Raw genomic sequence first — 115,343 nt, forward strand, 5'->3', positions numbered from 1 at the left:
CGTCCAATAATTAACTTACTATTTACCGCATGGGCATTCCAATCACTATACAGTCCCATTAAAGTATCCGTCAAATAAATATTTAATGGCACATATTTCTGGCAAAAATCTTTTGGAAAAACAGAAAGGACTTTTTCCTCTATAAAATCCAATACATCAACAATTTTATCCGTTTTAGCCGGCGAATAAGAAGGTGTCGTAAAATGCGTGGACCAATCATAAGTAAATTCTTCTTCTGTAAATTCATAATGAACAAAGCATCCGTAATTCTCGTACATTTTCTTTATTTTTGAATCAACAGGAGTCTTATCAGTCAACTCGGGTTGAGCTGGAACATCTAGTTTTATATCAGAATCATCATTATCCACACAAGATACAGATATAAAACACAACAACATAAAAATAAATATATTTTTTTTCATATCACTCTATTTTTATTCGTTATTCAGGAAGCCTTATCGGGCGAGCATTATTTAATGTCGAATTAAATTCTCTTTCCAACTGCGGGAAATTAATCACATAGGCTGGGTCTTTTTCTTTCAACTTATACACTTCCCCACCTACCCATGCATGAGAAAGAGCAGGTTGTCCGGTTCTGCGTAAATCCCACCACCGATGGTGTTCTTCAAAACAAAGTTCTCTTCTGCGCTCTTCCCACACGAATTTAATTAACGCATCCGTCGAAGCAAAATCACCACTATTCAAGTCCGTATAAGGTTTTATTCTATGAGAACGTAGTGTATTCAAATAACCTAACACTTTACCTATTTCCGGATTCTCTTTACGGGCGTAAGCCTCTGCAAGAGAAATATACACCTCTCCCGTTCTGAAACTACTCTGATAATCCTCTCCTACAATATTATAATGATCATACTTTATGGGGATATACGGAGAATACCCCGCAGAAGGAGCAATTATCCAATACGAAAAACGTTTATCTCCTTCAATAACATTTCCTGCTTCTGTTTCAACAATTTGATAGTCAAACATAGAAACAATAGAATTAGATGCTGCAGAAGATATACTTATACAATCTCCTGACAAAAGCCCTCCAACATTAAAAACATCATAATGTGATTCCTTCTCTCCGTTATCATACAACCATATAATCTCCGAATTATTTGCCGGATAAATAAACTTATCCTGGAAATTAGACGAGGATGGAGAAGATGTCCCCGTTGATACCGGTTTATTAGTGATATCATACAAGGAACTATTAATTTCTAAAGCTTTTTCTCCATACTCTATGGCCAAGTCAAAATCTTCCATGAACAAGGCTACCCGCATTCCTAATATTAAAGCCGCACCATAATTAATTTCATATATACTGGAAATGTTAGCTTTTTCTAACGAACTTACAGCTTCTTCAACATCTAACTTTATCCTAGTCCATACGTCCTCAATTGTAGCCCGTGGAAACCTTTCCATTGTCGGGGTCGGATCCAAAACTAAAGGAACACAAGGATCTGTTAATTGTGCCTCATTATACGCCTGTGCATAGAAATTAGCTAACAAAAAATATCCAAAAGCACGAGTAAAATGAGCCTGCCCCCTAAGAATCTTTTTCTCGGTCTCTGTTCCTTCCATTTCGTCCAATGCACTTATACAAGTATTCGCCACCAAGACTTGTTTATAAAGATACTGGTAACACCGATCTGTCATCACATCATTTTCAATTTCAGTTTCCCATTTATAAGAATCACCGTAACTTTCAAAATTAGAATCACCAAATCCTCCCCACGAGCCTCCCGCAATAGCGTCAAAATATTCGACATCATCAGTCATATACAATGCGAAAACACTTTTAGCCAAGAATTCTTTAAAATACCCTTCTCCTTGTAGTAGTTCTTTATAATGTTCCACCGTTTTAGGAACAATCAAATCTTGAGAAGTCATCTCTAGAAAGTCATCACAACTAATTACCGTTACCATCAGAATGACTACTAAAATATATTTACATATCGCTTTCATCATATTTTCTTTTAAAATGTTACATTTAATCCTAAAGAATAAGTTCTTGGAATAGGAGTATTGGAATCTCCCGACTCGGGATCACGTCCACGCCATTCTTTGGCTGCAATCAAGAACAGATTGGTTGCTTGAAAATTAAAAGAAATATCCTGTATCTTTATTTTTTCCAAAATTTTAGTCGGTATACGATATAACAGACTAAGATTTCTTAAACGAATATTATCCGTTCTAGCCACCCGAACATCTGTCTTGTCGTACAATTGAGTTCCATAATAAACAGACCCACGACCATCTAATGCACTCTTCTGATTCAGTTGATTATAGGTTCTACTATCATAAAGAGCCGGGAATATCGTGGAATTCTCGTCACCCGCTTCTCTCCAACGATGTTTTAATTCCTTTGTAACATTAATCAACGGGTCAAATATCTTGTAATATTCCTGTCGGTAAATATTAGGCAAACGTTTATGAGCACCAAGAGCGTAAGTAAATCCCAAATCTATCCGAAAATTCTTATATCGGAAATTAAGTCCCAGACTACCGCTAGTTGTCGGATCAAAACGCCCTGATTTCACCAAATCTATCTCCTCTTCATAAAGAGCATAATGAGGATACTTAACACCATCTACTTCTAAATAATTTTTACCCTCTTTATCATAGAATGTCGGATACCCTGTTTCTCCATTTAAACCCGCAAAGCGATAAGAATAAAACGTTCCCATAGGTTTACCCTCTATCAAGGCTGTACCATTCAGCATTTCCGAATTTGTAATATCGCTATCACTATTAGCCGATACAAGTTCATTCTTGTTATAGGAATAAACAAAATTCACACTAAACGCATAATCAATCGTACGTATGGGATAAAATCTAAACGTTAATTCGCAACCACTATTATCAATCCTTCCGCCATTTATTTTAACAGCATCCAAACCCATTGATTGAGAAACTTTTTTACTCATAATCATATCCTCACCTTTCTTATAATAGTAATTGAATTCACCTTGAATTCTATCTTTCAGTAAAGCAATTTCCAACCCTAGATTATAAGATGTTGTTTTTTCCCAACGTAAATCATTGTTAGGTAAATATTCAAAAAATGATTCATTCAGACGAGTCACGTTATTTAATGCCCCGATTTGAATAACTAATTCTGGAGAAGTTCCCTTATCAATATTTCCTTGGATTCCATAAGATGCTTTCAAGGCTAATAATGAAATTATATTACTACCTTTCACAAATGGTTCTTCAGTCAACGTGTATCGCCCGGCAATTGACCAAATAGGTAAGAATCTATATTTGGGATTCTCTCCAAATTTGTTGGAACCATCCATTCGAATATTTCCGTTTAAAGTAACCTTTTCACGCCATGTATAGGCCAGAGTTCCTGCCCATGATACATAATTAGTCAAATTATCCGAGATACGCGGCCGTAGATTCGCCAGTTCTTCAATATACGCAGAAGTCAACATCGGTGTAAGAGTCTGGCCCCGTTCCGGCATCCAACCGTAATATGTTCCACTAAAACCATTCTGTTTCACTCCTCTGATTTCTGAAAGAACAGATGCAGTAATCTCATGATCCCCCCAATGTCCGGCATATCCGATCGTATTACGAACCGTATATGTAACCTGTTCTGTTTCCGACTTATCAATAATTCCACCAACCGGGATTACGCTATTATCTTCTGTCAATGAGTTAGGTTCTATACTTCCGATATTATATTTACGTTTTAAACCTACATAATTTGAAGCTTCTTTAGCATATGAATTCTGTTTAGATTGCTGGTAAGAATATGAACCCAGAAAATCATATCTAAAACCATATTTCATTCTCCATTGAAGATTAAATTGACCTGTTATACCCGCAACCCTTCCGGCAGACCCCGTCTGTCCTAACTCATGCACTATATTATACAGCATTTCCTCTTTAGGAGCCTGACTACTTGCTATTTGCCCCTTCTGTCTTGTTTCATAATAAAACAAAGACCCATCTTCGTTATAACACGGTATTGTGCGGGAAGTTTCATAAGCATATTGATTAGGATTTACAGAACTATGAAAACCGTCGTTGTCCGTAACATTCCCATTTAAACTTACCCCGATAAAAAGCTGGTCACTTAACCAAGAATTTATCTTCATCATCGTTGTATAACGTTTACTTACGCTTCCTTTAGCAGTTCCGAAATTCTGGTCAAAACCTATTGAGGCATAATACCGGGTATCCTTAGACCCACCATTCACACTCAATGTGTGATTATGACTCAAAACATTTCTAAACAATATATCATACCAATCCGTATTACGCTTTGCCATTCGTTGCGTTTCAAGAGAAAAATCCTCATAAGACATTTTACGATTCATATAGTCCATATACAAACCCTCATATCCCAAAGAAACAGGGACACGTCCGTATTCCAAAGAATTTGCAATAATATCCTGAGAAAGCTGAATTCTTTCTGCCGCATTCATCAAGTAAAAATCTCCATAAGAAGGTCGTTGATTAAAGGTCATTGAAGCATTGTAATTTAATTGTGCTTTACCTTCTTTTCCTTGTTTCGTGGTCAACACAATCACGCCATTCGCAGCCTGTACTCCATATATTGCAGTTGCAGAAGCATCCTTCAACACAGTTATCGTCTCTATATCCCGGGGATTAATACCGGCAATGGCATTACCTATCAAGTAAGCCGCATCATCCCCATTAATTTGAGAATAATCTACATTTACCGGATCCTCCAAAATAACCCCATCTAAAACCCAAACGGGCGCTTTAGAAGAAGTAATTGAAGATATACCACGGATACGAATTTTAGGCGTTGCACTAGGTTCTCCCGATGTCTGTACAATTGTCATCCCCGGGATCTGCCCTATCAGCATTTGGTCTATTGACGATTTTGAATTCAGCATCACATCATCAGCCTTTATCTGACTAACAGCACTTGCCGTTTCTCTACGAGATAACGTCGTATACCCGGTCACAACAACTTCATCCATCTCTAATAAATCTTCTTCCATCGTGATAAACCACGTTCCCGTTTTGGGACGACTCTTGAACGCCACTGTTTTAGTTTTCATACCGACGAAAGAAAAAATAAATTCAACATTCGCCGTTGTATCAGGAACCATTATAAAAAATGTACCATCAACACCAGTCGTAACACCTGTAGATGTACCCTTTAATAACACCGTCACCCCCGGTATCGGTTTTTTATTCTGGTCAATAACCTTTCCGGATGTTATTGTTGATTTCGAATCTTTCGATCCTACCTGCAACAATTTCGGAGAGATCACCACAATTTGTTCCTCTATCATATACCACAATTGAGTTCCCTTAAGACATTCAGCCAATACATCTTTCAGATCTTTATTATTGATATTCAAAGACACTTTCCCAATATGCTCTATTTCATTATTACTATACACAAATTCATATCCGGTAAGCTTTGTTATCTCCTTAAAGACTTCCTTAAGAGTTACATTTTTCATATCCAGACTCACTCGCACCTGCGAAAAAGTGTTTGCAGATACAGTGGACAGTCCCATAATCAAAATACAAATAAAGACTTTCATAATTCGAAACATTTTCAGCATGACATTAGATCCCCATCCTATGTCAAAATCTCGATTTTTTTCCATAGATTTGTACAGTTTTAATTATTAATAATTTGCCATTCCCCAATGGCAGTTATCCAACACGGGAGTTTGTTAGAGCAAATTCCCGTTTTTTTATCACTCTAATTGAACAATTAAAGTTCGATCTTTTAGTTCAAACTTTATATTTGTAGTTAACGCTAGCACATTCAAAACCTTGTTTATACTCTCGTACTTGGGCAAGTTGCCCGTGAAACGCATTCCGTGCAAAGATGAATTCTGAACAAAAACAGTGATGTTATACCACCTTTCTAATTTCTTTAAAACTCCTTCCAAAGGCTCATTTTCAAAAACGAAACGCTCATCTTTCCACGCGATATAAGGTCTGACATCTACTTGTTCGACCTTCAATTCCTCCCCCACACGAGTTACTTGTTCTCCCGGACTCAACAGAACTTGCTGTTTATCAAACAAAACTTCCACGGAACCTTGAACCAAGGTGGTTTGCTGATTTTCATCCGGGTACGCTTTTAAATTAAAAGTTGTCCCCAATACCCGCACATCGACTCCCTTCGTCTTCACGATAAACGGTTTCAAACTATCCTTTGCCACCTCGAAAAAAGCTTCTCCTTCCAAAGATACTTGACGTTCCTTTCCAGTAAAATGATCTGGATAATGTATTTTTGAATCGGCATTCAAGGTTACCACGGTTCCATCCGCTAAACACAATACAAACTCGCCTCCACGCGGTACTTGTAAAGTATGCCACTCCACTTCCTTTACCCGGGTTGTATCCGAATACACCAATTTTTTTCCATCATTAACAAAACTCTCCCCTTCAACCCTAGCATGTATTGTATCCCGAATTGATTCTAACTCAATCACCTCTCCCGTGGCCAAAAATAACATCGCTTTCGAACGCCCGTATTCGACAACAGAAGAACTAGCATTCTCGTTATGAATATCATTTCCTATAAAATACCACGCCATTCCCACGCAAAACAGTATTGTCACAGAAGCCGCACACACCTGTATCCAACGACCCACTTTCCGGCGAGGAGCCTGCAACTTAGCCTGAAGTTTCTTCCAATCTTCCACGGAGTCATATCTTTGATATTCCCGCAATCTTTCTCCCACGTAATCATCATCTTGTAATCGCTCAAACAATCTCTGATTTCTCTCATCCAAGCTAAGCCAATCCCCCAACTCCCTCCTCTGATCATCCGTCATATTTCCCTCAAAATAGGCTAAAATGAAACGAAATATCTCCTTCCTTCTATATTTTTTAACGATCCTTTTTTTATATTCCTTTTTTGCCTTCATTTCGGTCTGTTTTTTTCTTTTGTAATCAATCAACCTTCTATTTAATTTATTTGTCTATAGCAACTTAATGTAATATCGGTTCTAAAATTCTACTATCTAATTATTTGTATCATTAATTGATCGTTTTTTTCAATTTACTATTAAAACAGGTTAAGTCGAAAAAGGATGACAAAAAAAGTGAATTATTTCTCTAAACCTGTTCTTCTCGTTTTTTATTGCGTAATTTACGCAACGCAATTTACGCAATTAGAATTACGACCATAATCAAACCTAATAATCCTTTTTTGATAGCCGGCTATCATAGCCCGGAATATTTTTGTGACCGGGAAACAGAATGTATCCTCAACGCTTTGCACAACGAACGTAACTTAACCCTCGTAGCACCACGACGCATGGGAAAACAGGATTAATCAAACACGCATTTTATAAACTGCGGGAGCAACACCCCGAAATTATCACACTTTATCTTGACATATACTCGACACAGAACCTGAATGAATTCGTTCAAGCACTCGCAAGTACTGTACTGGGAAGTTTAGACTCAATCCCGCAAAAAGCGATAAATCGAATCGGTAAATATATAAAAAGTTGTCATCCCACTTTCACGTTCGATGAATTAACAGGAGTACCACAAATAAGCATAGATATAGCCCCGGCAAAGGAAGAAACAACTTGAACAAACATCCCCTCAAAAAAACATCAACATCACCACCGGGTAGAGATGCTGCAACCGGTCACGCAGGTACTTCTTGGCACGTTGACGCTGTGTTTTCACGGTTGACTCGGCCACGTCCAGTTGTTCGCAGATCGTTTTGATATCCAACATCTCGATATAACTCATCTTAAAAATCCGCTTGCATTCTCCCGGTAACTCCTCGACAGCGGCAAAAATCTCCTCGAAGACATCCGTCTCCACCTGAAAACAAAAAACATCTTCCTCTTCCGGGAGTTTCGCCCCTAAACGACGATTCGCCTTTTCCCGGACATGCAACTTTTCCAGATAATTCAACGCCGCATGCTGAACGCAATGATATAAAAATGACTTTAGCGCGTAATGATTCTCGAACTTACTTTTAGATTCCCAAAAACGCAGAAACACCTCCTGCACGATATCCCTGGCTGCTTCCTCATCCCGCACGAATTTATTGGCAAAAAAACAAAGGGAAGCGTAATACTGATGAAATACACTTTCAAATATTTCCGGTTGTTTCACGTTCAGCAAATCCACAAATATTCATTTTAAACGTTAAACTTTTACTACCACACCACGCCTCTCCGCATCAAAAATACATTTTTATAACGAGAACCAACATAATAAACGAAAAAATTATTTAAGCATGATGAATGAATAATAAAACACCATCTATTCTACACCCCCTTTCCCGCAACCAATCCCAGTGAACCAGAGGTTCGTGAACCTGCCACATTCCGTGCAAATCCATGCACGACAACCTGCCGGATATCCCATCCATCAGGCAAGCCCCAGGTCAATCTCCCCGCAACACCCCGGGTTCCTAACGGGATCACAATCCCCAGCATTTCTCCCACTTCCGAAACCACCCCATACAAAAGATCGCTATCAAAAGCATAAGGCATCAACGCTTGCCGTTCCCAACAAAACAACACGCTATTCGCCTCCGCATCCAGCTCTGCCGACAAAGCCGGCTGTCCCAACGGCCCTTCCGAAACCGCCATATCCAACCAATCAAATGTCACCTTCAACTCGTCATCCACTCCAATCTTCATCACGTTAGCCTTCACGAAACGATTAACACCCTCTTTTAACGAGGAACAACAAAACCCAACCTGCAAAGCGGGATAAAAGAAATAACAAACCTCCTGTATCGCTTTCATCCGAACCCTCTGTTTCAACTGCAACAAAGACTTCCTGTCCCGGTGATGCCCACATTTAGCACGTACCACGTTTTGATTATTCAAAACGTAAGTTGTCACGTTCCCGACGGAATTCTTCACCCGTCGGAACAAAACAGAATCAAAAATAGCCATAATCGTTTTATTCTCTGGTTACCTTAAAATATTTACTTGGAGAAAACCGCAACCGATCTCCCGTCCCGAAAAAGCAATACAAGTGAGCCTCCTTCCACGTTTCCCCGAGTAACTCGACCGATGCCCAACAATCTTTCCGGCAAGCCTCAACCCCCGTCAGCATAACCACCCGGAACGGGTCCGGATCAAAAACAGCGGCAACCAGCAGACGATCGGACGATTGAGCCGCCATCGAAACCGAATTATCCATCCACGAAAACTCTACCCGTCTCCCGTCGTACCCCTTCATTTCCAAGCAATAGGGCAATTGCTGGCAACCATGCGACAAACGCAACAAGGAATAATCAATAAAATTCTCCTTACCAAAAGCCATGATATTAAAGTGCATGAACAAGTGATAACCGGATCGGCTTTCCTCCTCTTTAGCCGCTAAATCATACACCTCCTTTAACACCCCGACTTTAACCGATTGATAAAAAGCCTGTATGGCCGGAAACCTCGCCCGTTGCCGTAATTGACTCGCAGTTCGCGGATCAACTACCTTTTCCGGCTTCTTCCGGGCGTAAGTCTTTTTCCCGACCGTGTAAACAATCAAGCCGTCAATCTCCCCTGAACAATTTTTTAACAACGAATCCTCCTGCAGTTCCATAACATGAATTTTTTAAGTTATACATTTCCCCGAACCTTGTCTCGTACATCTCCAGAATTACCCCTGCATCGCTTGTATTTCAACAATTCTCCCCCGTACCACGAATATACAACACGAACCCACCGGAATCCAAATAAAAAGGATAAAATCTTCCATTTTATCGAAGATGAATGCAAGATGAATACAAGATAAATGCTTCATGGTGATAATGAACTACCCATGACATACAAACGGGATAACAAGCAAATATAGCCCAATCCCGGACATTCCCCGGCCAAAACAAGGATATAACACACACAACACATGTTATCTTCACGAAATAACCCGCCCCCCAAATAATGTACCCCTTACTCACATCATCACGAGAATAAACCTCCCGAACACATCATCCCAACGCTACAAGTTCCTAAAAAATAAGGCGGTCTCCTCCAACGTGTAAAATTGAAAATCAGGAAAAAGCGACAAAACCTTAGCACTGGAATAACGGGATTTATGCTGGGACGAACGAGCAGTTTCTTTTGTAAAAGCCGGTTTCTTTCCCGTGAACAAGGCGACAAACGCCAACAACCGCCAAGCCACCCCGGTCATCCACGGACTCATTCGCAAATAAGGCGGGTGCTTCCCCGCAATTCGGGCAATCACGGTAAACAACTCTTTATAAGAATAATTTCCCCCGCAAAGCACAAAACGTTCCCCCCGAATAGCCCGATCACCCGCCAAACGAATCATCAATTCGCAAACATCCCGGACATCCACGTACCCGTTCACACCTTCCGTGTAAAAAGGCATCCCTTTCCGGGCTTGCTCGAACAGCTTGGCACTACTGCGTCCCCGTAAACCCGCTCCTAGTATAATCGCCGGGTTCACGATCACCGCATCCAAGCCCTTACGGATGTATTCCCAAACTATTTTCTCGGATTCTCCCTTGCTTCCCGAATATAGCGAATGAACGGAACCCGGTACTTCCGGCGTCGTTTCATCAATCACAACTTGCTCATCAGGAGCATCGCCCAAAGCGGCAATCGAACTCACGAAACACAAACGCACTCCTCGTTCCAGACAAAGCCGACATATATTTTCGGTTCCCCTGATATTGGTTGTCAGAAGTGTATCCCGATCACTCCCGTTAAAAGAGACCATTGCCGCACAATGGTAAACGGTGTCCACTTTTTCCACAAAAGGATCCACAGATTCCCCATCAAGGACATCCCCAACAACCCATCTCACCCGGGACATTACCTCTTCCGGTGAATCAAAATAACACGAAAAGAGAGCCATCGTCTCCTCGGCGTGGCTCTTTTCTCTTCTTAGCGCGATGATCGTTTCACCGCGTCGTGCCAAATGACACAACAAATGGCTACCCAGTAACCCGGTAGCCCCGGTTACCATTACTGCCAATTAAACACGAAATTTTGTTTCACATCCGGGTGCAAGCTCAAATGCACGGGGCAAGTGTGAGCCACGCGCTCCAGAATTTTCTTCTCTTTCTCGGAATATCCTTTGGCCGGCATGTTAAAGATCACGTCGATCTCCGCGATACGACGAGGTTCTGCTGCCATTTTCTTCGTGATCTCGATCTCGGCACCAGCCAAGTCAATCCCGTTATTCTTGGCATAAATACCCATGATTGTCATGGCACAAGCGGCCAACGAGGTGGAACACAAATCAGTCGGTGAAAAGGCCTCGCCTTTCCCGTTATTATCTGTCGGTGCATCCGTGATAATTTTAGTACCGCTCTGTAAATGCGTGCATTCCAAACGCAAATCTCCTAAATATTTTGCTTTTACTGTTGCCATATCCTATTTCCTTTTATGTTTAATTCTTCAAAGATAATAAATTTCAAATAAAAACACCCATACTCGACAAAATTTGATATTTTTTCGGCAAATCGCGAATTCTAGCACAATTTTTGATATTATCCAAGTATCCCTATTGACACTTTTCTTATGCCGGGTGGCTTTTCATATTCCTACCACACCACACACACGACGGAAGCCACCCGGTTCTTTCAAAACAAATCAATGACTTCCTTTATATATTCGATACGCATCTCCGCCCCAGAGACAAGCACCAAATCAAATCGTATTTCCCGATGGATATTTTTTTGGGTCAGGTAAGCAGCTCCCGCCAGCTGCAAATTTCTTTTCTTCTTAAAATCCAAAAGCTCGAAAAGCGACACCTTGTCATTCTCACGGGTCTTCACCTCCACCACGACAAGCATCTCCCCGTCCAGACACACGAAATCCAATTCTTTGTGTCCGATCTTCCAATTACGCTCTAAAACCGTGTACCCCATATCCAAAAGATACCGGTTCACCTTCTCTTCCCCGTATTTACCCAATTCGTTATGCCATGCCATAGTACAGTCTTCCCCCAATTTACAGCCTAAAAAGAGTTCCGCAATGTTATATAAATCTAGCATAAAAGCAAAATTTTTTAGCCACAAATCCTATACCCCGTATCGTTTTTGGATTTCAAGTAGTTTATTTCGAGAGAGGTTTATTCAAAAGTAGTTTTGAATTCTGAACCAAAATGCCTATCTTTGTAAGGTTTTTGGGAAAAGTAGTAGTTATGGCTAAAAAAAGAGTTTTATTTATATCTCAAGAGATTGTACCTTATCTTCCGGAATCCGAAATGGCAAACATCGGAAGATTCCTACCTCAAGGGATACAAGAAAAAGGTAAAGAAATTAGAACGTTCATGCCCCGTTACGGCTGCATAAACGAAAGACGCAACCAACTTCACGAGGTTATTCGCCTTTCCGGGATGAACTTGATCATCAACGACACGGACCACCCTCTTATTATTAAGGTGGCTTCGATTCAATCTGCCCGAATGCAGGTTTATTTTATTGACAACGATGATTATTTTCAACGCAAACACACGATCGCCGATGAAAAGGGAGCATTCTTCCCAGATAACGACGAGAGATCAATTTTCTTCGCGAGAGGTGTTTTCGAAACGGTACGAAAGTTAAGATGGGCTCCCGATTTGATTTATTGTCAGGGATGGTTCACCGCATTAGTTCCTCTTTACTTGAAGAAAGAGTATCATGATGACCCTGTATTCTCTAAAACGAAGGTAGTTTTCTCTACCTACAACGACCATTTTGAAGGGAAACTGGACGACAAATTCGAAGAAAAAGCAATCACGGAAGGAGTAGCCCGTAAAGACGTGGCCTTATTGAAAGACCCGACCTATACCAATATTAATAAATTGGCTTTCCAGTACGCGGACGGGATCATTTTCAATCACAAGGACGTGGATGATGAACTTCGCAGTTTTGCCGCAGATTTAAAGAAACCGACCTTGGAATACCCGGGCGAACAAAGTTACGTCGAGGCTTATTCCGATTTTTTCGACAAAATAATAGGATAACAGTACAGACAAGCAGCAATGGTTGTTATGCTGCTTGTTTTCATTAATATAAATCATTTAAACTTAGAAATTTATGTGTGGTATTGTGGGATACATTGGGCCTAAAGAAGCCTGTCCGATCTTAATTAATGGTCTGAAACGCCTGGAATACCGGGGATATGATTCTGCCGGAATCGCGTTGATTCACAACAATGACATTCAAGTATACAAATGCAAGGGACGAGTGCAAGACCTCGAACGTCACATGGAACTTGAAGACACCAGCGCCACGATCGGCATGGGGCATACACGTTGGGCCACTCACGGGGAACCGAATGACGAGAACGCCCATCCTCATACTTCCATGAACGGTTTATTCTCAATCGTTCACAACGGGATTATCGAAAATCATGCTTTATTAAAAGAGAAACTACAAGCTCGCGGTTATGTATTCAAAAGTGAAACCGACACGGAAGTATTGGCCAACTTGATCGAATACATCTATTTAAAAGGGCAAATCAACGCGGAAAATGCGGTACGTCTCGCCTTAACTAAAGTAATCGGGGCATACGGTCTGGTGGTATTATGCAAAAACGAACCGGATCAACTCGTGGTTGCCCGAAAAGGCAGTCCCCTCGTGATCGGCGTGGGACAAGGCGAGTATTTCGTGGCTTCCGACGCGACGCCTATCGTGGAGTACACGAAAAACGTGATCTACCTCAATGACGACGATGTTGCCATACTGAAAAGAGACGAGATGATCCTGAAGACCATCAAAAATACCCCTGTTTCTTTAAGTATTCAACACGTGGATATCGATATCGACAAGATCGAGAAAGGCGGTTTCCCGCACTTCATGCTGAAAGAAATTTTCGAACAAGTAAATTCTATATACGACACGATCCGGGGACGCGTAAATATCGACGCTTCGGAAATCTACCTCGGTGGTATTTCCGAAATCATCCCCAAGATGGTCAACGCCCACCGTATCATCATCATCGGTTGCGGAACCTCATGGCATGCCGGAATTGTCGGGGAATACATGCTGGAAGAATTTACCCGTATCCCGGTTGAAGTGGAATACGCTTCCGAATTCAGATACCGGAACCCGATTATTGATGCCAATGACATCGTTATCGCCATTTCCCAAAGTGGAGAAACAGCCGATACGCTAGCCGCCATCAAATACGCCAAGGCTCACGGAGCCACGGTTATCGGAATATGTAACGTGGTCGGTTCAAGCATCGCCCGCGAAACGGATGCCGGGGTATACACGCATGCCGGCCCGGAGATCGGGGTTGCCTCCACGAAAGCATTCACGGCCCAGATATCCGTTCTGGCCATGATGGCCTTACAAATCGGACACCGCAAAGGCACTTTATCCGATAGCGTCTACAAAAAATACATCCACGAATTATACAACTTACCGGATAAGGTAAAAGCCATTCTGGATAAAAACGATAAGATCAAAGAAATTTCAGCCACCTACAAGGATTCCACGAACGCCATCTATCTCGGTAGAGGGTGTCAGTTCCCGGTAGCCCTGGAAGGCGCGTTAAAATTGAAAGAGATTTCTTACATTCACGCGGAAGGATACCCGGCCGCCGAAATGAAGCACGGCCCGATCGCGTTGATTGACGAAAACATGCCGGTATTCGCCATCGCCACGAACGATAACTACTACGACAAGATTGTTTCCAACATCAAAGAGATTCAATCTCGTAAAGGACACGTGATTGCTCTGGTGAATGACAATGACACGCAAGTGAAAAAACTGGCAGAACATGTGGTAGAAATTCCCGAGACGTTGGAATTCCTTTCACCGCTTCTGAACGTGATTCCATTACAACTTATCTCCTATCACATTGCCGTGATGAGAGGCTGTAACGTGGATATGCCGCGGAACTTGGCAAAATCGGTTACCGTGGAATAGGAAAAAGGTCAAAAGTTTATAAAGTCCATAAGGTCCATAAAGTCATTGACCCTGCGGGCGCTTTTTTAACGGTAGCAGAAGCTACCGGACCTTAACGACAAGCGATACTAAAAAATCCGGAAACTGGTCATGTTTCCGGATTTTTTTATCGGCAGCATCGCTGCCTTAAGAAAAGCGCCCGCAGGGTCAATGACTTTATAAACTTTATGGACTTTATGGACTTTATAGACCTTTCATCCTCTATGCTTCCAGCGTCTTCTGCCACTTCCACGCATTCTTCATCGTCTCCTCAATTGGCGTGGTTGCCTTCCAACCCAGTTCTTCATTCGCCAGCGTGGTATCAGCCCATACCTTCTCGATATCCCCCGGACGACGGCCTACAATCTTGTAATTCACCTTTACCCCGGTTGCGTGCTCGAAAGCATGAATAATTTCCAGCACGGAAAGAGCCTTTCCAGTTCCGATATTGAAAAACTCGTAATTCTTCTTGTTTTTCCCTTCCAGCAAACGCCGGATAGCCACCACATGAGCTTGAGCCAAATCAACCACATCAATATAATCGCGTAATGGGGAACCGTCGGGCGTGTCATAATCATCACCGAACACGCTTAACTGTTCACGGATTCCAATTGCCGTCTGTGTCAGGTAAGGTATCAGGTTATTGGGAACCCCGTTGGGCAATTCACCGATAAACGCCGTCGGATGAGCCCCGATCGGGTTGAAATAACGCAATGCCAACGCCCTCATCCCCGGTTCCACCCGCATCAAATCCCGGATAATATCTTCGCTCATCACCTTCGTGTTCCCGTAAGGGGATTCAGCCTCGTGACGGGGAGTCTTTTCAGTTACCGGAAGTACGTCTGCCTGACCGTACACCGTACAGGAAGAAGAGAACACCAGATTCGGCACGTTAAACTCCCGCATGGCAGACAACACGTTCATCAGCGAATTCAAATTATTATAATAGTATTCCAATGGTTTGCTAACGGACTCTCCCACCGCTTTCAAAGCAGCGAAATGGATCACGGCCTTGATATCCACGTGACGGGCGAAAAAGTCCCTCGTGACTTCCCGATCCGTAAGATCAATTTCCTCAAATTCGGGACGGATTCCCGTGATCTTTTCTATGCCGTCCAACACGTCCAAACTCGAATTAACGAGGTTGTCGGCAATAATTACATCATACCCATTCTTCTGAAGTTCGACCACCGTGTGGGAACCTATATACCCGGTACCTCCTGTCACAAAAATTTTCATACACCAATAATTTTATCTGAATTTATAACATTCTGAGTGTCTGTCATAGACACAACAAAGTAAATAATAATAATTCAAATTGCCTAAAATGAGTTTGAGAACCTTCCGTTTTTTCTTACCTTTGCCGCATGAATAAATACGTTGAACATATCGAAGAATTGCTCTATCTACATGATTGCGTGATCGTTCCGGGATTCGGAGGGTTCATTTGTGACTACACATCCGCAACCATTAACGAGAAAACGGGGATGATCGTTCCCCCGGCAAAACGGGTCGTGTTCAACAAACATCTGAAACAAAATGACGGGCTTCTGATCGACTGGGTTGCACGTAAGGAACAGATCAATTACGAGAAAGCACAACGACGTCTGGCTCTGTTTTGCGAGGAGATCAAAGTCCGGTTAAATCAAAAACAAAAAGTCGATTTCGGAAAGATCGGCACCTTCTCGGTAGATCGTCGCTTCAACATTATTTTTGAATCCGGGAATTACAACTTCCTGCCGGATGTTATCGGAATGGAGTCCCTGCCCGTTATTACCGCTAAGGGTAAAAAAGCACGCAAAGTAAGCGAAGAATACATTAACACCGAATCCGGCAACATCGTCACCCGTTTGTTCAAATTCGGACTTTCGGCAGCCGTGATCGCCGGCATTGTGGTGATCTCTCAACAAGATATATTCCAGGGAGACGGCACTCAGAACATGACCAACATGCAACCGACCCCGGTTAAGAATCGTACCGTTCAAGTGGAAGAACCCGCCGTGATCTCTCCCGCTTGTGATTTCGTGGATTTCGATCCGGTTATTGATTTGTCCGGGAAGTCAATCTCACGATAACGACAATCAGATAGGCAGGGAAAACGATAAACAACGCCTGCCATTTCAACAAAACAAATAGCAAGACAAGTATCCCCCAGAACATCCAATTCAATTTTTTCTTGAAATCATAACAAGATATCAGAATATAAACAGGAATCATACAAGATAACGCTTTCACACCCCAAACCGCGAAACCAACAAGCACGGCTCCCAAAAAGCAGTACAAAAGACTATTCCCCTTCCAGGAGAAGCTGGTCAACTTCAACGAAAACATCGGGATTTCACTGATTAACAACACGGCCAACACCAACGCTAAAAGCGCCAACAACCACGGTTTTCCCCACATTCCCAAGAAGAATGCCTCCTCATGATAGCGAGTAAACACGAGCATCACCCAAAACAAGGCGTTTGAAGGCGTCGGCAAACCGATAAAAGATTGAGTCTGACGCACGTCCAAGTTAAATTTAGCCAAACGGTAAGCCGAAAAAGCTGGAATCACCAATGGAACGCACATGAACACCCGTTCCCAAAGCTGAATAGTAGCTATTCCTCCTTCCCCGTGAACTAAATCGTGAATCAAGAAAAAAGCCAACACAGAAGGAACCACCCCGAAGCTAACCACGTCAGCCAACGAGTCAAGTTCTTTTCCCATTTCCGACTTCACGTGTAACAAACGGGCCGCGAAACCATCAAAAAAATCAAATACCATAGCCAAGATCACCAACCACGCGGCAATATACAACTGCCCGTTAAACGCGGCATAAAGGGCCACCGTTCCGGACGTAACATTCATACAAGTAATCAGATTGGGTATATGTTTCTTCATCGTATTATACTTTTTATGATCCGAACACGAAAATACTTCTTTTTACGATAGATAAACTACATTTTTATTACTTTTGTTGCAAAATAGTTAGAGACATGGCTAAATTTCTCATTATCAGATTCAGCTCTATCGGAGATATCATTCAATGTATGAACGTTATAAATGGTATCAAAAACCACTTCCCCGATGCTGAAATTCACTGGATAGCCCGCAAAGACATGGGTTCCTTTCTTAACATGGACAAACGTATTGATCGGGTCTGGGGATTTGATAAAAAAACAGGATTCAAAGGGTTATTACAAATGGCCCGACAACTGAAAGCCGAGAAATTCGACTATATCTACGACGCTCACAGTAATATTCGTTCCAACATATTAAAAGCCGTGTTGCTCCCACCGTTCTATCACCTTTTCCCGAGAGGGCCCCACTACACGCTGAGACGCAAGGATCGTTGGAAACGTTTCTTGCTGTTCAAATTGGGGATTAACAAATTCGACAAACCGTTCCGAGGAATCATATCCTACCGGAAACCGTTGGCTACCTGGGGTATTACCAACTTCGAATCTCATTACAACGATTGGAACTTCCCCGCAGAATTCGAGGAACGTTTCCAACACACCATCACCCCGAAAACCATCACACTTGTACCTTCCGCCAACTGGGAAATGAAACGATGGCCGGTAAGTAACTGGCAACAAGTGATCCAACTTATGCCGGATCATCGCTTCATCATACTGGCAGGCCCGACCGACACGTTTTGTGAGACGATCAAAGCCATCGCTCCCGAACGGGTCAACAACCTGGCAGGCAAAACGACCTTACTCGAATCCTGCTACCTGGTAAAACAATCCAACCTAGTAATCAGCGGGGACACGGGATTCCTTCACGCCGCCGACCTGTTCAACACGAAAGCCATCGCCCTTATCGGCCCGACCGCCTTCGGTTTCCCTACCGGCAAACAAGTCAAAGTAATCGAGGTAGACCTTCCCTGTCGCCCCTGCACGAAAGACGGCCGAGGCAAATGCAAGCAATCCACGTGGCAAAAATGTATGGTCGACATCCTCCCGCAACGGGTTGTCGAAAAAGTCAAAGTAATTTTAAATCCTATTAATTCTGTGATTTAATGATTTTAGATTAGATGATTCCAACCACGCAATTCCTACACACTTTTTTCATAATCACGGAATTATTCAATTAGCAATCACGGAATCTTCTCATCTTTTAGTTTTTAGCTTTAACTTTTATCTTTCTTGTTCGGCAAAGGTCCTCTGACTTTATGGACCTTATGAACTTTCGGACTTTATAAACTCATTTTTAGTTTTCCGTATGCTTCAACACCACGTAAAACGTCGTTCCCTCATTCTCTACACTTTCGAAAGTAATAGACCCGCCCATTGATTCGATAATCTTGTAAGACATCGCCAATCCCAACCCCGTACCACCGGATTTAGTCGTGAAATTCGGCTCGGATATCCGGTCTTTAATACTCTCCGGAATCCCGCAGCCGTTATCCTTAACCAACAATATAATCTTTCCCAGTACGGTCTTCAACCTTACCAACACGTGCCCTTCCCGGCCTTCGGGAATACTCTGTTCAGCATTCTTAAGCAAATTCACGACCACCCGGTTCACCTGTTCCCGGTCTCCATACACGAAAACATCCGGATCGATATCACTCTCCATTACCGCCACATTCTCATGAAACAACTTCACGCATCCGTTCACCAACTCGCTCAAATCGAACCACTCGTTATTAGCCACCTGCAACTTGGCAAAATCAGAAAAAGCCGAAGCGATAGAAGCCATGTGATCAATCTGCTCGATCAACACGGCAGATATATCCTTAAAGCGTGATCGCACCTCCTCGATATCTCCATTTTGGAGCGTACGCTGCATAAATTGAAGATTCAATTTCATCGGGGTCAACGGGTTCTTGATCTCGTGCGCAATCTGGCGAGCCATTTCCCGCCAAGCACTCTCCCGTTCGGACTTCGCCAGCTTCTTCACGTTCGCTTCCAACTGATCCACCATCTCGTTATACTCTTTTACCAACATCCCGATTTCATCCCGTTGGTGATACACGATCTTCTCGTTCTTCCCCCCGACACGCATCTGGCGCAGCTTCTCGTTGACCACCTGCAAAGGCTTCGTGATCCGCTCGGCAACAACACTCGACAAGATAAACGCTAACACCATCACGATCATGGCAATATTCACCGCGATAATCACGATCAACAGAATCTCCTTATTCAAATCCTCCCCGCGGGTGAAATACGGAATACTCAACACGTACTTCTCCCCGCCCTCCAACACCAACGGCATGTATACCGCCATGTAAGTCAACTCCATGATATCCTCGTCCTGCACGAAATTCATCTGCCCCTTCCTGATAATCTGGTCGTAAGCTTTCGGGTTCAACAACGTCCCGTCAAATCCTTTCTCGAAAATCATGGGGCGGGAAGTCGATACCAGCTTTCCTTCCCAGTTATAGATATTTATATCTACCCAAAGCATTTCTGACAATTTCTTCAACTTACCCAAAATCTCCGGGCATCTTTCCGCATCCACGCACTCATTATGTACCAACTCGTCCGTTATATACCGGGACAACTCGATCACCTTCAAACTATGTCGCCGCCCGAAACTCTCGGCATTCACGAAAATACTCATGATCGTCATGATCAGGAACAATATACCCATCAAAGAAATAATATTCCGCTTGATCCGCATTTTCAGACTCGTCTGCCGGAAATTCCCCCAACCTCCATCAAACCGGAAAAACATCCCGTAAGAAGTAAGTATCGCACTGACAAAAATAGCGTACAACAAATTCAGGTAATACAAGGCAAAAACATCATTCGCCAAACTCACGATACACACCCCATCACCCTCCACGGGTATCACCAAATGAGAATGCTCATCCAAATTCCGAAGTCTCGCATGCTCGATCTGCCCGAAACGCTCCACGCTACGGGGATACATGTAATCTCCCTTGGAATCAATCAATACCCCATTCTTGTACTTGGCATAAGAATAAGGATACGGGACCTCTTGCTCCACACCAATCTCCCTCGACAAAATCTGAGCATACCCGATCCCCTCATGTCTGTTCTTGGAGTTAAAACGGATATACACGCAAGTACTTCCCCGAGAAGTCGGAAACGAGAACCGACCGATATACGACACGATTCCGTCAAAATTATCTATATTAAAAAACGACGTATTTTCCACCCGTACCCCGATACTGTCGATAATCCGATCATAATACTCGTTACAGCCAAACTTCACGTGTCCGGGAGTTAATAATATAGTATCCCTTGGATCACAGATCATCGCCTCGCAAGCATAATAGAACCCGGTCATATCCAGAAGTTCGTTTGAAATATACTCTGACAAAATATCGGAATCACCCACTTTCACCAACGAATCCAACTTCGGGCTTTGCTTGATTTCCGTATTTATCTCGACAAGCTTACGCTCGAAAATAGGATCGACTTCCCGAATAAGCTCGGTTGCAAAACGAGCACGAACCTCCTGTTCCCGGTGAATTTCATTACTTTTTGCCAGAAAAATAATATACACACAGACCACCACCAACGCGATCATAAAGATACTTTTCTGCGTGTCCAGCTTCATCAGGTAAACCCCCAAGATAAACAACAGGTAAAGCGACAAGGGGAAAAGACACTCCAGTGGCGACAGGGAAAAATCGAAAAAATAACAAAGCGCCGCACAAAAAAGGATGACCACCGTAACTCCCACGAAAGCCTGTCCCACAGTGAACAGATTCTGGAAATAACGCACAGAACTATTAATCAGCACGATAAATCCCATTCCCGCGATAATCAACGTGATAAACGCCACGATAGAAGAAAAATCAACATTGATCAAACGGGCTATATTCAAACTGACCTGTGTACTTTCGATCAGCGCATTAATCGAAAAATGTAACAAGTTCGTGTAAAAAAACACTCCCATCACGAAACCGACAAGAAAAATATACTTGTACCGAATCAACCGAGGTTCGTTATACTTGATCCGCAATTTATTGAACGTGATAAAGAAATAGTGTGCCAGACAGAACATCGTCACGAACAAATCCCCGACCGACACGATAAACTTTCCCCCGATCTGGCTAGTCGTAAATATCGAAAGACCATAAAGAGTAGGCGGGATCTTACAATGCACCATCACGACACGCAATACCCACAAACAAATCAAGAACCCGACAACATGAAACAATTGCTCCCGGAACGACTTGGAACGATCAAGGGATATCTCGTAGGCATAAAACAGCAGGTAGAGAAATAAAAAATAAAGCACCAGCAAGAAATAATTAGGCATAGTATCCCCCTGTTCCACCTTGCTTTCTATCCGGAATAAAGCCCTCCCGTCACGATTATACACAAGTTCCCCGCTATTCTCCCACACGTCCCGGATAATCACCTTGCTGGCATCATCCAGATTCTCCCCCAGCGACGGATTAAAATGACTCTTCACGTAATTACTCGAATACGGGTAATCCTCTTTTATAAACAAGAGCGCGTAATAACTCGTGTCCCCCACGACATGCTTGCGGACATCAAAATAAAGATTATTAATCTTCACCAAATCGCCCCCGTTCGACAATATTTCATACAAATGAGGGTTCCCTATCCTTTCATTACTCCAATATACCAGTTGATCCCCGTGAAACCCCACCAGAACCGTCTGACTGCTTTTCCACTCGATCTTCTGTTTTCCCCGGTATTCATCCAGTTTCCGCAACTGGTCATCTATCCGTTTCTCCTCGAACTTCAACCGCTCTTGAAAAAGAAACAACTTCTTATCTATCGACCAATCATTCAATGAATATTCCCACAAGGAAGCCACTCCAAGGCAAAACATGGCAAGTGCCAGCACCAGCCAGAATTTTTTCATACTCTTTACTCTAGATTTATTCATGATGATAAGGTTCTCCTTTCAGTATAGTCATTGCCCTGTATAATTGCTCCGTGAAGATCATCCTCACCATCTGGTGAGAAAAAGTCATCTTGGATAATGATATTTTCATGTTCGCACGCTTGTACATCTCTTCCGAAAACCCGTAAGGCCCCCCGATAATGAACACAAGTCGCTTGATACTTGTCAGCATCTTCTGTGCCAAAAAATCCGCGAAAGCCTTCGAAGTATATTCATTCCCCCGCTCGTCCAGCAAAACCACGTAATCAGCCGCTTCCAGTTGTCCCAACAACAACTCCCCCTCCCGTTCCTTCTGTTGCACCTCGCTCATGTTCTTCGTGTTCCGCACATCCGGTATCACCTTCATCTCGTAAGGAATGTAATATTTCAACCGTTTCTCGTACTCGGCAATTCCCGCCCGGACAAACTCCGCATCTGTCTTTCCTATCACTAGCAAACAAACTTTCACGACACCAATTTTATCAATTATACTAATAACTTCATCTACACACAAATGTAGATAAATTTACGGTATCTCCCACCCCTCCCTAAAAAAAAGCACACTAATATTTGCCCAAATTTCAAGAAAACACTATATTTGCACCCGTTAAAGGCTAACCTCTTTGACACACGCAAGTGTAGGTCCTATAGCTCAGCTGGTTAGAGCACCTGACTCATAATCAGGGGGTCCTTGGTTCAAGCCCAAGTGGGACCACTTAAAAATGAAGCAGTTACAAAATCAAAAATGTAACTGCTTTTTTATTTTTAGTGTGAAATGAGGGTGTTTCGGGTAGGATGTTTAAACCATGTTTAAACCAGATTTTAGATAGTGTCCCCAAAAGTGTGTAAATTCCGGTACTCCACGGTAAACCCAAAGAAAATTAGCCAAATCACACTACAAAAAAATACGAAACAGGAAATCGTTTTTCTTGTCATAATCAAAAATTATTTTGTAATTTTGCACAATAATGGATGACGGCTTTTTGTGCCGTGATTTGTATTTTACAGTTCAATTATTTCATTTTTTAATTATGAAGCGCCTACATCCAACTGGAAAATCTTTCGGCGGTGCGGCTCCCCCCGGGCAGCATGAAGATGTGGTGCGCATAGTTTCCCACTGACGATTTTCAACCGCAGCTAGAAAATGGCAGCCACAGGTGCGTTTTCACGTGTCCGATAGGGTTGCCGGCGGAGAGTTCTTTGACATGTTGGTCGTGATTTCAGGGATAGATTTTTTTAATTATAAAATGAATTGTAAACTTAAACTGTAAAAATATGAATAGAACAAACCCATTAATATTATCCGCACTCCAGTTATGGGCTTATGATCCTGATAGTGAAGTTGCGAACGAATACCCGGCAATCGGGTTATTTGATGAGCGCCACGACTTCCCTATGGCCCTAACTCAATCGGGAATGGCCGTGTTGCTTACATTCTTAAACGGGCGTAATCACTCATTAGATACTTTTGTCGGCATTAGGCGTTCGGTTACGATTGTTATTGTCGATGTTACCGAAGAATGCGTGGTGAGCGCAACCCAAATTCGCGTTAATATTCCGCGAAACAGGCTTGCGGGTGTATTTCGAGCCGATCTTCCTTTTGCTTATCCTAATATCAAAACCGACCACACCTACAAGGTGATGGTGCGTGACGTCTCGAGCGGACAGATGCTAGGAGAATCCTTTTTTCACATGTATGATCCTCTTATCTTGGGCAAGGAGCCACACCTTTGGTACTCGGCAAGCAAAGGCTGGGTTCTTCCACAGTTCGAATATGGCATGTATAAATCTGTCGATAGTGAGAAACTGGGAGTTGTTTCGGTAAGGTTCAACCTTGAATCCCATTTCAAGAACGAGCCTTACCTTGTCCCCGAGGTGGAGGTCAGGGTTTACCTGCCGAATGGAAAAGTTGAATCCAGATTTTTTCGTCCGGAATGTGACGACTATGATATGCGCGAGTATCATGTCACAATGCCTGTCCACGTGAACCACGATAATCGAGGTGTTTGCTATGCGGAACTTTTGTGTATGGATTACGCTATTGCCGGATTCGTGTTCAGCACGAATGGCCCCACCGAGTCCGGTGCATGGGAGGGTAAGGAACTTACTTGTCTTGGCGAGTATTCGCTCGAGGAATGTGTAAATCGTTTCCGGTTATGTCTCCAGGACAAAGCTGTTGATTCTGGCGATGATGACTTTGAACGGGCTCTCCAGAACTTTATCTCTCTAGAACCTGAGGACAAGGATAGTATGGAGGACGATAATGAAGAAAACGGGAACGATTCTCTCCCCGATCCGGCACAACCGGATGCAGACGACTCATTGTTGACTTCCCTAGAATATCTGATCGGTCTTAAGACTGTAAAAGAAAAATTGTTAGTTTACGAAAAAGTGGTGCGTTTCAATAAAATGCGCGAAGAGTGCGGTTTACCTGTAATATCAACATCGCTTCACGCTATGTTTCTTGGTTCCCCGGGAACGGGAAAAACTACCGTCGCGAAGATGATGGGAGCCATGCTCGCGAAGGCGGGGATACTTTCCCGTGGCCATGTTATCACGAGGGAGCGGGCAACACTCCTGGGACCCAACTATAGCACGGAGGAAACCAATACTCTGAAAGCCATTGAAGAAGCCCAAGGAGGAGTCCTACTGATCGATGAGGCGTATCAATTATTTCAACCAAGCGACCCGCGCGATCCGGGAAAATTTGTCATCGAGACATTGATGACAGCGCTTGCAGATGAATCGCAGCGAGATTGGATGTTGATTCTTGCCGGTTATCCTGACGAGATGAAACGGATGTTTGACATGAATCCGGGGCTTAAATCCCGAATCCCGGATTCCAATATTTATGTTTTTGACGATTTCTCGGAATCGGAACTTATGGAAATCGCAGAATGTTATTTCGAACGCCATCAATACTCGCTCTCGCCTGACGCCCGTGTAGCTTTGACTCAAAGACTCGGTTTTGACTATTCTCAACGGGATAAGGGGTTCGGCAATGCCCGTTATGTCGTGAACATGATACAGACTGAGATTCTTCCAGCTATGGCTGTCCGCGTCGTTTCTGCGGGTTCTGGTGAGGCTCAAGCATTACACGAGATTCAGTCCTGCGATATTCCACAGCCGGTAAGCCCAGTACGTGCCACCCGCCCTCGTATAGGTTTTTGTGCTTGATAAATATTTTACAAAAATAAGTTCATAATGTTCATCAAACCTAACAAAACAAAAATCGAGGAGGTCCCTATTTTTCCTCCTCGATATTTTAAGTTTTCGATACATAACCTAAAACCACAAGTACGAGTAAACTTTTTTCAGGGTAATACACCACAATGCATGATAAACAATTTTGATTCAATCTGCTATTTCCGAGAGCAATTATTAAATTTGCCACGTCATAAACAAGGTAATAGAACCATAATTCTATCGTAATCATAAAGTAATCCTACCCCTCTCTCGTAGATGCCTCGAAGCTTCACCAGAGCTTCAGCGTTTTCCGTTATTCGAGCTACGGCGAAGCTTCGAAGAAGATTCAAAGGAAGGGTAGGATTACCCTAGGATTACCTCTGATTTACTCATGAATTGCTTACAAGATAAAATCTAGTTCATGGATTAAAGATTAATTAATGTATCTTACCTGAACACACTTCATTATTATCAACTCCCCCCTCTCTTGCTAATCAATTTTATAAATCAACTAACAATCAAGGCTATAAAAAAATTATGACAAGAAAGGAGCGGAAGACCCATGATCCTTCCGCTCCCAAAATCGCCACGATCTTCAAAACATTTTAATACATCCTAAATTGTACCTTTCCAAAGTACAATTAAATTTATCACTTAACGTCTTTCCCTGTACCGGACATCTTTTATCCGGGCGAAGCCGGAATATTCCACTCGTTTTGTTATAGAATTATTCACGCCATCCACTTTATAGAATCCCAACTTTCCTCCGTTCACACCACTAACACTATTATCATAAGTACCCACCATCAATTCGAATTGACGGGCCATAAATTCTTCCGAGGGTTCCGGCCACCAATAATTATTATGATACAAATTAAATTTCAACATAGTCACTTCTTCGTTGGCTCCCAAATTGATATTTTTCATTTCATAAGTCATATTGGTTCCCAAATTATGCAAATACACTTTGTTTCCCACACCGTAGAACATATAAGGGAACTGAGAATGGAAAGCAAAGACTGTGGCTTTATCGAAATCTGGAGCGTTCAAATTTTCGTATTTACTCTCTTGCACGAATCCCGTTCCGCTCATATTAATTCCATATATAACTCGTTTCCCGGAAGCGTTTTGCAATATGGCGTACACCAAGCCATTCGAATAACGAGTTCCTTCCATGTAAACCAAATCCATTCCGGTTTTAAAGTCAAACAATCCTCCGACTTCCGGATTAGGAACAGGTGTCAATATCTGGTTAACGTCATTACTTGTCGGGCTCTTGAAGCTCCAACCCACAAAACGTTTATTATCTATATCATAGAACAAGGCGGCCGTACTGTTTCCCGGGTAACGAACCATACTTATACCAACATACGGGGCGACACGGTATTCGGGGGACTTCCCGCGAACAGAAGTATTGATTGGCATTTCAAAAGCCGCTCCCGCAGCCGTTACTAATGCATAAACATTCCCTTTATTTGAAACGGCAAAAATAGCACGTGCAGTAGGAGGGCCCATGTTTGCCAAGGGCATATATTCAACGATGCTTTCATCCGGATCGCTTGGTGCTACAATAAAGTCTGTCGTGTAAATGTTATACATATCACTCGTCTCGAAGGTATTCTGGTTAAGTTTGTAAGCACCTTCTTCCGACATGAGATAAATAACATCCCCCGTGGCAACAGGTGCCGGATAGAATCCGATCTTCGTTGCTTTTTTCAGATCGGGAAGTCCTAACAAAGACAACAAATCATAAGCGGGTTCAATCCGATCTGCTGAAATAACGGAAATCATATCCATCCTCACACGTTCTTCTTCACCCTCGTTACACAATACCAACCAACCTTCGTACGTGGAAGAAGTCACTTTCACGTCAAAAGTCGTAGAATACTCGATAGAGGAACGTTTATCTTTTACCGCAAACCACACGACATAATTCCCCGATGGGATTGAAATTAACGTATCCAAATTTAACGATTTAGACGGATTCAAATCTACCCATGCTTCATTATATAATTGGCTTCCTCCCTTTAACTCCAGCTTATAAGAAAACTCGAAATTAGGATTTCCATCCTTAATCTCTCCTTCCAATGAAGAAATCACCTTCGGTTGGGCAACAATATGCTCTATACCTCCAAGAATTTCAAGCGTTTCGGGCAAGTTCTCTATTTTAATTTCTGCCATCTCGCTATAATCATAATTCCCCTTGTCGTCATAGCACGACATCAAAAAGAGAATGAACGAGAGTAATATTACATTTTTTATTTTCATATTGACAATTCTTTAAACAATTATTGATAATCAGAATAATCCACCTCGTAGTTCGGGGCCAATTGCATATACTTCCCATCCGAATCCGTTACAGGATTTCCCGCATCAGCCTGCTCTTGTAAATAAATTCGCACGGTTCGAGCGAAGAAGGGAAGTCGTGCAGATTGCATTTTATACCCGTAAGAGTTAGCATATTGCCAATCTATCGGGGTTAACCCGCACACTTGATTCACCACCTGATACTTCTTTGCCGTCCATTCTCCAAAATAGTCCTTTTCCGCGTAATTTTTCCAGAAATTGGGTTGCGTATACATCTCGTTAAATGTGAAAACATAACGAACACCACTAATTTGCTCTCCTTTTGCCGTGTAAAGATTCGTGTTTTTATAGGTTTCCAGATAACATTTAAAATGTTCATTCTCTTGCAAACGAAGCACTATTTTCAACGTTTTCTCTAATAAAGTCTCCGTGCGTATGATACGAACCGGCACCTCCGCTTTACTTGTTCCAGCCTTAATTACCAGCGAGTCTAACTCGATCTCGAAATCTTTCCCTTCAACAGCTGTCGTTTCTTCCATATCAACGACAACCTTAAATGGCCGGTCATAATCGACCACTTTCCCCATGGTCAAAACAGGTGCATACAGCATGTGACTCCTATAATAAGCATTCGCTCCGGCAAAAGAAAAATCGGTCGAATCACCATAATATTCCGTTGTACTACCATAAACAGCATTTGTCAATCTCTGGAAATAAATTCCTGCATCATCGCTAGCGAACACTGGAATTTCTTTTTTATCGCAACTCCACAAAAAGGGAAATGATATTAGCGCAAATAATAATATTCTCAATTTCATAATTCTTGTTTTTAACGATTTTCAATTTCTCCCGCCGGTAACGGAATGGTAAACTCAAAATAATTCGCTCCATTATAATTATATCCCGCTTCATCAATCCACAAGTAATCCGTATTTAACCTCTTGTGCAAGAAGAAAGTTTGTCCTTCTCCCCAGAATTCACGTGCATATTCGTTATTCAATTTCGTTCGCAAATCTCTTTCACTATTCACGGGCAAAGCTGGTAAACCGCGTTTAGCCCGTATTTGACTCAACCACTCGTATCCATCTGCTAGAACGGGTTCACATTCGGCCGCGATGTAGTATACCTCACTCAAACGGATTAATGGCATCAACACGGCATGAAAATATTCCAAATCCTTGTCCGGCTTATCGGGATTCTTCTCGTCTTTAGGTTTATCAATCTTTTTATACTTTATAAAAATATCTCCCTGTACCCCCACGCTAGTAGCGGTTTTCCAATGTGTTTGATAACGATAATCCGGACTCTCGTTGCCAAAAAGACTACTCAACACGAAATTGGGTTTAGGCTGTAAGAAATTATTCCCGGCTGTCTCGTCATCAAAATAATACGTGTAAATATCTGCCCGGGCTTTATCATAGAACCCCATCAATACCTCGGTAGAGAAAACCCGATCGGGAGTTCTTTGGTTAGCTAACAATTTATTCGGATCCACCGCGGGAAAATGTTTAGCCACATTTTCATCTGTCAACAACTGGCGAGCTGCCGTTAATGCATTCGCTTTATCCCCTGCATACAAATACGCCCGGGCTTTTAATGCCAAAACAGCATAATAATTGAATCGCAATTGACGATAGCGCAAGTACACTTCCTGATCTTCTTCCAGTGAAGCCATAGCCCCCTGTTCGATCACGGGATCATTCCCCTTAAGCAGTTGTTCTGCGGCATTAATATCCCGCAACACTCGTCCCATTACCGTATCGGCCGCCAATATAGGTAACGCCGAAACTTTATCCGATTCATTATAAGGGATTGCCTCCGCAGACGGATTTTTCACATACACGGGACCAAACAAGCGCAACATATCCAAATGCAAGAAAGCGCGCAAGGCCAAAGCCTCTCCCGTCAACACCTTCTTTTCCTGCTCGTTTAATACCCCGGTACTAATCTCCAAGTTTTTAAGCAACACGTTACAATTTAAGATCGTGGCGTAAGCTGACGACCAAATACTCGACAAATTAGCCTCAACAGTTTCATCCGTGTAATCCGGTTTCACTAAAGCTGTATAATATTTATTCACGGATAGCGGCGTGTAACGAAAAGCGAGGATATCAATCATCTCGTAAGTAAGATTCTTGCCGTAAAGTGTTGAACCGGCTAATTTATTATATATCCCGTTTACGGCTGTATAGAAACCGCCACGCGTAGCAAAAAGTTGTTCCTCGGACTGTTTATCCTTGGGCTGCACGTCCAAAAAGTCCGAACACCCGCTTCCCGCGAACAACAACAGGCTTAAATATATGATAACATGTAATTTCATACCACTTGTTTTTTAAAAATTAAACGATAATCCTGCTTCCAAACTCCGAGCAAAAGGATAAGAAATACCTCTCTCAGACTTAATAGAAGATGCTCTAAATACATCACGCATAGAAACCTGCAGTTTTAGATTACTTAAACCGAGCTTCTGAATCCAACCGTCATAAAACTCGTAACCAAGATACACAGATTCCAACGTCAACACGTTCTCCTCTTGCACGAACCGGGAAGACATTGGAGTGGATGCGGCATTAGCGATGTTTTTAAAACGCACAATATCACCCGCTTTTTGCCAACGTTCGTAAAGTGCTCGTTTATCCTGATTTTTATTCAATCCCTCGGTTGAGATATTCTCAACTTTATTGAACAAAGCTTCATTAAACACATCCGCTCCCAATTGATAACGGAAATTCAAACTGAGCGACAATCCTTTCCAATTCAAAGACGTTCCCACTACCCCCTCTATTTTCGGACGAGTATTACCGCAAATAACCTCATCATCATATGAGAAATCATACGTGTAATTTCCATTTTCATCGTAAAATAACTCTTTACCATTCGCCGGGTCAATACCCACCGATTTTACAGCCCAAATATCATCCGGGTCCGCCCCGTCATAATACCGAACCGTATTGGCTCCCTTTCCGCTCGCGTTGAGCAACGACAATTTGTCCCCAATCTTGTCGATTCGTGTTTTCTGCGTACGCAGGTTGGCACGTACCAACCACGAAAAACGTTTATCAAAATTCTGAATAATATAGTAAGAAGCAGTAGCCGTCACTCCTTGAGAGGTTTGTTCTCCGGCATTCGTCATATAAGTTGGTGTTCCAGAAGACAACGGCATCCCAATCCGTATCAGAAGCGGGTCCGTCACTTTATGAAAATAGTCAACCGTGATATTTAAACGCCTGTTCAACAAAGTAATGTCAATACCAAAATTTTTATCCAACGTGGTTTGCCACTTCAAATCAGGATTACCCACCTGATTCAAGATTGCACCTAACCCGAAATAATTCATCGAACCATATTGGAATACATAAGTCAACAATGTTTGGGCCGAGTCGTAATTTTGATTTCCGGGATTACCGACAGAAGCCCTCAATTTCAACAAATTAATCCAATTAAAGTTATTCATGATAAATTTCTCCTTGTGCAGATTCCATCCCAAACCGACAGACCAGGTCGTGTTGTATTTTTTAGAAGATCCGAACACGGAAGACCCGCTGCTACGCAAACTAAAATCCATCAGATAACGATCGTCAAATGAATACCCAACGTTAAAATAACCGTTCAAAGAGCGAGAAACACTCTCGTAAAACGTGGGAATTCCGTGTTCCGGGTATCCGTTCGAGAAAGAAGGATAGGTAAAATCCCCATCAGGGAAACCTTGTGCCGAATACCCCTGAACCAAAGACTTGCTTGCATTGAAATTTCCCCCGGCGACCAAATTGATCCGATGGACTCCCAACACTTTAGCCCAGGTCACGCTAAGTTCCCCTTCCGCTTGATTCAACCGGGTATTCGTTGAAGTATATTCCCCCTTCTTCAAGGCTTCCGTATCTTCAAAACGCGTGTCCTCCGGGGAATAAAATACCTCTGTATCATTGTTCCCGTATGTTATTCCCAACCGGGCACGTACACGCCATTCTGTCGTGGGAAAATATTCTGCCACGAAATAATTACTCAATGAAACGTTCTTTCCCTCATTGCGACTATTCAAATTGTCATTCCACAGCGGGTTGGACGCTTCAAAATAATCATTTTTCTCCAACCATTTCTCGACAATTCCATCCTTATTCCGTTTCTTGAAATAAGGATTCGCTTCCGCGTAGGATTGAAAAGGTACAACAGGATTCTCTATATCCGTCACGTTAATCGAAAACTTGTTAGAAAATTGAAACTTTTCCATCCGATAGATCAAATCAATATTACCGCTGATGATTTCACGCAAAGACTCTTTCATCACCCCGGAAATACCGTTATACCCGACACCCAAACCAAAAAGAAAACGGCCTTCACCACCTTGCACGTACAAAGAATGTTTTTGATTTACTCCCGTGCGTAACGGTTCGGCCAACCAGTAAGTGTTTACCCCACTCTCGATAGCTTCCAATTTCTTGTTATACAATTCATTCAATTCAATTTCTTTTTCCGCACTCCAATTAGCCGGAGAATACCCTCCCGCCAATTTCTCAAATTCCAATTTTTCCCTTGCATTCATCAAATTATAACTGGTCAAATCCGGCATAGAAAGATTGAGATTCCCGTTATAACTCACCTGAAGTTCTCCCGATTTAGGTTTCACCGTTTCTACCACAACAACCCCGTTAGCAGCTTTCGATCCGTAAATAGCAGTTGAAGCCGCATCCTTTAATATCGTAATAGATTCTATACGATTAATATCCAAATCATTAATTACAGCCAATGATGATTCGAACCCGTCCAGAATGAACAAAGGTTGATTAGGATCGGCATCCAACTCGTCACGTAATCCCAACACACTTGACTTTCCCCGGATCTCCATGTTTGGCAAACGATTGGGATCCGACCCGAATTGATTATCCTCTATAATCGCGAAAGCGGGATCAAGTGTCTTCAAACTTTGCAAGACATTTTGCGTCCCCATAGTCTTCAATTCTGCAGCCGTGTAGGTTGAAGCCGATCCCGTAAAACTTTCCTTTTTACGAGTAAAAATTCCGGTAACCACGACATCTTCCAACGCAACCTTCTCTTCATGCATCGTAATCTTCAGTTCTTTATGGTATTCACCAGCTTTAAACTTAGGAACTGTCACCTGTTGCGTCTCCATCCCGATAAAAGAAAACACTAAAACAACCGAATCCTTAGGAAGTACCAAGGAGAACACACCGTCAGCATCCGTGGCCACTCCTATTGTCGTACCTTTAATCAAGACGGCAACACCCGGTAAAGGCCCTCCATTCTCATCCGTCACTTTCCCTGTAATTTTAAATTCCGGTTTTTTTTCCGGGGATTTACTTTGCACCTTAATCAGAATAATCCCCCCTTCAAGCAAGTCCCATGAAAATCCTTTATCTAAAAGTAGCATATTCAACACCTTGTCCACGGGTTCATCCTTCACGTTCACGCTCATTTTCCCCAAATTCCTGCATTGCTCTTCATTATACACGAAATCAAATTTCGTTTGACGTTTAATTTCCCGAAACACTTGTTCCGCGGAAACATCTTTCAGATTCAAAGATACCTTCTCTTGCGCCGTAGCCCCGATGGCTGTCACTTGTAACACACAGACAAGGATCAATACGATATTCCATCTCATAATCCCTAAAATTTTTCTATTCCGATGACTCGGAAAAAGAAGTAAATACCATTTTTTTTTCATAACTTTGAATTACTTTAATTTATTAATTCTCTTTATTGGCAATTCCCGTTGCACATTGAAGAGAGTAAAAAGCGGAGGGTGTTCCCGCACCTTCCGTTTATTTATTTCATATACAGGATCAATTCACGACCATTCAGTTTGTAATCGACATCCACGGAGGAAGTTAACGCTTTCAGTATAACAGAAAAATCCGCATGTCGTTTGATATCCCCGGTAAAATGAAGATTTCTTATAGACTCATCTTGAAACTCAACTTCTATATCATACCAGCGAGCCATGATGTTCATTATTTGTTCTAAACTTTGATTTTTGAATAAAAAATGTCCCTCCTTCCAAGTCACGTAAGGCAAAATATCCACTTCTTTCACTTCTACCGTTTTACTTTTCCGGTCCAAACGAGCCAATTCATTGGGTCGGATCCGCCATTCTTGACTATCACCATTCACTTGAACCCCGACAGAACCTCTCACTAGAACCGTTTCGATATAATCCTTATCATAAGTATTCACATTAAAAGAAGTTCCCAATACTTTCACATACATCTGTTCCGCTTTTACAATAAACGGCCTTTGCAAATCCTCGGCCACGTCGAAGAAAGCTTCACCTTGCAACTCCACTTCGCGAGATATCGTTCCAAAATTGATCGGGTAACGAAGTTCACTTTCAGAATTTAAGAACACGATGGTTCCATCCGATAGCTTCAAACGATACTCTCCACCCCTGGGAATTTTTAACGTATGGAATTCCGATACCAATTCCTCTTCAGCATGAGCATAGTCCAATTGATTATCGGATGCCAGAATTCCTTGCCCGAGAATCACCTGCCCAGAATCAGAAAGTTCAATTTCTTTCCCATTATCCGTAAGTAATATCGCCTTATAACTTCCCGGAGATACCGTTTGAATCACAACCGGAGCAATCTCTTGTTCATCCCGAATAAAGAAAGAAATACCTATTATTAATAACACGCTAGCGGCCACGGCCCCCCAACCTAATAAACGTACGAACTTTCTCTTCTTGCGCAGAATGCTATGTTTACGCACCTGTTCCCACAGAACAGGATTTTTCTTTTTACCTTGGATATAAATCGTTAATTCTCGGTCTATATATTCATCTTCCTGTACACGTAAAAAAAGAGCTTTACGTTCCGGGGAGCCGGATTTCCAGCAATACAATTCTTCCCGCTCGAGATCAGATAATTCATCCCGTAGACTTTTTAATAAAAGTTCTGCAATGTGATGTTCTAAGTGAAAGTCCATAATTTGCTATTTTTACACTTAAAACACTCGAATCTTCATTTGGTGTATAGTGATATACAAAAAAAATAATTATTTTATACATTATTTGATGAATCCCAAGCCTTTAACAATAATAAAAAAAGTCTGAAATCCTTGACCCGCTTGCGCATATAATGATTGGCATTATTCTTGTATTTCTTTACCGTATTGATAGAAATATTTAGCAGGCTGGCAATCTCTTCGTGTTTTTTCCCTTCCAGACTGAGTTGATACACTTCTTTACAAGCAGGAGGCAACTCTTCAAATATATAATGTAGCATTTCGAAAAGTTCTGTTTCAATTACTTTTTCAAGAAAACTTTCTTGTGGCTCTTCCACAAACTCTTCCGCATATCTTTGTTTGATTTTTTCATGACGAAGAGTATTCAAGCAGCGATTTTTTACACTCGTATACAAGAAACTTTTTATCGTAAGTTCATTGCAAAACCTTTTCCTATTTTCCCAAAGTGATACAAAAGTATCCTGAAGGATATCCTCTATCAATCGTTCATCGGGTAAATATTTATTCCCAAAATAACGCAAAGTAGAAACATTCCTCTCGTAAATCTCTTTAAAAGCGTACTCTTTCCCGTCAATAAAATCTTGAATTATATTTTCTTCTGATTGAAACATCATTAACTAACACTTTTCAACGTCTTAAATATAGAAATAATATTTTAAAACAATCAAAAAAACACGATTACTTTGTCTTTTTACTGTCCCCCAACAATAAACCTATAATTTTGGAATATATACTCGTAATCCGTGTATGAATGATTCGTCTCTTGTTCTTTTTAAATACTCACCATACAAAGTTTACATTTTGAAATTCAGAATAATATATTTATTTTTGTAATACATGAACATCCTCCTCCTGAGCGGAGAGTGGATCACGTGTGTGGAATTATCAGTATTAACTTAAACATACAACGATGTATTGTAAAAATTGTGGTGCGGAAATAGATGACAAAGCGGTCATTTGTATCAAATGCGGTTGTTCGACATCAAGCCAGAATCCAATCCCGAACCCGGGAGTAAGTGAAAAAAGCGGACTGGCAACTCTTCTTTTATGTCTTCTGCTTGGCGGGCTTGGTGCTCACCGTTTCTATGTCGGCAAGATCGGAACGGGAATCCTGCAATTGCTCACCTGCGGGGGATGCGGTATTTGGGCCTTGATTGATTTAATCATGATATGCACGGGTTCATTCACGGATGAATTCGGGAAGCCCGTGAAAATATGATATTTTATAGAATCAAGTTTTTCTTCTTCATTCTATTTCCAATCTCGTTGTACCTTGTCCCGACAAAGTTCATCTTTACCGAAAATCACGTGCCGATATGTTTGTTCAGGCTCTTGTTCGATAAAGAATGCTGGGGATGTGGTACAACAAGATCAATATTCTCGTTGCTCTATTTCAGATTCGAGGAGGCTTACACCTACAACAAACTAATCGTCATCATCGCCCCGCTTATTGCATTCCTGTGGATAAGGGAAATCTACCGTACCTACAAAAAACTCAGACCACGCTCAAATCACCCCGAAATGCCGTAAAGCCTTTTCAATTCCATCTTCATCCACGGATGCCGTCACGTAATCGGCAACTTGTTTCACGTCATTCTCGGCGTTCCCCATAGCCACCCCAATACCCACGTGTCTCAACATAGGTATGTCGTTTCCCCCATCCCCGAAAGCCATCGTTTCCTCCAGCGGGATTCCGAAATACTCGATAATCTTATCCACGCCAACCTGTTTGCTACTCCCGCGGGGAATAACATCCGTGAAAAGCGGGTTCCAGCGAGTAGCCTCACTACACGGCATGACCGACATAATCGCCCCTTCCTGCTCCCGGGTAAAAAACGCGACAAGTTGAAATATTTCTCCTTTCGCGGCTTCCCGCAAAGAGACACAAGGAGGTTCCGGGAAATTCAACATCCGGAAAACATCCTTCGTCAATTCGTTCGTGTAATTCATGTAGAGCGCGTGTTCATGCACGAAAATACACGGAAACTCTTCCGTTTGCTCCATATATCGCACCACGGAAGAAATATCTTCCGGAGGAATACTATGTTTGTAGACAACCCGCTCTCCCACCATGCAATACCCGCCGTTCAGCGTGATATAACCGTCAAACTGCAAATCACCTAAATTATTAATCGACAGCAAATGCCTTCCACTGGCCACGAAAACCCGGACACCCCGGTCTCGAAGAGCGGCGATAGCCTTCACGGTAGATTCCGGAACACGATGTGTCTTGAAGCTGACCAACGTCCCGTCAATATCAAAAAATACAGCTTTTATCATAGTTTCCCAATTTCAACGCGAAATTACAGATTTACATGACAAGTCAAATTGATCTGGGTCAAATAAACACGGTACGGATTTACACGGGAAGAAAGTAAAAGTGAAAGCAGCCGGCGATGATATGGTATTGATGAGACAAGTGATTGAATTCTGGTGTGATGGACTTGTCGAAACCGGCTGCTCTCTATATTCTAATTTGTCTATGATACAAAGATATCAAAAATATTCTAATATTAGAATAAAAATATCGAGTTTTTGTACTCTTTTTTAGAAGAAAAATCGTACAATACTATCCTACAAAGGCTTATAGTCACAATTTTATTCACTCCATCCATTGTAGACACTTTCTAAAACCTTGAAAACACTCTTAACCTTTCCCCCTCTTGTTTGCTACGTTTAAAAAAACTACTTTTGCCTTAAATTAGAACAGCTATATGTCACAAATCGTATTTCAATCTGATTCTTTGATCACATTATCCAAGATCAAAGCACTCTTATTTGAAGATAAGCAACTTGTGCTATCTGAAGATATCTTGGCGAAGGTAGAACATTGCTATACTTTCCTGAAATCTTTCTCGGAAGAAAAAGTTATCTACGGCATCAATACCGGATTCGGGCCCATGGCTCAATATAGAATCGAGGACAATTCATTGAAACAACTACAATACAACATCATACGCAGTCACTCTACCGGGGCAGGTCAACCGCTGGCTCCCGTTTACGTGAAAGCTGCCATGATCGCACGTCTAGCCACGTTTTTACAGGGTTATTCCGGCGTACATCAAGAACTGGTCTCCTTGCTCGTGCAATTCATCAACAAAGGTATTTATCCCTATATCCCGGAACACGGGAGTGTCGGTGCGAGCGGCGATCTGGTCCAACTGGCCCACATGGCCCTAGCCCTGATCGGCGAGGGAGAAGTGTTCTACAAGGGTAACCTCCGCGACACGAAAGAAATCTTGAAAGAAACCGGATTAAAACCTTTTACCGTGAAAATCCGGGAAGGTCTTTCCGTGACAAACGGAACCTCCGTGATGACCGGAATAGGCGTTGTCAACCTGATCTACGCCAAACAGATTCTTTCATGGTCGATCATCGCCTCCGTGATGATGAATGAAATCGCTTCATCCTACGACGATTTCATGTCCGAGGTATTAAACGGCTCCAAGAGACACGAGGGGCAACAAAGGATAGCAACAGCCATGCGGCAATGGGTAGACGGCAGTACTTCCGTCCGCAAGCGAGAGAACGAATTGTACCAGAAGCACGTGGAAAAAATCTTCGAACACAAGGTACAGCCTTACTATTCTCTCCGTTGCGTACCGCAAGTTCTGGGACCGATCCTAGACGAATTGGAGAATGCTGAAAAAGTATTGATCAACGAGATCAACTCTGCTTGCGATAACCCGATCGTGGACCCGGAAACCCGGAATGTCTATCACGGGGGTAACTTCCACGGGGATTATATCTCTTACGAGATGGATAAGCTCAAGATCGGGATCACCAAACTGACCATGCTTACCGAGCGCCAGTTGAACTACCTGTTCCATGACAGGATCAACGGCATACTCCCCCCGTTTGTGAATTTGGGCGTGTTAGGATTAAACTACGGTTTGCAAGCCTCACAATTCACGGCGACCTCGACGACTGCCGAGAGCCAAACCTTGTCCAATCCCATGTACGTGCATAGCATCCCGAACAACAATGATAACCAAGATATTGTCAGCATGGGAACAAACTCCGCTCTCTTGGCCAAAACGATCATCGAAAACGCCTATCAGGTGATGGCGATCCATTTCATGGCAATCGTGCAGGCGATCGACTACCTGGAGATTCAGCAAAAACTATCTCCCCGGAGTCAGGCGATATACCACGAGATACGGGCCTTCTTCCCGAAATTCACGGAAGACACCCCGAAATACAAGGAGATTAGCATGATGATCCAATACTTAAAAGAAAAGAATTTAGACATTATATGAAATACGCACTAGTAACAGGAGGAGGCAGAGGTATCGGTCGGGCAGTTTGTTTGAAACTGGCCGAAATGGGATATCACATCCTGATTAATTACCGGAGCAACGATACGGAAGCCGAGAACACGTTACAACAAGTACGGGAAAAAGGCTCGGACGGGGAACTGCTCAAATTCGACGTGATTGACGCAGCCGGAGTTACCGCGGCATTGACCACCTGGATGCAATCCCACCCCGAAGAGTACATTGAAGTGCTGGTAAACAACGCTGGTATCCGAAAAGACAATTTACTGTTATGGATGACGGGAGAAGAGTGGCACAAAGTGATAGACACCGGATTAAACGGTTTCTTCAACGTGACGCAACCCCTGTTGAAAAACATGCTCACGAAACGTTTCGGACGCATTATTAATATAGTATCCCTCTCCGGTATCAAGGGATTGCCGGGACAAACCAACTACTCGGCAGCCAAAGGAGGCCTGATCGCCGCCACGAAAGCCCTGGCACAAGAGGTAGCCAAGAAGAAAGTCACCGTGAACGCGGTGGCTCCCGGTTTCATTCACTCGGACATGACCAGTGACCTGGACGAGGGTGAATTAAAAAAACTCATCCCGGCAGGACGTTTCGGGACTCCCGAAGAGGTAGCCGACTTGGTCGGGTTTCTAGTTTCACCCGGGGCCTCCTACATCACGGGCGAAGTTATTTCTATTAATGGCGGATTATATACCTGACTTAATTATGAATAGAGTAGTCATTACAGGCATGGGAATTTATTCCTGCATCGGAAAAAATCAGGAAGAAGTCAAAGCATCATTATACACCGGTAAATCCGGCATCGGGATCGACCCTGTCCGCAAAGAATTCGGGTATCGCTCCGCCCTCACGGGCATCGTGGAGAAAACCGAACTGAAAGGCATCCTCGATCGCAAGAAACGGATCACGCTCTCCGAGCAGGGGCAATATGCTTACCTGTCAACCGTCGAAGCCTTGCAACAAGCGGGAATGGACGAGGAGTATCTTTTAAATAACGAAGTCGGGATACTCTACGGCAATGACAGTAGCACTACCCCCGTGATCGAAGCCGTGGATATTATCCGGGAAAAACACAACACGGCCCTCGTCGGTTCGGGTTCGATTTTCCAAAGCATGAATTCCACGGTAACCATGAACCTTTCCGTGATCTTCAAATTGCGGGGAGTCAACTTCACGATCTCCGGGGCATGTGCCAGCGGCTCGCACGCGATCGGAATGGGTTACCTTTTAATCCGCTCCGGTTTACAAGAAAGCATTGTTTGCGGCGGCGCTCAAGAAGTCAACATGTACTCGGTAGGCAGTTTTGACGGTTTATCGGCCTTCTCGATCCGGGAAGACGAACCGACCAAAGCCTCCCGTCCCTTCGATCGGAAACGGGATGGGCTAGTCCCTAGCGGAGGGGCGGCTACCTTGATACTGGAAAGCTACGAATCAGCCAAACGCCGGGGTGCCCATATCCTCGCCGAGGTGGTAGGCTACGGCTTCTCCTCCAACGGGGAGCATATCTCCGTGCCCAACGTGGACGGCCCTCGCCGTTCTCTGGAAATGGCTTTGAAAGATTCCGGATTGGCAGCCAAAGACATACAATATATTAATGCTCACGCGACCTCCACGCCAATCGGGGATTTTAACGAGGCTCAGGCAATCGCCGCCGTGTTCGGGGAATATCGTCCCCCGGTCACCTCGACCAAATCCATGACCGGACATGAAATGTGGATGGCCGGGGCCAGCGAGGCCATATACTCCATCCTCATGATGCAAAACGACTTTGTTGCCCCGAACATCAATTTCGAGGAACCCGATGAAGCCTCCGTTCTGCTGAATATCCCGGCAGAAACCGTTCACACGAGCCTAGATACCGTCTTGTCCAACTCTTTCGGGTTCGGCGGCACGAATTCCACGCTCATTTTAAAAAAGTTTAAATCATAAAATACCAAATACCAATGGCAAACGCAGAATTAATTGAAAAAATACGCGAAACACTAGCAGAAGAATTTGAAATCGACGCCGAACTAATCCAACCGGAAGCCCCTTTAATGAAGACGCTAGAGCTGGACAGTCTCGATCTGGTTGACATGGTGGTGTTGATAGAACACAATTTCGGATTCACGCTAAAAGCCCAAGATTTCGCCGGCATCAAAACCTTTCAGGATTTCTACGATTTTATAGAATCCCGGGTTAATGAATCAAAATAAAGACACCGGTTGGAAAGGCCGGACCCGCGGTGGTTCGTTCGGCTATCTCTTCTTCATTTTCCTGATAAAACGATTAGGAGTAAGAGTAGCCTATGCCTTTTTGAGTCTGGTCGTTCTCTATTTTATCCCGTGCGCCCCCAAGGCCACCCGAAGCACGTGGTGGTACGCGAGACATATCTTGAAATACAATCGACGAAAATCCGCCTGTTTACTCGTGCGGAATTACTATCGACTGGGACAAATCCTCATTGATAAAGTCGCTATAGGATGCGGCCGGGAGCAACAATACAACTTTAGTTTCGGAGAAGAATATTCCAAATTTCTCGATCTGCTGAATCAACAGCAAGGAGTCATCATGATCGGGGCTCACGTGGGAAACTGGGAAATCGGAGCTTCCTTTTTCAAAGATTACGGGAAAAAGATGAACATTGTCATGTTTGATGCTGAATACCAGAAAATCAAAAAGATACTGGAAGAAAACACGGACACGAAAAACTACAAGGTCATTCCCGTGAATGAAGGTGATCTCACCGCTCTCTTTAAAATTAAAGACGCTTTAGATCGGCAGGAACACGTCTGCTTCCAGGGAGATCGCTACGTGAAAGGCTCCCCGACACTACAAGCTCCCTTCATGGGAGAAAACGCACGTTTCCCGGCAGGTCCTTACACGCTAGCTTCTCGTCTCGGTGTTCCCGTGATATTTTATTTTGCCACCCGCGAAAAAGGAATGCGCTACGTGTTCCACTTCCGGATCGCAGACCCCGTGAAAAGAAATAAAGGCATCAAGCCAGAAGAAGAATTGCTTCGTCAATACCTCTCTTCACTTGAAGCCATTGTAAAAAAATACCCGGAGCAATGGTTTAACTACTATCACTTCTGGGCTTAACACGAAAAGATATGAAACTATCCTCTCCACAGAAAGAAATATACGCCAAAGATCGGTTATCCGCCAGCCGGGCACAACGCCTGGCCGAAGAGATCGCCGCCGGCCCTGTCGTGTTTCAGGTATCCCGGCTGATGATCAAATTCGGGATACTGGATATGCTGCGGGATCATCGAGAGGGATTAACCCTAGAAGAGATCGTCGAGAAAACCCGTCTTTCACGTTATGCCGTACAAGTATTGCTCGAATCATCACTCACGATCGGAACCGTCCTTTTAAAAGAAGAACGCTTCTTCCTGTCGAAAGTCGGTTGGTTTCTCCTGACAAACCCCATGACCCGCATAAACATGGATTTCAATCACGACGTGAACTACCTGGGAATGTTTCGCCTCGAAGAATCTTTACTTAACGGCAAACCGGAAGGATTAAAGGTATTCGGGACTTGGGACACGATCTACGAGGGACTATCCTCCCTACCGGAACAAGTGCAAAAAAGCTGGTTCGGGTTCGATCACTTCTATTCGGACAACTCCTTCCCGGAAGCCCTGAAAATCGTGTTCAACCGCCCTACCCCGACATTGCTCGACGTGGGAGGCAACACCGGACGCTGGGCTTTACAATGCGTGGCATACTCCCCCGATGTACAAGTTACGATCATGGACTTGCCGCAACAACTGGAACTGATGCGCCAACAAACACGGGAAATACCCGGAGCCGACCGCATCCACGGGCATGGAGTCAACTTACTGGACCCGGAAGTACCCTTCCCCGCCCCGTTCTCCGCTATCTGGATGAGTCAATTCCTGGATTGTTTCTCGGAAGAGGAAGTATTAAGTATTCTTTCCCGGGCTGCCCGCTCCATGACCCCGGAAACCAGGCTCTACATCATGGAGACGTTCTGGGACAGGCAACATTTCGAAACCGCATCCTACTGTCTGGCTCAAATTAGCCTCTATTTCACGGCAATGGCAAACGGGAACAGCAAAATGTACCATTCCGAGGACATGTTCCGCCTGATTGACCAGGCCGGATTAATTATCGAAACCATCCACGACGGGGTGGGACTAGGACATAGTATCGTCACCTGTAAATTAAAATAATCATGGACACGACCCCATTCACGACCCCATTGATCAGCGGGGAAGAGATTCTTTCACTCATCCCACAAAGGCCGCCCATGGTCATGATCGACCGTTTCTACGGGATGGACGAACAGGGCTCGTACACGGGATTTACCATCACCGCCGACAACCTGTTTTGCCACGACGGCCGACTGGATGAATGCGGGATCATCGAACATATCGCACAATCGGCAGCCGCACGTGTCGGGTACATCTATAAAACAAAAGGCGAACCGATCCCCCTGGGATTCATCGGCTCGGTCAATAAAATGAACCTTTACACCCGGCCGCGAGCGGGCGAAGAACTTCACACGACCATCAAGGTCGAACAGGAGATTTTCGACATCACGCTTATCTCGGCAACCGTACGGGTAAACGAACGCCTGATTGCCGAAGGACAACTTAAAATCTTTTTAAAAAAGGAATCATGAGACGCAGGAAAGAACACGAAGGAGCCTTAACGGACCGTACTCCTATCCGGGTCCGGTTCAGCGAGGTGGATGCCATGCAAGTCGTGTGGCACGGGGAATACGTCCGCTATTTCGAGGACGGACGCGAAGCCTTCGGACGCCGTTACGGGATCGGCTACCACGACCTGGTTCGAGCCGGGTATCTCGTGCCGATCGTGGAATTGAACGTGTATTTCAAACAATCACTGCAATTCGGGGAAACGGCTACCGTGGAAACCCGCTATATACCTTGCGATGCCGCGAAAATACAATTCGAATATACCATCTACCGGGATTCCGACCAAGCCGTCATGGCCACGGGCGCCAGCGTGCAGGTGTTCATGGATAAAGACACCCGCCAACTGGAACTGAACAACCCGGAATTTTACATACAATGGAAAAAACAATGGAACATCCTGTAAAGATATACGCCACGGCCGACAACATCATCAGCTCCCTAGGGTTTACCACCCTTGAGAACATGGAGAACATCCGGCAATATCACTCCGGTATTTACCGGATTGACGACACGAGCCTGTTCCATGAACCTTTTATGGGAGCCCGAATCGACGCGGCCCGCTTGAATCAAGCAGCACGGGAACATCAATTACAGGATTACACCCGGATGGAACAACTGTTTATCCTTTCGCTCGGGGATGTCATCCGGCAAAGCGGGATCAACCCCGCCGCCTCGGATTGCGGTTTTATCTTTTCGACCACCAAAGGCAACATTGATCATATCGGGACCGAAGCTGCTCTCCTTTCCCTCATGGCACGGCGGATTACCGCTTATTTTGGCTCGTCGCACGAACCGATAGTAATTTCAAACGCCTGTATATCGGGAGTTTCCGCACTGGTAACAGCCTCCCGGCTCATCCGGCAGGGGAGATATAAACATATCCTTGTTACCGGGGGCGACTTACTGACCCGATTCGTGATCACGGGCTTTCAATCATTCAAATCCGTCAGCCCGGAAAGATGCAGACCGTATGATTCGAAGCGGGACGGCCTCTCCCTGGGAGAAGCCTGCGGCAGTGTCCTGATCACTTCGGATTCCGGCCTGGTGAAAGAGTCCCAACCGATAGTCATCGAAGGAGGAGCCGTCACCAATGATGCCAATCACATTTCGGGCCCCTCCCGCACGGGCGACGGGCTTTACTACGCGATCCGGCAGGCAATGGACGAAACCGACCTGCAACCGGAAGATATTTCATTTATAAACACGCACGGCACGGCCACCGTCTACAACGACGAAATGGAATCCAAAGCCGTGGAATGGGCCGGATTGGAACATACCCCGCTCAATAGCCTGAAATCCTACTGGGGACATACCCTCGGGGCTTCGGGCATCATCGAAGCGATAGCCTGTTTCGAGGAATTACGCTCCGGCGAAGTATTCGGGATTCTCGGATTCGAAGAACTAGGAGTCCCGAAACCTGTCAATATCAGCGCGGAACATCGCCATGTTTCCATGCAACGATGTGTCAAAACGGCTTCCGGCTTCGGGGGATGCAACGGGGCGATCGTCTTTGCCTTGAACACGCACGCCAAACCCGTCAAATCCGTGCTTCCCGTATCCTGCCATATCACGGGCGAGTGTAGCATTGTCAACAACACGATCACGGTGAACTCGGAAATTCGATTACAAACCGATCCGAAGGAAGAATTCGCAACTTTCATTCGTACAGCCTATAAACAACTGGCGACAGATGACCGTAAGTTTTACAAAATGGACGATCTCTGCAAACTGGGATATATCACGGCAACTCATTTGCTCGCCACCTCGGAACGATACAAAACGTGTTCTCCCCTAGAAATCGGGCTTATCCTCTCAAACCGCTCCTCCTCGCTCGATACCGACGAAAAGCACCAGCAGATCATCGACGAGATGGGAGACAAGGAAGCCAGTCCCGCCGTGTTCGTCTATACCTTACCGAACGTGGTTTTAGGTGAACTCTGCATTCGCTACAAAATTCAAGGCGAAAACACCTTCTTCATCAGTCCCGACTACCCGGCAGACTTCCTGACCGAATACGCCCGGGATGTCATGGCACGCCATACACTCCAGTTGTGTATCATCGGGTGGTGCGAACTGAAAGGAGAACAATATAAATCACATTTTTATATCTTAGAAAAAACAAATTAAAATCAAGTATATGGAACAATTAATACAAGAATTGAAAGCATCACTTATTGAAGCGTTAAACCTGGAAGACATCACACCCGAAGAGATCGAAAATAACGCTCCCTTGTTCGGGGAAGCAGGCTTAGGGCTGGATTCTATCGACGCGCTGGAAATCATCCTAATCTTGGAACGGAATTACGGAATCCGCATTGCCAACCCGGCGGAAGGTAAAGAGATATTCTATTCCGTCCAAACACTGGCTGATTATATCACGGCAAACCGGAAACAATGAAAGTGCTGGTCACGGGCATCGGGTGCGTGTCGGCTATCGGGACAAACGTGAACGACCACCTGCTCTCTTTTCAAGAAAAGAGGAGCGGTCTGGGTCCCGTTACCCTTTTCCCGACAAACCATACCGAACCGGTAGCCGAGGTAAAACTCTCCAACACGGTATTAAAAAATAAACTGGGCCTGCCGGAACAAGCCGTCATATCCCGCACGGCCCTACTCGGGATGCTTGCGGCCCGGGAGGCTTTCGAGGACGCCGACCTATCAGGAGTGACAAACCTCCGTATCGGTTTGATTTCCTCCAATTCCACGGGAGGCATGGACCTGAGCGAACATTTTTACCCGGAATTCCGACAGGACCCCACACGAGGCAACCTACACGACATCGCCTCCCATGATCCCGGAGACAGCACCGAACGCATAGCCAGACTCCTCGGTCTCAACGGTTTCCGCACGACGATCAGCACCGCCTGCTCTTCTGCCACCAACGCCATCATGCTTGGAGCCAGATTGATCCGACAAGGAATACTCGACATCGTTATTGCCGGAGGGACGGATGCCTTGTGCAAATTCACGCTCAACGGCTTCGGCTCGCTGCTGATTCTCGACAAAACGCCCTGCCGCCCCTTTGACGCTTCACGTGCCGGGCTAAACCTCGGAGAGGGAGCCGGGTATCTGGTACTCCAATCGGAAAAAACAAGCTACCGGAAAACGTATTGCACCCTGGCCGGATATGCCAACGCGAACGACGCATTCCACCAAACCGCCTCCTCATCAGACGGGAACGGCGCTTATCTCGCCATGAAAGGAGCCTTGGAAAAAGCGGGATTATCACCCGACTCTATCGACTACATCAACGCCCACGGCACGGGAACTCCCAACAACGATGCATCCGAAAGTGCAGCCATTCAACGCCTATTCGGAAACCGTATTCCTCCTTTCAGTTCCACCAAAGCCTTCACGGGCCACACGCTGGGAGCCGCCGGAGGAGTGGAAGCCGTTTTCTCGGTACTGGCCCTGCATCACGGGATATTATACCCGAACTTGAACTTCAACCAACCGATAGCCGAAACCGGATTAATACCCGTCACGGAATATCAAACAGGAGTATCCATTCGTTCCGTCCTGTCCAACTCATTCGGATTCGGTGGTAACAACACGTCGTTGCTATTCCGAAAATAAAAAATTGAACCATGTCGAAACAGACCATCTACATAAACAGCATCGCCTCCACGCTCCCGGACACGCAGGATTCCCCGGAATTCGTACCCGGCAAACAGGTCTCCATTCAGGAACCGGACTACAAGACCCTGATCCCGGATGCCACTTTACGCCGTCGCATGAGCCGCATTGTCCGCATGGGAGTAGCAACCGGAATGCAATGCCTGAACAAATTCCCGAACGCTCCGGTTGATGCCATTCTTACCGCCACCGGGTACGGTTGTCTGGGAGATACCGAAAAGTTCATGAACACCCTGCTGGACAACCACGAACAGATGCTCACCCCGACAGCATTCATACAATCGACATTCAACACCATCGGGGCGCAAATCGCCCTGTTATCCAAGAACCACGGGTACAACAACACCTACACGCACCGGGCCTTCTCCTTTGAAAGTGCCCTGCTGGATGCCATCCTATTATTACGAGAGGAAGAAGCCTCCAACGTGCTGGTCGGGGCAATCGACGAAATGACGCCTACCGTATACGAAATACTAAAACGCCTCGGTTTATGGCGTAATGCCCTGGCCGGAGAAGGGGCCAACTTTGCCATTCTATCCACCACGGCCATCCCCGAAAGTTACGCCGTTTTAGAAGGGATCGAACTGTTCAACGGGACCTATTCTGCTGCCGAAATCCAAGAACGTATTCACAATTATCTCGTGCAAAAAGAGGAAAAGAATGTAACCGTTCTATTTCCAAGTGATTACAAGAAAATCTGCGGCGAATACCCGACAGCCATGGCGTATGCCTTCAACACCTGTTGCAAACACCTGCAAAGCGGGGAAATTAAAACGCCTATACTCGTGTATAACACGTTTTTAGGCAACCATTCATTCATCTTCCTAAAACCGGTATAATCATGTGGTGGATTATCGTTATCGCATGCGTCATGCTCTTCTTCTTTTACGCCTCTTATAACATCGGTTCAGGAGTCTACGTGAAAACATTTTGTCGTAAAAAGACCACGGATAAAGTCGTGGCCCTCACCTTTGATGATGGCCCGGATGCCACTTACACGCCCCAAGTACTCGATATATTAAAACGACATCACGCCCCGGCAGCCTTTTTCTGCATCGGAGAGAAAGCTGAAAAGTACCCTACTATCGTACAAAGAGCCTTCGCGGAAGGTCATCTCATCGGGAATCACTCCCACTCACACACGAACCGTTTCCCGTTGTTACCACGAAAACAGATGATTGCCGATCTTCAACAGGCACAACAAATTCTGGAACAGATCATCGGCTCTCCCGTCACTTTCTTCCGGCCTCCTTTCGGGGTAACCAACCCGACGATAGCCAAAGCCGTACGACAACTCGGCTACACCACGATCGGTTGGAGTGTCCGTTCCCTAGACACCCGGAAAGAACCGATTTCCCGGATACTACGCCGCATCACCCGACAACTCTCTCCCGGAACGGTCATTCTCCTGCACGACCGTCTTCCAGACAGTCCCGAACTTCTCCGGCAATTACTGGAATACTTGCACGAAAACGACTATAAAATCATCCGGGTAGACCAACTAATTCCTCTACAAAACCTATCTTTGCAAAACAAAAAATGACATCATAACATGAAATATATCTATTGCCTACTTCTGTTCTGCACGTGTGTCAGCCTCAAACTATCGGCACAGGAAGAACTGAAACCCCTCGCTTCCATCGCAGCCTTTCAGGAACGGCTGAAACAGGAAGCGGCAAACATCCGTTCCATTGAAAGCGATTTCACGCAGGAAAAATACCTGGATGTCTTCTCGGAAAAAGTCATTTCCAAGGGACGATTCTATTTCAAACAGGACAACATGATCCGCATGGACTACTCTTCCCCCTTGAACTACCTGATCATCATCAACGGGCAAAAATTAAAAACCGTATCCGAGGGAAAAAGCAACGTGGTAAACCTAGGCTCCAACCCGATGATGAACGAAATGAAGGGTATGCTATCCGCTTGCATGATCGGTGACTTGAACGCCATCGGCTCCTCCTACAAACTGGAATACTTCGAAACCCCCACGCTCTATGTGGTCAAAATACAACCGACCAGCAAGAGCGTGAAAGCCTATATCTCGGAAATCGTGATCTCCCTCGACAAGAAAGACATGGCCGTGAAGACCCTGCGGCTATCCGAGAACGAGAAAGACTACACGGAGTACCATTTTACGAACAAGAAATACAACACGCTGACCTCCGATGAGAAGTTTACTATTCGTTAGTCTTTGCCTGTTATTGGCTTGTGGTTCCTGCGCCCCCTCCATCACCCGGGGATTACGCAAAGGCCCGGTTCAATCCGTCCGGAAAGAACAACTTCCCCCCATGGCACAAACGAACGGGACACTGCTCAAATACAACATGATCTTCGACTTCATGAAGAAACACTTTAGCGGAATGCTACTCGTGAAACAAACAGACACGAACACCATACGCACCCTGTTCAGCACCCACTTCGGGCTTAGCCTGTTCGATTTCGAGATCAACAAGGACACGCTGATCGTCCATCACTGCATCGAACCTCTGCAAAAGAAAAACGTGCTTTCCCTCCTGCAAAAAGACCTAAGTATTCTTTTCGGATTAAACCTGCAAGCCCAGCACGAAGCCACCGTCTACTCCGATACCCGCAATAACGCCGCAATCGTCTATCGCCTTGATAACCCGAATATTTTCTACCGCAAGGACCTCACTTCCAACAACCTGGAACGAATCAAGGCCGGACGAGGTTTCGGCAAAACATACTTCCGGCTACTACCCGGCGAGAACGGCAACGGGAACAGCATCCTGATCCGCCACCCCCTCCTGCGCCTGTCCATACAACTGGAACCGTTGGAATAATATAATAACAGGCATTAGAACTCAAGTGTATATCACCTACATTTACAGTGAATTGCACCGGTGTCTCGCCTATAAGTTAATTGAAAGTTAACTGATAGTTGATTGAAAGTTGACTAACGGAAACCGTGAACTTCCACCGAACTTTATATTGATAACCCATTTATATATAAGCGAGACTCTAGAGTGTGTGTATAGAAACACAGGAGAGTGTATACCGGGACACAAGAGAATCCCCCGTGGTCCCCTTTCACTTTTTATCCACACCCCTTTCCGAGAAAAAAGTTAACATTTACTTTGTTCAAGTACAAAATTCACGTACTTTTGAGGAAGAAAAGTAGAATCATGGAAAAAAAGATTTGGCACGAGATAGAAGAATTAAACCAAGAATTCACCCAACTTGGTATCAGTCAAGCCGTGGACTACGAGAAATATTATCTCTATTCTCTTATTACCCATTCTACCGCGATCGAAGGTTCGACACTAACGGAAATCGACACCCAACTCCTGTTTGACGAAGGCATCACGGCCAAAGGGAAACCCCTGGTTGATCATTTAATGAACGAGGACTTAAAAAAAGCTTACGAGTTCGCCCAGAAAGAAGCCAAACAAAAGACGGCAATCACTCCCGCTTTCCTGCAACAATTAAACGCTTCATTAATGCGAACCACGGGGAACGTTTTTAGCACGCTGGGAGGTTCCTTTGATTCTTCAAAAGGAGAATTCCGGTTATGCGGTGTAACTGCCGGTATTAACGGACATTCATACATGAATTACCAAAAAGTACCCCAAAAAGTAGAAGAACTTTGCACGATATTACAGGAAAAACAAAAGATAGCACATACATCGCAAGAACAGTATGAACTAAGTTTTAATGCCCACCTCAACCTGGTAACCATACACCCGTGGGTCGACGGTAACGGAAGAACCGCCCGATTACTAATGAATTACCTCCAATTCTACTTCGACCTTTTCCCAGTAAAAATATTCAAAGAAGACAGGGGCGATTATATTCTTGCTTTACAACAGGCACAAAACGAAGAAAACAATCTACATTTTCTAAACTTCATGGTTTCGCAGCTAAAAAAATCACTCCTCGAAGAAATCGAAAAATACAAATATTCCCATAAAAAAGGTTTCAGTTTCATGTTTTGATAACGAAATCGGCTGTTTCATTGAATTATTTGATAAAGATAAGTACCTTTGCAGGAAGGAATAGGGATATTCCCAAGTGAATACGATTTGTGTGATAAACTAAGAGTTATGTTAGAAAACGACTCAACACGTGTGGATTTATATACATTACAGTCCACGGATAAAAATGTGGATAATTACGTGTGCATGATAAAATTGAATCCAGATCATCCGGTCTACCAAGGGCATTTTCCGGATTTCCCGGTAACACCGGGGGTCTGCATGATGCAAATGCTCCGGGAATGTGTATCGTCCGTGCTGGGAACTCCGTTACGCTACCAACACGTGAACACCTGTAAATTCCTCGCAGTTGTCAATCCTCACCAGGAATCGAACCTTGAACTCTCGTTTTCGGTAACGGGAACTTACAATTTACAGGCCACCCTCTTATCCGGGGGAGAGGCCGTTTTGAAATTAAAAGCAACCCTAACCCCGGAACAATGAAACAGACGGTTGTTGTCATCCCCACGTATAATAACGCCGCAACAGTCGGGAACGTTATCACGGAAGTTCTCGGATACGACCTTCCGGTAATCGTGGTTAACGACGGTTCCACCGATGCAACAACCGAAATTCTAAACCGGTTCACGCAAATACAAATCATCAGTTACCCGAAAAACAAGGGAAAAGGACATGCCCTGAATCAAGGACTGCAAGCCGCCGAATCAGCCGGGTACCGTTACGCAATCACGCTTGATTCCGACGGGCAGCACTTCGCTCACGACATTCCCGTTTTCCTGAAAGCCATAGAGGAACACCCGGACAGTTTGCTCATCGGGGCCCGGAACCTCGCTTCCGACAACATGCCGGGTAAAAACACCTTTGCCAACAAGTTCTCTAACTTCTGGTTCCGACTGGAAACGGGGATCAAGCTGGCCGACACTCAATCCGGTTATCGCCTCTATCCTTTGCAGAAACTCAAAGGCATCCGCTTGTTCACCCGGAAATATGAATTCGAACTGGAGATCATCGTACGGGCAGCCTGGCGCGATGTCCGGGTAGCCAACGTGCCGATCGAGGTATATTATCCCCCGCAAGAGAAACGGGTAAGTCATTTCCGTCCCTTTCACGATTTCACCCGGATCAGCATACTGAACTCGGTACTGGTCATTATCGCCCTCTTGTGGTACTGGCCTTCGCGTTGTTTCCGGTCTATCACCAAAGAGAACGTGAAAAGATTCATCCGGGAAAACATCACTCACTCTCCGGAATCCAACCTACAGATCTCGTTGGCCGTCACGTTCGGTATATTCATGGGAATCGTCCCGTTATGGGGCTACCAGATGATAGCGGCAGCGATCCTGGCTCATTTCCTCCGGCTCAACAAAGTGATCGCCGTTGTTGCCTCCAACATCAGTATTCCCCCCATGATCCCGATCCTGTTATTCGGCAGTTACGCCACGGGAGGCTGGGTTCTGGGCAAACCGATAACTTTGAGCTTCCATGATATCTCTTTTGAAACCATCGGGCAATCCCTCTCACAATATCTTGTCGGAAGTATTATATTTGCAGTAATATGCGGCATCACCGGAGGGTTAATATGTTATATGCTACTTGCTTGTTTTAGAAAATCTAAACGTGCTATTTCATGAGAAACTTTTTCATTCATATATACGATCACCTCAAAGATCACCCGATACTTCGGTACACACTACTGATAGGTAGTTTTCTGGTGATGCTCTTCTTCGCCCTTCAAGTCCGGTTCGAAGAGGATGTTACCCGGTTTTTCCCGGACACGCAAGATGCCCGGAGTTCGGAAATCGTCTTCCAGAACTTGAAAGTGAAAGACAAAATCGTGGTCATGCTCCACGCCAAAGACAGCACGGCAAAGAACGTTTCTTCCGACCTACTGATTAAAGCGGGTTCCCGGTTAAAAGATTCATTGTTACACAAAGCCGCACCGGAATACATCAACGACATCTTCGCGGAAGTCGACGCGGACATGATCGGCGGCGTGACCGATTTCATATATGACAACCTGCCCATTTTCCTGACGGAGGAGGATTACGCCCGACTAGACACCCTGCTCACACCCGAGAAGATCGCCACGCGCATGCAGACCAACTACCGGAACCTCTTATCCCCGGCGGGAATGGCCCTAAAAAATATACTTCCCCGTGACCCGGTAGGCGTGGGCAATTCAGCCTTGGAAAACCTCAGGACGTTCCAATTGACAGCCAACTACGAGATTTACGACGGGCACATCTTCTCACAGGATATGTCCACGATGTTGTTCTTCATCACCCCCCGGTACAGCATGGGAAGCACGGGCAAAAACGACCCGCTGATCACGACCATCGAGAATGAATTGCACGAGATCATGCAACTCTACCCTGACGTGAGAGCCGAATACTTCGGGGGCCCGTCCGTGGGTGTCTACAACGCCCGGCAGATCAAACAGGACACGATGATCACGCTGACAATCGCCCTCATCATCATCATCGTGTTCATCACGCTCGTGTTCAAAAGTCGTTCCGCCGTATTGTTAATCATCCTACCCGTCATTTACGGGGCGATATTCTCCCTTGCCCTGATCTTCTTTATCAAAGGATCGGTATCCGCTATTGCCATCGGGGCCGGGGCCGCCATATTCGGGGTCGCCATGAGTTACTCGATACACGTGTTATCGCATTTCAATCACGTGACCTCAATCCGGCAACTCATTGACGAACTGGCCTACCCGCTCACCGTGGGCAGTTTTACCACGGTAGGCGCATTCTTCGGCCTGGTATTCACGAGTTCCGACCTGCTTCGGGATTTTGGGCTTTTCTCCTCGCTGGCCCTGATCGGGACAACCCTCTTCTGCCTGGTATTCCTTCCCCATTTCCTCAAAAGAAAAGCGGAACACGCCGAATCGGGACGGATTCTGAGAATCATAGAGAAAATCAACGGCTACGCCTACGAGAAGAATAAACTGCTCGTCGGGACCATCGTCATCATCACGATCGTCAGCCTTTACATGTCGGGAAAAGTAACTTTCGACAGTAACATGATGAACCTGAACTTCGAGCCTCCCCACCTCAAACAAGCAGAGAACAAGTTGATGAATCTTTTCCAATCCGACAAGAAGACCATCCTATTCGTTTCCGTTGGCAACACGCTGGATCAAAGCATACACCACTATCAGAACAACAACGCTGAACTCGCCGCTCTACAAGCCGAGGGACTGGTGAAAGAATACGCCTCGGCAGAAAAAATACTGATCTCTTCCGAGGAACAACAGCAAAGAATCAAACGCTGGAATTCCTTCTGGACCGAGGCTCGCAAACAGGAAGTGACCTCCGCTATAAAAACAAGTGCCGGACAATACCGTTTCAAGGACAACACCTTCGACCCGTTCTTTGCCCTGCTTGACAAGAACTATACCACCTGCGACTTTTCTTCGGTCGACCAGACTTCCATGCGCCTGCTCGAAGAGTGGACCACGCAAGCCGACTCGCTCTCGATGCTGATTACCCAGGTACGCATCGACGATCAGCACAAGGAAGAAGTCTACAAGCGTTTTGCTGACAATGACGGGATTGTCATCGTGGACAGGGGATTTTTCGCCAACAAATGGGTATCGGCCATCAATGACGATTTCTACCTGATCCTCTACATCTCCTCCTTCCTCATATTCTTTGCCCTGCTTATCTCGTACGGTCGCATCGAATTGACGCTTATGACGTTTACCCCTATGGCCATCAGTTGGATTATCATCCTGGGACTCATGGCTATCACCGGAACCCAGTTCAATATCGTGAACATCATCCTCTCCACCTTCATCTTCGGGCTAGGCGATGATTTCAGTATATTCATCATGGACGGCTTGCAACAGGAATACCGGACGGGAAAAAAGATGTTGACTTCCCACAAAACGGCGATCTTCTTCTCGGCCTTCACCACGGTTGTCGGTCTCGGGGCGTTAGTCTTCGCCCGTCATCCGGCCCTACAATCCATTTCGGTAATCTCCATTCTCGGCATGATTTCCGTCGTACTCGTGTCCTACACGGTACTCCCCATCCTGTTCCGTTTCTTTATCGCTAACCCGGCAAAAAAAGGGAATTTCCCCTACACGCTTTTTAGCTTATTCGTCACCGTGTGGATGTTCAGCCTGTTCGTGTTCGGGTGTGTCCTGCTGATGATACTGGCCGCCATCCTGCTTGTATTCCCGGCCAACCGTACCAAGAAAAAGGCCTTTTTCAGCCTTGCCATCATGCACTCGCTAAAAGTATTCCTGAAACTGACGATCGTCACTCGCAGCGAAACCATTAATCCAGAAGGTGAAACATTCAAAAAACCGTCGGTCATCATCGCCAACCACCAGTCATTCGTCGACATTCTCGTGTTGCTATCCACGGCCCCGAAGCTGATCATGGTCACCAACAGTTGGGTATGGCACTCCCCCTTCTTCGGACGGATCGTGCAATATGCCGACTTCATTCACACGCGGGACGGTTACGAAAAAGCCCTTACCTACTTACGCAAGAAAATAGCGCAAGGCTATTCCGTGATCGTGTTCCCCGAAGGTACGCGCTCGGCCGACGGCCAGGTACACCGCTTCCACAAAGGAGCATTCTACATCGCCGAACAACTGCAACTGGACATCACCCCGATCATTCTTTACGGTCCGGGTATGATCGTCACGAAACGGCAACCCTTCTACGTGAAAAACGGGATACTATCCACCCGCATCCTACCCCGGATCGCGTACGATGATCCCCGGTGGGGAAACACGTACCAGGAAAGGACAAAGAAAATCGCCGTCTATTTCAGAGAAATGTACAAGGACACGTGTAACTACTATGCCAACGTGAACAACCCGTACTATTATCACAAACTGATCAAGAACTACATCTACAAAGGCCCGGTCGAAGAATGGTACATCCGCGTAAAGGTCAACATGGAACACCGATACGAATTCTTCGACAAACTGATTCCCCGCAAAGCCATGATCACAGACATCGGTTGCGGATTCGGCCCGTTGACCTATATGCTGATGATGCTTTCCGAAGACCGCACTCTGCTGGGAATCGACTATGACGAGGAAAAGATTGCCGTGGCTAATCATAACTTCTCACGCACCCGGCGGATTCGTTTTGAATGTGCCAACGCCTTGACATACGATCTACCACAGAGTGACGTGTTTATCCTCAACGATATGCTCCATTACATAGACAACACATCGCAGGAAGAACTATTAAACCGTTGCGTCCGAAACCTGGCTCCCGGGGGAATGATCATCGTGCGAGACAGCAACTCGAACAACCAGAAAGGTCATAAAATAACCCGGCTCTCGGAATTATTCTCTACCCGTCTACTGCATTTCAACAAGACGGAAGGACAATTATATTTCCCGTCGGAAGAACAGTTCGAACAATTCGCCGCTAAACACCACCTGCAAATAGAAAAACAGGCAAACGACAAGTACACGTCCAACACCATCTACCTGTTCAGACGAAAGGAGGAAACAAATGAGTAAATACGACGTCATCATCATCGGGAGCGGCTTGGGCGGGTTGACTTGCGGTGCCACGCTAAGCAAAGAAGGCTACAACGTGTGTGTCATTGAAAAGAACCCTGTACCGGGAGGATGTTTCCAGACTTTCCACCGCAACGGACAGGATCTCGACACCGGTATCCACTACGTGGGAAGTATGGACGAGGGTGAGATATTAAGGCAATACTTCACCTATTTCGGCATACAGCAACACCTGAAACTACGCCGACTGGATGAAAATGCTTTCGACATCATCCACCACAATGGCAACGACTACGCTTTCGCCATGGGACACGAACGCTTCGCCGAAACACTGACCCGATCGTTCCCAAAAGAAAAGGAAGCGATCCGACAATATGTCTCTATCATATCTTCAATCGGGGACACGATCAACGTGGATCAATTGAAAAAAGGCAAACTATCGGCCGGGACAATTGATCTTTTCACCGTATCAGCCTGGCAATGGCTGCAAGACATCACGACAGACAAGACATTGCAACAAGTGTTAAGCGCTCCCGCCCTCTTGTACGGCGGAGAACAAGCGGTCTCAACCCTGTATCACCATGCTATTACCAGCAACTCGTACATACAGGGAGCCTACCGGTTTATCGACGGGAGCATGCAAGTCACGGATGCCCTGGTAGACGTCATCCGCCGGAACGGGGGGACAGTACTTACAAACGCCCAGGCTACCCGCTTGTGCCTTGCTGATGGTAAAACCATTCGTTCCGTGGAAATTAACGGCAAGGAACACCTGGAAACCCGTTACGTGATCTCCTCTCTGCACCCGGCAAACACCATGGAACTGGTCGAAAAAACACCATTGATCCGGAAAGTAAATCTTACCCGGTTACGAGCCATGCGCAACTCGTACGGCATGTTCTCGGTTTACCTGCTGATGAAAAAGAACAGCACTCCTTACAGGAACTACAACACATTCATTTATAACGACAACGATGTTTGGTATTCCCCGTCCGATCCCCGCAATGACCGAATACGGTCGTGCCTGATCACCATGCAACCCACCTCTCGTTCGGCAGAATACACCGAAGTGGTCAGCCTGCTAACACCCATGTACATAAACGAGGTCGAGGCTTGGACCGACACGACCGTGGAACACCGGGGTATGGACTACAAGGCTTTCAAAGAACGGAAGGCACAAGAACTCATCCGTTTCACCGAAAGTTATTTCCCGAAATTAAACCGGGACACGGAAAAGATATACACGACCACCCCACTCACGTACCGGGATTACACGGGAACCCCGGAAGGATCGGGATACGGTATCATCAAGGACTACAATCATCCGCTCTCCACGTTGATACCGCCACGTACCAAAATAGAGAATCTTTACCTGACAGGCCAAAACCTGAACGTACACGGGGCTCTGGGCGTCACGCTTACTTCCATGTTAACCTGCGCGGAACTTCTAGGAACGGAATATTTAGCTAAAAAAATCGGAGGAGCCTAATCATGAAAATACCACGCTTACTCAAATATACCCTATTCTCCTTTTTAGGAATAATCGTACTATTCATTTTGTTTGTGTGCTACCTGTACTTTTCGGCAGACATGAAACAACCGCAATTATCTCAGGACACGATTCCCCGTTACGAGCTGGTCAGGAGTGACAGCCTCAGGCGTTACGGCCCCAATCATTTGCGTCACAGCCAAACGGGCCTTTGGGAACAATACTTGCAAGGAAAAGATTTCGAAAGAGGCGTCGCCTCCGGGATATTAACCCAAGACCTGCTTTATTTTCAAGAGAAAGTATTCGTGGATCAAATCCGGGAAATCATACCCTCGGACAGTTACCTGAAATTCCTCCGCTTCTCGCTGATCCTGTTCAACCGGAACCTCGGAGAATGTGTGCCGGAAGAATACCGGAACGAAATCTACGGAATATCCCTCTCCTGCACGCACGAATATGATGCTATCGGGACTCCCTACGAACGGCAATTGAACTATCACGCGGCACATGACATCGGACACGCCATGCAGGATTATATGCTGGTCGGTTGTAGTTCATTCGGGGCCTGGGGAGCGCAAAGCGCCGATTCATCCTTGATCATCGGACGGAATTTCGACTTCTACGTGGGAGACGATTTTGCCCTGAACAAGCTGGTTTCTTTCTACTCACCCGCCCAAGGATACAGGTTTGCCTCGATCGGCTGGGCCGGAATGATCGGAGTCCTGTCCGGTATGAATGAAACCGGATTAACCGTGACTCTGAATGCCGCCAAATCCACCATGCCCGTTTCGGCAGCAACCCCGATCTCGATCTTGGCCCGTGAAATTTTGCAATACGCCTCAACCATCGACGAGGCTTACGCTATTGCTCAAAAATACCGGACGTTCGTGGCCGAATCCATACTGGTAGGTTCCGCCAAAGACGGGAAAGCCGCTATCATCGAAAAAGCGACAGATAAAATCGCCTTGTTCTACTCCGACACGAATCGCATCATCTGCACGAATCACTATCAATCGGAGACTTTCCGGGAAGACGAACGAAACATGGAAAACATCGCCACTTCCGACAGTCCTTACCGCCAAGCCAGACTAAACGAGTTATTGGATAAAGCCCTACCCGTTGATGTACCCAAAGCCGCATCTATCCTGCGCAACCGCTTCGGTAAAGAAGGAAAAGACATCGGGTTAGCCAACGAGAAAGCGATCAACCAGTTCATCGCCCACCATTCCGTCATTTTTAAACCGGAACAACGCATGATATGGGTATCCACCTCCCCTTGGCAAGAGGGGAAATACGTCGCCTACGACCTGAAACAAATCTTCGCCAACCCGAAGAATACCGGGGAACTCCACACGGATTCCCTAACGATCCCGGCCGATACCCTGTTAAACTCCCCTGTCTATCAAAACCTACTCACATACCGGGCCATCGGCAAAGAAATCCGTAAAGCTATCCACGACGGGACCACCCTCCCCGAAAGTACGCTAAACCGTTTCCTTGAATCCAACCCGGAAATGTACCATGCCTGGGAACTGGCAGGAGATTACCACGCCGCCAACCAAGCCCCCGACAAAGCCGTGCAATACTGGCAAAAGGCTTTAACGAAAGAGATTCCCAAAACAGGAGAGCGTACGGCGATCGAGAAAAAGATTGAAAGACAGAAGCAAAATAGCAAATGAGGAGTATTATACTTGAAGTCGCAAATTGCGACTTCAAGATACAACGTGAAAGCTTGAATATCTCACAACTAATTTAAGATTGAATCATGGATAATCTTCAATTAATACAAAACAAAATATACGAAATCAGAGGTCTGAAAGTAATGCTTGATTTCGATTTGGCAAAAATATATGGTATCGAAACAAAAGTCCTCAAACAAGCTGTAAAAAGAAACATTAAACGCTTTGAAGGTGAGGATTTCATGTTTGAAATTACCAAAGAAGAACTTTCAAGGTCACAAATTGTGACCTTGAACAAAGGACGGGGTTACAACTTTAAATACCTACCTTACGCTTTTACTGAATTAGGCGTAGCAATGCTTAGTAGTGTTCTTAATTCTGATACCGCTATAGAAACAAATAGAGGTATCATGCGTGCTTTTGTAGCTATCCGTCAACTAATAACCAATCCCCCTCTCAACCAAACGTCAAAACTTGAAAAAGAAGTAAGAGAACTAAAAGAATATATCGAAGATGTCTTTACTGACCAAAACGACATCAACGAAGACACGAGAATGCAACTGGACCTAATCAACCAAGCATTAGCCGAATTGCAAGTAAAAAACAAAGTATCCAACCGTCCTAAAAAGATTGGATTCCAACTACCGGAAGAATAAAAAAACGAACTTATATAAAAACTATGAAAAACAATCGACATAGTGACATCCAATTCAAGTCACCCCAAGAAATCAAAGCTTACCAAGAGGCTCGCCTGGCTGAAGAACTGGTTTATCTTGACCTCCATTCCAAGTTCTATCACCAAATGTTCCAAAAGGAAAAGATTGATATCGCCAAAATAAAAACGATCGAAGACCTGCGTCACCTCCCTGTCACCACGAAAACCGACCTTCAACTCCACAATGAAGAGTTCATCTGTGTCAACCGGGAAGAGATCATCGACTATGTCACCACCTCCGGCACACTCGGAGACCCGGTAACCGTCGCTTTAACAGAAAGTGATTTGGATCGTCTGGCTTACAACGAGTACTTGTCATTCACCACGACAGGATGTACCAACCGGGACATCATGCAACTCATGGTTACCCTTGACCGCCGATTCATGGCAGGATTAGCATATTACATGGGAGCCAGAGAACTCGGAGCAGGAGTAGTCCGCGTGGGTAATGGTATCCCCGAATTGCAATGGGACACCATTCACCGCATACAACCCACGTTCTGCATGGCTATCCCCTTCTTCCTGACGAAACTGGTAGAATACGCGGAAACCCATAACATTGATTATAAGAATTGTTCCATCAAAAAAGCGATATGCATCGGGGAATCCTTACGCAATCCGGATTTCACCTTAAATACCATGGGACGCAGGATTCACGAGAAATGGCCGGAATTGCTACTCCTATCGACATACGCTTCTACCGAAATGCAATCTTCTTTCACCGAATGTCCCGCTTGTCAAGGAGGCCACCTGCAACCCGAACTTATCATCGTGGAATTCCTCGACGACAACAATCAACCTGTAGCCGAGGGTGAAGCCGGTGAAGTCACGATCACGACCCTCGGAGTAAGAGGTATGCCCCTACTCCGTTTCAAAACAGGAGACCTTTGTTATCACCACACCACGCCCTGCTCCTGCGGAAGAAACACCATCCGCCTGAGTTCCGTTCTGGGACGTAAAGGACAAATGATCAAGTACAAAGGAACTACCTTGTATCCCCCCGCCCTTTACGACATCCTGGACAACATTCCGGGTGTCAAAAACTACGTGATAGAGGTATACACCAACGAATTAGGAACTGATGAAATAGTCATCCGCGTCGGAACAGACACCCGGACAGAAGCGTTTTCCAAGCAAATCAAAGACCTGTTTAGAGCTAAAGTTCGGGTAGCCCCGACCATTCAATTTGAATCCGTTGAATATATTTCGAAAATTCAAATGCCACAAATGTGTAGAAAAGCAATTAAATTCATAGATTTGCGTTAGCAAGAAATATACACACTATAAAACCCGAAATCATGAAACAAATCGTACTACTTCTATGCTTATGTATTGCCGGAATTGCAAACGCGGGCAATAAATCGAAAAAGACAGACATCAATGCCATCACATTCTATGGCGTGAACTTCTCTTTGGCCAAAGTATATGCCGCCGACGAGACCGCCAACAAATTCAAAATGGCCTTCACGGGAATCAACGAATTGTTCCAAAAAGAACCGAACAAATACGATGTTGCCAAAGCCTTCAAAATCAAGAATACGACAACATCATTATCCGAGACGATCGCTCAAATCGCCCAGATTGACGATGCAAAACTATTCATCGAAAGCGACAATTACGTCCTCACGCACGAAGAAATCGCATCTTTTATCCGTAAATTCAACACGGGTTCTGACCGGGGCTACGGGGCTATTCTCATTGCCGGATTATTAAACAAAAGCAAGAACAGGGCAACCTACACCGTCGTGATCTTCAACATCGACACCAAAGAAATCGTCAGCCAACAACAAATCACCTCGAAAGCCAGAGGCTTCGGGCTACGCAATTTCTGGGCCGGCTCCGTACATGCAACTCTAAAACAAATCAAGAATTTATAAAATAACGGGGTTATCTAACAATGTAAAATGATATGATCCCCAAAAATTTGACACAAAACGTTTAAGTTTCAACGGGTAAACATCAATCAAAAGCCCGTCTAACAGAGAAAAGTTAGACGGGCTTCTTACATTTTATAATACTACTTTCGTAACAAAGTATCCACGGTAACCCGTTCTTTAATAATCTTCGTGTTCAAATATAGAAAAAGAAGCCGGGGATTTGATTCCCGTGCCAAAAGGCATAAAGAATCAGTAGTCAACAGATCTATCTTCTCCTTTGTCTCGTAAACTTCTTTTTCGCCATTCCCCTTAAGACTAAAACCTTTTATAAACAAATATCCTTCTTCAATATTCCAGGTCTTTAAATCTAAAGTCGGGATATTGATCGCTTCACAGACACCTCCTTTTTTGAAATGGAAGCCTTTCAACTCTCCGGTTGATTCATAGGTGTAAGGATTGCACCATTCACCAATAATTTTTTTCTCCATCTCTTTTTGCGGATCACTGGCACAAGCCAAACACAGTAAGGTTAAACCTATACACAACAAATTTCTCATATTATTCTGATTAAAATTATTATTTCAAAAATTCACTTCACCCAATCATACTTTTGATCGAAACCTCGCTCATTAGCATGAATTCCTTCTTTCATCCAACGAGGCTCCGGACTTCCTTTCAGGTAATGGTCAAAAAACTGTTTCATCCGTATCGTCCAATCCGCCTCTGCCGCTTTATTATATAAGAAATGGCGTTCTCCCTTGTAATTCAGTAGCCAAGCGGGTTTCTGCAAACGTCGCATGGCAAGAAACAAATTCAACCCCTCGGAATAGGGAACAGCCTCATCCTTGTCACAATGAAATATCAACAGGGGGGTCTGTATTTTATCTGCATTTAGAATGGGGGAATGGCGAAGATACATCTCTTTGTCTTCCCATAGGGATTTACCCAAACGACTCTGCGTTTCCTCGTACATGAACATCCGGGGCATCCCGCTACCCGTACGAATACCGGTATACGCGGAGATCATGCTAGATACGGCAGCTCCCGGACTGGCACAAGCAAACATATTCGTCCGGGTGACCAGGTAAGCGACTTGATAACCGGACCAGCTATGCCCTTGTATGCCGATACGGTCCTTATCGGCAATACCGTTGTCAATAAGCCATTGTGTGCCGCTGACCACGGCATCATAACAACTTTCACCGGGAGAGCCCACGGTAAAATGTATATCCGGCATAAACACGACATACCCGTTACTGACGTAAGAAATAACATTCAGCATCCCACTACTCCAAGTGGGTACGACATATCCATGCAAACCCTCGGTATGTGTCTCGTAAAAGTTCACGATGACGGGATAGCGTTTGTTCGGATCATAATTCTCCGGTAAATAAAGCAACCCGGCATTTTCTTTATCCTCGTAATTTATCCACTTGATTAATTTTACGGTTCCCCACGCATAATCCTTTTGTTGCGGGTTTACATCCGTTATCCGCACAGGACGGGTAAAGGTCAAATCACTCCACCATAAATCACGGGATTCGGTATAACTCTGCCGGGAAAAAATACAATATTTCTCGTTATCGGATCGTTGGTTTATTGAAATAGAATAAGCACCTTCTATCAATTTCTTTATTTTCCCGTTAGGCAAAAACCGATAAATCCCTTCGTCCCGATTATCCAAATTCACGGAAGTCATTAAAAAACCATTTTTCAGATCAATAATCTTATCATCGTAATCATTTTTCAACCGACGGAACTGCCGACTCGTGGCTCGCCCATATCCATTCGTCAATGAATAGACCTTTTCCTGGCCAGACAGGTCAACCACCCACATATCATAACGATCATACAGGACGACATGATTCCCGTCTTTCGTCCATCCGGCAATGCCATAAGCATCGGCAGGCTTGGGAAGGTCGTGCCATTCATTATAGACGGGATAACCTATTTCCCCAGAGATATTCACCCGTTCACGGGTTTCCGGATCAATTTTATACCAGGTCTTTCCCAGCGCATCGTACCACAAAGCATACTTGCCATTCGGACTCCATACCGGTTCCACATAAGCATTCTGCTCGAAGAGTACCGTTTCACCCGTGTTCAGATTAACCAAGTAAATATCCGCATTAATATCGCTCTTCCAGTCGGCAAAACGCTTATAGGGAGTTCTATCCAAGGTAAAAGCATAATCGCACCGGTCACTCTCCGGCAAAATCAACTTTTCCATTTTTTGATTTGTTACCCGGCAGCACGTCTTCGTATCGAGATTATAAGCAAATTTCACGTTACTCGTTCTGTAATTACCACTTCGCTGTTGAAGAGAAGAAACCTCGTCATCCCAAGTCCATAATTCCAACTCGAAGCGGGTATCTTTCTTCCCTTGCTTTTTCGTCGGTTCCCAGTACAAAGTATCGACATCCAGAATAATCCGGTTCCCGTTATCAGACAACCGATAAGCCCGACCTCGCCATGTATAGTTTTCGGGAAATTGTACCTGTTCCCAATCCACTAAAAATCGGCACTCTCCTTCCGGCAAAGAAAAAGAATAAAGCAGGTTCGGATTTTTGCTTATCGAAGAATCAGACGCAACGGTAAAAGTTCCCTGCATTTGGTGAGGCAATAACGAATAATCTTTTAATATCTTCTCCCTATCCGAAAAAATAACGACGGGATCCCCTCGCAACGAACGGTAGCACAAAGACTTGTACTCCCCATGATTCTTGATATAAACCATGGCTTTATGCCCTTTCAACAAAGTACAATTCTCGACACTATCCATCACGATGGAATCATTCGTCCCGATGTTCCGAACAACCCATCTTTTCATGTCCGGCTGTTCTTTATCTATCGGATAAGAATAAGTAATTAATTCTGATGTATTGTATTCCTTGAAATCATATTTTCTGTCCCAATAAATCTTTTTCATATCACGTAAACGCAACAAGAACGTCGAATCGCGAACACAGGAGTCCGTTTCAGAAGCCGCCACCGTGTAACGCAACCATTTCCCGTTTGCGAAAAAGGTAGGTCGAACGATATGTTCAAGCGCTACTTTTGTTTTTTTCTCCGGATGGTACAAATAGGTCACCGGGGGTAACGTGTCATAGCGGGAATCGATATGAACAAATCGGTATGTCACCCATTTCCCGTCATCCGAGATATTGGGAGCATCCACTCTTCGCCATAGTTTATATGCAGCCGTGTCCAAAGCCCTCTTTTGGGCAAGTCCGATTTCCCCGCCGAAAAGAATCGACAGGAAAATCATTCCGTATTTAATTAATTTCATCATGATAAATTTAATATCCCATACTTTAGGAATTTATCTCTTCATAAAGTAATCCAAGTCTGTCTGATAGTCCGCAGAGGAGTCCCCTAAAAGCAAACGAGCAAAATGGTGCCACAGCTTCCGTTCATAAAAGTCTTCCGCTATCTTCCCGTACCCGTGTGTACTACCGGGCAACACCAGCATATCAAAATTCTTTCCCGCCTTAATCAAAGCATTCGCCATTTTCATGGTATGTGCCGGATGGACGGTCTGATCCATATCACCCGTCACAAGCAACAAGCCGCCTTTATAGTTTTTTGCCAAATCCATATTTGTTTTACTCGATGTATGGTACGTGATCTCTTCATGTTCATTACCTAAAGAGTCTTTCACCATTTTCTTTCGTTCCTGCACTCCAAAATGAATCTCGACCCATCCTTTGTTATACATATTGTTATCATGATTCCCGGCAGAAGCTACTGCTGCCGAGTAGAACTCCGGATAAGTACAAATCGCAGCCGCAGCCATAAACCCTCCCCCGGAATGACCGTAAATACCCACTTTTTTCTTATTTATAAAAGCATAACGATCCGCTAACTGTTCTATTACATATTTGTCGTCAGCCAAGGGATAATCACGTTGATTTCCATACCCGAAAGCATGATAATATTTCCCCCGCATCGGAGAGCATCCCCGGTGTCCCACGGTAATAACGATGAAGCCCAACTGTGCCAAACGGGTATTCAAGGCATCATTGATCGTGAAACGAGTGGGAACATATTCAAAGAACGGACCGGGGTATACGCAAGAAATAATCGGGTAAGATTTCGTAGAATCAAAATCAGCAGGTTTCCACATCACCCCGTACAGATCGGTAACCCCGTCAGCTGCTTTCACCGAAAAACGCTCCGGGGCTTTCCATCCCATCTCATACAAACGATGCAAGTCAGGTTCTTCCAGTGTCATGATCACTTTCCCTTTCCGGTTACGAACAACATTCCGAGGTTTCATATCTACCCGGGAATATCCATCCACGTAATAATCGTTGGAGGGAGAAATCGCCACATTATGCGTAGCATTTTCCGGGCTCAGGCAAACCAATTTATTCTCTTTGTCCAAATCTGCCCGGTATAAAATATAGTAATAAGGATCCACTCCTTCTTTACGCCCATATCCATAAAAATATATCTGCCGGCGAAGGGTATCCACTTTAAGTAGGGGACTAGTAACCCAATCTCCCGAGGTAACTTGATTTTTCAGATTCCCATCTTTATCATACAAATAATAATGTCCCCAACCGCTACGTTCCGAGCGAAACAATATCTCTTCGCCATCATTGAGAAAAGTGATACTTCTCATCTGATAATCCAAATAAGGTTTGTTTTCCTCGTGAATAAGCGATTTCACTTCTCCGGTTTCTACATTGACCATACAGATATCCGCTTCATCCCACGTGCGTTTGTACCTCTGAAGATAAAGACGTTTGCCATCGTTACTATTATAAACGATGTCCACGTATTGATCTGCCCAGCGGGTGATATCAATCTCTCGAACCTCCCGTGATTCCGCATCCCCGATAAGCAGAGTATATTGAATCACATTTTTATCTCCCGCCATTTCATATTTGTACGTTACTAATTTCGGACGAGGTTGCGCAAGTACATCCACCAGCCACATATCATTCACCTTCCGGGAATCCTCCCGCAATGCATAAAACTTGTTCCCTTTTTTAAACCATTTGGCATTACACAAGAAACGCCCGTCCAGTTCCCCTTCATCCTCCCGGTTAAAAGAATAATTTTTCATCCCGTCGAATGTCAGTTGCACTTCTGTTGTATCCTTGCCTTTTAACGGATTACCGACAAGATACAGATTATGGTGTTTGGCAAATAACATATAAGTACTATCCGGAGAATAGTACATCCAATAAGGATCCGAGCCAGTCGGTTTTTCACCCTCCCAAGGTTTCAATTCTTTTGTACGAATATTATAGATATAATTCTGACTATCAAAATAGAATCGAAATGTTTCCTTATCCAAAAATTTCAACTCGATATCCAAATCCTTGTAGTTATACGGCTTTTTGGTAATCTCACTTATTTTAGATACTAATTCAACATTATCGAACAATAATTTCTTAATCTTCCGCTTGGGATTCACCCAGTAATAATTTTTACCCTCTTCCGTGCGAAAAGAATAATAAAAACAATCTATCCCTTTAATAAAATTCGGTCTTATCGATAATGTATTCTTCGTTATCGGAGCTTGCGTGATTTCCCGCATACGTTCCGCCAACTCGTAATTTGCTTTCTGTTGCGCAAATCCCGTAACACAAAAAACAATTAAAAATAAAACTATCAGCAATTTATTTATTTTCATACCCTCTATTTTTCAATTGTACTTTCATAATCAGCAGATGAATCACCCAGTAAATATTTTGCAAAATGAGCCCACAACTTTCGTTCAAAGAAAGCATCGGCATCTCCTTGGAAACCATGCCCGTTTCCGGGTAACACGATCATATCAAAATTTTTCTTTGCTTTGATTAAGGCGTCAACCATTCGCAAAGTATTCGCAGGATGCACATTTTTATCCATATCGCCCGTGACTAATAGCAAATGTCCTTTCAAACGTTTCGCCAATTCCATGTTTGTCGGCACTTTACAAGAATAGGAATATACCGTACTGTCCTTCCCGTCTTTACCTTTCACGGTATCGACAGACTCACGAACACCATGATAGATTTCAGACCATCCCCGGTTAAATATATTATTATCATGATTTCCCGCGGAAGACACGGCTGCCGTGTAGAAATCAGGATAAGTACAAATTGCAGCCGTCGACATGAATCCACCCCCGGAATGCCCAAAAATCCCGACCTTGGTAATATCGATATAAGAATAACGATCAGCCAATTGTTCTATGACATACTTATCGTCAGCCAAAGGATAATCCCGCAAATTACCATACCCATACCGATGATAAAATTTCCCGCGTAACGGACTCCCACCCCGATGTCCCACCGCCATCACGATAAAACCAAGTTGTGCCAACCTCATGTTATAACTGTCATTTAGCTGGAATGAGGTATTCACGTACTCGAAAAATGGACCGGGATACACGGAGGAAATAATCGGGTATTTCTTGTTCGGATCAAAATCTGCGGGTTTCCACATAATACCATATAAATCTGTTATTCCGTCAGCCGCTTTCACAGTAAAGCGTTCCGGGGCACGCCATCCCATCTCCCGCAAACGCCGGGTATCCGGTTTTGCCAATTCCATAATTACTTTTCCCTGATTACTTTTCAATACAATTTTAGGTTCCATATCTACCCGTGAGTAAGTGTCCACAAAATAACGCCGGGTGGACAGAAATGCAGTACTGTGCTGGGCGTTCTCCGGTGTCAACAGCGTAACTCCCTCCCTGTCTATGTGAGCCTTATAAAGTATGTAATAATAAGGGTCTACCTCTTTTTCCCGACCATATCCATACAAATAGAGCGTGCGACCCACGGTATCGATAGCGGCTATTTGCCCGGCGACCCACGGACCGGAGGTAATCACGTTTTTCAGACGCCCTTCTCCGTCATAGTGATAATAATGTCCCCACCCTGTTCTTTCGGAACGAAACAGAATATCTTTTCCATCATTCAATATGACGGTATTCTGCATATGATAATCCCGATAGGGCTTATCGACTTCATGTATTAATTCTTTCACCTCCAAGGTTTCCGTGTTTACCACGCAAATATCTATTTCATCCCACGTACGTTTAAAACGCTGGAAGAAAAGCTTATCCCCTTTCTCCCCAGGTTGGATCACTTGAATATACTGATCCGTCCATTTATCGGCAGGGACCCGGTTGGCTGTTTTTTCCCCGGCATCAATAATCCACAGCTCGTACTGGCATAAATCTTTTTCGCCGGGCATCTCATAACGATATTTCTCCAAAGTGGGACGCTTCATCAATGAATTTATCACGAACATATCCTGTAACTTACGGCTATCTTCCCGCACCACATAAATATGTCTGGAATCTTTAAACCATCGGGCATTGGTTTCGGCTTCTCCCTCCTTATCATCCTCGGGGTCCCGTGCAAAAGAATAATACTTTTCTCCGTCAGTCGTCAACTGAATCTCCGTGGTATCCATCCCTCTATTTTTATTTCCCCGCACATACAGATTATGATTTTTCGCGTACAATATGTATTTCCGGTCCGGCGAGAAAGTCATCCAGGAATATATAACTTCATTGTCTTCCTCTGAATTCTTCTTTTCTTCCAACGGCCGTACTTTTTTCGTCTTAAAATCAAACTCATAATGACCATCCATAGAGAAGGTCATCTTGGACAAATCTTTAGAAAACTCCATATCAGAAATCCTTAAATCTTTCTCATTATAAGCTTTGCGTGTGATCAAACTAACCCCTTGTGCTATATCCGTGGGATTAAAAAGCAACCGCTTCTCTCCTTTTGCCGGATCGACAAAATAGAAGTTTCTCCCCTCTTCCGTAACAAACTCAAACCAAAACTTGTCCGAATCATTGATTTGCCGGGGAAATATACCCATGCTGTATTTTCCTACCAAGCTACCAAATGAAACATTCCGTAATTTTTCTGCCAACTTATAATTTGCTTTTTGTTGGGCATATCCGCTCACAAACAATAATAGCAATGACAATAATACAAATACCCTTTTCATATCATCGATTGATTTACATACAATTAACAAACGATCTATTCTTTTTTTTTACACACAAAAGAAGACACGAAGGGAGCAAAGCTCCCCCCGAAATCAATATACTAAAACAACATATTAATACAAACCGCCAGCCCCCGGTCGACTTCCGCTACCAAATTTATACTTGATATCCACAATCTCCCCGAAACCGTCTTTATGATATATTTCCACTAACTCGGCAGTTTGTTCCGCATTATCATATTTCACTTCAAAAACATACACATCCCCGGCCTTCAAAGCTACAGCCAAATGAGCGTTGAGAGTCTTGTAATACGTGTCATAATCTTTCACGGCAAGTCCGACAATCTCAGAATCAAATTCCGGGAGAGAAGTTAAATTAAAAATAAATTTATCCCAATAATTATAAATATTCAATTTATTACCGGAAGCTACCACTAATAACTCCTGCCAGGGCAGCAATGCAGCACATCGATAATCGTTCATAATGGAAGCGGGTAATTCCCCGTATTCACTCGACTCGACAACCATCTTATGCCCCGGTTTATAAGTATAATCCGCTCTATTGAGTTCATAACGATGCCAATAATAATTCCCGTTTTGGTGAAGGATTGAAAAATAGGCAGGAGGAGCATAATATCCACCCGCTTCATTCGCCCAAGTATGGAACACGAACTCTCCTTCTACATTTTTAAATAAAAAAGGATGCTCATCTTGAGAGAGATTTACCAATTCCAAATAAGAACCAACGTGATTTGCAGGTAATATTGTATAGCTATTATCATTAGAAGCGCATTCCCCATCGTCCATGATGCCGAAATAAGTATTGTTCTCGTCAATTCCGACAATCAAGAAATTTCCATAGTTGTCGCCCTTGTAATACGGCAATAATGCTTTTACTTTCTTACCGTTCAAACTAGGATCTTTCAAATAAAATCCGGAATGCAAGTCAATAGCAACAAAGAGATTAGCCAAATAAATATAGTTGTCGGCATTTAACAGCCATTTCCCGTCATAACTCAATACGGCATCCACCGGGTCAAAATTATCCGGGACTCCATCAAAAAATTCATTCTTCGCATACCCCACCGGAGTCAAATTATTCCCATCCAATTCGACAGCCCCACTCTCCTGTAAAACCATCACTTCATCCTCCACGGCGATTCCAGGTGCCGTGGGATAAATAAAATTCTCAATCAATTTACGAGGTCCCTGCCCTAAACCGGGCGCAACATTCATCGCTTCTCCTACATAAACAATTGTATCCTTTGATTGCTCTTTTCCATCAACGACCACTGTTTTTGATTGTTTCTTAGATAAAATCAATGACAATTGCGACTCGTTGCCAGCAGATTTTGACAGAATCATCCAGCCATTTTTCCATGGGGCTACAACCGCCACTTCAATTTCCTTGGAAAACGTAACGCCACTTTTATTATCCGTTGCACAGAATAACAAGCTGAAATCACCCAACTGCTCTGCCGTATACGTGTAGTTCAATTGATCGCTCAACAAGGTCATTTTCTCTTCTTCCCCCAAATACCAGGCATAGGAAGCATCCGGATTCAAAGTATCGATAGAAAAACGCACCTCGGGTTCAAACCTAATTTCTTCATCAGGATATAATGTATATTTATCCTTTACATTTTTCACTCCATCACGATTCCAATTTTCAAAATCATTTAAATCCTTATAATCGTAGTTACTCTTATCGTCCAAGCAACCCACCGTAAACAATAGAATGAATATATATATCAAATTCTTTTTCATAATTACTCGTTTTTATCCAACTGCAGGAATAACCAATTCATTACCTTTTTCATCTTTTAGCGGAGCCTTTCCCGAAGCGATATTATCCGGATCATTATTGAATGCTTCGATCCGGTATTTCAGCCGTAAAGAATATTTTTTCAGGATCATTTTGTCCTGTCCGTCAAACTCCACCCCGTCTTTTGCCAATTCTTCCAGAAACATCGTATATTTCGTTTCCGAATACTCCCCTAAATAGAGATGTTCTGCAATATTATACTGGGGAACGCCGCCATAACCTCCATCCCACACGATCCACCACTGGGGACGCTCTAGTTTATCGGAAACCAAGATGATCGCCCGACTATACTTATCATCCCCCTCTCTGACCAATTCCGTTTCGTCAACTTTCAGCATCAAACGACAAATCTTTTCTTTCAACAAATCTCCATTCAATAAAACGATTTCTATCGTGTCCTGTGCTTGCCCCGCGGGGAAAATACATTTCTCCGGCAACACGTACAGTTCGGAAGGCAAGGTTGTAAATTCTTCGTCTGCCGACACTGTGTACTCCCGCTCCTTTGTTAGCCAAACACCGTTAGACTTCATCGGAATTTTCATGTGAATTTCCCCGCTAGGAAAAGCTTTGAACGAATAAGTCGTACTATCAGCAGTAGCATCTGCCGCAAAGTACACGTAAAGCGTATCCTCGGAATACTCCATTACATTTTTCTCGCTACAAGCCGAGATGACGCACATCCACGCAAATACCAATAATATATGCTTTCTCATAATCCATTATTTTATATTAGTTTCGATATCCGGAACAGGAACGACAAACACCTTTTCCGCAGCCTCAATAAAACCGCCTTTTTCCGACGGGATATTTTTATTCAAACGCTTATAAATAAAATAAGTCTGTCCTTCACCCAGCCATTCCCGACGCATATCATTAATCAAAAGATCCATAAAGTCATCCGTATTAGCACTTGTTATCTGCTTCACGGACACGTCAGCATCCTTTAAACCGCGACACTTCTTTACATAGGACAGATAAGTCTTTGCCTTGGTCAATCCTTCCGCACCCCGTTTGCACAAAATCTCGGCAGCAGTATAATACATTTCGCTCATCCGGATAAACGGGACAATATGATCGGAAACATCTATCACCGTTGCCGTCGAACCGGAAGTCATCGCTTCGTATTTTCTAAACCGGTAATTTGAATGTTGATTTTTCATATCCTCAATCCAGTATGTGAAACGATAATCGTTACTCTTCACGATCTCCTCTTTTTCAACCTTCGTTTTGTACAAATCTTCTCCAAAATAATTTTTCTCGATCTCAGAAACACACAAGTAATAAGCCTTACTTTCATTGTCCATGATATTTACTGCTGAATTATACTTCAACAAGTCAATGACGTGCAGCCCGAATATAACATCCGAATAGCATTTCCGATCTCCATAGGAATACCTGTTGGCAATACTAAAAGCCCCTTTCTTCGCGGCAAAATTAATCACTTCACTAGCTTGCTCCAAAGCCTCGTCCTCTTTCTGCGCATACAAATATACTCGTGCCAATAAAGCCGTTGCAGCCCAATAATTCAAGTGGAAACCTCTACGACCGAGAAACGTATTCCCCGCGATTTCAAAATTATCATTCCTACTGAAAGTTCTTGCCGTATCAATTTTCCACAACAATTGCTTTGCTTCTTTCAAATCTTTAGCAATCAAGTCCAGGCATTCATCAACCGTCTTCGGCTTTGAAACATAAGAGGGATAGGTATCTACATAAGGGATAAACTTACGTTTCTCGGGATTGGCAGCAGGAGCAGGAGCAAATAAGCGCAACATATCAAACTGTATGAAAGCACGCAATGCCAACGCCTCACCCCAAATCATAGCTTTCTCCTGACCTTTTCTATCAAATATCTCAGGATCAGCATTTTCAATCTGTTGTACCAAATTATTACAATTAGCCACAACATTATATGCTTCTTGCCAAATAGAAGTAATTACCGGCTTGAACGCATAATAATCCCATGCGTACTTTTTAGCACCGTACTCCAAGTCATTTACACTACCGGATTTATTATAAGCATACACTTGCCCCAACGCATCCGCAACTCCCCATGTCAACTGTTTCCCATACAGATTCTGCGACTCCATGCTATAATAAATACCATTCAAAGCATGGCGGAAGCCATTACCCGTGGTGAACAATTCCTCCTCGGTAATCTCGTCTTCCGGTTCCACATTCAACCATCCATTACATGACGACATAAAGAATGGCAAGATAAAAATTAAATATAATAATTTATTTCTCATATTTTCAATTTACTAGAAAGTTGCACGTAAAGAAAAATTCACCGTCCGGGCAAAAGGATAACTGGTTCCCCGCTCCTGCTTGATAGTCGATAAACGGAATAACTCATTTGTACTTGCTTCCAGGCGAAGGGTCTTCAAGTAAATCTTACGCAACCACGCCGGATTAAAATCATAACTTAAATTCAAAGCACTCAGAGATAAAACATTCTCATCCTGCACAAAACGAGAAGTCGGCAAGGTAACACTGTTCATATCTTGTATATCCTTCAAAGGCGCAATATCACCCGGCTTTTCCCAACGTTGAGTCAGCACCCGTTTGTCCACGTTGCTTCCCTGTATATCCGCATTCTCGACATTCATAATTAAAGTTTCATTATACGTTTGCTTTCCCCATTCATAAGCGAATGAAACAAACAATGAAAGATTCTTATACGTCGCATTTATTCCAAAAGAACCACTCGCCTTGGGCTCAGTATCTCCAAGTACAACCTCCTCGCTGGCTTTCCACACGTTACTGGCTTTACCGTTGCGATACAAGTATAACTCCTTTCCGTTAGTAGGATCGATACCTAATGAGCGTACACCATAAATAGCCGTCAAAGAAGCTCCCTCTTCATATTTCATGATCGGCTTAACAAAATCTTCATATGTTTTCCCTCCCTTAATCCATGCACTCGTCGGTGTTTGACTCTCTTCCGCAAGTTCATAATGCTCGTTTACTTGAGAATTATACGCTTTCAAGGCATCCGACACTTTCAATATCTCATTTCTATTATGATTCAAATTACCCCATAAAGCCACGTTCCAATCTTTATTTTTCATTACATCGAAGCGAAACTGAATATCAAATCCTTTATTCAAAGTTTCTCCCAGATTACTTTTATAAGAAGAGAATCCGGAAGATCCCGGAAGAGTCACGTCTGTGATCAAATCCACCGTTTTATTGTAATAATAATCGAAAACAAAAGAGATCCGATTATTCCAAAATTCCAAATCCGTACCGACATTCAATTTATTCGTCGTTTCCCATTTCAAATCCCTGTTTCCCAACGCTTTCAGTGCGACACCAAACCCACTGATATACCAACGATCGAAAGTCTTATAAACCGTCCGCGCACTATAAGACGGGAAATTCACTTTACCGGTTTGCCCGTACGAAACACGGAGTTTCATGCGATTAATGATTTTACTATTCCGCAAAAAGTTATATTTGTGAACGTTAATACCCGTTCCCAACGACCAGAACGGAGCCCATTTCTGATCCAATCCGAATTCGGAAGAACCGTCAAAACGTGCGGATACATCTGCCAGATAAATATCGTTCCAGGTATAATTCGCCATCAACAGGAATCCAGCCAAACGACTCGCACTCTGTGTTTTGTTCGGCTTTAGTGTAATTTCTGCAGCATAATTGGGTGAATGGTATTCCCCGGAAGGAAACCCGCGATAGTGACTGGAAGTACTCTCGGAGAAACGGGAAGTTGTATTCATCACCGCCGAGGCATTGATCGCGTGACCGCCGAACACTTTCGAAAAATACGCCCCGACCTGTACATCCCAATTGGTAGATTCCCCTTTCACCAAATAAAGGTCGCCCGCCAATTCCTTATCTTCACCCAGTGTTTTAGACGTCGAATTCGAGGAAAGAGGATCAATGAAACGCTCTCTCCTGTTAAACTCTTTCGTTATGGCAAATTGCCCTTTCAGGTATAAATAATCGGTCAAATACCAACGTGCCATTAATCGTTCTATAAACACATCCCCTTTTTCAACCTCAAAATTATTCAAAAGGGCTTCATACAATGGGTTATTCAATTTTGTATCCCGATGAGGTATCGTGGAAAATTCCAAAGTACCTTCAATCACCTTCCCATTTTTATCATAAGGACGATCATAAGGCTGCAAATGTGCATAATCGGAAAAATCACCATAAGGAGATTCATTTGCTTTCGTGTAATTATACTCGATATAGTTCACAACCTGCAAATTCTTAAGCCGGTAATCCACGTGAAATCCTAAATTCATCGTATTCCGGTAAGAATCCTTCATAACACCATTGTTATTATTATAGGAAAGATCAAGCCCATAACGTAAATCAGCATTCCCTCCCTCGATAGACAGACTATGCTTGTGATTCACAGCATTCCGTAGAGGCAGAGATAACCAATCCGTGTTCACTCCTTCTTGAACCCGCAATAAACGTTCATTATATGCATCCAATGCTTGCTTCCAAGTTATAAAATACTTAGGCGTATAAAGCCCTGCCTTCGTTTCTATTTCCAATTTTTCTCTAGCCGTGGCTAAATTATAATCCGAAAGATCAGGCATAGAAACGGTTCCGGTCATACTATAAGAAATAGTCACCTCTCCCGGCTTGGGTGCGACAGTCGTAATCACGACAACGCCATTCGCCGCACGAGAACCATACATGGCAGTGGCAGCCGCATCTTTCAATATCTGAATATCTTCCACCCGCATTGGATCCATATCATACACCTTCTGCACGCCCACCTCGAACCCGTCCATGATAAAAATCGGAAGGTTCGGATTATTTTTCAAAGAGGATTTTGACAACGCATCTTTATCCAAGTCTTTCACCCCTATACCCGAACGACCGCGTATATATATTTCAGGAATCGCATTCGGGTCTGATCCCCATTTATTACTTTGCTGAATCCGAAACGATGGGTCATAAGAAGATAATGCTTGAATAACATTCGTGGCAGACGCCTTCAATAAATCCTCACGTTTCACGGAAATCGAACTACCCGTAAAACTTTCCTTTTTTATATTACCGTATCCAGTAACGACCACTTCATCCATCTCTTTCACATCATCCTTCATTGTGATTACCAATTCTTTCTCATCGTTATTCCGATTGTTACTCAAATGATGATTGATTGTTTCCATCCCAATGAACGAGAATACCAGTACCGTACTATCCATTTTAGGTATTTCTATTTTGAACTTACCATCGACATCTGTTATTACTCCCAATTTAGTACCTCTTATAAGAATAGTAACACCCGGCAATGGTAGACCTTTCACATCTATCACCTTACCTTTTACCAATCGAGGTTTTCCCGCCGTTTTCTCATCTTTTACCGGAGTAATAATGACTACATCATTTTGAATTACATAAGACAAAGGAGTATCTTTCAATAATTCATTCAATACTTCTTCTAAAGTTGCATCTTTCACCTGCAAATCTCGTCTTCCAAACTTCACGACTTCTTCCACTTGATACAAAAAACGATAACTTGTTTTTTGGCTCATATCCGTGATCGCCTGGTCAATAGTAACATTTTTCAAATTCATCGTCAATCTTACAACCTGAGATTTCGCATCTACTTGCAGGAAGAAGAGAAACGTAAACAGAAGAAGAAGGCCGCGTTTAAAAATAAATCGCATCTTTTTAAATCTTTGCATCCCGCTAAAGACTTCGATTCCGTTTTTTTTCATACTTTTACATGCTTAATGATTAATAATTGACTTTTTAATCGTTATTAAAATTCACCTAGGAGCAGAAAATAGTACCAATATTTTCTGCTCTTTATATATAACAACATCTATTTAGATATTTTACTCACAAACACCGTTCTATCTTTCACCTCGAAATGTACCCTAGTAGCTTTCTCTAACATATCCAATATCTCTGTAAAATCCTCATACCGAGCTAATTCTCCGGAGAAGTGATATTCTTTCAACTCCGGGTTTACCCAAAATACATCAATATTATACCAACGCCCCAAACAAATCATAATATCCTCCAACGTGTTATTCAATAACACAAACCGTCCATCCTTCCATGCGGAATAAAGGCTTGCATCTACCGGACGAACGACAAGTTGCTTAACGTCACTATTATATACAACTTGTTGATTCGGTTGAATCTTCACACTTTGCTTTCCGTCATACACCCGTACTAATCCTTCATTCAACGTAGTTTCCACATTTTTTTTATCCGGATAAGCTTGCAAATTAAATTGAGTTCCCAATACCTCGACAGAAATCTTGTTATCCGCATTCACAACAAACGGACGCGAGACATCTTTTTTAACAATAAAAAAGGCCTCTCCTCGTAAAAATACATCCCGCTCGTTTTTCCCGAATTTTACAGGGAATCGTATTTCAGAATCCGAATTCAAAATTACTTCCGTACTATCAGACAAAAATAATTTATATTCCCCACCACGAGGCACCCGGATCGTATTATACTCTAACACATTGTTTCCATCTTTTCCTGCAATTCCCTCATAAGAAACCTGCTGACGGTCATTCCTGACGACCATACCACTTCCCAATGAAATCAATTGCATTGCACTATCCTGCAACACGATCTCATCACCAGAAGAAGTAATTAAAACAGCCTTGGAACCACCCACCTCAATACGAGCTATCAGTTGTGCTGTCTCTTGTACTATCGGTTTTCTAAAAAGTCCCAAATAAAATCCTATCCCGACAAGTAAAATCATAGAAGCCGTTATACCCATCCACCAAGGTGATATACTTCTACGTTTATTCCGCACTCCCAACCGTTGCTTCATCATCTCCCACGTATCATCTACCTCCAAACATCCGGCATATAAATCCCTATCCGGAAGATTTTTTCCTTCAAAAATATGTTCGAATAGTTCCCGATTCCGAACATCCTCTTTCAGCCACTCCTCCAATTTTTCTTCTTCGGCAGGAAGAATTGTACCAATCATCTTTTTGGCAATCAAACAAGATATTTTATAATCTTTCGGATATACTATCATAAAACGTCCTAATTTAAACTATACTTCTATCTACAGAACGTCAAAATTTCAGAAAAGGATGAGCGGACTTTCCGTTTTTTTTCAATTATATTTTTGACAACAGGAGTAAGAGTACATAATAATAATCCTTCAACGTCACTCGAAGGACATCCATTGCTTTATATTTCAAAGATTTAACCGTGTTTACAGTAATTCCCAATTCCTCTGAAATTTCTTTATTCTGTTTACCCTCCAAACTTAATTTCATAATTCGGCGACTTTGAGCCGGCAAAGCATCGATTGCCTCATTAACAATCCGATATGTTTCCTCTTCAATCAATATGTCGCGAAAAAAGTATTCATGGTCAGCTGCACTCAAATTATCCTGAACAGGCATTTTTTTCTGCTTCCTCAAATAATCAAAGCATCTATTTTTTACAGCTACATATAAAAATATATCCGGCGTCACTTCGAAATCATAAGTTTCCCTCTTCTCCCACAAACGAATAAATACTTCCTGAGCAATATCCTTTGCAATATCCTCATCCCCGACAATACGGCAAGCGACCATACACATAGACAAGTAATATTTTTTAAATAAACCCTCATAAGCCTCAATATTGCCGGAACGAATGGAGTCAAATAAAAAATCATCACTATTTTGATCACTTCTAGACATCATTTTATGATTTACACCCAAAAAATACTCTTAAGGCCACAAAAATAGAGAAAAAAATGACAATAACAATTTTACGAATAATTACTACTCGTCCACAACACAAACTATTTTACAATAAAACGGATGGGCTAAAAACGCCAGTCTGTTTATTGAATCTCACCTTTTTCCTCATCCGGCAACACGTTATCCAGCCGGTATTCCAACGCCTTCACCGAAATAAGAATCTCTTTCACCGATATTCCCAACGAGATCACCAGAAGCAACAACGACAATCCGAAAGTATACACCGCTATCGTCTGCAAACCGATATAAATAAAGAACGTGCATATCACGCAAAGCAACAGGCTCATCACCCCGTATATCTGCATCGACCGGGCCATGTAAAGCCGCTTGCGCAAGTTATCAATCTGCAATTTCGTCATCGCATTCGGACGACTCTCGTGTTCCCCTTTCAAATTCCGAATCACCTGGGCATACGCCAGAAAACGATTGGTATACGCCAACATGATAAGCGATATAGCGGAAAACAAAATAGAAGGGGTCGTTAATGTCAACTCTTCCATACAATCAAATCATTAATGCCTTCCGGGCACATTCATACCCTTCATTATACAAACCAGTCAATTTCTCCACGTCTTGTTCGATACGGTCGACAACCAGCGGCTTTTCGGGACGGATAACGATCGCTTTCCCCTCCTCCTCCAGCTTCTCCACGAAATCAAGCGTCTCGTTATAATGTTTATTCTTTATCCTCAGACTCTCCCGCAAAGCCGGGTACTTACGGTACATAAACCAAGGGACCGACTTCTCCGCCTCGTCCTTCCTGTACCCTTTGTTACGAGTCAAAACTATCACGTTCCGCTCGAACCCGTCCGCTATCGCCTTCCGAATCGGAATCGCATCACAAATCCCCCCGTCCAACATAGGTTCATCGTCCACGTAAGAGATCGGACACACGAAAGGTAAACTACAAGATGCCCGGCAAATATTCAACAGCCGTACCGGATCATGCTTCTCCTCGAAATAATTCGCTTCTCCCGTCCGGCAGTTACTTGTCACCATGACAAAACGTTCGGGCGAACCGAAATAAGTATCGTAATCATACGGGATAATCCGGGTCGGAAACGCATCAAAAATCAGGTCAAAATCCATGATACTCCTCTTCGTGAAGAAATACTTCACCCCGATATAATGATATTTATCCAGCAAATCAATATTGCATATCTTTGCCCTCCCCCGTTGTCGGGAAGCATACGAAAGCCCGTTACAAGCCCCGGCAGAGACGCCTATCGTGTAAGGAAAACGAATATCATTATCCATCAGATAATCCAACGCCCCGGCAGTAAAAACACCCCTCATACCGCCACCTTCAAGCACCAATCCCGTGTGTGAATCTATCGTCATAACCAACAAACATTTTTATCTTCTTTCGAAACAGGAGGTTGTACATCCCAGACCCCGGTCAAATCAGGTCCCTCGCTCCCGGCAGGATACGTCAGCAAGCGTTCACCCGGATGCTCCTTCCAGTAATTCACGATCGGGTCGATAAACTTCCAGCTTGCCTCCAAAGCGTCATCCCGCGTGTAGAGCATTGAATCCCCGTGCATCGCATCCAGCAACAACCGCTCGTAAGCCCCCGGTAAATAATTATTACATAGCGAGGCATACAAGAAATCCATCCCTACCTGTTTCACCGTGAAACCTCCGCCCGGCATCTTCAACCCGAACTTCAACATCACGCCCTCATCCGGGGTCATGCGGATAATCAACTGGTTGCAGGAAGATCCCTCGCATTGCCCTTGGAACAACTTGTGCGGGGTAGACTTGAAATGAATTACCACACCGGAACGCTTATCCTTCAAGCGCTTTCCCGTGTATATATAGAACGGCACGTGACTCCAGCGCCAGTTATCAATAAAGACTTTCAACGCCACGTAAGTCTCCGTGTCGGAATTCGGCGCCACGTCCTTTTCCTCCAGGTACCCCGGAACTGCTTCTCCCCTCGACTCTCCGGCCCCGTATTGAGCCCGGATAACATTGCGGGGAATATCCTCGCCCGTCCATTGTCGAAGCGACTTCAACACCTTCACCGTTTCGTCCCGGATAACTTCCGGCTCCATCGTTGCCGGGGACTCCATCGCCACGAAAGCCAACAACTGCATCAGATGATTCTGGATCATATCCCGCAAAGCTCCCGTTCCCTCGTAATATTTCCCCCGCTTCTCGATGCCGAGTGATTCCAATGCATATATCTCCACGTAATCCACGTAATTCCGGTTCCACAGGGATTCGAATATCTCGTTGGCAAAACGTAAAACCAGAATATTCTGCACCGTCTCTTTTCCCAAGAAATGGTCGATCCGGTAAATCTCCTGTTCACAAAATACCTGCAACAAAGATTCATTCAACGCCCGTGCCGTTTCGAGACTCGTCCCGAAAGGTTTCTCCACCACGATCCGTTGCCAACCGCCCCGCTCCTTCACACCGGACAGACAACTCCGCCCGATATATCTCGTGATCGCCTGTTGCGAATCCGGTGGCGTGGCCAGATAATACACCACCCGCATCGGGATAGCGTTTTCCTCCATCAAGAACATCACCCGTTCCCCCAACTCATCGGCTCCCTCCACGGGATCAAAAGACTGGTAGAACACTTTCTGCAAGAAACGATCGACGTCCTCCCCGTTTATCCCCTTCTCGCCTTTCAACTCTTCCAACATCACGCGGATAGACAACCGAAACTCTTCATCGCTCATCTCCTTTCTCGAAGTTCCCAAAATAACAAAACGTTCCGGCAACATCTGCCGCACGTGCAACTCGTATAAAGAAGGCATCAACATACGCTTTGTCAAATCACCCGATGCCCCGAATATTACTAAAACCTGATCTTCCGGTCTATTCATAAATCTCGTTCTCACACATTATAAGTTCCTGAAACTGTCTTTCCGCCTTTCCCCGTCCAGTCGGTATGGAAAAACTTACCTCTCTCCGCATCCGTCCGCTCGTAAGTATGCGCCCCGAAGTAATCCCGCTGCGCCTGAATCAGATTGGCCGGTGAAATAAAATTACGCAGCCCGTCAAAATAACTCAACGCCGAGAAGAAACAAGGAGCCGCGATACCGTTAAACACGCAATCAACCACCACGCCTCGCAATGCCGGAAGCGCCCCTTCCATCATCTCGTGGAAAAAAGCATCGAACAAAAGATTCTCCAAAGCCCGGTTCTTCGTGTACGCCTGGGTAATCCTCTCCAAGAACACGGAACGAATAATACATCCTTTTCTCCATATCTTGGCAATCGTCCCGTAATCCAAATCCCAGCCGTAACGCTCGGAAGCCCGGCGCATCAACGAGAACCCCTGCGCGTAAGAAATCAACTTCGCGGCATAGAGAGCATCCCGCACGGCTTCAATCCCGGAAGTGTTCAACTTGATACAAGCCTCCATATCACCAACCTTTCCCGCCGGGTATTGCACGGAAGCTCTTTCCCGCTCACGTACCAACGTCGACATGAATCGGGCAAACACGGCCTCGGATACCAGCGTCAACGGATCGCCCTCATCCAACGCGGCCATCACGCTCCATTTCCCCGTTCCTTTCTGTCCGGCAACATCCAAGATATGATCCAACAGATAATCCCCATTCTCTTCCTTGTAACGCAATATATGTGACGTGATCTCGATCAGGAAACTATTCAACTCTCCCCGGTTCCACAACTCGAAAATATCTCCCAACCCGTCATTATCCAACCCGGTTCTCTTCTTCAGTATTGAATAAGCCTCCGCGATCAACTCCATATCCCCGTACTCGATACCGTTATGCACCATCTTCACGTAATGTCCGGCACCACCGGGCCCCATCCACTCGCAACAAGGCGAACCGTCTTCCAACTTCGCCGCGATCGCTTGTAATATATCCTTCACCAAAGGCCACGCGGTCACGGAACCTCCCGGCATGATCGAGGGACCGTTCAACGCACCCTCTTCTCCCCCGGAAATCCCGGCCCCGATAAAATAGAGCCCTTTCTCCTCCAACATCTTCACCCGACGTTCCGTGTCGTGGAAATCCGAATTTCCCCCGTCGATAATAACATCCCCCGGCGAAAGCCACGGTACTAACTGATCAATCAACTCGTCCACCGGGTTCCCGGCCTTCACCATCAACATGATCTTTCGCGGCAAACGGATCGACTCCACGAACTCCTCGATCGTGTACGTCCCGTGGAAACGCTTCCCTTTTCCCCGTCCCTCCACGAAACGGGTTACAACACTCTCCCGATCGGGATGCACCCGGTTATAAACAGAAACCGTGTACCCCTTGTTCTCCAGATTCAAGGCCAGATTCTCACCCATTACTGCCAACCCGATCAATCCTATATCTGATATTTGCATAATAACATATATTTATTCGTAACGATGTTTTACGATATTTCCAATTAATTTGTTCTCTTTTATACTACAATATCTATACCGAATCAAAAAAATGTCTAAAAAACAGGGAATATCAACACCCCGTTCCCCTAATAATCCGCTAAATCCCAAAACATCGAGGTACTCAAATACTTTTCCGCACGATCGGGGAAAATCACCACAATATTCCCCACATCAATCCGTTCAGCCGTCCGTAAGGCAGCCACCATGGCAGCCCCGCTACTCATCCCGGCAAATATCCCCTCTCGTGCAATAATCTCACGTGCCATGCGAATTGCCTCCTCGCTCTCCACCATGATCTGTATATCAATTCGTGACGGATCGTAAATCGCCGGAACAATAGCTTCCTCCATGTTCTTCAAGCCCTGGATGTAATGCCCTTTCACCGGGTGAGCACACACGACCTTTATATCCGGCTTACACCTCTTCAAGAAACGGGATACCCCCATGATCGTTCCGGAAGTCCCCAAAGCACTCACCAGATAATCAATCTCCCCTTCCGTCTGCTGCCATATCTCGATAGCCGTATTCTCGTAATGAGCCTGATAATTACCGGCATTACTAAACTGATCCGGCATAAAATACTTTCCGGGATTCTCCGCCACGAGTTGATGCGCCCGCCGAATAGCCCCGTCCGTCCCTTCCGCCGCGGGAGTCAGGATCACGTTACCACCGTACGAACGGATAATCTTTCGACGTTCCACGGACACAGCCTCGCTCATCACGATTTCCACGGGATACCCCTTCACGATCCCGATGATGGCCAACCCGATCCCCGTGTTCCCCGAAGTCGGTTCGATGATCGTTTTCCCCGGTACTAACCGTCCCTCTCGTTCCGCCTGTTCGATCATCTGCAAAGCGATACGATCTTTAATACTCCCCGTGGGATTGAACCCCTCCAACTTAGCGTAAATATTCACCCGAGGATTCAGATTAAAATTGTTAATACGCACCATAGGGGTATTCCCTATGGTTTCAAGAATGTTATTCTTTACCATCTTTCAATTTTAGATTTATGATTTTAGATTGACGTACCCTTCCGTGGAAAACGGAATTTGCCCATGATTAACACGCAAGTGATCTAGCAACAAAATACACGACTAAACCGGAAATCGTTCAATCACCGGAGTACGCGTAACTCTTATTAAAGAATGCTATTTACGGGATTAACATCGAGACAGACAACAACAGCAACAACAAGCCCGGTTATTCCCCTTGAACGACTCAAAGCTCATGACCTCCACTTGAAATTGATGCCCGAAAATAATTGTTGTCTTCATAGATTCAAATTTGCAATTTGCCTTACAGCTATTTATACCACAAATATAAACAAATTATCTTATATTCGCGACGCCATTTGGAAATGGTTCATCCATTTTCAATTTTCAACTTTCAATTTTCAATTAAATATGATTTCAGTAGACGGATTAACAGTAGAATTTGGAGACAGAGCACTTTTTAAAGACATTTCATTCGTGATTAACGACAAAGACCGTATCGCCCTCATGGGTAAAAACGGAGCGGGAAAATCTACCCTGTTGAAAGTCCTTGCCGGAGAAAGACAACCCAACCGGGGAAATGTTTCTTGCCCGAAAGACACGGTGATCGCTTATCTGCCCCAACACCTGATGACGCAAAACGAGCGTACCGTCTTCGACGAAACCGCACAAGCATTCGCCCATCTTTTCGAGATGGAGAAAGAGATTGAACGTTTGAACCAACAACTGACAGAGAGAACCGATTACGATTCTCCCGAATATTATAAACTGATCGAAGACGTGTCCGCACTGAGCGAGAAGTTTTATAGCGTAGACTCCACGCACTACGAGGCGGACGTCGAGAAAATACTCTTGGGGCTGGGATTCCAACGGGAAGACTTCAACCGCCCGACTTCCGATTTTAGCGGAGGTTGGCGTATGCGCATCGAATTGGCAAAAATGTTGCTCAAAAACCCGGACGTGTTGCTACTCGACGAGCCGACCAACCACCTCGACATCGATTCGATTCAATGGCTGGAAGATTTTCTCGTGAACAACGGAAAAGCGGTTGTCGTGATTTCCCACGACCGGGCTTTTGTGGATAATATCACCACCCGCACCATCGAGGTCACCATGGGACGCATCTACGATTACAAGGTGAATTACTCGCAATACCTCGTGTTACGCCAAGACCGCCGTATCCAACAGCAAAAAGCATACGACGAACAACAGAAGATGATTGCCGAAACCAAGGAATTTATCGAGCGATTCAAGGGAACTTACTCGAAAACCCTGCAAGTGCAGTCCCGGGTGAGAATGCTGGAGAAACTCGAAATACTGGAAGTCGACGAGGAAGATACTTCCGCTTTAAGATTAAAATTCCCGCCTTCCCCCAACTCCGGGAAATACCCCGTCTCGGCAGAGGAACTTACCAAAGATTACGACGGACACATCGTATTCCGAAACGCCAGCTTCACGATAGAGAAAGGCGAGAAAGTAGCCTTCGTGGGACGTAACGGCGAAGGAAAATCAACCCTCGTGAAATGTATCATGGGAGAGATACCCTATTCCGGAAAACTAACCTTGGGCTACAATGTCAAAATCGGTTACTTCGCCCAAAACCAAGCCTCGCTAATGGACGAAAACCTCACGGTCTTCCAAACCATCGACGACGTTACCCCGCTGGAATTAAAGCACAAGATAAAAGATATGCTCGGAGCCTTCATGTTCAGCGGTGACGACATAGACAAAAAAGTTAAAGTCCTCTCCGGTGGAGAACGAACCCGCTTGGCAATGATTAAACTATTGCTTTCCCCGGTCAATCTCTTGATCCTCGACGAGCCTACCAATCACCTGGACTTGCGCACGAAAGACATCTTGAAAGGAGCCTTGAAAGATTTTGACGGCACCCTCATCGTCGTGTCGCACGACCGTGATTTTCTCACCGGATTAGTTGAAAAAGTCTACGAATTCGGCAACAAGAAAGTCACCGAACACCTCGAAGACATCCAAGGCTTCTTGAGGAAAAAGAAAATGGAGAACTTAAAAGAAATTGAACGAAAAGCCTGATCGTTACCTCCCGGCTCAATTATTGTAACAGATATTCACTGTAATATCCGTTACAATAAATAACCTACAACATCCTCTGCCCCTCAATTCGCCGCGGACAATATGAAGAAACGGGGTCCCGTAAGACCCCGCTCCAGCAAAAAAAATATAAAACACAACATTTATTTCCGGTGTTGATAGCGCACAAAGACCTCCATCGCCTCGTATTCCGCCATACCTAATTTATTATACAGATCGGCCGTGTTGCGATTACGGTCTTCCGCCCGTTGCCAAAACTCACGGGGATCATCCCCCGGGTAAGCCGGCCCGTTATTCTGTGAACCGTGTTTATAGATCGCCTGCCGTTTAATCGACAACTCCGACGGGCTTACCGGCACGGCCATGTCCACTTTCTCGATCTCCCATTCCAACCAAGCCCCGCGATACAACCACGTGTAACAGTCTTTAAACCAATCGTCCTCACACACGATATCAAAGGCCTGCATGATCGCATCCAAACAAACACTATGCGTCCCGTGCGGGTCAGCCAAATCCCCGGCAGCATAAATCTGGTGAGGTTTAACCTCCCGTAACAAGTTCACGATAATATCAATATCCTCTTGTGCCAAAGGCTTCTTCTTCACGGAACCGGTCTCGTAGAAAGGCATATTCAAAAAATGCACTCTTTCCGAGGGTATTCCCATAAATCGACAAGCAGCCAAAGCCTCTGCCGAACGCAAGGCAGCCTTGTATTTTAATATCTCCTGAGGTTCATTCTCTGCCGGGTTCAGATCATGAATCGCCTTTTTCACTTGCTTGTACTTCTCGTTGGAAAGCCCCATATCCTGCGCGAACAAATCGGCAATATCCATCATCTCGTACAAATAATCGTCAAACACGGCAATATTCCCGGAAGTCTGGTACACGGCATGCACCTCATGCCCTTGCTCCACCAAACGAGCCTCCGTCCCTCCCATGGAAATCACGTCATCATCAGGATGCGGGCTGAAAATCAACACCCGTTTCGGGTAAGGATTCGCTCTTTCCGGGCGGGTAGAATCATCCGCGTTCGGCTTTCCTCCCGGCCATCCCGAAATGGTATGTTGCATATCGTTAAACACGGCTATATTCACCTTGTTGGCAGAACCAAAACGCTCAACCAAATCAAACAACCCGTTCTCCTGATAATCCCGATCTTCCACTTTCAGGATCGGCTTTTTCAATTTCTGGCAAAGCCGGATCACCGCCTTACGGATCAATTTATCATCCCACTCCACCTTACTCACCAACCACGGGTAATCGGCACGAGTCAATTCGCTGGCAGCACTCTCGTCGATCACGAACTGCACGTTCGGGTGCATCTGCAAGAACGTTGCCGGAACAGAATCCGAAACTCGCCCTTCCACGGTTGCCTTAATAATCGGGGCTTTCTTCTCTCCCCAAGCCATCAGGATAACCCTCCGGGCCTGCATAATCGTACCCACTCCCATCGTAATCGCTTTCGTGGGAACCAGATTCCGGCTTCCGAAATCCTTTATAGCATCTTTTATCGTTAAATCGTTCAAGAAAACCTTCCGAGTCTGCGAGGTAATAAAAGACCCCGGCTCGTTAAAACCGATATGTCCCGTACGACCGATACCCAATATCTGAAGGTCTATTCCCCCGGCAGCCTCTATCGCTTTCTCGTAATCCCGGCAGAAACGATCAATCTCGTCTCCTTCCAACGTCCCGTCCGGGATATGAATATTCTTGGGATCAATATCAATATGATCAAACAAATGATGATGCATAAAATAATGGTAACTCTGTTCCGACTCCTTCGGCATCGGTAAATACTCGTCCAAATTGAACGTCACCACATTACGGAAAGAGACTCCCTCTTCACGATGCATTCTCACGAGTTCCTCGTACAATTTGATCGGGGAAACCCCGGTCGCTAACCCCAGCACACACTTTTCACTACTAGCAGCTTTGGTTTGCACCAAATCCACTATCTCGCGAGCAACGGCCTTCACAGCCTTGTCCGCTGTCTCATAAATCTGAACAGGAATCTTTTCAAACCTGTTAGCACCCTCGCCCTTAGCGATGTAGTTCTTAGTAATCATCATATCATTTTTCTTTTATATACCTCTTAATAAAGCGAGTACCCGCATTCCGCATCATCGTACAAATGTTCCGTGACCATCATTAAAGTACCCAATATCGCCGAATAAGCGCCTAAGCTACTCATTCTTAACTCGCAATGGCCCCGCATGCGTGCCAACGCGTATTTATTAATCGCCTGCTGCACCGGAACGATCATCAAATCGCCCGCCTCGACAACACCCCCGCCAATCACCACCATATCCGGGTTAAACAAGTGTATCATCGTGGTAATCCCCTCTCCCAGTTTCTCCCCCGCTTGGTGCAACAAATCAATCGCCGAAATATCATCTTTCCTAGCCGCCTCGATAACAACTTGAAGCGGCATTCCTGCAACCTTCTCGATCGCCCGACCGGAAGAAACCGTCTCCAAACAACCGATCTTCCCGCAATGACAAGGTGCGTCCAACCCGGAGATACGAATATGTCCGAACTCTCCCGCCATACCTATTCCCCCACGATATAACTTTGAATTCAGTATCATACCCAAACCGATACATTCATTCACGCTAACACACAACACGTTATCAACCTCCTTCGCCACCCCGAAAGTGTGTTCCGCCATAGCCATCACGTTGGAATCGTTATCAATAAACACGGGGATATGCAACATTTCCTCTAAAATATGCTTTAACCCCGGATGTTCATACGTCAAATAAGTATACGAAGTTCCCTCCCGATCAATCAATCCCGGAAGAGCGAAACCCGCCATCTTAATCTTATCCCGGTTAATCTTCAACCGGCCGATCGTCTCGTCAATCTTCTCTTGAATATAACGAAGCGTGGCATCATCATCCTGTGCCTCCAGTATGGAAGGATATTCCAGGATACCCTCTATCGGTTCATTCTTCAAGTTAAAAATAGCAATCCTCAAATACTCGCGACCGACATCCACACCTAATATATAAGCCGCATCCGGATTCAAGGAGAACACGTGAGGGCGCTTCCCCCCGATAGAATTCCCACATCCCCGGTCAACAACCCATCCCTCGACGATCAACTCGTCAAGCATCCGGCTTATCGTCGGTGTCGTCACATTCGTCAGACGACAGATTTCCGGCTTGGACAACTCTCCCATCTTGTAAAGAAAACCGATAATTGTCTTTTTCTGCAAATATCGTTTCTCTTTCAAGCCCGGTAAAGAACCCTTATTCGTGATGTTCGAGTCGTTCATAGTCTTTCGCTTTTCAAAGAAATCATATATATTTCACCACAAATATAAGAAAAACTTTGTAAAATATTTTACAAAGTACCGTTTAAAATTAAAAATATTTTTCTTAGATAATCATATTCTCCCTCTTCCGGGAATAACACACTCTATTTCCCCGTCAGAAACAATGGTTATCCATCGACGATTCTTACCTCAAAGAGATCGTGAACACCCCCAACCCCATCGGACAAGCTACTCAATCACTCCACGGGGCAACTATAACATCCTTCCGTCTCGTACTCGATCTCCACGGTCAGATGATCAATACCCGCTTCCTTCAACCGATCCACCGCATCATGCTTTACCCGGATAACCTCTTCCCGGGAAGTATCGTCCGCGACAATCAAGTGTGCCGAAGCGATATTCTTTTCCCCGTCCAGCGTCCATACATGCAAATCATGCACCTCCTTCACCCCTGGCACTTCTTGCAAAATCGTCTTCACCTTATCTTCCGGCATGTGGTCCGGAGTTGCTTGCAACAGGATTCTAAAAATAGCGTACAGGTTCCGGCACACGTTCGTCAAGATAAATATTCCGATACAAATCGAGAGCAAGGGATCAATAAAATACCATTCCGTGTAACGAATAATCACGCTACCGATCAACACGGCCAGCCATCCTAAAACATCCTCCAGCAAATGCAACATCACGGCCCGTTGACTGATTGAATTTCCCTTCATCAATCGCAAAGCCGCAAAACCGTTCACGGCAAGCCCGGCTACCGCCAACCACATCATTCCCGAATAATTCACGGGAACCGGATGAAACAAACGGGGAATCGTTTCCATGAACACGAAAATCGAACCCACCAACAAAACGATAGAATTGATCAACGCCCCCAACGTCGAAAAACGCTTGTAACCATAAGTAAAAGTAACCGTCCTCTTCTTTTTAGAATAACGCTCCAAGAAAAAAGAAACCCCGATAGAAAAAGCATCCCCGAAATCGTGAACCGCATCGGAAATAATCGCGACCGAATTCGTCCACAACCCGCCAATAATCTCTATTATAGCGAATCCCAAATTCAAGAAAAAAGCGATCCCCAGATTCTTCGTGCTTTCTCCATGACTATGTTGATGTCCCGCATGTGAATGATCGTGTCCCATAAAATTATCTTCTAATCTGTAAAAATACTCATTTCACGCCAATATGTTTCATTACAATCACATTCCTTTCTAACAATTTTCAAAATTTTCTCCCAAAAACTTGATCAAAGCACTTTTCTTTCAAGAAACTTCGCCGCCCCTTCCCTACTCATAGTGAAGGTGGCGGCGAAACCAACGAAGGAGTTGAAGAAACACACATCTACTACTTCTTTATCTTACTCTCGATATCATCCAACATACGTCCGGCAAAAGAAACCACCGCCGGGGGTAACACGTTCAAATACGTCCGGACAAACTTGGACATCTGTTGCAGCACCTCCGGATCATCCGATTGCACCAGACGTGTCATATTCATAATCAATAAATTACGAGTCGTACTACTCAACGCTTCGAAATTCTCCCGGCACAACTTCAAGAAAGCGGCATCATCCTCCTTCACACGCCCCTCGATCAAGCGAAACATCGGCTCGTATCGATTCTTTTCCACCAACCCCAATTCCTGCACCTTCCGTTTCAAAGCCTGGTAATCCTCCTCCTTATACACTCCCTCTCGAAACATATAACCGGAAAAATAACGTCCTAATTCCAAATTATACAAATGTTCAATCTTATCGAGAATCAACTTACGCACAGAACCATCAAAATCATTCCGGTGTTCCACCATGAAAATCACCTTCTCATCCCTCAAATCCTGCGAGTAACGAGTAAACAGAAAAGAATTTTGAGCCTCCAATCGCTGCGCATCCGTCAACGAAGCATAATAATCGTTCACCACCTTAAAACCTTCCGTCTCCTTCTTCTGCTCCATCAAATATAGCGCATAACGATTTACCAGATCAGGCGCACGATCGCCACTGGCATAACGAGCCGCCAACCTATCCGGTGCGTACTCGGGATTCAACGCCTCCTCCATCTTGGCGACAAACTTATCCGCATTCATCGCCCCCCTCAACTCGGCCCGGACCTTTCCATTCGTATCCACCACGATAAACGTGGGATAGGCCGTAACATTAAAACGTTTGGCAAGATCTCGTCCCCCCTTCTCCGCATCCAACTTCAAACAAACAAACTTCCCGTTAAAATACTCCCCGACTTGCTTCTGCGGGAATACATCCCGTGACATCGTTCTGCATGGCCCGCACCAATCCGTGTAAAAATCCACAAACACCATCTTACGCTCCCGCTTTGCAGTCTCGATAGCCTCTTGCCACGAAAGTTCCCGAAATTTAGTCTGCGCGAAAGTTGTCATTCCCACGACTAAAATCATCGTCAATAAAATCAATTTTTTCATCTTGTCAAATACTTAAAGGCAAGAGGGTGTCAAAAATAATGACACCCCTCAACCATTCATAAATTATCCACTCTACTCCTTATCCGGTTCTTCCTCAGCAGGATCTTCTCCGTATTTCCATTCAATATCCACCATCTTCATCGTAAGCGGCCAACAATCCTCCTCATCATAATTAAATTCAGGCATTTGCGTTCCACCAAGCTGCATAAGCTTCAATTCTCCCTTCTGACTTCCCTCATCGTACGTACTCACCCAAAAACTAGCAATACTAAGAACAGCATCCGCACTTATGCGAGAAATATCACTTTCCAACTCCATAGAATTTATTGTCTTGTAAGTATAGTTATAAGCATATAACGTCGAACCCACAGAATACAAAAGAACATTAGAATTTGACATAAAAGTATAACACGTCGCTTTATCGAAATCAACAGCCACCGTCTTATCTACCGTGTACCCACTTATCTTCGTCGGATCAGAAAGTGCTGTACCAATCCAACCTTTCGCACCCGGCCGGAAGGTATAAACGTAATAATTGATATCCTCTCCCTCCGTATCTTTCATTAACGCCACACAATTACACGCGTTATCAGACGAAGAATTTCTCAGATTTTCGCCATACACGATAGTCCTTTTATATTGATTCCAAGGGAACGGATCTCCCGGACGATCTGCTAATTTTGAACAATAAGTCGCATTCGTACCATAAACAGCCCCAGGTTTTACGAAACAATTGTCATCCATATCATAAAATAGAGGATACACGTTACCGGTAGGCCTTGTCCCCCCAAGCACGAATGCCATATGATACGGTTTAAAAAATTCCTTGCTGGTGGCACTATAACGATTCATTGGGTTTACATAAACTTCACTACCATCATACCCCAATGTCGTCATATAAATTGCACTATCGGTCACGACACCCCGACTTTGATAATTCCGCATGGTATTTGCAGTTCCGTACCCACAATTAGATTGCCGCGGGAACATATTGCGAAGCCTCGGTGTTATCTTGGAAACCTCCATCTCCTCAACCGTCACCATATTGTGGAACTCGCCGACAGGCAAAAAATTGTTCCCCCACGTCAACTTCACATCCTTTTCATCCGTCATCAACCAGAGATGTGCCTTAGCTTGTTGCCCACTCCTGTTTCCCGTGAAAACCAAACTGCGGCCCCCTTTCAGTTGCAAATCCGAATTATCAAATATATCCTTGATTAACACAAGAGATCCATCCGGTTTCATCACCAACATATCCATCTGAACCATCCCATAGGGAGTCTCTCCCAACAGCATCCACCCCTGAGTCAATTCACTGAAAACAGTCACGCTCGTACTATTAAGCCACTCCAAGCCGGTACCCTTATCGATCACCTGAAAATAGAGCGTATAGTTACCCGGTTTTAAAGATACCGGCCACGACAAATTCTTCGTCGTCCCTACCACCGTGTGTTCATGCACCTGTCCGGAACAAAAAAACCACTTGTACTCGTAATTATCCTCGTTCTCACCATACACATCTCCAACCACGGTCGGATGAATCATTAACGTATCCACACCTTTCTCCAAAGTTTGATTGGTCTCGTCACTGGCAAAAGTAATCGTCACCCCGTTCTGAGGAGTATAATCATAATTTCCCTTGTCCTCCACCTCACAAGCTTGCAACATGAACAAGGATAACAGTAAAAATAATCCGTATTTCATTTTCTCTCCTCCCATATTTATTCATTTTCTTGAGGTTTATAATATTGTTTCACCAACTCTTCCGGACGAGTCTCTTCATTCCACCAAGTAATTCCGGGAACCCACATCATGGTACCTCTCTCCTCCAGCATCCACTCTTGCCAACCATCCGCATCTCCTCTTTGAAGCCTGTAATACCCCAAATTGAATCTACGGTTTAAATCCGTCACGGCAGTCATCCTGATTTTAGTTCCGCGCCCTCCTTGAGTAATCGCCGACAATTGTTCGAAATGAGCTTTGGTATATCCGGTTATATCCATCAAATATTGATACTTTTCTGGAGAAAAAGTTCCAAAAAAACTGGAATATTCGTTCGCACCCCAACCGGCCGGTCTCTGCAAAATATTATTGAAAAACACATGATGTTCGGCCGGATCACCATTCGTCTTAAATTGCGTTTTCGTGTCATTCCACCGTCCGGGAATTTTCCCCACCTCGGAAAAAGGCAAAGTGAAATGTTCGCCCGGATCAATACGGAACAGAATCCGTGCCGTGTCCTTGGTCAACCGAGGCGATCTAAACACCTTCAAAGTCACATACGTGTGATTTTCTCCTGCCTTGATCACCTGCTCTTCCGCAAACTCCGCATACTCCTCTTCCGGAATGGCATTCGTGCTATCCTGCACGATCATCACCCGGAATGGGCGGTCATAATCTTTGATAGAGCCGGCAATTCCCACCTTCATCGTGATATCGGCCTCCTCGCTCTCCAGCGTACCGAAAGAAACGTACGTGTAATTCTGCCGGGCATAAAGACTCTCGTTCCCGTGAACCGCACCGTACTGCACATCAAAGTAAATACCATCCACCCCCTCGTACTCCATCACCTCTTTTTTCTCGCAACCAACAAATAAGAGACCTCCTATAACGCATAGGAACATCATTATATTACAATTATACATCTTCATAACAACCTGTTTTAATCGTTCGTCGAACCTCGTTTATTAATCTCCACATCCGGTAACGGCCATCTATAATTATCGGTCAACATCTCGTAACGACCACGGATATTAGATCCATCAAGAAACGTTTCCAGATTCAAACGCTTGTAATAGAAAAACAACTGGCCTTCACCGATCACCTCCCGGGCAAACTCGTTCGTCACCAATTCCCTTATCTCATCCATAGAAGTTGCAGCAATAGACATGTGACAATTCCGATGCTCGCGAATAGAGACCAGATATGTCAACGCCTCTTCGGGAGTAGCCGCACATTCTGCCGCAATCAGGTAAGCCTCGCTCAACCGAATCAAAGGAACCATGTACAGGTAAGTTTCCGTTCCATCCAATTCCGCATCACGAGAAGCATCCGCGTACTTCAAAAAATACAAGGAACTACTCTCATCCACTTTCTCACTATCGTCGTCATCATCATTGTCATCATCGTCATCATCCGTAACACTCCCGGACGAGGTATACACGGCCCAGCCCAAAGTTGAACGCCAATCATTATCCGGGTCATCATAAAAAACGGGAATTTGAGAATTGGAAGGATTGCTCCCCACGAAAGTCAAGCGAGAAGTAAGCTGTAAAGCCGACGCGAAATAACGCGAATTCGACGTCGAACGCTTCGAATTATAAATCGCAAAAAAGACCTCGGAAGAAAACAACAGATCGTTTTTACCGTCAGCCTCCACCTGAGCCTGCGTCGTCCACGGGAAAATCATATTCTCCTCATCCACCTTGTTCTTGTCGATCACCTCCTCTTTAACAATACGGTAAGCCGTACTCTTATCCCCTTTCCACAAATAAGCCCGTGCCAAAAGAGTCTGCACCGCAAAATAATTCAAACGTAACTGACGATAAGTAAAATCCGCACGCTCCAACCCATCATCAGAAGTCACCGCATTACCGACCCCGGTGGTAAAAATAGGATCATTATCCTTCAACAATCTACTGGCCTCCTCCAAATCTTTGATCACTTTCCCAAGCACATCTTCGGCAGAACGCAATGGAGTAATATCGCGTTTGGCCTCATCCTGATAAGGAATCGTAATCATCGACTTCGTACTCTCACTATAAGACGGCCCGTAAAGACGTAACAAATCAAAATGAAGCATCGCACGTAACGCCAGAGCCTCCCCCTTCACTAACGGATAATAATTTTCACGCAACGCACTATTCTCTTCGTCACAATGTACTAGCAACCCGTTGATATTCGCAATCAAAGAATATATCTTCGTCCATATCGAGTTAGACCTGTTTTTAAAGGCTTCATCATCGTACAGGTAATTCGCAAACACTTTGTAATTATGATTACCGTTCACCATGTTATAATATTGAGCCTGCACGTCAATAATCCCCATGCTCAAATCCTCACCATACACATCAACCATTCCCATGTACACCCCGTTCAGGGCTGTCATAAAACCGTTGTTCGTAGAAAAGAGCGTGTTCTCCATGATCTTATCGCTCATCTTCACGTCCAGCCAGTCGGAGCAAGAAACCGGCAAAGCCAAAGTCCCCGCCACCGCCAGTAATTTAAATATATTCTTTATTTTCATAATCTCAAGTTAATTAAAAATTAAGCCCTATCGAGAATGACACCGAACGCTCGAACGGATAACTGGTTCCGCGCTCCTCCTTGATCGAAGAAATCCGGAAAATATCATTCATATAAGCCGTGAAATTAAACGCCGAAGCCCCGATATATTTCAACCATTCGGCAGTTGACGTACGATAACCGATATTGATCGAATTACAAGAGAAAGTATTCTCCTTCTCGATAAAACGGCTACTCATTTTCGTCGAGTTGGTATCGTCGATACGCTTGAAACGAGCGATATCACCCGGTTTCTGCCAACGACTATACAAAGCCCGCTTATCCTGGTTATATTTCAACTGATCCGAACTAATATTCTCCACTTTATTAAACAACGTTGACAATTGTGTCAAACCACCAACCCGGTAAGAGAACGAAGCCCCGAAAGAAAATCCTTTATACACCAGCGAAGTCTGCACGGCCCCCTGAACCTTCGGATTACTATCACCGATCAACACCTCATCCTCCTGCTTCCATTCATACGTGTATGAACCGTCCTTCTTGATAAAAATCTCGTTACCGGTAGCCGGGTCAATTCCCGCGGAACGCACGGCATAAACACCTGTCGTACTGGCATTATCATAATAACGCAACAAAGAAACGCTAGCCTGCCCCCGTTCGTTATACTCCTGCAACAAATTACCAATCTTCTTATACTTCGTCGTATTATGATTCAAATTACCGCTAAAATACCAGTTAAACTCCCGTTGCTTAATCAAATAATAAGTCATACGCACGGAAACGGAACGGTTATCGGTTGCCCCCACGTTCATCGGGGCAGTCGAAGCTCCGGTAGAAGTCGGCATATCAATACGCACCAACATCGGATCGGTATCACGCATCTGGTAATCGACATTCACATTCAAACGGCTCTTGAAAAATTGAACATCCAGCCCGAAATTATGCGTCACCGTGCGTTGCCATTTCAAATTATTATTACCCCACGTCTCCACCGCGGCGGCCAACCCGAAAGGATTCGAATAAGAAGTATTATACATGTAAATACTGGACGACAACTTAGCATCGTAATTCTGGTTACCGGGATTACCCAACGAATAACGCAACTTCAAATAATTGATCACCCTGCTATCCGTCAGGAAATTTTCATTATGCACATTCCATCCTACCCCCACGGCCCAAGTCGTCGTGAACGGATCGTTAATACCGAATTGCGACGCACCATTAGTCGTCAAGTTAAAATCAAGCAAATAACGCATATTATAAGCGTAATTCAAATTGCAATAATAACTGACGCTCCGGTTCTTGCTATCCGAAGCACTAGGCTTTCCGGTTGCATAACTGGAAGAAAAATTCGGACTGGAAAACTGATCGGTAGTATACCCCTCAGCCCCGAACCCGTAAGACTCCTGATTCTTATCGGCAAACTGCATACCGACCACCCCGTTCAACGTGTGGTCTCCAAAAGAACGACCGTATGTTAAATTCACACGTCCCGTGACCGAACTATTTGAAGTGGAATTTTTCATATAAGTCCCCTTCTTATCGGCATCCGTCTTGGCAAAAAAAGTCTCGTTCGGAGAACGGAAACGCTCGGATTCCGACTTCGACATCTGGTATTGAAGATTAGCACGAACACGGAAATAAGTCAACAAACGGTACTCGATCTGGAAATTATTCGTTATACTCCACGTATCCGTCTCGTTCGTACTTTTTTGCTGGTAATCCCACAACGGATTCCAAATATAATTATAATTATTGGCTCCGGCTAGCCTCTCCCGGTACACGTACTTGGGCACTTCCCCGTCAACCGTACGTTTGGAATAAAACGGATTCATTTGAGAATACGATGAAAAATCCACCGGATTATTAACAGCCTTGGTTTTCCCGATCATCGTCTGATTCGAGAACGACAAATCTTTCACCCGGTAAGACAAACGGATATTTCCATTCAAAACATCACGACTCGACTTCTTCATCACCCCCTGCGTGTTATTGTAAGAAATCCCCACCCCGTAAAGAAACGTCCGGTCTCCACCATCAATAAAAACATTATGTCCCTGAGTAAAAGCGTTACGCAACGGCTCGTTCATCCAATACGTGTCATACCCTTCCTGTACCAACTTCAAACGGGCGTAATAACGTGCCCGTTGAGACTCGTTGATAATTTCACCGTTCTCATCCAAATTGACTCCGGAAGCATCCTTATACGCCCCGGCCAACTTCTCGTACTCCAGCTTTTCGGCTGCATTCATCAAATTGAAATCACTCAAATCCGCCCATCCCACGGTAAAATTACCCGTGTAAGAAAAACGCAACTGCCCCTGTTTCGGCTTCAAAGTCTCCACCACAACCACACCATTAGCTGCCTTTGACCCGTAAATCGCCGTGGCGGAAGCATCCTTCAAGATAGAAATACTCTCCACGCGGTCCATATTCAAATCCTGAATCGCCTCCAACGTCGTCTCGAAACCATCCAGGATAAACAACGGCTGATTCGGATCCGTGCTATATTCCTGCGACAAATCCGTCACGTTAATTTTACCGTTTATACTGATATCCAGCATCGCATTCGGGTTAGACCCCTGCGCCCTGTTCTCCGTGATAATAAACGACGGGTCCAAAACACTCAAACTCCGAAGTACACTTTGCGGACTAATCTGCTTCAAATCTTCCGCTTTAAACGTTGACACGGAACCGGTAAAAGTCTCGATATTACGAGTATATATACCCGTGATAACCGTTTCTTCCAACTCCGTCACATCTTCCTCCAATTTCACGTCAATCACACTCTTTTCACCAACCACAACTCGCTTATTTTTCATTCCCATGAATGAATACAATAGCGTGAGATTTTTGGAATCATGACACTCGATCGTGTACGCCCCGTCCACACGTGTCGTCGTCCCCAACTTTGTCCCCTCGATCATAACCGTCACTCCCGGCAACGGCTGCCCAGTTTCATCAAATACGCGTCCCGACACTTTTCGTGATTTCACTTGTTGCTGTTGTTCACGACTCTTCTCCTCCCTTTTTAACACAATAGTTTTATCCTCCACCGTCCATATCAAATTGGTCCCCGCCAAACACTTCGTCAACACAACACTCAATCTCTCGTTCGTAAACCGAAAGGTCAAATTCTTCACCGCTGCCACCTGCTCGTCCTGGTACAAAAAAGTATATCCCGTCGACTTCTCCAATATGGAAATAACCTCCGTTAATTTTGCATTCTGCACCTCAAAAGAGATTTTTTCCTCTTGAGCGTACGTTCTTGTCAAGAACGATGATGACAAGAAGATGACAAATATCACCTTTTGACATATCGCCCACAAGCCGCTTCTGCTAAAAAGCGCTCCGTGTTCTATTTTTATCATTTTTTTAAATTTAAATTAAACAAACGAACGGTCTTCTCCCCGCTTCACGAGACAGTCTTGGGCCCGATGACTGTTTTCATTTTTCGGTTATATAAATCGTCCTACCTTCTATATTAAAAATCAATCCGCCAGTTTTTTCCAGCATCCGCACGATCTGTTCAAAATCATCATAACGCCGCATATTTCCCGTGAATGAAATCTTTTTCGCCTTCTCGCTTCTAAACACGACCTCCACGTCGTACCACCGGGAAACCACCTGCATCACCCGCTCAAGGGGCTGCTGCCGAAACACCAATTGTCCTTTTTGCCAGGCAACATGGGGAAACACATCCACCTCCACCTTGGTCAAATGCCCATCCTTATCCAGAACCCCCTGCTCGTTCGGGACCAATATCACGCTTTGACTTTCCGACGACAAACGCACCATACCCTCTACCAACGTTGTCACCACCCGCTCTTCCGCGGCATAACCGCACACGTTAAAAGTGGTTCCCAAAACTTCAATCCTGGCATTCTCCACCTCTACCACAAACGGATGTTCCGGATCTTCCGTCACCTCGAAAAAACCCTCTCCCCGTAAAAACACTTTTCGCTCCTCAGAATCAAACCGCACGGGATAACGTAATTCCGATTCCGAATTCAAACAAACCAACGTGCCATCCCCCAACACCACAGAATATTCCCCACCTCGTGGCACCCGCAATATATTGTATTGTAACTCTACCGGCTGTCCCTCCTTCCCACACGGCCTCTCACCGACATAACTCACGCGGTCCTCCGTCGAATGAACTTCCATACCCTCATGCATCCAAACCGAATCCAACTGTCCCTTACCCAATATCATACGCTCGCCACCGGATAAAATCAACTCAGCCTTCGAACCAGACACGATGATTTCTGAATCCTTCTCCATCACATTATCAAAATTCGACAACAAATTCGTCTCGGAATAAAACCATCCCCCAAAAAACAAGAGTATTGAAGCGGCCGCCACGGACACATTACGCCACCTTCGCACCTGCAAACGCCTCCTGCAACGTTTTTTTACCTGCATATAGGCATCATCGGAATTCGCACGTTCCCGCTGTTCTGTCTTCATTTTCACAAACTCAAAAGACATCACCTTCGCGTATAACGCCTCATTCTCTTCACACGCTTCCCTCCAAGCCCGAACCTTCTCTTCCTCTTCTACCGTTAATTCCTGTTGCAGTGCTTTCACCAGCAACACCACCACTTTTGAATAATTTTCAAACATGCCGTATTACTAAATTTTACTTATACGACACATCAAAAATAAAAATAGGTATTAAAAATATTAATTATTTTTCATTTTAACATTTCACCCTCCCACCTAGCGCCAACAAATAACTCATTATCAATATCATAATATCAAATCAAGGGAAATAAAAAAAGATACAATTTTCCTAACTTTTCTTTCAACACCTGCTTGGCAACCTGCTTTCGCTTCTTCACCGTTTCCTCGCCGACATTCAACTTTTCGGCAATCTCCTTCACCCGGTATCCCTCCAACGTTAAAGTAATCACCTGTTTATACATCAAAGGTAGCGTATCCACAACTTGATTCACCAATCGAAAAATCTCTTCCTCGATATATTGGTTAATTTCCATGATATCCACCTTTTCCTCCCTGTACGAACGCATCATCTCCACCCTCAATTTCTCTCCTCGTAAATAATTAAAACACCGGAAACGCACCATTTGATAAACATAAGCCGAAAAATTTTCCACCTTCTCCCATTGCTCCCGCAATTCCCACATCTTCACAAATACATCTTGCACCAGATCCTCCGCGATAGCTTCATTCTCCACGTAATAGCGTGCAAAAGAAAGTAAAGATGGATAATAATCCATAAACAAATCATGAAATAAATCTTCCTCACGTATCTTTTGCTTACTTTTCATAGGACCTTAAGTTATCTCACATTTACAACACAAATATAAATCCTTTTTCATATTTAACCCAAATTCAAATAAAAAAACATACATTTGAAATACTTTCTCTATTCAATTACCCACATCTTTTACAGATAAAAATCTACCACACTACATTTAAAATTAAATGTATAATAAATCTAAGGACCCCATTTCACCCTTGTCTATTCAAATAAAATACTTACCTTTGCCCCCGAAAAAAGTGGAAAGATTTGGCTGATTGCAACCACGGAAAAAAAGCGCTAAAATGCATATTTAATTCTGAATTCAACCATCCATGTACTTTCCTATAGTTTAATTTACGATTTATGATTCTCGATTTACGATTTCCCGGGATAAACATCCGAAATCTTTAAATCTAAAATCTAAAATCCTTAAATCTAAAATGAATTATGGGATATTTATTTACATCTGAATCTGTATCGGAAGGTCACCCGGACAAAGTGGCAGACCAGATTTCCGATGCCGTACTTGACAAAATCATCGCCTTTGACCCGGAAGCCAAGGTAGCTTGCGAAACTCTAGTGACCACCGGACAAACTGTTATTGCCGGAGAAATCAAAACAAAAACTTACGTCGATGTACAACAAATCGCCCGAGAAGTAATTAACCAGATCGGTTACACGAAAAGCGAGTACATGTTCGACGGGAACAGTTGCGGCGTGTTGAGTGCCATCCACGAACAATCACCCGACATCAACCGCGGTGTCGTTCGAGAAGACCCCATGGAACAAGGAGCCGGGGATCAAGGAATGATGTTCGGTTACGCCTGTAACGAAACGGATAATTACATGCCGCTATCTCTTGAACTATCGCATCTATTGCTATTCGAACTGGCACAAATCCGCAAAGAGGGACAGGAAATGACCTACCTGCGTCCGGATTCCAAATCACAGGTAACAATCGAATACGGGAATGACAACAAACCCGCCCGGATACACACGATCGTGATCTCCACTCAACATGACGAGTTTGTAAAAGCCACGGCACCCACACCGGAAGCACAACTGGAAGCCGACGCCCAGATGGTGGATCAAATCCGCTGGGACATTATCAACATTTTACTCCCCAGAGTGAAACGCCAACTCCCCGCACGAGTACAAGCATTATTTGACGAAGACCTCATCCTTCATGTGAATCCTACCGGGAAATTCGTGATCGGTGGCCCTCATGGAGACACGGGACTCACCGGAAGAAAGATTATCGTTGACACATACGGGGGCAAAGGAGCTCACGGGGGAGGAGCTTTCTCCGGGAAAGACCCGTCAAAAGTGGATCGTTCCGCGGCTTACGCGGCTCGTCATATCGCCAAAAACATGGTAGCGGCAGGGATCGCCGACGAAATATTGATCCAAATCTCCTACGCCATCGGTATTGCCAAACCCGTGGGTGTCTTCGTCAACACGTACGGAACCGCCAAGGTAAACCTGAGCGATGCCGTTATTGCCGAAAAGATTTCATCCATTTTTGACCTGCGTCCGAAAGCTATCGAAGATCGCTTGAAACTCCGTCACCCGATCTATCAGGAAACAGCCAGCTACGGCCACATGGGACGTACCCCCAGAACCGTGAAAAAGGTATTTACCTCAAACTATTGGCCAACCCTCGAAACGGAAGTAGAACTCTTCACTTGGGAAAAACTCGACTACATCGAAAAAATCAAGGAAGCTTTCAAGTAAAAGGATAACATTAAAATAAAGAAGCTGTTGAAAAAAATCAACAGCTTCTTTTAACTTCGCCACGTTTGACATTTTCGACAAATCAGGCTTTATTCTTGTTCAACAATATCTTCTAAAACCTCACTTAACTCCTGTTAGCCAATGCCTAAAATTATAATGCTTCTATTTCAGCCGGAGATATTCCCGTATATTTAGCTATTACATCTATCGACATGCCATCTATTTTCATCGTCCTAGCGATCTCCAATTTTCCTTCTATCTTTCCTTCTATCTTTCCTTCTATCTTCCCTTCTATCTTTCCCTCCATTCTTCCCTCCACTAATCCTTCAAACTTGGCAGAATCAAGCACGTCATTCTGGATCATGATCGCATCAACGTGACGATCATAAGCTTCACGTTCCGCCTTATCCATATTATAATAAACCAACTTTTGACGAGCTTCAGCTAACCCGGGCGCCTTCGTGTCAGGACGAATATGACCATTTTTCAAATAATCAATCCATTCCTCAAGCGGGGTCACCGCTACTTTGTCAAATTCATTTACCCGAATCAAAAAATATTCGGGAAAGATCTCCGACGGCAACCTCCGCACAAGGGCATTCTTTTCCTTCGTTGTCACTTGAAGAAGATCACCCGTGTGAACACCCACAAAGGAATTCTGACCATGATACAAGTAATCATCACCTTTACCAATATCAAAGTAAAGGATACTGATAGAATACACTTTTTTAACCTCCGAGTACACGTGTCCCAGTTCAATATGTTCAGTTATCGCTTTCGCCACACCATAGAGAATACGTTCGAGGAAATAAAGCTCACGAGTAATCTGTACTTCAACAATAATAATCTCTCCCTCGCTATTTCGAGCCTTGATATCCACCCGGTTAAACTTATCCTCCTCACATTGTTGATTTCCTTCGCTCTCAAGGATATCAAGAATATGGATTTCCTTACCGAGTAGCACGGTCAGAAGCCCTTCAAGTACCCCGAAGTTCACTTTATTCCGCAACAATCGTTTGATCGCCCAATCAAAACGAATATACTTGTCATTCTGTTCCATGGATATAACTTATTTAGGATGTTCTATACAAATGTAGCGTTTTATTCCGAAATATCCAATTAATAACCCGTTCTCGTTATTTACCAACAAACTTATCATTAACACACCAGTAAAACGGCTCCTTGTATATATCACCTACCGAAATCTTTACTTCCAGACACGAGCGCCTCACCCGTGTCGTCACGTATTTCATATCCGTACGGTTTATCATACCGCATCACCTCTCCCGATAATTCTCTGTTTACAAAACGGTTACAACGGAAACTAAAAAAGAACACTACAATATGATTTAGTACTTGAATAGAGATTTAATTATTGATGACTAGTGTATCACTACCTTCATGAACCTTATAGCAACCCTATACGAACCCTATATGAACCCTATTATAATAAGGTTTATAAAGGTTATTTATTAGGTATCTAAAAGTTTTTAATAACTACTTATCAGGTAGTCATAAAGTACTCATAACGAATTCAGATAGTAACTTTACATGAACAGGATAAAACTCGATCAGGGTATCCACGAATACCCGCAAAAAAAACGTGAACCCGAGACATCATCCCGAGTTCACGCCAGTAGGGGCGCAAGCCCCTTATCATTTATTCAAACCATGTTAATCTCTTCTACCCATAAAAATCATGATATAATATAACAAGGTAGCCAAAGAAGAAAGCGCGGCAATCACGTAAGTATACGCGGCCCATTTCAACGCATCCTTGGCACTCTCCTGCGATTCGTAGGTCGTGATACCGGAGTTGCGCAACCAAGCTAATGCCCGGTGGCTGGCGTCGATCTCCACGGGCAACGTGACGATACTGAACAACGTTGTCATGGCGAAAAGGATAATCCCGATCAACAACAAGTTTGGGAACATCTCAGACAAAACAATCCCGGCCAACAAAACCCATTGCACCCAATGAGAAGCAAAACTTACCACCGGTACCAGTGCCGAGCGCAATTGCAACATACTATACGCCTGTGCATGTTGTAAAGCATGACCACATTCGTGTGCAGCAACGGCTGCGGCTGCCACATTGGCACCATAATATACTTCGTGACTCAAATTAATCGTCTTGTTCGTGGGGTTATAATGGTCGGTCAATTGTCCTTCCACGCTACCGATCTTCACACCCTGCACCCCGTTGTCCCGCAACATTTTCTCCACCACGTCACGCCCCGTCATCCCGTTGGCGGTAGGGATCTTAGAGTATTTCTTAAAACGACTTTGCAGTTGATTGCTCACCAGCCAACTTAACAAAGTAAATCCAATAAATATAATCCAAATTAAAGGTAATCCTGCCATAAAAATTTATAATTAAAATTCATTTCAAATATATACAAAAAGCACGCCACCACCCTAAAGAATAACCCATAAAAAATACTAACGCTAGCTTTACACATTTATTTTCGTCAAGAATGACGTTTACTATTGTTTTTTTATAAAATCTTCACTAATTTGTAACCCTCGAATTATTCGAAGAGTTATATACGTTTACAATATTAATCTAAATCGTATTATAATGAAAACCTATAAACCTAACGAAATTAAAAACATCGCGCTCGTGGGTAGTGCCGGTTCCGGCAAAACCACGTTAGCGGAAGCCATGATGTATGAGGGCGGGGTCATCCCGCGCAGAGGTAGCATTAGTGCAAAAAACACTTCATCCGACTACCGTCCGGTAGAACAGGAATACGGATCATCAGTATTCCCGGCTGTTTTATACACGGAGTGGAAAGAGCATAAGCTCAACTTCATTGACACCCCGGGAGCAGACGATTTTGTCGGAGGAGTTATCTCTGCGCTGAACGTTGTTGATACAGGAGTAATGGTCATTAACGCCGTCAGAGGTGTTGAAGTCGGTACCGAAATCATCAGCCGTCACGCCAAACGACTAAACAAACCGCTCATTTTCGTTATTAACCAGGTGGATCACGAGAAAGCAAATTTCGATCACACGGTGGAACAAGCCAAGGCAGCTTTCGGTTCCAAGGTGGTGCTCGTACAATATCCCGTGAACCCGGGGCTTGGTTTTAACCGGGTAATCGACGTCTTGAAAATGGAGATGTACCAGTGGAAACCGGAAGGTGGAAAACCGGACGTACTCCCCATTCCCAAGGAAGAAGAAGAGAAAGCCAACGAGTTGCACAACGCATTGATCGAGGCTGCGGCGGAAAATGACGAGAATTTGATGGAATTATTTTTCGACAAAGGCAGTCTCACGGAAGACGAAATGCGTGCTGGAATCCGCAAAGGACTTATCGCACGGGATATGTTCCCCGTGTTCTGCGTTTCGGCTGAAAAAGACATGTGCGTACGCCGTTTCATGGAATTCGTGATCAACGTGGCCCCGAGTGCCGGAAGCATGCCCCCCTCCGTTACCGAAGATGGCGTGGAAGTTCCCTACGACGAGAAAGGCCCGACTTCTTTATACATGTTTAATACCACGGTGGAACCCCACCTCGGCGAAGTGATTTATTTCAAAGTAGCCTCCGGAACGGTTCACGAGGGTGACGATTTATATAACGCTACCAATGACGGGAAAGAACGTATTTCCACGTTATACGCGGTTGCCGGTAAAAACCGTACCAAGGTGACCGAAATGATGGCCGGGGATATCGGTGCTACCGTGAAATTGAAAAACACAGACAACGGTGACACGCTCAACGAAAAAGACGTGCATTATAAATTCGGCAAAATCCAGTACCCGAACCCGCGTTTCAGAACCGCGGTAAGAGCCGCCAACACGGCTGACGAGGAAAAACTGGCCGAGATTTTACAACGTATTCATCAAGAAGACCCGACGTTCAACGTGGAATATTCCAAGGAATTGAAACAGATGATCGTTTCCGGACAAGGTGAATTCCACCTGAACACCATGAAATGGCGGATCGAACACAATGATAAACTGGGTATCGAATATTACCCGCCAAGAATCCCGTACCGGGAAACGATCACTAAATACGCTTACGCGGACTATCGCCACAAGAAACAATCCGGTGGAGCCGGACAATTCGGTGAGGTACATTTGGTTATCGAGCCATACACGGAAGGCATGCCCGACCCGACCACGTACAAGATCAACGGCGTTGATAGTAAAGTCTCAGTGAAAGATAAAGAAATCGTTGATTTACCGTGGGGTGGTAAACTCGTGTTCTACAACTGTATCGTGGGTGGTGTGATCGACGCCCGCTTCATGCCTGCCATCCTGAAAGGGATCATGGAGAAAATGGAAGAAGGCCCGCTTACCGGATCATATGCCCGCGATATTCGCGTCAGCGTGTACGACGGGAAGATGCACCCGGTAGATTCAAACGAAATTTCATTCAAGCTCGCCGGAAGACACGCGTTCAGTACCGCCTTCAAACAAGCTTCCCCGAAGATTCTGGAACCGATCTACGACGTGGAAGTGCTCGTTCCGGACGAATACATGGGTGACGTGATGGGTGACCTGCAAACCCGTAGAGCTATTATCATGGGTATGGAAGCCGACTCCGGGTTCCAGAAGTTGATGGCGAAAGTACCGTTGAAAGAAATGCAACGTTACTCGACAGCGTTAAGTTCTATCACGGGTGGGCGCGCATCCTTCTCGATGAATTTCTCCGGTTACGAGAAAGTTCCATCCGAAGTTCAGGAGGAATTACTGAAAGCTTATCAAGAAGAGAAAGAAGAGGAGGATTAACATTCCCTCTATTACGGTTAGAACGATAGTTAATAGTTTCAATAAAAAGCACCATTTTTACCTTATATCCAGGTTCAAATGGTGCTTTTATACTAAACGTCACGTGCCTATCAATTATAGATTTCCTCCAAAACATGAATTCCCTTACCGATAAACAAAATATTAAAATATATTATCAGTTTATTCATATCAATGTTTCAGCTACTCTTTCGGTCAAACCACTTTTTCCCCTTGTTCATAAAAAATTATAGAATCACTGTTTTATTTCACTTTAATCATAACAGGCCGAGCCAAGGGCTTGAAATCATACGGGACTTGATCTAAAACTTTTATTCCGACGGCAGTATGATCCGTTTTCTCCACATCATTCGCAATGAATTCTTCCACGGAAGGAGTCTCCCCAGCCACTTTCATAATTCTCTCGTAGATCAAATAACGGCTTTGTGTATTAAAATACATCCTGTTATCATCCATACAACTGATCTGCTCGCTTCGCCACACTCCCTTTCGATAAAGAAAACCTCCGGTAAATATCCCCACATGAGCATAGTCCTGTCGTCCCATAAAACTTTTCCACGGAACCCGTTCCTCATCTGATGTCACGGAAAGATTCAAGTAATAACCATATTTTTGAAATGTTTGCAGGTAATCTTTTTGATCGTTCGGGAGCATATCATCATAGTAGCAGTATTCGTCAGCCAAACGTCCGAATCCATGTCCCCCGTATTCGTGACAGAGCAGGTTCACAAATCTTTCATTCCGTTTTGCCGATTTGTGTACTGGTACCATCCCGATGCTCCTGCCATCATTCCACATAACACAAGTCCCGGCGTACACGTCCGCATTAATAATAACCGCAATCGAATTATTTTTCAAATCATCACTAGTCATTCCCGGTATTTTCAATACATAAGAAAAAACTTTATCAGTATTACAAGATATATCCGTGGCCCCTCCTCCTTCCATCACGCAAGAGAAGACGGTGTTCTTTTTGACATTTTCCGTTTTATTCGTAATACCCTCTTCCCGAGAATATGCCGCAACTTTATACACGGTAAAATAATCCCGATAAGTTTTATACGGTTCGATAGAAAACAACCCTTCTATCCCCTCGTCAACATCTTGGTCAAACAATCCGCCATATCTAAAATGTTCCGCCAAATAACCATCTCCCGTAAAAACCAATTTAATCGGGTTCGGTTTACTGCTCTTCTGGTACACGAGATAATCTCCGTCCCCATACACATCCCGTTCCCCGGTAGTAAACGTCACGACTTCCGATTCTGTCGTTCCCTCGTTGTAACCATCGTCGGCCGTCACTTTAAAATAATACTTCGTATTCGCTTCTAACAATCCCGAACTACTATTCGCGATGACACTCAAATTCATTCCTGCCGGAATATGAGTCCAAGTAATTTGATCTTTTGAAAACGATACGGTATAACTAATTTCATCTTCCTCGGCATCCGTAGAGGCATTCCACCGGAACAAAGGAAGAACCGAAACTCCCGTAGCTCCTTTTTCCGGTACAAGCCCCGTCGGTGCCGTCGGAGGGGTATTCAAAGCCGGAGCCTGTTCAATCGCAAATGTTGTTAAACTTCCTGCACTCCGGATCTTTAACACATGCCTATTTTTTTCTTTACGATTCTTGTTCTCATAAACCGTAACCGTAACTTCTCCATTTCCATTCCCGCTTGAGGGTTGAATCGACTTGATCCATTCCGGAAGATTGTCAGTAACAATCGTCCAAGGTGCATTTGAAGTGATCAGGAATGTCTTGCTACTCTCCGAGTTTTCCATCTCCAGTTGATCCGGAATAATAGAGAAAGTGACAGACGGTTGAATCAAATTCACGTTTTTAACGACACCCCCGCCACGAATCGTTAAAACAGCTTCGCGAGCAGAAGCTGTCGTGTTTACAGGAGCCGACACGGATACGGTTGTACTACCGGATGCTGCCGAAGAAGGTGTCACGTTAAACGTGTAATTTCCACTTTGGCTCGTGGTCCATTGAACATTAGAGTTAACCGTAAACGCGACTGCATTATCGTCGTTCGACACGGATACATTTAATGTATCCACCTCAAGCCATGCCTCTTCATCTTTACTGCATGATATAAAAAACGATATCATCAGTACAGATAAAAATGTAATAAATACCAAACCTCTATTTTGTTTCATGCACGTCTCTTTTTGGAAAGGCCGCCCTGTAAAAGAGCTCACAAGACGGCCATCTTCATATTTTCAACACATTTTAATAAACTCGGGAACTATCACTTAAATACGGCATCTCCTATTTTTTGAAGATCAAGATCATATTCCGCTTTAAAATACGCTATCATTACATCATATTTTTTCTTTATCAATCCATTCACGTCAAAGCTAGGATGCAAATAATTATTCCGATTCGTTCCATCAGCCGAGGTCAACTGTTCGTATGAGTTTTGCATAATAATCTTCAAAAATGCCCCCCAATCATCTTTCTTGTTTCTCTTCCACGGATCCACTAATCCATATTCTTTGTATTCACTAAACAAATTGGGATAATCATAATCGGTAACCGAAGCAAATGCCTCCGGAATATCGTCACTATTTGTTTTTTCCATTATGACACCGATAAAAACGGCATTCACTTCATCGCAATACACTCTTTTTTCTTCCGGGGTCATTTCTATAACCCGCTCTCCCCCTCCGGTGACAGCAATAAAGTCACTTCCCGACCACGCCGTACACCAATTAATGTCAGGTCGTCCCTTTTTACTGTAACTCCAATATAAACTATCCAACAAAAAAACTTTTTTCGGTAAGAATTTCAGCAAAAATTCATCCGAATAAAACTTCAACCAAGTATCATTCAATAACTTCAGTTGGAAACCGACATAATCTTCATCTGCCGGGACATCAAAATACCCCGTATAATTTTGAGCATTTGTCCCCGCTGCCGTCGTGTCCTTAACGGGATCATAAGTACCCCCCAAATAGCTATTCCCTCCATAATAAAGATCATGGGGAACATATTTGTACAAAAATAAGGTATTGTATTTTTTGAACCAATCCATAATTGTGTTATCATAATCATGATTTCCCTGCGGTAGAGTCGGATCTCCATAAACATTTTCCGGTCCCGAAGGAGTCAAGGCCGATTCCCGATCACATGCCATAAATCCCCACGTGATCAAGGATAAAATCAATATTTGTTTTAATAATTTCATAATTATCATTTATTTTTAGTATTCATCATTCATATAAAATAATCTCATTATTCAAGGATTAGGAACCAATGCCGGATTCCGGGTTAAAATATAATCGGGAATTGCAAACACATACCGGGGATCTCCTTTTTCCAACACGAACACTTGCGGAACTTGATCGACATCCGAGCGAAATACATGCTCAATCCGCGGCATACCATATCGCCGCAAATCAAACCAACGATGATCTTCGAAATTCAATTCCCGCCGACGTTCGTCTCTACAAAACTGTAACAAATTTTCCCCTGTCAAATTGCTCACAGGCTGATAAGCCACATTACGCGTGTCATAACGGTGGCGACGCAACTCGTTCAAATCGTCCAATGCCAATTTCTCATCGCCCATATGTATGTAAGCCTCCGCACGATTCAAATACAACTCGGCCACACGCATTCCTTTCACGCATTGACTGGACAAGGCCGAAGAACCGCTTTTCTTCTCCCCCCAAGTGATTCCTTTATTGGGATAAATCGATTGAACCGGGGCCCAAGAGAAATAAAACAGGTAACGCAAATCCTTTCTATCCCACGTGTCATCCTGGTAATCATACAATTCTCTCAACTCCGCCGAAGCCCAGTAACTCCGATAACGCCAGAAACCACTCCAATCATATGATTCGTATTCATTATCATTACCATAGCCATACCATATCGCCTCCGGACTATTTAATCCGTACACTCCATCCGTGAAAACACCCCCATCCGCATACCGAGCAAGATTAATCAGCTCTGAATTTTTCTCGAGGGCCTTGGAAGCATACTCCTCGGCTTTTTCCCATTTTTCCATGTACAAATACATCCGGGAAAGAAGCGTGTAAACAAACATATCTGTCACCTTGTATTTAGAATTTTCCTTCCCGTATTTTTCTAACATGGGAAGCGCTTCCAAAAGATCTTCCTCAACTTGTTGATAAATTCTTGCCACCGACACCCGTGGAAGCGGATCGTCTTTTACAGTAGATGATATTAACAAAGGCAGCCCGGGAGTCTTTTCGATATCCACACCTTCAGCATTATAAGGCTGTCCATATAAATTTACGAGCATGAAATAGAACCACGCCCGCATGGCTAACGCCTGTCCCCGTACATTCAATTTGTCGTCCTCCTCTCCTTTCACTTTATCTAATTGATCTAACACGGTATTACATCCCATAATACGGCTAAAATAATGTTCATAAGTTTTCACACTACTTCCCAATCCATTGCTTTCCATAAGTTCATACATATTCTTTTGCCAAGTAAAAGGTCCTTCGTAACGTTTAATGGCCGTAATCGCAAGTTCCAAATTAGTAAAAGAACTTTCCGCATCGTCTGTCATTAATTCCAGATAATTATGGAAAGAAACACCAGCCGGATACACACCCCCCATCATCAATTCTTTCAAATCATCCACGGAACTGGGCCGCATTTCATCTTGACTACTCTCTTCCAAAAAATCTTCACACCCACACAGACCTCCTGTCATCAAAAGTGCCAATATCATTAAAACATAATATATCTTATTCATAACCATCAAATTAAAAAGTTACATTTATACCCAAAGAATACGTTTTGGTAATCGGTTGCTTTCCCGTGGCCACCTCCGGATCCACTCCTTTATACCCTTTACTCACGATCATGAAAGGATTGCTTACAGAGCCATTCACGGATAAAGACTTCACGCCCAAGTAACGCAAAACGCGATCAGGCAAGCTGTAAGACAACGAGAGGTTGTTGCACCGCAAAAAAGAAGCATTTACTACCCGCACATTAGAATTGTCATATAACTCGTAAGCATAAAGTAGTCTCTGCTGGCTCCAATCCAAATCTATCGTTGACGGATCCGGTATCTGTGCCGCATCCAATGAAGGGATAGCCGGGATATCAGTAAATGCCTCGTCACCCGGTTTACGCCATCTATTTACATACTCTTTTGACAGATTATAGTAAGGGCTGGGTAAATGCAACATAGCCATTTTCGTGTTCCCTTCCCCGGCAAATAATTTATTCAAGAAACGCTTATTTCCCAAGCTCAAGTTAAATGAAGCTGAAAGCGAGAACGTTTTATAACGGAAAACCGTATTCAGTCCTCCGGTGAAATCCGGCTCCAACTTTCCGGCATATATCATGTATGTCGTCGGATCATTCACGATATCGGGATTTTCCTCCCGAGTAGGTATATTAAACAACGGGTAACCGTATTCCGAGTCCAATCCGGCGTAATCAAACACCCAGAACGAAGACACGGCATATCCCCCCTTATGGAAATTACCGCTTACCGCAGTTTCCCAATTATTATTTGAAATAACAGAACTTTCGAGTTTATTAAAATTTTTAGACGTGTTTAATCCCAAGCTCCAAGTGACATTCTTTGAACGTATCAAGGTCCCATTCAATGACAGTTCCAAACCGCGATTCATCATTTTTCCTCCATTTATCGGCATGGAAGCCGTCCCAAACTCACAAGGCACCTCTTTCATGATAATCATATCTTCCGTCCGTTTTTC

Annotated in this window: 86 protein-coding genes and 1 tRNA gene (2 of these 87 only partly in view); 35 read left to right on the forward strand and 52 right to left on the reverse strand. The window is 44.3% G+C overall.

All coding sequences use genetic code 11. The features are described 5' to 3' along the window. The 10 genes from DWW52_RS07050 to DWW52_RS07100 form a co-directional block, all read right to left on the reverse strand. Positions 1-422: the 5' portion of a putative zinc-binding metallopeptidase gene (locus DWW52_RS07050; RefSeq protein ID WP_118714754.1), read on the reverse strand. 442 nt of this gene lie to the left of the window's left edge; the window shows 422 of its 864 coding nt (coding positions 1-422); its start codon is at positions 420-422; its stop codon lies beyond the left edge, outside the window. A 19-nt stretch (positions 423-441) separates the two neighbouring features. Beyond that, the gene (locus tag DWW52_RS07055; protein ID WP_158582513.1) at positions 442-1,971 is read right to left on the reverse strand and encodes a RagB/SusD family nutrient uptake outer membrane protein; all 1,530 of its coding nucleotides are present in this window, start codon (positions 1,969-1,971) and stop codon (positions 442-444) included. Between the two features lie 11 nt (positions 1,972-1,982). Then, entirely contained in the window at positions 1,983-5,609 is a 3,627-nt protein-coding gene (locus DWW52_RS07060; RefSeq protein ID WP_118714756.1) for a SusC/RagA family TonB-linked outer membrane protein, read from the reverse strand. A 93-nt stretch (positions 5,610-5,702) separates the two neighbouring features. Beyond that, the gene (locus tag DWW52_RS07065; RefSeq protein WP_148315341.1) at positions 5,703-6,887 is read right to left on the reverse strand and encodes a FecR domain-containing protein; all 1,185 of its coding nucleotides are present in this window, start codon (positions 6,885-6,887) and stop codon (positions 5,703-5,705) included. A gap of 688 nt (positions 6,888-7,575) precedes the next feature. Further along, positions 7,576-8,115, reverse strand: a complete 540-nt coding sequence (locus tag DWW52_RS07075; protein ID WP_118714758.1) for an RNA polymerase sigma-70 factor — start codon at positions 8,113-8,115, stop codon at positions 7,576-7,578. Positions 8,116-8,255: 140 nt separating this feature from the next. Then, positions 8,256-8,894: a hypothetical protein gene (locus tag DWW52_RS07080; protein ID WP_118714759.1), complete on the reverse strand. Its 639-nt coding sequence runs from the start codon at positions 8,892-8,894 to the stop codon at positions 8,256-8,258. A 7-nt stretch (positions 8,895-8,901) separates the two neighbouring features. Next, positions 8,902-9,543 carry a DUF6266 family protein gene (locus DWW52_RS07085; RefSeq protein ID WP_118714760.1) on the reverse strand — a complete coding sequence of 214 codons (642 nt, stop codon included), beginning with the start codon at positions 9,541-9,543 and terminating at the stop codon, positions 8,902-8,904. A 396-nt stretch (positions 9,544-9,939) separates the two neighbouring features. Continuing rightward, positions 9,940-10,932 carry an NAD-dependent epimerase/dehydratase family protein gene (locus tag DWW52_RS07090; RefSeq protein ID WP_118714761.1) on the reverse strand — a complete coding sequence of 331 codons (993 nt, stop codon included), beginning with the start codon at positions 10,930-10,932 and terminating at the stop codon, positions 9,940-9,942. Then, a complete protein-coding gene (locus DWW52_RS07095; protein ID WP_118714762.1) occupies positions 10,932-11,339 on the reverse strand; it encodes an OsmC family protein in 408 nt (135 codons plus the stop codon). Before DWW52_RS07095 ends, DWW52_RS07090 begins: the two co-directional genes overlap by 1 nt. Before the next feature lie 212 nt (positions 11,340-11,551). Beyond that, positions 11,552-11,965: a YraN family protein gene (locus tag DWW52_RS07100; protein WP_233556750.1), complete on the reverse strand. Its 414-nt coding sequence runs from the start codon at positions 11,963-11,965 to the stop codon at positions 11,552-11,554. Between the two features lie 149 nt (positions 11,966-12,114). Here DWW52_RS07100 and DWW52_RS07105 point away from each other — a divergent pair, with 149 nt between their 5' ends. Both DWW52_RS07105 and glmS read left to right on the forward strand, forming a co-directional pair. Next, positions 12,115-12,921 (forward strand): glycogen/starch synthase, encoded by an 807-nt coding sequence (locus DWW52_RS07105; RefSeq protein ID WP_118714763.1) that lies wholly within the window; start codon positions 12,115-12,117, stop codon positions 12,919-12,921. A 73-nt stretch (positions 12,922-12,994) separates the two neighbouring features. Continuing rightward, on the forward strand, positions 12,995-14,833 hold the full coding sequence (gene glmS, locus DWW52_RS07110; RefSeq protein WP_118714764.1) for a glutamine--fructose-6-phosphate transaminase (isomerizing): 1,839 nt from the start codon (positions 12,995-12,997) through the stop codon (positions 14,831-14,833). Between the two features lie 240 nt (positions 14,834-15,073). Here the strand turns inward: glmS and galE are convergent, their stop codons facing one another. Beyond that, the gene (gene galE / locus DWW52_RS07115) at positions 15,074-16,090 is read right to left on the reverse strand and encodes a UDP-glucose 4-epimerase GalE (protein ID WP_118714765.1); all 1,017 of its coding nucleotides are present in this window, start codon (positions 16,088-16,090) and stop codon (positions 15,074-15,076) included. 128 nt (positions 16,091-16,218) lie between these two features. Here galE and DWW52_RS07120 point away from each other — a divergent pair, with 128 nt between their 5' ends. Further along, positions 16,219-16,926, forward strand: coding sequence for a hypothetical protein (locus DWW52_RS07120; protein WP_118714766.1), 708 nt, complete (start codon positions 16,219-16,221; stop codon positions 16,924-16,926). On the opposite strand, the gene pssA is transcribed toward DWW52_RS07120, so the two are convergent. Beyond that, positions 16,892-17,734 carry a CDP-diacylglycerol--serine O-phosphatidyltransferase gene (gene pssA, locus DWW52_RS07125; RefSeq protein ID WP_118714767.1) on the reverse strand — a complete coding sequence of 281 codons (843 nt, stop codon included), beginning with the start codon at positions 17,732-17,734 and terminating at the stop codon, positions 16,892-16,894. The genes DWW52_RS07120 and pssA overlap by 35 nt on opposite strands. Before the next feature lie 95 nt (positions 17,735-17,829). Between pssA and DWW52_RS07130 the strand changes: the two genes are divergently transcribed. After that, positions 17,830-18,858 carry a glycosyltransferase family 9 protein gene (locus DWW52_RS07130; protein WP_118714768.1) on the forward strand — a complete coding sequence of 343 codons (1,029 nt, stop codon included), beginning with the start codon at positions 17,830-17,832 and terminating at the stop codon, positions 18,856-18,858. A gap of 190 nt (positions 18,859-19,048) precedes the next feature. Here the strand turns inward: DWW52_RS07130 and DWW52_RS07135 are convergent, their stop codons facing one another. Together DWW52_RS07135 and rlmH are read right to left on the reverse strand one after the other, a co-directional pair. Beyond that, entirely contained in the window at positions 19,049-22,654 is a 3,606-nt protein-coding gene (locus DWW52_RS07135; protein ID WP_158582514.1) for a PAS domain-containing sensor histidine kinase, read from the reverse strand. Between the two features lie 16 nt (positions 22,655-22,670). Continuing rightward, entirely contained in the window at positions 22,671-23,144 is a 474-nt protein-coding gene (gene rlmH, locus DWW52_RS07140) for a 23S rRNA (pseudouridine(1915)-N(3))-methyltransferase RlmH (protein ID WP_118714989.1), read from the reverse strand. 172 nt (positions 23,145-23,316) lie between these two features. On the opposite strand from rlmH, the gene DWW52_RS07145 reads away from it, so the two are divergent. Then, positions 23,317-23,390 (forward strand) — tRNA-Ile (locus tag DWW52_RS07145). A gap of 560 nt (positions 23,391-23,950) precedes the next feature. After that, the gene (locus tag DWW52_RS07150; protein WP_118714770.1) at positions 23,951-25,852 is read left to right on the forward strand and encodes an AAA family ATPase; all 1,902 of its coding nucleotides are present in this window, start codon (positions 23,951-23,953) and stop codon (positions 25,850-25,852) included. A 663-nt stretch (positions 25,853-26,515) separates the two neighbouring features. Here the strand turns inward: DWW52_RS07150 and DWW52_RS07155 are convergent. The 6 genes from DWW52_RS07155 to DWW52_RS07180 form a co-directional block, all read right to left on the reverse strand. Continuing rightward, the gene (locus tag DWW52_RS07155) at positions 26,516-28,129 is read right to left on the reverse strand and encodes a PKD-like family lipoprotein (RefSeq protein WP_118714771.1); all 1,614 of its coding nucleotides are present in this window, start codon (positions 28,127-28,129) and stop codon (positions 26,516-26,518) included. A gap of 20 nt (positions 28,130-28,149) precedes the next feature. Then, complete coding sequence (locus DWW52_RS07160; RefSeq protein WP_118714772.1) at positions 28,150-28,986, reverse strand: DUF4843 domain-containing protein; 837 nt, start codon at positions 28,984-28,986, stop codon at positions 28,150-28,152. 11 nt (positions 28,987-28,997) lie between these two features. Then, positions 28,998-30,488, reverse strand: coding sequence for a RagB/SusD family nutrient uptake outer membrane protein (locus DWW52_RS07165; protein ID WP_118714773.1), 1,491 nt, complete (start codon positions 30,486-30,488; stop codon positions 28,998-29,000). 12 nt (positions 30,489-30,500) lie between these two features. Next, on the reverse strand, positions 30,501-33,785 hold the full coding sequence (locus DWW52_RS07170; RefSeq protein WP_118714990.1) for a SusC/RagA family TonB-linked outer membrane protein: 3,285 nt from the start codon (positions 33,783-33,785) through the stop codon (positions 30,501-30,503). Between the two features lie 164 nt (positions 33,786-33,949). After that, a complete protein-coding gene (locus DWW52_RS07175; RefSeq protein WP_118714774.1) occupies positions 33,950-35,107 on the reverse strand; it encodes a FecR family protein in 1,158 nt (385 codons plus the stop codon). A gap of 74 nt (positions 35,108-35,181) precedes the next feature. Next, the gene (locus DWW52_RS07180; protein ID WP_233556752.1) at positions 35,182-35,760 is read right to left on the reverse strand and encodes an RNA polymerase sigma-70 factor; all 579 of its coding nucleotides are present in this window, start codon (positions 35,758-35,760) and stop codon (positions 35,182-35,184) included. Between the two features lie 296 nt (positions 35,761-36,056). Between DWW52_RS07180 and DWW52_RS07185 the strand changes: the two genes are divergently transcribed. Together DWW52_RS07185 and DWW52_RS21370 are read left to right on the forward strand one after the other, a co-directional pair. Further along, positions 36,057-36,365 (forward strand): TM2 domain-containing protein, encoded by a 309-nt coding sequence (locus DWW52_RS07185; protein WP_118714775.1) that lies wholly within the window; start codon positions 36,057-36,059, stop codon positions 36,363-36,365. After that, positions 36,362-36,676: a DUF2752 domain-containing protein gene (locus DWW52_RS21370; RefSeq protein WP_118714776.1), complete on the forward strand. Its 315-nt coding sequence runs from the start codon at positions 36,362-36,364 to the stop codon at positions 36,674-36,676. Before DWW52_RS07185 ends, DWW52_RS21370 begins: the two co-directional genes overlap by 4 nt. Here the strand turns inward: DWW52_RS21370 and DWW52_RS07195 are convergent. Then, positions 36,653-37,426 carry a Cof-type HAD-IIB family hydrolase gene (locus tag DWW52_RS07195; RefSeq protein ID WP_118714777.1) on the reverse strand — a complete coding sequence of 258 codons (774 nt, stop codon included), beginning with the start codon at positions 37,424-37,426 and terminating at the stop codon, positions 36,653-36,655. The genes DWW52_RS21370 and DWW52_RS07195 overlap by 24 nt on opposite strands. Positions 37,427-37,860: 434 nt before the next feature. Between DWW52_RS07195 and hutH the strand changes: the two genes are divergently transcribed. From hutH to DWW52_RS07315, 24 genes are all read left to right on the forward strand, one after another. Further along, a complete protein-coding gene (gene hutH, locus DWW52_RS07200; RefSeq protein WP_118714778.1) occupies positions 37,861-39,405 on the forward strand; it encodes a histidine ammonia-lyase in 1,545 nt (514 codons plus the stop codon). Further along, positions 39,402-40,130 (forward strand): 3-oxoacyl-ACP reductase FabG, encoded by a 729-nt coding sequence (gene fabG / locus DWW52_RS07205; RefSeq protein ID WP_118714779.1) that lies wholly within the window; start codon positions 39,402-39,404, stop codon positions 40,128-40,130. The genes hutH and fabG overlap by 4 nt, the downstream gene beginning before the upstream one ends. 7 nt (positions 40,131-40,137) lie before the next feature. Next, positions 40,138-41,361, forward strand: coding sequence for a beta-ketoacyl synthase (locus DWW52_RS07210; protein ID WP_118714780.1), 1,224 nt, complete (start codon positions 40,138-40,140; stop codon positions 41,359-41,361). A 14-nt stretch (positions 41,362-41,375) separates the two neighbouring features. Then, positions 41,376-41,627, forward strand: coding sequence for an acyl carrier protein (locus tag DWW52_RS07215; RefSeq protein WP_118714781.1), 252 nt, complete (start codon positions 41,376-41,378; stop codon positions 41,625-41,627). After that, positions 41,614-42,513 (forward strand): acyltransferase, encoded by a 900-nt coding sequence (locus DWW52_RS07220; RefSeq protein ID WP_118714782.1) that lies wholly within the window; start codon positions 41,614-41,616, stop codon positions 42,511-42,513. Before DWW52_RS07215 ends, DWW52_RS07220 begins: the two co-directional genes overlap by 14 nt. Positions 42,514-42,524: 11 nt before the next feature. Next, on the forward strand, positions 42,525-43,610 hold the full coding sequence (locus DWW52_RS07225; protein ID WP_118714783.1) for a class I SAM-dependent methyltransferase: 1,086 nt from the start codon (positions 42,525-42,527) through the stop codon (positions 43,608-43,610). Between the two features lie 2 nt (positions 43,611-43,612). After that, positions 43,613-44,062 (forward strand): hydroxymyristoyl-ACP dehydratase, encoded by a 450-nt coding sequence (locus DWW52_RS07230; protein WP_118714784.1) that lies wholly within the window; start codon positions 43,613-43,615, stop codon positions 44,060-44,062. Continuing rightward, the gene (locus DWW52_RS07235; protein ID WP_118714785.1) at positions 44,059-44,502 is read left to right on the forward strand and encodes a thioesterase family protein; all 444 of its coding nucleotides are present in this window, start codon (positions 44,059-44,061) and stop codon (positions 44,500-44,502) included. Before DWW52_RS07230 ends, DWW52_RS07235 begins: the two co-directional genes overlap by 4 nt. Beyond that, positions 44,487-46,226, forward strand: coding sequence for a beta-ketoacyl synthase N-terminal-like domain-containing protein (locus tag DWW52_RS07240; RefSeq protein WP_118714786.1), 1,740 nt, complete (start codon positions 44,487-44,489; stop codon positions 46,224-46,226). The genes DWW52_RS07235 and DWW52_RS07240 overlap by 16 nt, the downstream gene beginning before the upstream one ends. Positions 46,227-46,236: 10 nt before the next feature. Next, a complete protein-coding gene (locus DWW52_RS07245; protein ID WP_118714787.1) occupies positions 46,237-46,497 on the forward strand; it encodes a phosphopantetheine-binding protein in 261 nt (86 codons plus the stop codon). Beyond that, the gene (locus DWW52_RS07250) at positions 46,494-47,675 is read left to right on the forward strand and encodes a beta-ketoacyl synthase (protein WP_118714788.1); all 1,182 of its coding nucleotides are present in this window, start codon (positions 46,494-46,496) and stop codon (positions 47,673-47,675) included. Before DWW52_RS07245 ends, DWW52_RS07250 begins: the two co-directional genes overlap by 4 nt. An 11-nt stretch (positions 47,676-47,686) precedes the next feature. Further along, entirely contained in the window at positions 47,687-48,574 is an 888-nt protein-coding gene (locus DWW52_RS07255) for a beta-ketoacyl synthase chain length factor (RefSeq protein ID WP_118714789.1), read from the forward strand. Between the two features lie 2 nt (positions 48,575-48,576). After that, positions 48,577-49,278 (forward strand): polysaccharide deacetylase family protein, encoded by a 702-nt coding sequence (locus tag DWW52_RS07260; protein WP_118714790.1) that lies wholly within the window; start codon positions 48,577-48,579, stop codon positions 49,276-49,278. Between the two features lie 9 nt (positions 49,279-49,287). Beyond that, positions 49,288-49,926: an outer membrane lipoprotein carrier protein LolA gene (locus tag DWW52_RS07265; protein ID WP_118714791.1), complete on the forward strand. Its 639-nt coding sequence runs from the start codon at positions 49,288-49,290 to the stop codon at positions 49,924-49,926. After that, positions 49,904-50,539, forward strand: a complete 636-nt coding sequence (locus tag DWW52_RS07270) for a hypothetical protein (protein ID WP_118714792.1) — start codon at positions 49,904-49,906, stop codon at positions 50,537-50,539. The genes DWW52_RS07265 and DWW52_RS07270 overlap by 23 nt, the downstream gene beginning before the upstream one ends. A gap of 342 nt (positions 50,540-50,881) precedes the next feature. Continuing rightward, complete coding sequence (locus DWW52_RS07275; protein WP_118714793.1) at positions 50,882-51,691, forward strand: Fic family protein; 810 nt, start codon at positions 50,882-50,884, stop codon at positions 51,689-51,691. 108 nt (positions 51,692-51,799) lie between these two features. Next, complete coding sequence (locus tag DWW52_RS07280; protein WP_118714794.1) at positions 51,800-52,174, forward strand: hydroxymyristoyl-ACP dehydratase; 375 nt, start codon at positions 51,800-51,802, stop codon at positions 52,172-52,174. Beyond that, entirely contained in the window at positions 52,171-53,322 is a 1,152-nt protein-coding gene (locus DWW52_RS07285; RefSeq protein WP_118714795.1) for a DUF2062 domain-containing protein, read from the forward strand. Before DWW52_RS07280 ends, DWW52_RS07285 begins: the two co-directional genes overlap by 4 nt. Further along, positions 53,319-57,191, forward strand: a complete 3,873-nt coding sequence (locus DWW52_RS07290) for a 1-acyl-sn-glycerol-3-phosphate acyltransferase (RefSeq protein ID WP_118714796.1) — start codon at positions 53,319-53,321, stop codon at positions 57,189-57,191. The genes DWW52_RS07285 and DWW52_RS07290 overlap by 4 nt, the downstream gene beginning before the upstream one ends. After that, the gene (locus tag DWW52_RS07295; protein WP_118714797.1) at positions 57,184-58,680 is read left to right on the forward strand and encodes an NAD(P)/FAD-dependent oxidoreductase; all 1,497 of its coding nucleotides are present in this window, start codon (positions 57,184-57,186) and stop codon (positions 58,678-58,680) included. Before DWW52_RS07290 ends, DWW52_RS07295 begins: the two co-directional genes overlap by 8 nt. 2 nt (positions 58,681-58,682) lie before the next feature. Beyond that, positions 58,683-60,359 (forward strand): C45 family peptidase, encoded by a 1,677-nt coding sequence (locus DWW52_RS07300; protein ID WP_118714798.1) that lies wholly within the window; start codon positions 58,683-58,685, stop codon positions 60,357-60,359. An 86-nt stretch (positions 60,360-60,445) separates the two neighbouring features. Further along, on the forward strand, positions 60,446-61,015 hold the full coding sequence (locus tag DWW52_RS07305) for an ORF6N domain-containing protein (RefSeq protein WP_118714799.1): 570 nt from the start codon (positions 60,446-60,448) through the stop codon (positions 61,013-61,015). 23 nt (positions 61,016-61,038) lie between these two features. Further along, positions 61,039-62,340: a phenylacetate--CoA ligase family protein gene (locus tag DWW52_RS07310; RefSeq protein WP_118714800.1), complete on the forward strand. Its 1,302-nt coding sequence runs from the start codon at positions 61,039-61,041 to the stop codon at positions 62,338-62,340. 32 nt (positions 62,341-62,372) lie between these two features. After that, positions 62,373-62,951 carry a hypothetical protein gene (locus tag DWW52_RS07315; protein WP_118714801.1) on the forward strand — a complete coding sequence of 193 codons (579 nt, stop codon included), beginning with the start codon at positions 62,373-62,375 and terminating at the stop codon, positions 62,949-62,951. Between the two features lie 140 nt (positions 62,952-63,091). On the opposite strand, the gene DWW52_RS07320 is transcribed toward DWW52_RS07315, so the two are convergent. The 15 genes from DWW52_RS07320 to DWW52_RS07390 form a co-directional block, all read right to left on the reverse strand. Next, a complete protein-coding gene (locus DWW52_RS07320; protein ID WP_118714802.1) occupies positions 63,092-63,508 on the reverse strand; it encodes a lipocalin family protein in 417 nt (138 codons plus the stop codon). A gap of 32 nt (positions 63,509-63,540) precedes the next feature. Beyond that, positions 63,541-66,240: a prolyl oligopeptidase family serine peptidase gene (locus DWW52_RS07325; protein ID WP_233556755.1), complete on the reverse strand. Its 2,700-nt coding sequence runs from the start codon at positions 66,238-66,240 to the stop codon at positions 63,541-63,543. A gap of 33 nt (positions 66,241-66,273) precedes the next feature. Next, positions 66,274-68,598 carry a DPP IV N-terminal domain-containing protein gene (locus tag DWW52_RS07330; RefSeq protein WP_118714804.1) on the reverse strand — a complete coding sequence of 775 codons (2,325 nt, stop codon included), beginning with the start codon at positions 68,596-68,598 and terminating at the stop codon, positions 66,274-66,276. Between the two features lie 5 nt (positions 68,599-68,603). Next, complete coding sequence (locus tag DWW52_RS07335; protein WP_118714805.1) at positions 68,604-70,922, reverse strand: DPP IV N-terminal domain-containing protein; 2,319 nt, start codon at positions 70,920-70,922, stop codon at positions 68,604-68,606. A 114-nt stretch (positions 70,923-71,036) separates the two neighbouring features. Continuing rightward, positions 71,037-72,689 (reverse strand): PKD-like family lipoprotein, encoded by a 1,653-nt coding sequence (locus DWW52_RS07340; protein ID WP_118714806.1) that lies wholly within the window; start codon positions 72,687-72,689, stop codon positions 71,037-71,039. A 12-nt stretch (positions 72,690-72,701) separates the two neighbouring features. Further along, positions 72,702-73,460 (reverse strand): DUF4843 domain-containing protein, encoded by a 759-nt coding sequence (locus DWW52_RS07345; RefSeq protein ID WP_118714807.1) that lies wholly within the window; start codon positions 73,458-73,460, stop codon positions 72,702-72,704. A gap of 6 nt (positions 73,461-73,466) precedes the next feature. After that, positions 73,467-74,996: a RagB/SusD family nutrient uptake outer membrane protein gene (locus DWW52_RS07350; RefSeq protein ID WP_118714808.1), complete on the reverse strand. Its 1,530-nt coding sequence runs from the start codon at positions 74,994-74,996 to the stop codon at positions 73,467-73,469. Positions 74,997-75,008: 12 nt separating this feature from the next. Beyond that, entirely contained in the window at positions 75,009-78,458 is a 3,450-nt protein-coding gene (locus DWW52_RS07355) for a SusC/RagA family TonB-linked outer membrane protein (protein WP_118714809.1), read from the reverse strand. A gap of 107 nt (positions 78,459-78,565) precedes the next feature. Then, positions 78,566-79,756: a FecR family protein gene (locus DWW52_RS07360; protein WP_118714810.1), complete on the reverse strand. Its 1,191-nt coding sequence runs from the start codon at positions 79,754-79,756 to the stop codon at positions 78,566-78,568. An 85-nt stretch (positions 79,757-79,841) separates the two neighbouring features. Then, on the reverse strand, positions 79,842-80,414 hold the full coding sequence (locus DWW52_RS07365) for an RNA polymerase sigma-70 factor (protein ID WP_118714811.1): 573 nt from the start codon (positions 80,412-80,414) through the stop codon (positions 79,842-79,844). Positions 80,415-80,560: 146 nt separating this feature from the next. After that, positions 80,561-80,977 carry a DUF2721 domain-containing protein gene (locus DWW52_RS07370; RefSeq protein ID WP_118714812.1) on the reverse strand — a complete coding sequence of 139 codons (417 nt, stop codon included), beginning with the start codon at positions 80,975-80,977 and terminating at the stop codon, positions 80,561-80,563. Between the two features lie 4 nt (positions 80,978-80,981). Further along, the gene (locus tag DWW52_RS07375; RefSeq protein ID WP_118714813.1) at positions 80,982-81,818 is read right to left on the reverse strand and encodes a patatin family protein; all 837 of its coding nucleotides are present in this window, start codon (positions 81,816-81,818) and stop codon (positions 80,982-80,984) included. Next, positions 81,815-83,317 carry a glucose-6-phosphate dehydrogenase gene (gene zwf, locus DWW52_RS07380; RefSeq protein WP_118714814.1) on the reverse strand — a complete coding sequence of 501 codons (1,503 nt, stop codon included), beginning with the start codon at positions 83,315-83,317 and terminating at the stop codon, positions 81,815-81,817. The genes DWW52_RS07375 and zwf overlap by 4 nt, the downstream gene beginning before the upstream one ends. 11 nt (positions 83,318-83,328) lie before the next feature. Further along, entirely contained in the window at positions 83,329-84,804 is a 1,476-nt protein-coding gene (gene gnd / locus DWW52_RS07385) for a decarboxylating NADP(+)-dependent phosphogluconate dehydrogenase (RefSeq protein ID WP_118714815.1), read from the reverse strand. Positions 84,805-84,932: 128 nt separating this feature from the next. Further along, positions 84,933-85,841, reverse strand: coding sequence for a PLP-dependent cysteine synthase family protein (locus DWW52_RS07390; protein WP_118714816.1), 909 nt, complete (start codon positions 85,839-85,841; stop codon positions 84,933-84,935). A gap of 411 nt (positions 85,842-86,252) precedes the next feature. On the opposite strand from DWW52_RS07390, the gene DWW52_RS07395 reads away from it, so the two are divergent. Beyond that, the gene (locus tag DWW52_RS07395; protein WP_118714992.1) at positions 86,253-87,890 is read left to right on the forward strand and encodes an ABC-F family ATP-binding cassette domain-containing protein; all 1,638 of its coding nucleotides are present in this window, start codon (positions 86,253-86,255) and stop codon (positions 87,888-87,890) included. A gap of 161 nt (positions 87,891-88,051) precedes the next feature. Here the strand turns inward: DWW52_RS07395 and nagB are convergent, their stop codons facing one another. The 10 genes from nagB to DWW52_RS07445 form a co-directional block, all read right to left on the reverse strand. Further along, positions 88,052-89,974 (reverse strand): glucosamine-6-phosphate deaminase, encoded by a 1,923-nt coding sequence (nagB, locus tag DWW52_RS07400; protein ID WP_199691972.1) that lies wholly within the window; start codon positions 89,972-89,974, stop codon positions 88,052-88,054. A 26-nt stretch (positions 89,975-90,000) separates the two neighbouring features. Beyond that, on the reverse strand, positions 90,001-91,185 hold the full coding sequence (locus tag DWW52_RS07405) for an ROK family transcriptional regulator (protein ID WP_233556758.1): 1,185 nt from the start codon (positions 91,183-91,185) through the stop codon (positions 90,001-90,003). Positions 91,186-91,421: 236 nt separating this feature from the next. Further along, on the reverse strand, positions 91,422-92,327 hold the full coding sequence (locus tag DWW52_RS07410) for a cation diffusion facilitator family transporter (protein ID WP_118714818.1): 906 nt from the start codon (positions 92,325-92,327) through the stop codon (positions 91,422-91,424). 202 nt (positions 92,328-92,529) lie between these two features. Then, positions 92,530-93,618, reverse strand: a complete 1,089-nt coding sequence (locus DWW52_RS07415; protein ID WP_118714819.1) for a thioredoxin family protein — start codon at positions 93,616-93,618, stop codon at positions 92,530-92,532. Positions 93,619-93,690: 72 nt separating this feature from the next. Next, on the reverse strand, positions 93,691-95,337 hold the full coding sequence (locus DWW52_RS07420) for a PKD-like family lipoprotein (RefSeq protein ID WP_118714820.1): 1,647 nt from the start codon (positions 95,335-95,337) through the stop codon (positions 93,691-93,693). 2 nt (positions 95,338-95,339) lie between these two features. Further along, on the reverse strand, positions 95,340-96,269 hold the full coding sequence (locus DWW52_RS07425; RefSeq protein WP_118714821.1) for a DUF4843 domain-containing protein: 930 nt from the start codon (positions 96,267-96,269) through the stop codon (positions 95,340-95,342). A gap of 11 nt (positions 96,270-96,280) precedes the next feature. Next, the gene (locus DWW52_RS07430) at positions 96,281-97,864 is read right to left on the reverse strand and encodes a RagB/SusD family nutrient uptake outer membrane protein (RefSeq protein WP_118714822.1); all 1,584 of its coding nucleotides are present in this window, start codon (positions 97,862-97,864) and stop codon (positions 96,281-96,283) included. A gap of 13 nt (positions 97,865-97,877) precedes the next feature. After that, positions 97,878-101,234 (reverse strand): SusC/RagA family TonB-linked outer membrane protein, encoded by a 3,357-nt coding sequence (locus DWW52_RS07435; RefSeq protein ID WP_118714823.1) that lies wholly within the window; start codon positions 101,232-101,234, stop codon positions 97,878-97,880. Positions 101,235-101,310: 76 nt separating this feature from the next. After that, on the reverse strand, positions 101,311-102,489 hold the full coding sequence (locus DWW52_RS07440; protein WP_118714824.1) for a FecR family protein: 1,179 nt from the start codon (positions 102,487-102,489) through the stop codon (positions 101,311-101,313). Positions 102,490-102,623: 134 nt separating this feature from the next. Further along, positions 102,624-103,157, reverse strand: a complete 534-nt coding sequence (locus tag DWW52_RS07445; RefSeq protein ID WP_118714825.1) for an RNA polymerase sigma factor — start codon at positions 103,155-103,157, stop codon at positions 102,624-102,626. Between the two features lie 422 nt (positions 103,158-103,579). Between DWW52_RS07445 and metK the strand changes: the two genes are divergently transcribed. After that, the gene (metK, locus tag DWW52_RS07450) at positions 103,580-104,866 is read left to right on the forward strand and encodes a methionine adenosyltransferase (protein ID WP_118714826.1); all 1,287 of its coding nucleotides are present in this window, start codon (positions 103,580-103,582) and stop codon (positions 104,864-104,866) included. A 151-nt stretch (positions 104,867-105,017) separates the two neighbouring features. Here metK and DWW52_RS07455 read toward each other — a convergent pair whose 3' ends face one another. Continuing rightward, the gene (locus DWW52_RS07455) at positions 105,018-105,926 is read right to left on the reverse strand and encodes a PD-(D/E)XK nuclease family transposase (RefSeq protein ID WP_118714827.1); all 909 of its coding nucleotides are present in this window, start codon (positions 105,924-105,926) and stop codon (positions 105,018-105,020) included. A gap of 614 nt (positions 105,927-106,540) precedes the next feature. Beyond that, a complete protein-coding gene (locus tag DWW52_RS07460) occupies positions 106,541-107,230 on the reverse strand; it encodes a zinc metallopeptidase (protein WP_118714828.1) in 690 nt (229 codons plus the stop codon). Between the two features lie 217 nt (positions 107,231-107,447). On the opposite strand from DWW52_RS07460, the gene DWW52_RS07465 reads away from it, so the two are divergent. Next, positions 107,448-109,607, forward strand: a complete 2,160-nt coding sequence (locus DWW52_RS07465; protein WP_118714829.1) for a translation factor GTPase family protein — start codon at positions 107,448-107,450, stop codon at positions 109,605-109,607. Positions 109,608-109,868: 261 nt separating this feature from the next. On the opposite strand, the gene DWW52_RS07470 is transcribed toward DWW52_RS07465, so the two are convergent. The 4 genes from DWW52_RS07470 to DWW52_RS07485 form a co-directional block, all read right to left on the reverse strand. Then, the gene (locus tag DWW52_RS07470) at positions 109,869-111,788 is read right to left on the reverse strand and encodes a M64 family metallopeptidase (RefSeq protein ID WP_118714830.1); all 1,920 of its coding nucleotides are present in this window, start codon (positions 111,786-111,788) and stop codon (positions 109,869-109,871) included. 92 nt (positions 111,789-111,880) lie between these two features. Next, complete coding sequence (locus DWW52_RS07475) at positions 111,881-112,819, reverse strand: hypothetical protein (RefSeq protein WP_118714831.1); 939 nt, start codon at positions 112,817-112,819, stop codon at positions 111,881-111,883. A 51-nt stretch (positions 112,820-112,870) separates the two neighbouring features. Continuing rightward, the gene (locus DWW52_RS07480) at positions 112,871-114,364 is read right to left on the reverse strand and encodes a RagB/SusD family nutrient uptake outer membrane protein (RefSeq protein ID WP_158582515.1); all 1,494 of its coding nucleotides are present in this window, start codon (positions 114,362-114,364) and stop codon (positions 112,871-112,873) included. A gap of 10 nt (positions 114,365-114,374) precedes the next feature. Further along, on the reverse strand, positions 114,375-115,343 hold the final stretch of the coding sequence (locus DWW52_RS07485; RefSeq protein WP_118714833.1) for a SusC/RagA family TonB-linked outer membrane protein. It continues 2,667 nt past the right edge of the window; the window shows 969 of its 3,636 coding nt (coding positions 2,668-3,636); the start codon falls outside the window, past its right edge — the gene reads right to left on this strand; the stop codon is at positions 114,375-114,377.

This window comes from Odoribacter sp. AF15-53, from assembly GCF_003479425.1.
Taxonomy (GTDB): Bacteria; Bacteroidota; Bacteroidia; order Bacteroidales; family Marinifilaceae; genus Butyricimonas.

Bases quoted from the DNA above. Each gene is read 5' to 3' on its own strand.
- DWW52_RS07055 (WP_158582513.1), bottom strand. From the start codon at position 1,971: ATGAAAGCGATATGTAAATATATTTTAGTAGTCATTCTGATGGTAACG.
- DWW52_RS07060 (WP_118714756.1), bottom strand. From the start codon at position 5,609: ATGGAAAAAAATCGAGATTTTGACATAGGATGGGGATCTAATGTCATG.
- DWW52_RS07065 (WP_148315341.1), bottom strand. From the start codon at position 6,887: ATGAAGGCAAAAAAGGAATATAAAAAAAGGATCGTTAAAAAATATAGA.
- DWW52_RS07080 (WP_118714759.1), bottom strand. From the start codon at position 8,894: ATGGCTATTTTTGATTCTGTTTTGTTCCGACGGGTGAAGAATTCCGTC.
- DWW52_RS07085 (WP_118714760.1), bottom strand. From the start codon at position 9,543: ATGGAACTGCAGGAGGATTCGTTGTTAAAAAATTGTTCAGGGGAGATT.
- DWW52_RS07090 (WP_118714761.1), bottom strand. From the start codon at position 10,932: ATGGTAACCGGGGCTACCGGGTTACTGGGTAGCCATTTGTTGTGTCAT.
- DWW52_RS07095 (WP_118714762.1), bottom strand. From the start codon at position 11,339: ATGGCAACAGTAAAAGCAAAATATTTAGGAGATTTGCGTTTGGAATGC.
- DWW52_RS07100 (WP_233556750.1), bottom strand. From the start codon at position 11,965: ATGCTAGATTTATATAACATTGCGGAACTCTTTTTAGGCTGTAAATTG.
- DWW52_RS07105 (WP_118714763.1), top strand. From the start codon at position 12,115: ATGGCTAAAAAAAGAGTTTTATTTATATCTCAAGAGATTGTACCTTAT.
- glmS (WP_118714764.1), top strand. From the start codon at position 12,995: ATGTGTGGTATTGTGGGATACATTGGGCCTAAAGAAGCCTGTCCGATC.
- galE (WP_118714765.1), bottom strand. From the start codon at position 16,090: ATGAAAATTTTTGTGACAGGAGGTACCGGGTATATAGGTTCCCACACG.
- DWW52_RS07120 (WP_118714766.1), top strand. From the start codon at position 16,219: ATGAATAAATACGTTGAACATATCGAAGAATTGCTCTATCTACATGAT.
- pssA (WP_118714767.1), bottom strand. From the start codon at position 17,734: ATGAAGAAACATATACCCAATCTGATTACTTGTATGAATGTTACGTCC.
- DWW52_RS07130 (WP_118714768.1), top strand. From the start codon at position 17,830: ATGGCTAAATTTCTCATTATCAGATTCAGCTCTATCGGAGATATCATT.
- DWW52_RS07135 (WP_158582514.1), bottom strand. From the start codon at position 22,654: ATGAAAAAATTCTGGCTGGTGCTGGCACTTGCCATGTTTTGCCTTGGA.
- DWW52_RS07150 (WP_118714770.1), top strand. From the start codon at position 23,951: ATGAATAGAACAAACCCATTAATATTATCCGCACTCCAGTTATGGGCT.
- DWW52_RS07155 (WP_118714771.1), bottom strand. From the start codon at position 28,129: ATGAAAATAAAAAATGTAATATTACTCTCGTTCATTCTCTTTTTGATG.
- DWW52_RS07160 (WP_118714772.1), bottom strand. From the start codon at position 28,986: ATGAAATTGAGAATATTATTATTTGCGCTAATATCATTTCCCTTTTTG.
- DWW52_RS07165 (WP_118714773.1), bottom strand. From the start codon at position 30,488: ATGAAATTACATGTTATCATATATTTAAGCCTGTTGTTGTTCGCGGGA.
- DWW52_RS07170 (WP_118714990.1), bottom strand. From the start codon at position 33,785: ATGAGATGGAATATCGTATTGATCCTTGTCTGTGTGTTACAAGTGACA.
- DWW52_RS07175 (WP_118714774.1), bottom strand. From the start codon at position 35,107: ATGGACTTTCACTTAGAACATCACATTGCAGAACTTTTATTAAAAAGT.
- DWW52_RS07180 (WP_233556752.1), bottom strand. From the start codon at position 35,760: ATGATGTTTCAATCAGAAGAAAATATAATTCAAGATTTTATTGACGGG.
- DWW52_RS07185 (WP_118714775.1), top strand. From the start codon at position 36,057: ATGTATTGTAAAAATTGTGGTGCGGAAATAGATGACAAAGCGGTCATT.
- DWW52_RS21370 (WP_118714776.1), top strand. From the start codon at position 36,362: ATGATATTTTATAGAATCAAGTTTTTCTTCTTCATTCTATTTCCAATC.
- DWW52_RS07195 (WP_118714777.1), bottom strand. From the start codon at position 37,426: ATGATAAAAGCTGTATTTTTTGATATTGACGGGACGTTGGTCAGCTTC.
- hutH (WP_118714778.1), top strand. From the start codon at position 37,861: ATGTCACAAATCGTATTTCAATCTGATTCTTTGATCACATTATCCAAG.
- fabG (WP_118714779.1), top strand. From the start codon at position 39,402: ATGAAATACGCACTAGTAACAGGAGGAGGCAGAGGTATCGGTCGGGCA.
- DWW52_RS07210 (WP_118714780.1), top strand. From the start codon at position 40,138: ATGAATAGAGTAGTCATTACAGGCATGGGAATTTATTCCTGCATCGGA.
- DWW52_RS07215 (WP_118714781.1), top strand. From the start codon at position 41,376: ATGGCAAACGCAGAATTAATTGAAAAAATACGCGAAACACTAGCAGAA.
- DWW52_RS07220 (WP_118714782.1), top strand. From the start codon at position 41,614: ATGAATCAAAATAAAGACACCGGTTGGAAAGGCCGGACCCGCGGTGGT.
- DWW52_RS07225 (WP_118714783.1), top strand. From the start codon at position 42,525: ATGAAACTATCCTCTCCACAGAAAGAAATATACGCCAAAGATCGGTTA.
- DWW52_RS07230 (WP_118714784.1), top strand. From the start codon at position 43,613: ATGGACACGACCCCATTCACGACCCCATTGATCAGCGGGGAAGAGATT.
- DWW52_RS07235 (WP_118714785.1), top strand. From the start codon at position 44,059: ATGAGACGCAGGAAAGAACACGAAGGAGCCTTAACGGACCGTACTCCT.
- DWW52_RS07240 (WP_118714786.1), top strand. From the start codon at position 44,487: ATGGAACATCCTGTAAAGATATACGCCACGGCCGACAACATCATCAGC.
- DWW52_RS07245 (WP_118714787.1), top strand. From the start codon at position 46,237: ATGGAACAATTAATACAAGAATTGAAAGCATCACTTATTGAAGCGTTA.
- DWW52_RS07250 (WP_118714788.1), top strand. From the start codon at position 46,494: ATGAAAGTGCTGGTCACGGGCATCGGGTGCGTGTCGGCTATCGGGACA.
- DWW52_RS07255 (WP_118714789.1), top strand. From the start codon at position 47,687: ATGTCGAAACAGACCATCTACATAAACAGCATCGCCTCCACGCTCCCG.
- DWW52_RS07260 (WP_118714790.1), top strand. From the start codon at position 48,577: ATGTGGTGGATTATCGTTATCGCATGCGTCATGCTCTTCTTCTTTTAC.
- DWW52_RS07265 (WP_118714791.1), top strand. From the start codon at position 49,288: ATGAAATATATCTATTGCCTACTTCTGTTCTGCACGTGTGTCAGCCTC.
- DWW52_RS07270 (WP_118714792.1), top strand. From the start codon at position 49,904: ATGAGAAGTTTACTATTCGTTAGTCTTTGCCTGTTATTGGCTTGTGGT.
- DWW52_RS07275 (WP_118714793.1), top strand. From the start codon at position 50,882: ATGGAAAAAAAGATTTGGCACGAGATAGAAGAATTAAACCAAGAATTC.
- DWW52_RS07280 (WP_118714794.1), top strand. From the start codon at position 51,800: ATGTTAGAAAACGACTCAACACGTGTGGATTTATATACATTACAGTCC.
- DWW52_RS07285 (WP_118714795.1), top strand. From the start codon at position 52,171: ATGAAACAGACGGTTGTTGTCATCCCCACGTATAATAACGCCGCAACA.
- DWW52_RS07290 (WP_118714796.1), top strand. From the start codon at position 53,319: ATGAGAAACTTTTTCATTCATATATACGATCACCTCAAAGATCACCCG.
- DWW52_RS07295 (WP_118714797.1), top strand. From the start codon at position 57,184: ATGAGTAAATACGACGTCATCATCATCGGGAGCGGCTTGGGCGGGTTG.
- DWW52_RS07300 (WP_118714798.1), top strand. From the start codon at position 58,683: ATGAAAATACCACGCTTACTCAAATATACCCTATTCTCCTTTTTAGGA.
- DWW52_RS07305 (WP_118714799.1), top strand. From the start codon at position 60,446: ATGGATAATCTTCAATTAATACAAAACAAAATATACGAAATCAGAGGT.
- DWW52_RS07310 (WP_118714800.1), top strand. From the start codon at position 61,039: ATGAAAAACAATCGACATAGTGACATCCAATTCAAGTCACCCCAAGAA.
- DWW52_RS07315 (WP_118714801.1), top strand. From the start codon at position 62,373: ATGAAACAAATCGTACTACTTCTATGCTTATGTATTGCCGGAATTGCA.
- DWW52_RS07320 (WP_118714802.1), bottom strand. From the start codon at position 63,508: ATGAGAAATTTGTTGTGTATAGGTTTAACCTTACTGTGTTTGGCTTGT.
- DWW52_RS07325 (WP_233556755.1), bottom strand. From the start codon at position 66,240: ATGAAATTAATTAAATACGGAATGATTTTCCTGTCGATTCTTTTCGGC.
- DWW52_RS07330 (WP_118714804.1), bottom strand. From the start codon at position 68,598: ATGAAAATAAATAAATTGCTGATAGTTTTATTTTTAATTGTTTTTTGT.
- DWW52_RS07335 (WP_118714805.1), bottom strand. From the start codon at position 70,922: ATGAAAAGGGTATTTGTATTATTGTCATTGCTATTATTGTTTGTGAGC.
- DWW52_RS07340 (WP_118714806.1), bottom strand. From the start codon at position 72,689: ATGAAAAAGAATTTGATATATATATTCATTCTATTGTTTACGGTGGGT.
- DWW52_RS07345 (WP_118714807.1), bottom strand. From the start codon at position 73,460: ATGAGAAAGCATATATTATTGGTATTTGCGTGGATGTGCGTCATCTCG.
- DWW52_RS07350 (WP_118714808.1), bottom strand. From the start codon at position 74,996: ATGAGAAATAAATTATTATATTTAATTTTTATCTTGCCATTCTTTATG.
- DWW52_RS07355 (WP_118714809.1), bottom strand. From the start codon at position 78,458: ATGAAAAAAAACGGAATCGAAGTCTTTAGCGGGATGCAAAGATTTAAA.
- DWW52_RS07360 (WP_118714810.1), bottom strand. From the start codon at position 79,756: ATGATAGTATATCCGAAAGATTATAAAATATCTTGTTTGATTGCCAAA.
- DWW52_RS07365 (WP_118714811.1), bottom strand. From the start codon at position 80,414: ATGTCTAGAAGTGATCAAAATAGTGATGATTTTTTATTTGACTCCATT.
- DWW52_RS07370 (WP_118714812.1), bottom strand. From the start codon at position 80,977: ATGGAAGAGTTGACATTAACGACCCCTTCTATTTTGTTTTCCGCTATA.
- DWW52_RS07375 (WP_118714813.1), bottom strand. From the start codon at position 81,818: ATGACGATAGATTCACACACGGGATTGGTGCTTGAAGGTGGCGGTATG.
- zwf (WP_118714814.1), bottom strand. From the start codon at position 83,317: ATGAATAGACCGGAAGATCAGGTTTTAGTAATATTCGGGGCATCGGGT.
- gnd (WP_118714815.1), bottom strand. From the start codon at position 84,804: ATGCAAATATCAGATATAGGATTGATCGGGTTGGCAGTAATGGGTGAG.
- DWW52_RS07390 (WP_118714816.1), bottom strand. From the start codon at position 85,841: ATGGTAAAGAATAACATTCTTGAAACCATAGGGAATACCCCTATGGTG.
- DWW52_RS07395 (WP_118714992.1), top strand. From the start codon at position 86,253: ATGATTTCAGTAGACGGATTAACAGTAGAATTTGGAGACAGAGCACTT.
- nagB (WP_199691972.1), bottom strand. From the start codon at position 89,974: ATGATTACTAAGAACTACATCGCTAAGGGCGAGGGTGCTAACAGGTTT.
- DWW52_RS07405 (WP_233556758.1), bottom strand. From the start codon at position 91,185: ATGAACGACTCGAACATCACGAATAAGGGTTCTTTACCGGGCTTGAAA.
- DWW52_RS07410 (WP_118714818.1), bottom strand. From the start codon at position 92,327: ATGGGACACGATCATTCACATGCGGGACATCAACATAGTCATGGAGAA.
- DWW52_RS07415 (WP_118714819.1), bottom strand. From the start codon at position 93,618: ATGAAAAAATTGATTTTATTGACGATGATTTTAGTCGTGGGAATGACA.
- DWW52_RS07420 (WP_118714820.1), bottom strand. From the start codon at position 95,337: ATGGGAGGAGAGAAAATGAAATACGGATTATTTTTACTGTTATCCTTG.
- DWW52_RS07425 (WP_118714821.1), bottom strand. From the start codon at position 96,269: ATGAAGATGTATAATTGTAATATAATGATGTTCCTATGCGTTATAGGA.
- DWW52_RS07430 (WP_118714822.1), bottom strand. From the start codon at position 97,864: ATGAAAATAAAGAATATATTTAAATTACTGGCGGTGGCGGGGACTTTG.
- DWW52_RS07435 (WP_118714823.1), bottom strand. From the start codon at position 101,234: ATGATAAAAATAGAACACGGAGCGCTTTTTAGCAGAAGCGGCTTGTGG.
- DWW52_RS07440 (WP_118714824.1), bottom strand. From the start codon at position 102,489: ATGTTTGAAAATTATTCAAAAGTGGTGGTGTTGCTGGTGAAAGCACTG.
- DWW52_RS07445 (WP_118714825.1), bottom strand. From the start codon at position 103,157: ATGAAAAGTAAGCAAAAGATACGTGAGGAAGATTTATTTCATGATTTG.
- metK (WP_118714826.1), top strand. From the start codon at position 103,580: ATGGGATATTTATTTACATCTGAATCTGTATCGGAAGGTCACCCGGAC.
- DWW52_RS07455 (WP_118714827.1), bottom strand. From the start codon at position 105,926: ATGGAACAGAATGACAAGTATATTCGTTTTGATTGGGCGATCAAACGA.
- DWW52_RS07460 (WP_118714828.1), bottom strand. From the start codon at position 107,230: ATGGCAGGATTACCTTTAATTTGGATTATATTTATTGGATTTACTTTG.
- DWW52_RS07465 (WP_118714829.1), top strand. From the start codon at position 107,448: ATGAAAACCTATAAACCTAACGAAATTAAAAACATCGCGCTCGTGGGT.
- DWW52_RS07470 (WP_118714830.1), bottom strand. From the start codon at position 111,788: ATGAAACAAAATAGAGGTTTGGTATTTATTACATTTTTATCTGTACTG.
- DWW52_RS07475 (WP_118714831.1), bottom strand. From the start codon at position 112,819: ATGAAATTATTAAAACAAATATTGATTTTATCCTTGATCACGTGGGGA.
- DWW52_RS07480 (WP_158582515.1), bottom strand. From the start codon at position 114,364: ATGAATAAGATATATTATGTTTTAATGATATTGGCACTTTTGATGACA.